The 112599-nt window shown below is 70.2% G+C and carries 112 protein-coding genes and 2 tRNA genes (1 of these 114 only partly in view); 57 read left to right on the forward strand and 57 right to left on the reverse strand.

From position 1 onward, the window contains the following. From IE317_RS45120 to IE317_RS12965, 5 genes are all read right to left on the reverse strand, one after another. Positions 1-808: the 5' portion of a hypothetical protein gene (locus tag IE317_RS45120; RefSeq protein WP_191309688.1), read on the reverse strand. It extends 743 nt beyond the left edge of the window; 808 of the gene's 1551 nt are visible here — the first part of the coding sequence; the start codon lies at positions 806-808; its stop codon lies beyond the left edge, outside the window. Next, positions 808-1122 carry a hypothetical protein gene (locus tag IE317_RS12950; protein ID WP_191309690.1) on the reverse strand — a complete coding sequence of 105 codons (315 nt, stop codon included), beginning with the start codon at positions 1120-1122 and terminating at the stop codon, positions 808-810. Before IE317_RS12950 ends, IE317_RS45120 begins: the two co-directional genes overlap by 1 nt. Further along, entirely contained in the window at positions 1119-1619 is a 501-nt protein-coding gene (locus IE317_RS12955; RefSeq protein ID WP_191309692.1) for a YbaB/EbfC family nucleoid-associated protein, read from the reverse strand. The genes IE317_RS12950 and IE317_RS12955 overlap by 4 nt, the downstream gene beginning before the upstream one ends. A gap of 145 nt (positions 1620-1764) precedes the next feature. After that, the gene (locus IE317_RS12960) at positions 1765-2334 is read right to left on the reverse strand and encodes a DinB family protein (protein ID WP_191309693.1); all 570 of its coding nucleotides are present in this window, start codon (positions 2332-2334) and stop codon (positions 1765-1767) included. Positions 2335-2347: 13 nt separating this feature from the next. Continuing rightward, positions 2348-5611 (reverse strand): glucodextranase DOMON-like domain-containing protein, encoded by a 3264-nt coding sequence (locus IE317_RS12965; protein WP_191309695.1) that lies wholly within the window; start codon positions 5609-5611, stop codon positions 2348-2350. Positions 5612-5735: 124 nt separating this feature from the next. Here IE317_RS12965 and IE317_RS12970 point away from each other — a divergent pair, with 124 nt between their 5' ends. After that, positions 5736-6146: an ATP-binding protein gene (locus IE317_RS12970; protein ID WP_191309696.1), complete on the forward strand. Its 411-nt coding sequence runs from the start codon at positions 5736-5738 to the stop codon at positions 6144-6146. Between the two features lie 30 nt (positions 6147-6176). Here the strand turns inward: IE317_RS12970 and IE317_RS12975 are convergent, their stop codons facing one another. The 6 genes from IE317_RS12975 to IE317_RS13000 form a co-directional block, all read right to left on the reverse strand. Next, positions 6177-6908 (reverse strand): GAF and ANTAR domain-containing protein, encoded by a 732-nt coding sequence (locus tag IE317_RS12975; protein WP_191309883.1) that lies wholly within the window; start codon positions 6906-6908, stop codon positions 6177-6179. Between the two features lie 253 nt (positions 6909-7161). Next, the gene (locus IE317_RS12980; RefSeq protein WP_191309698.1) at positions 7162-7464 is read right to left on the reverse strand and encodes an STAS domain-containing protein; all 303 of its coding nucleotides are present in this window, start codon (positions 7462-7464) and stop codon (positions 7162-7164) included. Continuing rightward, entirely contained in the window at positions 7461-11540 is a 4080-nt protein-coding gene (locus tag IE317_RS12985) for a SpoIIE family protein phosphatase (RefSeq protein ID WP_191309699.1), read from the reverse strand. The genes IE317_RS12980 and IE317_RS12985 overlap by 4 nt, the downstream gene beginning before the upstream one ends. An 86-nt stretch (positions 11541-11626) precedes the next feature. Continuing rightward, positions 11627-12043 (reverse strand): ATP-binding protein, encoded by a 417-nt coding sequence (locus IE317_RS12990; protein WP_191309701.1) that lies wholly within the window; start codon positions 12041-12043, stop codon positions 11627-11629. After that, the gene (locus IE317_RS12995) at positions 12040-13623 is read right to left on the reverse strand and encodes a PP2C family protein-serine/threonine phosphatase (RefSeq protein WP_191309702.1); all 1584 of its coding nucleotides are present in this window, start codon (positions 13621-13623) and stop codon (positions 12040-12042) included. Before IE317_RS12995 ends, IE317_RS12990 begins: the two co-directional genes overlap by 4 nt. Further along, positions 13620-13988, reverse strand: a complete 369-nt coding sequence (locus IE317_RS13000) for an STAS domain-containing protein (RefSeq protein ID WP_229902683.1) — start codon at positions 13986-13988, stop codon at positions 13620-13622. The genes IE317_RS12995 and IE317_RS13000 overlap by 4 nt, the downstream gene beginning before the upstream one ends. A 184-nt stretch (positions 13989-14172) precedes the next feature. Here IE317_RS13000 and IE317_RS13005 point away from each other — a divergent pair, with 184 nt between their 5' ends. Further along, a complete protein-coding gene (locus tag IE317_RS13005; RefSeq protein WP_191309705.1) occupies positions 14173-14556 on the forward strand; it encodes an STAS domain-containing protein in 384 nt (127 codons plus the stop codon). A gap of 20 nt (positions 14557-14576) precedes the next feature. On the opposite strand, the gene IE317_RS13010 is transcribed toward IE317_RS13005, so the two are convergent. Then, positions 14577-15800 (reverse strand): PP2C family protein-serine/threonine phosphatase, encoded by a 1224-nt coding sequence (locus IE317_RS13010; RefSeq protein ID WP_191309707.1) that lies wholly within the window; start codon positions 15798-15800, stop codon positions 14577-14579. 82 nt (positions 15801-15882) lie between these two features. Between IE317_RS13010 and IE317_RS13015 the strand changes: the two genes are divergently transcribed. Both IE317_RS13015 and IE317_RS13020 read left to right on the forward strand, forming a co-directional pair. Next, positions 15883-16602: a histidine phosphatase family protein gene (locus tag IE317_RS13015; protein WP_191309708.1), complete on the forward strand. Its 720-nt coding sequence runs from the start codon at positions 15883-15885 to the stop codon at positions 16600-16602. Then, entirely contained in the window at positions 16580-17449 is an 870-nt protein-coding gene (locus tag IE317_RS13020) for an NAD(P)H-hydrate dehydratase (RefSeq protein ID WP_191309710.1), read from the forward strand. The genes IE317_RS13015 and IE317_RS13020 overlap by 23 nt, the downstream gene beginning before the upstream one ends. Before the next feature lie 77 nt (positions 17450-17526). On the opposite strand, the gene IE317_RS13025 is transcribed toward IE317_RS13020, so the two are convergent. From IE317_RS13025 to IE317_RS13040, 4 genes are read right to left on the reverse strand one after another with little or no spacing between them, the layout of a single operon-like run. Further along, entirely contained in the window at positions 17527-18246 is a 720-nt protein-coding gene (locus IE317_RS13025) for an SDR family oxidoreductase (RefSeq protein ID WP_191309711.1), read from the reverse strand. Beyond that, positions 18243-19094: an oxidoreductase gene (locus IE317_RS13030; protein WP_191309713.1), complete on the reverse strand. Its 852-nt coding sequence runs from the start codon at positions 19092-19094 to the stop codon at positions 18243-18245. Before IE317_RS13030 ends, IE317_RS13025 begins: the two co-directional genes overlap by 4 nt. A 43-nt stretch (positions 19095-19137) precedes the next feature. Beyond that, positions 19138-19959 carry a helix-turn-helix transcriptional regulator gene (locus tag IE317_RS13035; protein ID WP_191309715.1) on the reverse strand — a complete coding sequence of 274 codons (822 nt, stop codon included), beginning with the start codon at positions 19957-19959 and terminating at the stop codon, positions 19138-19140. 54 nt (positions 19960-20013) lie between these two features. Then, positions 20014-21591 (reverse strand): alkaline phosphatase D family protein, encoded by a 1578-nt coding sequence (locus IE317_RS13040; RefSeq protein ID WP_191309716.1) that lies wholly within the window; start codon positions 21589-21591, stop codon positions 20014-20016. Positions 21592-21740: 149 nt separating this feature from the next. Here IE317_RS13040 and IE317_RS13045 point away from each other — a divergent pair, with 149 nt between their 5' ends. Both IE317_RS13045 and IE317_RS13050 read left to right on the forward strand, forming a co-directional pair. Then, a complete protein-coding gene (locus IE317_RS13045) occupies positions 21741-23999 on the forward strand; it encodes an extracellular catalytic domain type 1 short-chain-length polyhydroxyalkanoate depolymerase (protein WP_191309718.1) in 2259 nt (752 codons plus the stop codon). 75 nt (positions 24000-24074) lie between these two features. Further along, positions 24075-24287 carry a hypothetical protein gene (locus tag IE317_RS13050; RefSeq protein ID WP_086838852.1) on the forward strand — a complete coding sequence of 71 codons (213 nt, stop codon included), beginning with the start codon at positions 24075-24077 and terminating at the stop codon, positions 24285-24287. Between the two features lie 358 nt (positions 24288-24645). Here the strand turns inward: IE317_RS13050 and IE317_RS13055 are convergent, their stop codons facing one another. Further along, complete coding sequence (locus tag IE317_RS13055) at positions 24646-25161, reverse strand: ATP-binding protein (protein WP_229902684.1); 516 nt, start codon at positions 25159-25161, stop codon at positions 24646-24648. Between the two features lie 246 nt (positions 25162-25407). Here IE317_RS13055 and rho point away from each other — a divergent pair, with 246 nt between their 5' ends. Beyond that, positions 25408-26472 carry a transcription termination factor Rho gene (gene rho / locus IE317_RS13060; protein ID WP_191309720.1) on the forward strand — a complete coding sequence of 355 codons (1065 nt, stop codon included), beginning with the start codon at positions 25408-25410 and terminating at the stop codon, positions 26470-26472. 3 nt (positions 26473-26475) lie between these two features. Here the strand turns inward: rho and IE317_RS13065 are convergent, their stop codons facing one another. Both IE317_RS13065 and IE317_RS13070 read right to left on the reverse strand, forming a co-directional pair. Continuing rightward, positions 26476-26652, reverse strand: a complete 177-nt coding sequence (locus IE317_RS13065; RefSeq protein WP_191309721.1) for a hypothetical protein — start codon at positions 26650-26652, stop codon at positions 26476-26478. A gap of 32 nt (positions 26653-26684) precedes the next feature. Continuing rightward, the gene (locus tag IE317_RS13070) at positions 26685-26963 is read right to left on the reverse strand and encodes a hypothetical protein (RefSeq protein WP_191309723.1); all 279 of its coding nucleotides are present in this window, start codon (positions 26961-26963) and stop codon (positions 26685-26687) included. 563 nt (positions 26964-27526) lie between these two features. Between IE317_RS13070 and IE317_RS13075 the strand changes: the two genes are divergently transcribed. Next, positions 27527-28459 carry a PrsW family intramembrane metalloprotease gene (locus IE317_RS13075; protein WP_191309724.1) on the forward strand — a complete coding sequence of 311 codons (933 nt, stop codon included), beginning with the start codon at positions 27527-27529 and terminating at the stop codon, positions 28457-28459. Between the two features lie 4 nt (positions 28460-28463). Here the strand turns inward: IE317_RS13075 and IE317_RS13080 are convergent, their stop codons facing one another. The 3 genes from IE317_RS13080 to IE317_RS13090 all read right to left on the reverse strand — a co-directional run bounded on the left by IE317_RS13080 (position 28464) and on the right by IE317_RS13090 (position 30267). Next, positions 28464-28664 carry a DUF3072 domain-containing protein gene (locus tag IE317_RS13080; protein WP_013227672.1) on the reverse strand — a complete coding sequence of 67 codons (201 nt, stop codon included), beginning with the start codon at positions 28662-28664 and terminating at the stop codon, positions 28464-28466. Positions 28665-28730: 66 nt separating this feature from the next. Beyond that, positions 28731-29153: a hypothetical protein gene (locus IE317_RS13085; RefSeq protein WP_191309726.1), complete on the reverse strand. Its 423-nt coding sequence runs from the start codon at positions 29151-29153 to the stop codon at positions 28731-28733. 64 nt (positions 29154-29217) lie between these two features. Further along, positions 29218-30267 carry a C40 family peptidase gene (locus IE317_RS13090; protein ID WP_191309728.1) on the reverse strand — a complete coding sequence of 350 codons (1050 nt, stop codon included), beginning with the start codon at positions 30265-30267 and terminating at the stop codon, positions 29218-29220. A 352-nt stretch (positions 30268-30619) separates the two neighbouring features. On the opposite strand from IE317_RS13090, the gene IE317_RS13095 reads away from it, so the two are divergent. The 5 genes from IE317_RS13095 to IE317_RS13115 all read left to right on the forward strand — a co-directional run bounded on the left by IE317_RS13095 (position 30620) and on the right by IE317_RS13115 (position 35681). Next, positions 30620-30823: a heavy-metal-associated domain-containing protein gene (locus IE317_RS13095; protein WP_191309729.1), complete on the forward strand. Its 204-nt coding sequence runs from the start codon at positions 30620-30622 to the stop codon at positions 30821-30823. Beyond that, a complete protein-coding gene (locus IE317_RS13100; protein ID WP_191309731.1) occupies positions 30820-31707 on the forward strand; it encodes a hypothetical protein in 888 nt (295 codons plus the stop codon). Before IE317_RS13095 ends, IE317_RS13100 begins: the two co-directional genes overlap by 4 nt. Continuing rightward, on the forward strand, positions 31704-33872 hold the full coding sequence (locus tag IE317_RS13105) for a heavy metal translocating P-type ATPase (RefSeq protein ID WP_191309733.1): 2169 nt from the start codon (positions 31704-31706) through the stop codon (positions 33870-33872). Before IE317_RS13100 ends, IE317_RS13105 begins: the two co-directional genes overlap by 4 nt. A gap of 76 nt (positions 33873-33948) precedes the next feature. Further along, positions 33949-34779, forward strand: a complete 831-nt coding sequence (locus IE317_RS13110; RefSeq protein WP_191309734.1) for a peptidoglycan-binding domain-containing protein — start codon at positions 33949-33951, stop codon at positions 34777-34779. 83 nt (positions 34780-34862) lie between these two features. Continuing rightward, positions 34863-35681 (forward strand): LLM class flavin-dependent oxidoreductase, encoded by an 819-nt coding sequence (locus IE317_RS13115; protein ID WP_191309736.1) that lies wholly within the window; start codon positions 34863-34865, stop codon positions 35679-35681. Here IE317_RS13115 and IE317_RS13120 read toward each other — a convergent pair. After that, positions 35623-36576: a threonine/serine dehydratase gene (locus IE317_RS13120; RefSeq protein WP_191309737.1), complete on the reverse strand. Its 954-nt coding sequence runs from the start codon at positions 36574-36576 to the stop codon at positions 35623-35625. The genes IE317_RS13115 and IE317_RS13120 overlap by 59 nt on opposite strands. A gap of 84 nt (positions 36577-36660) precedes the next feature. On the opposite strand from IE317_RS13120, the gene IE317_RS13125 reads away from it, so the two are divergent. Beyond that, the gene (locus IE317_RS13125; RefSeq protein ID WP_191309739.1) at positions 36661-37536 is read left to right on the forward strand and encodes a LysR family transcriptional regulator; all 876 of its coding nucleotides are present in this window, start codon (positions 36661-36663) and stop codon (positions 37534-37536) included. A 1-nt stretch (position 37537) separates the two neighbouring features. Here the strand turns inward: IE317_RS13125 and IE317_RS13130 are convergent, their stop codons facing one another. Next, positions 37538-38461 carry a LysR family transcriptional regulator gene (locus IE317_RS13130; protein WP_191309741.1) on the reverse strand — a complete coding sequence of 308 codons (924 nt, stop codon included), beginning with the start codon at positions 38459-38461 and terminating at the stop codon, positions 37538-37540. A 73-nt stretch (positions 38462-38534) separates the two neighbouring features. On the opposite strand from IE317_RS13130, the gene IE317_RS13135 reads away from it, so the two are divergent. From IE317_RS13135 to IE317_RS13150, 4 genes are all read left to right on the forward strand, one after another. Next, the gene (locus IE317_RS13135) at positions 38535-39452 is read left to right on the forward strand and encodes a DMT family transporter (protein ID WP_191309742.1); all 918 of its coding nucleotides are present in this window, start codon (positions 38535-38537) and stop codon (positions 39450-39452) included. A gap of 10 nt (positions 39453-39462) precedes the next feature. Next, complete coding sequence (locus IE317_RS13140; RefSeq protein ID WP_191309744.1) at positions 39463-40359, forward strand: NAD(P)H-binding protein; 897 nt, start codon at positions 39463-39465, stop codon at positions 40357-40359. Beyond that, positions 40356-40970: a CPBP family intramembrane glutamic endopeptidase gene (locus IE317_RS13145; RefSeq protein ID WP_191309746.1), complete on the forward strand. Its 615-nt coding sequence runs from the start codon at positions 40356-40358 to the stop codon at positions 40968-40970. The genes IE317_RS13140 and IE317_RS13145 overlap by 4 nt, the downstream gene beginning before the upstream one ends. A gap of 181 nt (positions 40971-41151) precedes the next feature. Then, positions 41152-41415: a SecDF P1 head subdomain-containing protein gene (locus tag IE317_RS13150; RefSeq protein ID WP_191309747.1), complete on the forward strand. Its 264-nt coding sequence runs from the start codon at positions 41152-41154 to the stop codon at positions 41413-41415. 4 nt (positions 41416-41419) lie between these two features. On the opposite strand, the gene IE317_RS13155 is transcribed toward IE317_RS13150, so the two are convergent. Further along, positions 41420-41890 carry a MarR family winged helix-turn-helix transcriptional regulator gene (locus IE317_RS13155; protein ID WP_191309749.1) on the reverse strand — a complete coding sequence of 157 codons (471 nt, stop codon included), beginning with the start codon at positions 41888-41890 and terminating at the stop codon, positions 41420-41422. Positions 41891-41972: 82 nt separating this feature from the next. On the opposite strand from IE317_RS13155, the gene IE317_RS13160 reads away from it, so the two are divergent. From IE317_RS13160 to IE317_RS13170, 3 genes are all read left to right on the forward strand, one after another. Further along, positions 41973-42614, forward strand: a complete 642-nt coding sequence (locus IE317_RS13160; RefSeq protein ID WP_191309750.1) for an FMN-dependent NADH-azoreductase — start codon at positions 41973-41975, stop codon at positions 42612-42614. A 121-nt stretch (positions 42615-42735) separates the two neighbouring features. Then, positions 42736-43242 carry an ATP-binding protein gene (locus IE317_RS13165; protein ID WP_191309752.1) on the forward strand — a complete coding sequence of 169 codons (507 nt, stop codon included), beginning with the start codon at positions 42736-42738 and terminating at the stop codon, positions 43240-43242. A gap of 64 nt (positions 43243-43306) precedes the next feature. Then, positions 43307-43933 (forward strand): response regulator, encoded by a 627-nt coding sequence (locus IE317_RS13170; RefSeq protein ID WP_191309754.1) that lies wholly within the window; start codon positions 43307-43309, stop codon positions 43931-43933. Here IE317_RS13170 and IE317_RS13175 read toward each other — a convergent pair. Beyond that, entirely contained in the window at positions 43914-47276 is a 3363-nt protein-coding gene (locus IE317_RS13175) for an indolepyruvate ferredoxin oxidoreductase family protein (protein ID WP_229902685.1), read from the reverse strand. The genes IE317_RS13170 and IE317_RS13175 overlap by 20 nt on opposite strands. A 152-nt stretch (positions 47277-47428) precedes the next feature. Between IE317_RS13175 and IE317_RS13180 the strand changes: the two genes are divergently transcribed. Then, positions 47429-47869: an Lrp/AsnC family transcriptional regulator gene (locus IE317_RS13180; protein ID WP_191309757.1), complete on the forward strand. Its 441-nt coding sequence runs from the start codon at positions 47429-47431 to the stop codon at positions 47867-47869. Position 47870: 1 nt separating this feature from the next. Further along, positions 47871-48626, forward strand: a complete 756-nt coding sequence (locus tag IE317_RS13185) for a hypothetical protein (protein ID WP_191309759.1) — start codon at positions 47871-47873, stop codon at positions 48624-48626. Here the strand turns inward: IE317_RS13185 and IE317_RS13190 are convergent. From IE317_RS13190 to IE317_RS13200, 3 genes are all read right to left on the reverse strand, one after another. Then, positions 48623-49606, reverse strand: a complete 984-nt coding sequence (locus IE317_RS13190) for a hypothetical protein (RefSeq protein ID WP_191309761.1) — start codon at positions 49604-49606, stop codon at positions 48623-48625. The two genes, IE317_RS13185 and IE317_RS13190, sit on opposite strands and share 4 nt — an antisense overlap. 90 nt (positions 49607-49696) lie before the next feature. After that, the gene (locus IE317_RS13195; protein ID WP_191309762.1) at positions 49697-51316 is read right to left on the reverse strand and encodes a thiamine pyrophosphate-binding protein; all 1620 of its coding nucleotides are present in this window, start codon (positions 51314-51316) and stop codon (positions 49697-49699) included. Beyond that, complete coding sequence (locus IE317_RS13200; protein WP_191309764.1) at positions 51313-52086, reverse strand: cyclase family protein; 774 nt, start codon at positions 52084-52086, stop codon at positions 51313-51315. Before IE317_RS13200 ends, IE317_RS13195 begins: the two co-directional genes overlap by 4 nt. Before the next feature lie 108 nt (positions 52087-52194). Between IE317_RS13200 and IE317_RS13205 the strand changes: the two genes are divergently transcribed. The 9 genes from IE317_RS13205 (at position 52195) to IE317_RS13245 (ending at position 62504) form a co-directional block, all read left to right on the forward strand. Then, positions 52195-52590 (forward strand): GntR family transcriptional regulator, encoded by a 396-nt coding sequence (locus IE317_RS13205; protein WP_191309765.1) that lies wholly within the window; start codon positions 52195-52197, stop codon positions 52588-52590. 10 nt (positions 52591-52600) lie between these two features. After that, entirely contained in the window at positions 52601-53491 is an 891-nt protein-coding gene (locus IE317_RS13210; RefSeq protein WP_191309767.1) for an ABC transporter ATP-binding protein, read from the forward strand. Continuing rightward, positions 53488-54459 (forward strand): ABC transporter permease, encoded by a 972-nt coding sequence (locus IE317_RS13215; protein ID WP_191309769.1) that lies wholly within the window; start codon positions 53488-53490, stop codon positions 54457-54459. The genes IE317_RS13210 and IE317_RS13215 overlap by 4 nt, the downstream gene beginning before the upstream one ends. Positions 54460-54583: 124 nt before the next feature. After that, positions 54584-56098: a trypsin-like peptidase domain-containing protein gene (locus tag IE317_RS13220; protein WP_191309770.1), complete on the forward strand. Its 1515-nt coding sequence runs from the start codon at positions 54584-54586 to the stop codon at positions 56096-56098. Further along, entirely contained in the window at positions 56095-58314 is a 2220-nt protein-coding gene (locus IE317_RS13225; RefSeq protein ID WP_191309772.1) for a serine/threonine-protein kinase, read from the forward strand. Before IE317_RS13220 ends, IE317_RS13225 begins: the two co-directional genes overlap by 4 nt. 4 nt (positions 58315-58318) lie before the next feature. Next, entirely contained in the window at positions 58319-59731 is a 1413-nt protein-coding gene (locus tag IE317_RS13230) for a VWA domain-containing protein (RefSeq protein ID WP_191309774.1), read from the forward strand. After that, the gene (locus tag IE317_RS13235) at positions 59728-60843 is read left to right on the forward strand and encodes a hypothetical protein (protein ID WP_191309776.1); all 1116 of its coding nucleotides are present in this window, start codon (positions 59728-59730) and stop codon (positions 60841-60843) included. Before IE317_RS13230 ends, IE317_RS13235 begins: the two co-directional genes overlap by 4 nt. Beyond that, entirely contained in the window at positions 60843-62129 is a 1287-nt protein-coding gene (locus tag IE317_RS13240; protein ID WP_191309886.1) for an ABC transporter substrate-binding protein, read from the forward strand. The genes IE317_RS13235 and IE317_RS13240 overlap by 1 nt, the downstream gene beginning before the upstream one ends. A 24-nt stretch (positions 62130-62153) precedes the next feature. Beyond that, positions 62154-62504, forward strand: coding sequence for a CU044_2847 family protein (locus IE317_RS13245; RefSeq protein WP_191309777.1), 351 nt, complete (start codon positions 62154-62156; stop codon positions 62502-62504). A 4-nt stretch (positions 62505-62508) separates the two neighbouring features. Here the strand turns inward: IE317_RS13245 and IE317_RS13250 are convergent, their stop codons facing one another. Beyond that, positions 62509-63363 (reverse strand): SAM-dependent methyltransferase, encoded by an 855-nt coding sequence (locus IE317_RS13250; RefSeq protein ID WP_191309779.1) that lies wholly within the window; start codon positions 63361-63363, stop codon positions 62509-62511. A 109-nt stretch (positions 63364-63472) separates the two neighbouring features. Beyond that, on the reverse strand, positions 63473-63664 hold the full coding sequence (locus IE317_RS13255; RefSeq protein ID WP_191309781.1) for a hypothetical protein: 192 nt from the start codon (positions 63662-63664) through the stop codon (positions 63473-63475). 193 nt (positions 63665-63857) lie between these two features. On the opposite strand from IE317_RS13255, the gene IE317_RS13260 reads away from it, so the two are divergent. Beyond that, entirely contained in the window at positions 63858-64592 is a 735-nt protein-coding gene (locus tag IE317_RS13260; protein ID WP_191309782.1) for a sugar phosphate isomerase/epimerase family protein, read from the forward strand. Further along, complete coding sequence (locus IE317_RS13265; RefSeq protein WP_191309784.1) at positions 64589-65689, forward strand: Gfo/Idh/MocA family protein; 1101 nt, start codon at positions 64589-64591, stop codon at positions 65687-65689. Before IE317_RS13260 ends, IE317_RS13265 begins: the two co-directional genes overlap by 4 nt. Here IE317_RS13265 and IE317_RS13270 read toward each other — a convergent pair. Next, positions 65686-66273 (reverse strand): TetR/AcrR family transcriptional regulator, encoded by a 588-nt coding sequence (locus IE317_RS13270; protein ID WP_191309785.1) that lies wholly within the window; start codon positions 66271-66273, stop codon positions 65686-65688. The two genes, IE317_RS13265 and IE317_RS13270, sit on opposite strands and share 4 nt — an antisense overlap. Before the next feature lie 123 nt (positions 66274-66396). Between IE317_RS13270 and IE317_RS13275 the strand changes: the two genes are divergently transcribed. Both IE317_RS13275 and IE317_RS13280 read left to right on the forward strand, forming a co-directional pair. Beyond that, complete coding sequence (locus tag IE317_RS13275) at positions 66397-67173, forward strand: DeoR/GlpR family DNA-binding transcription regulator (protein ID WP_191309787.1); 777 nt, start codon at positions 66397-66399, stop codon at positions 67171-67173. After that, entirely contained in the window at positions 67170-68360 is a 1191-nt protein-coding gene (locus IE317_RS13280) for an MFS transporter (RefSeq protein ID WP_191309788.1), read from the forward strand. Before IE317_RS13275 ends, IE317_RS13280 begins: the two co-directional genes overlap by 4 nt. 6 nt (positions 68361-68366) lie before the next feature. Here IE317_RS13280 and IE317_RS13285 read toward each other — a convergent pair whose 3' ends face one another. Next, positions 68367-69347, reverse strand: coding sequence for a cation diffusion facilitator family transporter (locus IE317_RS13285; protein WP_191309790.1), 981 nt, complete (start codon positions 69345-69347; stop codon positions 68367-68369). A 54-nt stretch (positions 69348-69401) separates the two neighbouring features. Here IE317_RS13285 and IE317_RS13290 point away from each other — a divergent pair, with 54 nt between their 5' ends. Beyond that, positions 69402-69764 carry an ArsR/SmtB family transcription factor gene (locus tag IE317_RS13290; protein WP_191309792.1) on the forward strand — a complete coding sequence of 121 codons (363 nt, stop codon included), beginning with the start codon at positions 69402-69404 and terminating at the stop codon, positions 69762-69764. Here the strand turns inward: IE317_RS13290 and IE317_RS13295 are convergent. Beyond that, positions 69757-70566 carry a MerR family transcriptional regulator gene (locus tag IE317_RS13295; RefSeq protein WP_191309793.1) on the reverse strand — a complete coding sequence of 270 codons (810 nt, stop codon included), beginning with the start codon at positions 70564-70566 and terminating at the stop codon, positions 69757-69759. The two genes, IE317_RS13290 and IE317_RS13295, sit on opposite strands and share 8 nt — an antisense overlap. Then, complete coding sequence (locus tag IE317_RS13300) at positions 70550-71839, reverse strand: amidase family protein (RefSeq protein ID WP_191309795.1); 1290 nt, start codon at positions 71837-71839, stop codon at positions 70550-70552. Before IE317_RS13300 ends, IE317_RS13295 begins: the two co-directional genes overlap by 17 nt. 309 nt (positions 71840-72148) lie before the next feature. Between IE317_RS13300 and IE317_RS13305 the strand changes: the two genes are divergently transcribed. After that, positions 72149-72595, forward strand: coding sequence for a nitroreductase family deazaflavin-dependent oxidoreductase (locus tag IE317_RS13305; RefSeq protein ID WP_229902686.1), 447 nt, complete (start codon positions 72149-72151; stop codon positions 72593-72595). A gap of 439 nt (positions 72596-73034) precedes the next feature. Here the strand turns inward: IE317_RS13305 and IE317_RS44525 are convergent, their stop codons facing one another. Both IE317_RS44525 and IE317_RS13315 read right to left on the reverse strand, forming a co-directional pair. Continuing rightward, the gene (locus IE317_RS44525; protein WP_229902687.1) at positions 73035-73304 is read right to left on the reverse strand and encodes a hypothetical protein; all 270 of its coding nucleotides are present in this window, start codon (positions 73302-73304) and stop codon (positions 73035-73037) included. A gap of 60 nt (positions 73305-73364) precedes the next feature. Continuing rightward, entirely contained in the window at positions 73365-73796 is a 432-nt protein-coding gene (locus IE317_RS13315) for an Hsp20/alpha crystallin family protein (RefSeq protein ID WP_191309797.1), read from the reverse strand. 106 nt (positions 73797-73902) lie between these two features. Between IE317_RS13315 and IE317_RS13320 the strand changes: the two genes are divergently transcribed. The 3 genes from IE317_RS13320 to IE317_RS13330 all read left to right on the forward strand — a co-directional run bounded on the left by IE317_RS13320 (position 73903) and on the right by IE317_RS13330 (position 75011). Beyond that, complete coding sequence (locus tag IE317_RS13320; RefSeq protein ID WP_191309799.1) at positions 73903-74511, forward strand: HSP18 transcriptional regulator; 609 nt, start codon at positions 73903-73905, stop codon at positions 74509-74511. Positions 74512-74574: 63 nt separating this feature from the next. Beyond that, a complete protein-coding gene (locus IE317_RS13325; RefSeq protein WP_191309801.1) occupies positions 74575-74808 on the forward strand; it encodes a DUF6480 family protein in 234 nt (77 codons plus the stop codon). Between the two features lie 29 nt (positions 74809-74837). Beyond that, positions 74838-75011 (forward strand): hypothetical protein, encoded by a 174-nt coding sequence (locus IE317_RS13330; protein WP_191309802.1) that lies wholly within the window; start codon positions 74838-74840, stop codon positions 75009-75011. Here IE317_RS13330 and IE317_RS13335 read toward each other — a convergent pair. From IE317_RS13335 to mdlC, 4 genes are read right to left on the reverse strand one after another with little or no spacing between them, the layout of a single operon-like run. Then, the gene (locus IE317_RS13335; RefSeq protein WP_191309804.1) at positions 75008-75169 is read right to left on the reverse strand and encodes a hypothetical protein; all 162 of its coding nucleotides are present in this window, start codon (positions 75167-75169) and stop codon (positions 75008-75010) included. The genes IE317_RS13330 and IE317_RS13335 overlap by 4 nt on opposite strands. Before the next feature lie 31 nt (positions 75170-75200). After that, positions 75201-76415, reverse strand: coding sequence for an MFS transporter (locus tag IE317_RS13340; RefSeq protein WP_191309805.1), 1215 nt, complete (start codon positions 76413-76415; stop codon positions 75201-75203). Positions 76416-76426: 11 nt separating this feature from the next. After that, the gene (locus tag IE317_RS13345; RefSeq protein ID WP_191309807.1) at positions 76427-77854 is read right to left on the reverse strand and encodes a benzaldehyde dehydrogenase; all 1428 of its coding nucleotides are present in this window, start codon (positions 77852-77854) and stop codon (positions 76427-76429) included. Positions 77855-77856: 2 nt separating this feature from the next. Next, on the reverse strand, positions 77857-79425 hold the full coding sequence (mdlC, locus tag IE317_RS13350) for a benzoylformate decarboxylase (protein ID WP_191309808.1): 1569 nt from the start codon (positions 79423-79425) through the stop codon (positions 77857-77859). A 93-nt stretch (positions 79426-79518) separates the two neighbouring features. On the opposite strand from mdlC, the gene IE317_RS13355 reads away from it, so the two are divergent. After that, entirely contained in the window at positions 79519-80409 is an 891-nt protein-coding gene (locus IE317_RS13355; protein WP_191309810.1) for a LysR family transcriptional regulator, read from the forward strand. Here the strand turns inward: IE317_RS13355 and IE317_RS44530 are convergent. Beyond that, entirely contained in the window at positions 80406-81140 is a 735-nt protein-coding gene (locus IE317_RS44530; RefSeq protein WP_229902688.1) for a cellulose-binding domain-containing protein, read from the reverse strand. The genes IE317_RS13355 and IE317_RS44530 overlap by 4 nt on opposite strands. A gap of 308 nt (positions 81141-81448) precedes the next feature. Here IE317_RS44530 and IE317_RS13365 point away from each other — a divergent pair. Beyond that, a tRNA-Leu gene (locus tag IE317_RS13365) sits at positions 81449-81532 on the forward strand. Here the strand turns inward: IE317_RS13365 and IE317_RS13370 are convergent. Genes IE317_RS13370 through IE317_RS13395 form a run of 7 tightly spaced genes read right to left on the reverse strand, consistent with a single transcriptional unit; the run spans position 81514 to position 87065 of the window. Next, positions 81514-83265: a recombinase family protein gene (locus IE317_RS13370; RefSeq protein ID WP_191309811.1), complete on the reverse strand. Its 1752-nt coding sequence runs from the start codon at positions 83263-83265 to the stop codon at positions 81514-81516. The two genes, IE317_RS13365 and IE317_RS13370, sit on opposite strands and share 19 nt — an antisense overlap. Further along, entirely contained in the window at positions 83262-83417 is a 156-nt protein-coding gene (locus tag IE317_RS44535; protein WP_229902689.1) for a hypothetical protein, read from the reverse strand. Before IE317_RS44535 ends, IE317_RS13370 begins: the two co-directional genes overlap by 4 nt. Further along, positions 83414-85540, reverse strand: coding sequence for an FtsK/SpoIIIE domain-containing protein (locus IE317_RS13375; protein WP_191309891.1), 2127 nt, complete (start codon positions 85538-85540; stop codon positions 83414-83416). The genes IE317_RS44535 and IE317_RS13375 overlap by 4 nt, the downstream gene beginning before the upstream one ends. Then, positions 85533-86222, reverse strand: a complete 690-nt coding sequence (locus IE317_RS13380) for a hypothetical protein (protein WP_191309813.1) — start codon at positions 86220-86222, stop codon at positions 85533-85535. Before IE317_RS13380 ends, IE317_RS13375 begins: the two co-directional genes overlap by 8 nt. After that, positions 86219-86548: a hypothetical protein gene (locus tag IE317_RS13385; protein WP_191309814.1), complete on the reverse strand. Its 330-nt coding sequence runs from the start codon at positions 86546-86548 to the stop codon at positions 86219-86221. Before IE317_RS13385 ends, IE317_RS13380 begins: the two co-directional genes overlap by 4 nt. Next, entirely contained in the window at positions 86545-86880 is a 336-nt protein-coding gene (locus tag IE317_RS13390) for a WhiB family transcriptional regulator (protein WP_191309816.1), read from the reverse strand. The genes IE317_RS13385 and IE317_RS13390 overlap by 4 nt, the downstream gene beginning before the upstream one ends. Next, entirely contained in the window at positions 86877-87065 is a 189-nt protein-coding gene (locus IE317_RS13395; RefSeq protein ID WP_191309817.1) for an excisionase family DNA-binding protein, read from the reverse strand. Before IE317_RS13395 ends, IE317_RS13390 begins: the two co-directional genes overlap by 4 nt. A 156-nt stretch (positions 87066-87221) precedes the next feature. Here IE317_RS13395 and IE317_RS13400 point away from each other — a divergent pair, with 156 nt between their 5' ends. The 3 genes from IE317_RS13400 to IE317_RS13410 all read left to right on the forward strand — a co-directional run bounded on the left by IE317_RS13400 (position 87222) and on the right by IE317_RS13410 (position 89656). Then, the gene (locus tag IE317_RS13400) at positions 87222-87602 is read left to right on the forward strand and encodes a helix-turn-helix domain-containing protein (RefSeq protein ID WP_020640049.1); all 381 of its coding nucleotides are present in this window, start codon (positions 87222-87224) and stop codon (positions 87600-87602) included. A gap of 144 nt (positions 87603-87746) precedes the next feature. Then, positions 87747-89309 carry a transcriptional regulator gene (locus tag IE317_RS13405; protein ID WP_191309892.1) on the forward strand — a complete coding sequence of 521 codons (1563 nt, stop codon included), beginning with the start codon at positions 87747-87749 and terminating at the stop codon, positions 89307-89309. Continuing rightward, positions 89291-89656 (forward strand): signal peptidase I, encoded by a 366-nt coding sequence (locus IE317_RS13410; protein ID WP_373309044.1) that lies wholly within the window; start codon positions 89291-89293, stop codon positions 89654-89656. The genes IE317_RS13405 and IE317_RS13410 overlap by 19 nt, the downstream gene beginning before the upstream one ends. Here the strand turns inward: IE317_RS13410 and IE317_RS13415 are convergent. Beyond that, the gene (locus IE317_RS13415) at positions 89645-91126 is read right to left on the reverse strand and encodes a helix-turn-helix transcriptional regulator (RefSeq protein ID WP_191309821.1); all 1482 of its coding nucleotides are present in this window, start codon (positions 91124-91126) and stop codon (positions 89645-89647) included. The genes IE317_RS13410 and IE317_RS13415 overlap by 12 nt on opposite strands. Before the next feature lie 418 nt (positions 91127-91544). On the opposite strand from IE317_RS13415, the gene IE317_RS13420 reads away from it, so the two are divergent. The 8 genes from IE317_RS13420 (at position 91545) to IE317_RS13455 (ending at position 100225) form a co-directional block, all read left to right on the forward strand. Continuing rightward, complete coding sequence (locus IE317_RS13420; RefSeq protein ID WP_191309824.1) at positions 91545-91886, forward strand: transcriptional regulator; 342 nt, start codon at positions 91545-91547, stop codon at positions 91884-91886. 83 nt (positions 91887-91969) lie between these two features. Then, positions 91970-92797, forward strand: a complete 828-nt coding sequence (locus IE317_RS13425; RefSeq protein ID WP_191309826.1) for a Scr1 family TA system antitoxin-like transcriptional regulator — start codon at positions 91970-91972, stop codon at positions 92795-92797. After that, a complete protein-coding gene (locus IE317_RS13430) occupies positions 92794-93051 on the forward strand; it encodes a hypothetical protein (RefSeq protein ID WP_191309828.1) in 258 nt (85 codons plus the stop codon). Before IE317_RS13425 ends, IE317_RS13430 begins: the two co-directional genes overlap by 4 nt. A 981-nt stretch (positions 93052-94032) precedes the next feature. Beyond that, on the forward strand, positions 94033-96414 hold the full coding sequence (locus tag IE317_RS13435) for an AAA family ATPase (RefSeq protein WP_191309830.1): 2382 nt from the start codon (positions 94033-94035) through the stop codon (positions 96412-96414). Between the two features lie 56 nt (positions 96415-96470). Beyond that, entirely contained in the window at positions 96471-97010 is a 540-nt protein-coding gene (locus tag IE317_RS13440) for a hypothetical protein (RefSeq protein ID WP_191309831.1), read from the forward strand. A gap of 362 nt (positions 97011-97372) precedes the next feature. Then, positions 97373-98335 carry a hypothetical protein gene (locus IE317_RS13445; RefSeq protein WP_191309832.1) on the forward strand — a complete coding sequence of 321 codons (963 nt, stop codon included), beginning with the start codon at positions 97373-97375 and terminating at the stop codon, positions 98333-98335. Between the two features lie 370 nt (positions 98336-98705). Then, positions 98706-99170, forward strand: a complete 465-nt coding sequence (locus tag IE317_RS13450; protein WP_229902690.1) for a hypothetical protein — start codon at positions 98706-98708, stop codon at positions 99168-99170. After that, entirely contained in the window at positions 99167-100225 is a 1059-nt protein-coding gene (locus IE317_RS13455) for a tyrosine-type recombinase/integrase (RefSeq protein ID WP_191309834.1), read from the forward strand. Before IE317_RS13450 ends, IE317_RS13455 begins: the two co-directional genes overlap by 4 nt. Positions 100226-100261: 36 nt before the next feature. On the opposite strand, the gene IE317_RS13460 is transcribed toward IE317_RS13455, so the two are convergent. Further along, positions 100262-100669 carry a hypothetical protein gene (locus IE317_RS13460; protein ID WP_191309836.1) on the reverse strand — a complete coding sequence of 136 codons (408 nt, stop codon included), beginning with the start codon at positions 100667-100669 and terminating at the stop codon, positions 100262-100264. 558 nt (positions 100670-101227) lie between these two features. Between IE317_RS13460 and IE317_RS13465 the strand changes: the two genes are divergently transcribed. Both IE317_RS13465 and IE317_RS13470 read left to right on the forward strand, forming a co-directional pair. Next, on the forward strand, positions 101228-101932 hold the full coding sequence (locus tag IE317_RS13465; protein WP_415306468.1) for a toll/interleukin-1 receptor domain-containing protein: 705 nt from the start codon (positions 101228-101230) through the stop codon (positions 101930-101932). Positions 101933-102331: 399 nt separating this feature from the next. After that, positions 102332-102436 (forward strand) — tRNA-Thr (locus tag IE317_RS13470). Between the two features lie 124 nt (positions 102437-102560). Here the strand turns inward: IE317_RS13470 and IE317_RS13475 are convergent. Beyond that, the gene (locus IE317_RS13475; protein WP_191309840.1) at positions 102561-103043 is read right to left on the reverse strand and encodes a hypothetical protein; all 483 of its coding nucleotides are present in this window, start codon (positions 103041-103043) and stop codon (positions 102561-102563) included. 375 nt (positions 103044-103418) lie between these two features. Between IE317_RS13475 and IE317_RS13480 the strand changes: the two genes are divergently transcribed. After that, a complete protein-coding gene (locus IE317_RS13480; protein WP_191309841.1) occupies positions 103419-103838 on the forward strand; it encodes a histone-like nucleoid-structuring protein Lsr2 in 420 nt (139 codons plus the stop codon). A 451-nt stretch (positions 103839-104289) separates the two neighbouring features. Here the strand turns inward: IE317_RS13480 and IE317_RS13485 are convergent, their stop codons facing one another. The 5 genes from IE317_RS13485 to IE317_RS13505 all read right to left on the reverse strand — a co-directional run bounded on the left by IE317_RS13485 (position 104290) and on the right by IE317_RS13505 (position 112506). After that, positions 104290-108357, reverse strand: a complete 4068-nt coding sequence (locus IE317_RS13485) for a toll/interleukin-1 receptor domain-containing protein (RefSeq protein WP_191309843.1) — start codon at positions 108355-108357, stop codon at positions 104290-104292. Continuing rightward, on the reverse strand, positions 108354-109307 hold the full coding sequence (locus tag IE317_RS13490) for an AAA family ATPase (RefSeq protein ID WP_229902691.1): 954 nt from the start codon (positions 109305-109307) through the stop codon (positions 108354-108356). The genes IE317_RS13485 and IE317_RS13490 overlap by 4 nt, the downstream gene beginning before the upstream one ends. Positions 109308-109318: 11 nt before the next feature. Next, positions 109319-111217 carry a trypsin-like peptidase domain-containing protein gene (locus IE317_RS13495; RefSeq protein ID WP_191309847.1) on the reverse strand — a complete coding sequence of 633 codons (1899 nt, stop codon included), beginning with the start codon at positions 111215-111217 and terminating at the stop codon, positions 109319-109321. Positions 111218-111260: 43 nt separating this feature from the next. Then, entirely contained in the window at positions 111261-111665 is a 405-nt protein-coding gene (locus IE317_RS13500) for a hypothetical protein (RefSeq protein WP_191309848.1), read from the reverse strand. A 331-nt stretch (positions 111666-111996) separates the two neighbouring features. Continuing rightward, a complete protein-coding gene (locus tag IE317_RS13505; protein WP_191309850.1) occupies positions 111997-112506 on the reverse strand; it encodes a pentapeptide repeat-containing protein in 510 nt (169 codons plus the stop codon). Positions 112507-112599: the final 93 nt, after the last annotated feature.

Below are 112599 nucleotides of genomic sequence, written 5' to 3' on the forward strand. Positions count from 1 at the left end.
GGGTGGGCGTCGGCGTCAGGCTGCTCGTCGGGGGCTTGGCCGCCGCCAGGTCGTCGCCCGCCTTGCCGAGCTTCGTCAGCGCCTGCAGCAGGTCGCCCAGCTTCTTGGCCAGCTGGGCCAGCTTGGCACCGATCTTGCCCAGCGCCGTGGCCACCGTGCCGATCGTCGTGCCGATGAAGATCGCGATCGACGCGCCGAACGTCACCGGGGCCAGCGCCGCCGCGATCAGGGCGCCCTTGATGATCGTCGCCAGGAGCATGGCGATCAGGTCGCGGAGGATGCCGCGGAACGCGCCGACGATGCCGCCGGCGATCTTCATGTTCTTGCCGGCCTCGTCGAGGTAGCCGCCGAGGGCGCCCAGCTGGTCGGTGACCGCGTCCATGTCCTTCTTGAACGCGTCCGCGGCCTGCCCGCTCCACTCCTTCAGCAGCTTGTCGAGCGCCTGCTGGTGGTCGGCCGACCACTGCTCCAGCTTCTTCTTCTCCGCCGTGAGCGCTTCGCTCGCCGCCGCGATGCCGATCGGGTCGCCCATCAGGATGTCCAGCGGCCACCGCAGGATCGTGATGTGCTCGATGAGCCAGCCGATCCCGGCCGTCAGCAGGCTGCCGATCGGGTCCAGCACGAGACCGATCGTCTCCAGCGCCATGCCCGCCGAGCCGATGCCGATCGCGACCTTGTCGTGCTCCTTGACGGCCTTGTCCAGGCCGATGGCCGCCTCGAAGAAGCCCGCACCGGCCGAGGCGTTGTCGCTGTTGAACAGGTCCGAACCGTGGAGGCTGACGTCCTTGCTCTGGTAGTCGTCGCCCACTATCCGAACCTCACGATCGAGTTCACGGCGTCTTCTTCGCCCGACTGGTAGCGCTTCGCCGCCTCGGTGACCTTGTCGGCGAACTCGCCGATGGTCTTGGCGTACTCGCCGAACTGGTGGTGCGCCTTGTCGGTCCAGGTGCTCGCGCCGGCGGCCATCAGCTGGCACGCCGGGTTGATGCCGAACATGCCCGGGTCGCAGACCATGCCGCCGACGAGGTCCGCGGTGCTCTGCAGGTTCTTCTGCAGCTCGTCGAGGTGCTTGCCGAACTCCGTCAGTGGCTCCGAAGAGACGCGGAAGCCGCCGCCGGTCACCAGGGGTTCGATTCGTCGTCGGCGCGGTCCTCGGCCACCGGGCGGCGGCGCGGCGCGGACGGCGGGGCCGGGGGAACAGGGGGAGCAGGCGGCGGTGGGGCAGCCTCGGCGCTCTCCGGCGCCGCGAAGTCCGCGTCCGGCGGCGGGTCCGGCGGCAGGAAGGACCGGACCATTTCGGTCGACTCGCTGTCGCCGTTGATGGTCGCGAAGGAATCCGCGACGGCGCGGGCGGTCTGGCGCTGCGCGTCCCGCACCGCGCCCATGATCGCCGCGGTCAGCCGCGCCGGGCCCAGCTCGCACGCCCGGTGCCCGAGCTCGAGGTTCGTGAGCGCGCCGTTCGGGGCGAGGGTCACGGTGACCGAGCCGTCTCGGGTGCGGACCGTCGCCCCGGCCGAGGAAAGCGCTTCGTTCAGCGCCGCGGCCTTCGACTGCATCTCCCGGACCTGCCGCTCGAGCAGGAGCTGGAAGTCTTCGCCTGGCCCCAGGTTCGGTTGCACGAAATCGACTCCTCGACGTGCCGGCGCGCTCGGCCGGATCCCATGAGCGGCAGGTTAGCGCACACCTGACGTTCATCTGCCGTTAGCCGCAGATATGCCTGGACGTCTCCTCGATGGTGCCCCCGAACACCCGGGCGCGGCTGGTCTACTGTGGACCTGCGACGGCCCGGGCGGCCCGGTCGACCTCCGTGCGGCGAGCCGCCCAGTGCTCCGCGTCGCGGTGGCCGTCGGTGGCGAGGGCGCCGTCGAGCTGCTCGCGCAGGATGTCCGCGTGGCCGGCGTGGCGGTTCGTCTCGGTGAGCACGTGGACCAGGATGTTGAACAGCAGCACGTCCGGCCGGGGCCACCAGGGCACGTGGCCGGGTGCGTCGACGGGCAGCTCGGTGATCGTCGCGTCGGCGTGGGCCCAAGCCCGGCGGTAGCGGTCGATGATCTCCTGGCGCGTCTCGTGCTCGGTCGCCCACATGTCGGTGCCGCGCACGGTCAAGTCGTCCCAGCGGGGCAGCGGCTCGGGGAACGGCCTGCCGAAGATCTCGCCGAAGTACCGGGCCTCGGTCAGGGTCAGGTGCTTGACCAGGCCGAGCAGGTTGGTGCCGGTCGTGGTCAGGGGACGGCGGATGTCGTACTCGCCGAGCCCGTCGAGCTTTCCGACCATCTCCTCGCGGATCTCACGCAGGTCGCCGTGCAGGTACGTCTTCGCGAAGTCGTCGATCATGGCGTCCAGCTTGTCAGCCCACGGGCACCACCCCGCGCACCGAAACCGGACCGCGGGCCGGGTCCAGCTCCAGCTTCTGGTCCACGCCGGGCGGCGTCAGCACGTCGAACGCCTTCGGGGCCGTTGCCGGGTCCGCCGCGCAGATCGGTGCCGTCCCGCCGGCCGGGCACAGGCCGAACGTGTACTGGCCCGCCGTCGGCGTGAACGGCCGGGCCTGGTCCGGCGAGTTGCCGTCCTGCCCGGTCAGCACCACGGCGAACGTCCAGCCCGGCCCCGGCGTCCCGAAGGCCGCCTTCGCCACGCTGACCGTGATGTACCGCGTTGCCTGCGAAGCCTGCACCGACGGCGTGGCCAGCGAAGCACCCGAAGCGTCGACGAGCGCCGGGTCCGCGAAGCCCTGGACCTCGATGCGCCGGCTCCACGCGTCCTGCGCCGCGATCGTGTACGCCCGGCTCGGGAACGGTGCCGCGGTCGAGGTCGCCGTCGCCGCCGGGTCGTGGCCGTAGATCGTCAGCAGCTGGGCGCCCAGCGGCGAGCCGAACGTCGGCGACAGGTCGCGGACCTGCGCCCGGAACACCAGGGTGGCGCCGGAATCGATGACCTGGAACCGCTGCAGGTCGAAGGCGCCGGCGTGGAAGTCACCCGCTGTCGGGTAGGTGTACGTGCCGGGCCCGTTGTCGTCGCCGTCCGGGTCCGTGGTGTCCAGCAGCACGGTGCCGGTGACGAAGTCCGAGCTGATCGTCTTCTGCGCGTACCCGGTCCCGGCGCCCGTCGCGGTCGCCGTGACGACGGTCGCGCCCAGCGGGGTCGGCACCGAAGCGCTGAACGTGCCCGCCGCGGAAGCCCGGGTCGTCAGCACCGTCGTCGTGCCCGCGTCGGTGGCGGAAACGGCGAGGTCGACGCGGCTGCCCGCGGGCGCGGTGCCGGTGACCTGGGCGGTCGCGGTGGACACCGACGCGGGTGCGTCGAGCGTGACCGTCAGCGCGGGCGGCGCGGCGGCGTACCGCGCGCGCACCTCGGCGGGCTGCTCGGGCAGCCGCCCGTCGTCCAGGGCCCGGGCCAGCCGCACCGATTGCGACTGCGCCCAGCTCAGCGGCGCTACCGAGCCGGCCGGCTGTCCCGGGGTGAAGCCGATCGACGCCGTCTTCGGGTCCGTGCCGTACGGCGACGGCGGCAGCGGCGGGTTCTCCCAGATCTGCTCGGGGATCAGGCCGGTGCCGTTCGTCTGCGCCCGCATCGCGCGCAGCAGCGCCGCCGCGCCGGCCCGGTCGCCGGTCTGCACGGCCTGCTCGCCGCGTTCGCCGGCGAGCACCGGCCACAGGTGCCCGGACCCGGTGTTCGTCGACGGCCAGGGGGCGCCCGTCGGGCCGCAGTTCGTCGGGTCCGGCTCGTAGCAGTCGCCGTAGCCGTCCTCGCTGCCCGGCGCCGACGTCCCGTAGCGGTACCAGCCCGGCCCGGCCGGGGTGTCCCGCTTGATCACGCGGTCGACCACGCCGAGCGACGCGGTGACGTCCGGGTCGTTCGCGGGCAGCACGCCCAGGCGCGTCAGCTCGAGGAACCCGGCGTCGACGACCGCGCGCTGGTCGGCGTCGACCGAGCCGTTGCCGAGGTTGGAGAACCACTCGGAGTTCGGGTCGCCGTTCTTCGTCAGGCGCAGGAAGTACCGGCCGCCGTACGGCCCGTTCGACGTCACCGTCCAGCCCTTGATGCTGCGCTGGAAGTGGTCGGCCGTGGCCCGGTAGACGTTCGCGCGCGCACTGTCGCCGTTGCGGTCGGCGATCACGCCGGCGGCGACGAGCCCGGCGATCTCCGCGGCGATCGTCGAGGGGGAGTAGCCGCCCTGTTCTTCCCACCGTTCCGAGCCGAACGCCGGTCCGTGCGCGACGACGAAGTCCGCGGCCGCGCGGATGTGCCCGGTGTAGAGCGTGCGGTCGCGGTCGAGCCCGGCCTGCAGGGCCATCAGGATCGGGTACGCGCTCTCGTCGAGCTGGTCGCCGCCGGAGTCGGGCGCCTTCTTGCCGTTCAGCATGGAGTTGCGCGGGAACCGGCCGTCGGGTTGCTGCTGACGGGAGAACAGCCAGCGGACGCTCGCCCGCGCCGTCTCGCGATCGCCCGCGGACAGGAGGCCGGAGAAGCTTTCGTACAGGTCACGGGCGAAGATCTCGCGGTAGGACCCGAAGTAGACCGGCTTGCCGCCCGGGGCGTCGCCCGCGGACACCGCCTGACCCCACGGACTGCCGAGCGAGGCGACGACCGCGCCCGGGAACGTCTTGTCCTCACTGGCCTTGAGCACGTTGACGGACTGGTAGTAAGCGTCGGAATCCTTACCCCGCACCGGGATGAGCCCGCGGTCGTAGTCACGCCACTCGCGCGCGTACTGGCGGTAGCTCGCCTCGAACGGCGTGCGCAGGCTCGCCCCGGCCGTGGCGACGGCGGCGCGCGCGTCCGCGCCGAACCCGAGCGCCAGCACGGCCGGGCGGCGCGGCTGGAGGTCCAGCTGCGCGGTCTGGACGACGTTGCCGTTCACGGCCGTCGGTGTCGTGTCGGTGAGCCGGTGGTCGCGGTCCAGCTGGGCGAGCCCGTCGCCCGCGGTGCCGGCGAACCCGCTGCCGGTGGCCAGGAACCGGTGGTCGGCGCGCAGTGCGGCGGCCAGCGGGGTGCCGTAGTCGCGGGCCGGCGCGCTGGACACCGTGTTGCTGTCGGCGCTGACCAGCGCGGACGTCGGCGCGTCGACCGTGGCGGTGTCGCCGCCGCCGTTGGCCGGGCCGCCCCCGCCGTTGCCGTTGATGCTCGCGTCGAACCGCACGTAGACCTTGAGGTCGCGACCGGAGTCCTTCAGCGGCTCCAGCCGGGTTTTGATGAGCACTCCGGTCCGGGCCGGGTCGGCCAGGTAGTCGGTGACCAGCCGGTATCGGCCGCTGCGCGCGGTCGACGTCACTTCGCACGCCATCCCGCCCGCGCTCGTGCGGACCGTGTAGGTCATGTCCCGCGCCTGCAGATCGGTGAAGGTGCGGCCGTCGGTGACGGCGAACTGCAGGGTTTCGACGTTCGTGTTGTCGATGACCGGCGCGTAGACGTCGGAGAGCACCCCGCCCGCCACGGTGAACCACGCCTTGCTCGTGGTGTTCCGCGCGGTGCCCAGGCAGTCCTTGCGGGCCAGGCCGAAGTGGGAGACGGCGCCCGGTCCCGGCGCCGCGGCGGCCGCCTCGGACACAGCGGGCAGGAGGGTCGCGGCCAGCACCGCGCACAGCACCACGGACGACGTCGACCGAATCATCCGCCCATCCGACCACGGCGGGCCGGGGGCGCACCAGGTCCGAACGGCGCCAGGGAAGCCATTACCGGTGATTGAGAATCCGAACCCGTGGGTAGCAAACCAGTTGTCCCCCGAGGAGGTGAACGTGGAAGAGCTGGAATCGGACGGCTGGCGGTACCGCGGCACGATTTCGCCGCGGACGCTGCCGAGCCTGCGCCGGCACCTGGTGTCCTGGTTGCGGCGGCGCGCCGGTGACGAGGTCGGACGACAGGCCGACGACGTCGTGCTGGCCTGCTGGGAAGCGATGGCCAACGTGCTCGACCACGCCTACCACGGCCGGCCGGGACTGATCGACATCCGCGCCCGGATCGACCGGGACGTGCTGACCGTCACCGTCGCCGACCAGGGCCGGTGGGCGACGCTGGCCGAGCGCGCGGACGGCGGCCGCGGGCTGCGCCTGATCCAGGCCCTGGTCGACGGCCTCGACCTCCGCTCGACCGACGGCGGCACCGTCATCACGCTCACCTGGCCGTTCCCGGCCCGCCACAGCGCCTGAACTCCAGCGCCTGAAACCAGCGCCCGAACCTCAGGGCGACCCGGCCGAAGACAGGTCTTCGACGAACCGGGCCGCGATGTCCCGAAGCTTCACGTTGGTCCGCTGCGATTCGGTGACCAGGCGCTTCATGGCGTCGTCGGCGTTGATCCGGTGCACGGCCATCAGGATTCCCTTGGCCTGCTCGATGACCGCCCGCGACCGCATCGCCGCTTCGAGTTCGACGGCCCGCCGCCGGGCGTGGTGGTAGCGCCGCGTGGTGCGCAGCCCGAACGAAACGACCGTCGTGTAGAGCCGCAGCAGCCGTGAGTCGGTCTCCGCGAAGCCGTGGTCGCCGTAGCCGAAGAGGTTCAGCGCCCCGGACAGGCGGTCGTCGACGCGCAGCGGCGCGGCCAGGTAGCTGCCGACCCCGAATTCCCGGGCCCGCGCGGTGAACTCCGGCCACTCCAGCCCGGCCGTCGCGAGCGGCACCCGGACGACCTCGCCGGTTTCCGCGGCCTGCAGACAGGGACCGGCGGCCGCCGCGTACTGGGCCCGGTCGATCTCGACGGCGCGCTCGTCCGTGCAGGCCGCCGTCGTCGGCTCGCCGTCGCGGATCGCGGTGATGCTGGCCATGTCGGCGCCGGGGACGGCCCGGACGGCCTCGGCGCAGACGGCGTCGAGGATCTCCGCTTCCGCCGGTTCGGTTTCCAGGGCACCGGTGAGGTCCGCCATCGCGGCGGTCAGCTCGTCGAGGTGCTCGGGGAGGATCGGCTCACCGGTCACTGGCGTCATCTCCGTCCCGGACAGTTGCGGCAGGTGCCGAACCGCTGCTGCTTCAACGGAACGGCAAAACCTTACTCGCGTCGCCCGCGTCGGCGGCAACACCGGGACCCCGGGGGGCGGTGGCTCCGGCCCGGCGCTCACTGCTGAACGTCGTGGGTTGGGCGCCGGGGCCACCTCGCGACGGACGGCAGCACAACCCACCCGACGTACCGTCGCTGCGGCACACATACCCCGTGCACCGGCGGTCAACCGTTCAGCGGATCATGACCTTCACTACCTGGGGGAGGCCGGACACGCGCAGGACCCGGTCGAGCAGCCGCGGCGCGACGAGCCGCAGGTCGTGCGCGTCCGCCCGGTCGAAGAGCACCGCGACGCCGGCGCTGTCGAGGTAGGTCACCGCGGTGAGGTCCACGGTGACGGCGGTGCCCGCCGCCAGCTCGCGGTCCAGGGCCGCGCCGAACTCCGCGGCGTTGCTCATGTCGATCTCCCCGGTGACGGACAGGACCCGGGCGCCGTCGTCACCCGGGCCGCCGACCAGCGTGAGTGCCGTCGTCACGAACCGATCCTCCATTCCAGCGTGACGGTGGTCCCGGTTTCGTCGTGCCGGAAGGCGACCGCGTCGGCCAGCGCTTCCATCATCGGCACGCCGCGGCCGCGCAGCACGTGGTTGTCCGGCGGCGGCTGCTTCCAGTGTCCGTTGTCGGTCACCGTGATGACCAGGTGACCGCCGGTGAGCCGGGCGGCGAGGTGCGCGGTCGCGCCGCTGCCGTCGCGGTAGGCGTGTTCGACGGCGTTGGCGCACGCCTCACCCGACGCGACGAGCACGTCCTGGGCGAGGTCCGGATCGAGGCCGGCGTTCTCCAGCCAGGCGCGCAGCCAGTGGCGGGTCGACGCGAGGTGGTCCGGGTGCGCCGCGAACTCGAAGTCCAGCGCGGGGATGGGCCGGCGGTAGAGCAGCAGCGCGACGTCGTCCTCGTAGCCCTCCGCCGGGCGGAGCCGGTCCATCAGGACGGCCGCCAGGTCGCCGAGCTCCGCGTCCCGCGTGTCGTGCGCGACCGTGGTGGCCCGGTCCATGCCGTCGTCGAGCGGTTCGCTGCGGCGCTCGACCAGTCCGTCGGTGTAGAGCATCAGCAGCGAGCCGATCGGGACGACCGCCGTGGCTTCCGGCCGCGGCACCCCGGGCCGGACGGCCAGCGGCAGGCTGCCGCCCGCGTCGAGGAACTCCGCCGTGCCGTCGCGGTGCACGAGGGTGGCCGGCGGGTGCCCGGCGCTGCTGTAGGTGAGCGTGCCGGTCGCCGGGTCGAGCACCCCGCAGAACACGGTGGTGCACAACGCACCCGGCAGCCGTCCGGCGAAGCGGTCGAGCGCGCTGAGCGTGTGCGCCGGGCTGCTGGCTTCGAGCAGCAGCGCCCGGCAGGCGCTGCGGAGCTGGCCCATCACCGCGGCCGCGGCGAGCCCCCGGCCGACGCAGTCGCCGACGACGATGCCGATCCGGTCGCCGGCCAGCGCGATGACGTCGTACCAGTCGCCGCCGACCTCCAGCGGCGGGTTCGCCGGCTCGTAGCGCACCGCGAAGCCGTCGGGGAGCCGGGCCGGGCCGAGGATCGAGCGCTGCAGCGCGAGGGCGACCTCCCGCTGCCGGTCGTCGCGGTGGGCGCGGCGCAGGGCGTGCGCGAGCGTCCCGGCCAGCAGGGCCAGCAGCGTGCGGTCCTCGGTGCCGAGCGGGCGGCCCGGCGCGGGCTCGACCCACAACGTCAGCCGGCCGCCGGGGTGGTCGACGGTGGTGCCCGCGCCGGTGTCGGCCGGGGTGGCGTGCAAGGCGGGCAGCGAGCGGACGTGGTCCAGCGTCTCGCGCAGCGGGGCGGCGAGGTCGGCCCAGCGCCGGTCGGCGGGGTCGGTGGACGCCAGTTCCGGTTCGCCGTCGCGCGGCCAGGTCACCGCGACGACGCGACGGGCGTCCCACAGCTCGCGCAGCAGCTCCAGCGCGGTGCGGAGGACCTCCGGTGCCCCGCTGATCCCCGCGAGGCGCTGGTTCATCGAGGCGAGCGTGCTTTCACGCTGCACCGCGTAGCGCTCGGCGGTGACGTCGCGCATCGTGCCGACCAGCCGTCGGCGGCCCTCGTCGTCCTGCAGCTGGTTGTAGGCGAGCGCGACCCACAGCCGGTGCCCGTCCCGGTGCCGCATCGGCAGCACGAAGCTGCCGCCCGGCTCGTCCCACGCGCCGCCGAACGCCTCGGCGACCTGGCGGTGGGCGGCCGGTTCGGCGCCGGGGTCCGGCCACCACGGGAACGGCGGGTCGTAGGGCAAGCCGCCGGTGCCGTAGCCCAGCAGCTCGGTGAACGCGGTGTTGATCTCCACGACCCGGCCCTCGGCGTCGCAGACGAAGAAGCCTTCCTGCAGCGAGTCGATCATCGCCGCGCGCCACCGGGCGTGCTGCGTGCGCAGCCTCGCCAGCTGGATGGTCGTGCGGACGCGGGCGAGCAGCTCCCGCGCCGAGAACGGCTTCACGAGGTAGTCGTCGGCTCCGGCGGCCAGCCCGTCGACGGCGGCCTCCTGTCCGGCCCGCGCCGACAGCAGCAGGACCGGCACGGCGGCGGTGCGCGGGTCGGCGCGCAGCTCGGCGAGCAGGCCGAGGCCGTCCAGCCGCGGCATCATGACGTCGCTGATGATCAGCTCGGGCGGCTCGGCGCACGCGGCGGCGAACGCCTCGACGCCGTCGCGCACCGCGGTCACCGCGTAGTCGTCGCGCAGCAGCCGGACGAGGTAGTCGCGCATGTCGGCGTTGTCGTCGGCGACCAACACGCGGGCGCCCGCCGCCGGGGTGGGCGCGGGACGGGTGTCTTCGCCGGTGTCGGGCAGCCAGCGCAGCGCCTCCTGCACGTACGGTTCGGCGGCCTGGGCGGCGAGCTCGCCGGTCGTGGGCCCGTCGACGACGTGCTCGGCGGGCAGGTGCCGGGTGCCCAGCGGCACCCGCACCCGGAACGTCGTCCCGGCGCCCGGCGTGCTCTCCACGGTGACGCTGCCGCCGTGCATGCCGACGAGCTCGCGCACCAGCGCCAGGCCGATCCCGCTGCCCTCGTTCGACCGGGCCCGCGCCGACGGGATCCGGTGGAACCGCTCGAACAGCCGCGGCAGCTCGGCGGCGTCGACCCCGATCCCGGTGTCGGACACCGCGACCACGGCGTGGCCATCCTCGACGGTGCTCGTCACCCGGATCGCGCCGTCGAAGGTGAACTTGACCGCGTTGGACAGCAGGTTGAAGACGACCTTCTCCCACATCCCGCGGTCGACGTGCACCGGCTCGTCCGACGGGCGGCAGTCGACCTCGAACACGAGCCCGGCGCGCTCGACGGCGGCGCGGAAGACGCTGGCCAGCTCCGCGGTGAACGTCCCGAGGTCCACCGGCTCGAAGCGCGCCTGCATCCGGCCGGCTTCGATCCGGGAGAAGTCGAGCAGGTTGTTCACCAGCCGCCCCAGCCGCAGCGCGTTGCGCTGGATGACGTCGACCTCTTCACGCACCCGCTCGCCGGCGCCGGCCAGTGCTTCCCGCAGCTCGGCGGCCGGGCCGAGGATCAGCGTGAGCGGGGTGCGGAACTCGTGGCTGATGTTGGCGAAGAACGTCGTCTTCGCCGCGTCCAGCGCGGTCAGCTCCTCGGCGCGCTGCTGCTGGACCTGGTAGGCGATCGCGCCGTTGACCAGCGCCGTCGTCTGCTGGGCGACCAGCCCGAGGAACGTCCGGTAGGACTCGTCGAGCGCGCGCCCGGCGCTCGCCGCCAGCACGATCACGCCGGTGGCCGCGTCCTCGGCGTCGCCCGGCAGCGGCAGCACCATCGCCTCGGTGGGCGGGGTGGACCAGCCGCCCGCCGGCAGCTCGCCGACCGCTCCGCCCGACACCGTCAGCGGGACTCCGTCGGCGAGCACGTCCTTCAGCGGCCAGGCGGTCGCGTCGCCCGCGCCTTCACCGCCCGGGGTGACGGCCGCGAGCGCGAGGCCGCCGTCGCCGTCCCGGAGGTGGATCGCGGCGTAGGGGACGTCGGCGCCGGCCCGGCCGAGCACGCCGGCGACCAGCTCGCAGGCCTCGCCCACGGTCCGGGTGACCCCGGCCTGCGCGCCGAGCTCGCGCAGCGTCGCCAGCCGGCGTTCGCCGATCACGCGCTCGGTCGTGTCGGTGACCGCGGTGAACACCGCCCGCACGGCGCCTTCGTCGTCGTAGACCGGGCTGTAGGAGTACGTCCAGTAGGTCTCTTCCCAGTAGCCGTGCCGGTTCATCGGCAGCAGCATGTCCTCCGACCAGGTCGCCTCGCCGGTGGTCATCACGCTGTCCAGCATCGGGCCGATGATGTGCCAGATCTCGCCCCAGACCTCCGCGCCCGGCTTGTCCAGCGCCGGGTGCTTGGTGCCCAGCAGCGGCAGGTACGCGTCGTTGTAGAGGAAGCGCAGCTCCGGTCCCCACCAGACGATCATGGGGAAGCGGGAGGTGAGGCAGATCCGGACCGCCGTCGCCAGGCTCGCCGGCCAGTCGCGGGGTTCGCCGAGGGGGGACGTCGCCCAGTCGAAGTCCCGCATCCGGGCGGCCATCCGGCCGGTCCCGGGAAACACGGCGCGGTGGCCGGCCTCTTCCCCGACGCTCATCACACTCCAGGTTCACGCGGCCCGGGACGAGCCTACTCGACCGGCCACCACCGTGCCGGGCGCCCGGAACGGCTCTTCCGGGTGAGTCAGGCGGTCAGCCAGGTCATGGTGACCGTGGTGCCGTCGTCGCGGTGGATCTGCGCGCTGTGGTCGGCGAGGGTGTCGATGAGCAGCAGGCCGCGGCCCCGCAGCCCGTTCGAGCCCGCCGGTGGGCGCCAGGTGCCGTAGTCGGTGACGGTCACGGTCAGCCGCCCCGGCAGCGCTTCGGCCCAGACGTCGACCGGGCCCGGCTGCCCGTCGGGGTAAGCGTGCTCGGCCGAGTTGGCCATCGCCTCGTACCCGGCGAGGACGATGTCCTCCCGCCGCTCGAGGCTCAGCTGCTGCGTGGCCAGCCACCGGGCGAGCGCCTCGCGCAGGTCAGGCAGCCGTTCGGCGATCGCGGCGGTGTGCCGGTGGAACGAGGTCGGCGGAGCGGGCGCGTCCGGGTGGAGGGGGTCCGTCATGGGGTTTCCTCTCCGCGGTGGTGCACGTGGATCACGGCGATGTCGTCGTCGTGCCGTCCGCGCGTCAGTTCGTCGACGAGCTTGTCCCAAGCCGTTTCCAGGTCGGCGGCGGCCAGCAGTCCCGGGATACCCGCCAGCAGCCATTCGATGCCCAGGGTGAGGTCGCGGGTGCGGCTTTCGACGAGCCCGTCGGTGTACAGCACCAGGTCCGCGCCCACCGGGAAGCCCGCCGTGCGCTGCGGGAAGACCGAACCGACGCCCAGCGGTTGCGCCAGCGCCTCGCCGATCTGCTCGGGCGGCTCGCCCGGGCGGATCAGGATCGCGGGCAGGTGGCCGGCGTTCGCGTAGGCCAGCGTCCCGTCGGCGGGCCGGTGGACCGCGTAGAAGCAGGTCACGAAGCTTTCGCCGAACAGCCCGGCGGCCAGCTCGGAGACGTTGCGCAGGACCTCCGACGGCGGCAGCTCCAGCAGGGCGTAGCTGCGGACGGCCGTCCGGACCTGGCCCATCACCGTCGCGGCGGTGACGCCGTGGCCGACGACGTCGCCGATGACGAAGGCGGTGGCCCCGGACGGCAGCCGGAGCACGTCGAACCAGTCGCCGCCGACCTTGCTCCCGGTGGCCGCGGGCAGGTACCGGGTGAACACGTCGAGTCCGGGGGTGGGCGGGGCGACCGGCAGCATGCTGCGGGACAGCTCGGTGGCGAGGGTGCGCTCGCGTTCGTAGAGCCGGGCGTTGTCCAGCGCGATGGCCGAATAGGCGGCGATGCCCTCGGCCAGGTACTCGTGCCGTGCGGTGAACCGGTCCGGCTCGGGGTGGCCGAAGAAGAACCCGCCCAGCACCTCCCCGGAGGTCGGGCTGAGCACCGAGACGGCGAGGTAGCTGCACACCGGCAGGTGCCCCTCCGGCATCCCGTGGTGCGGCGCGTTCTTCCCGAACCGCGGGTCCTTCGTGATGTCGGGGCTGCGCACGGTACCGGCGCCGTCGAAGGTCGGACCGAACACTTCGGTGTTGCGCGGCATCGGGAACCGGGCGAACGCCTCTCGCGGTACTCCTGAGATCGTGTACAGCGTGTACGACTCGCCCAGCTCGTCGACCAGGTTGTAGAAGAACGCGCCGAACGCGGCTCCGGTCGCCTTCGTGGCGGCGTCGGTCGCGTCCTGCACGATCCGGTCGATGTCGAGCTGCGCGGTCAGTTCCCGGCCGGTGGAGTGCAGCGCGTCCAGGACCGCCGCTTCGCCACGCAGGCGCCGGACGGTGGCGGCCAGGCCGGCGGTGGCGGCTTCGATCGCGGCGGCGACGGCCGAGGGCGCTTCGCCGACGTGCTCGGTGCTGTAGACCAGTGCGCCACGCTCGCCGCCGTCGGCCGCGACGGCGACCGCCTGCGTGATCTCCTTGCCCGGCACCAGGTCCGCGAGAGCCGCGCGGTCGGTCACCGCCCGCGCGACGTGGTCGCCGAGCACCGCGCGCACCTCGGCCGGGCCTAGGGCGCGGACCGCGGTGGCCGCCGGAACGCCGTCGCCGCCGACGAAGGCTCTGCGCACCGCGTCGAGGACCGTGTCGAACTCCGGAGGGGACGTCATTCGGCAGCCAGCGCTTCCGACAGCGACGGGTAGATGGCGAACTTGTCGACCAGCCGGGTCAGTTCCAGCGGGCGCAGGGTGATCCGGCCGGTCGCCACCACCCGCAACGGCGCCGACGCGGTGGGCCCGCGGTGCGCCCGGACGAGTTCGGCCATGCCCGCCGAGGCGAGGAACGTGACGTCGGTGAGGTCGATGACGAGCAGCGAGGGCCGCAGCCGCGCCGCCCGTTCGGCCAACTGGCGTAGTTTCGTGGCGAGTGCGAGGTCGAGGGCGCCGTCGACGCGCAGCACCGCGACGCCGTCCCGGGCCTCCAGCACGACCGATCCCGCGGAACTGGCGGCGTCGTCGAGTGAGTCCCCGGTCACGTTCCCTTCTCCCATGGCGCCCATCCTGCCTGCTCGTGGCCGTGGCGGAAAGCGGAGGGGGTGCTGACACGGCGGCGTGTGGCACGGACAGGCATGATTGACAGCGGGGTTGAGCAAACAGCCTTCGTGATCAAGCGCGCCCACCACAGCCCGGTGGTGCCTGCCGAAGGCGAGGAGAATTCACATGACCGAGCACACCCACCTCGAAAGCTCGGCCACCGCTGTGCCGTTCGGGGAGTTCCGGATCGCCCGGACGGAGGAAGACGAGGCGGTGGTCGTCGAGGTCGCCGGAGACGTGGACACGACCACCGCGCCGGCGCTCGTGCAGGCCGCGGACGAGGCGCTGGCGGAGCAGCCGCCGGTGCTGGTGGTCGACCTGACGCGCGTCGAGTTCCTCGCCTCGCCCGGACTGACCGCGTTGCTGACCATCCACCGCAACGCCGGCACCGCCACCGCGGTGCGGATCGTCGCGTCCGGCCGGGCCACCCTGCGCCCGATCCAGCTGACCGGCCTGGAGGAGAGCCTTTCGCTCTTCCCGACCCGGGAAGCGGCGCTCGCCGGGTCCTGACCCGGATCGTCCCGGCCGCGTCAGCTGCCGGCCGGGACGGCACGGTGCTGGATGGCCAGCACGGCGACGTCGTCCTGGGCCGCCCGGTTGCCGATCATCGCGGCCATGGCCTGCGCGCAGACCCGCTCGGGGTCTCCGGCGCGCACGGCGGCCGCCAGCTGCGTCATCCCGACGTCCACGGGCCGGTCCCGGCGCTCCACCAGGCCGTCGGTGTAGAGGACCAGCACGGCGTCTTCCGGCAGGCTGACCACGGTCGTCCGGCGCTCCGGCACGCCGATGGTCAGCCCGATCGGGGGATCCGGGGGCACGTCCACCAGCCGGCCCGCTTCGCCGGGCACGGCGAGCACCGGGGGCAGGTGCCCGGCGAGCGACAGCGTCAGCGTCTCCCGGTCCGGGCCGATGACCCCGTAGGCCACCGTGGCCATCGCCCCGTGTTCGAAGTGGTTGGCCTTGCGGTCGAGCTTGGCGAGCACCTCGGCGGGGCTTTCGGAGTCGAGGGCGTAGGCGCGCAGGGCGCTGCGCAGCCGTCCCATGATCACGGCCGCGTCGAGGCCGTGGCCGGAGACGTCGCCCATCACGACGCCGAGCCGGTCACCCGGCAGGGAGAACAGGTCGTACCAGTCGCCGCCGAGCCCGGTCTCGGCACCGGGCACGTACCGGGCGCCGAAGGCCAGGCCCGACACGTCCGGCAGGCTGCTGGGCAGCAGGCTGCGCTGCAGCGCCATGGTGGCGGTGCGGTTCTCCTCCTGCGCCTCGAGCTGGATCGCCGCCGCGAGCCGGTCGGCCACCAGCTGCATGAGCGCCACTTCGGGCTCACCGAACCGCCGGAGCGCCTCGGAGCCGATGTGCAGCACGCCGACGAGTTCACTGCCGGCGAGCATCGGGACGCCGAGCATCGAGTGCAGCCCGCGTTCCCACAGCAGGGAGTTCACGACAGTGGAGTCGTCGACGTGGTCGAGGATGACGGGGGCCCGCTCGAGCGCGACCCGGCCGGCGAACCCGCTGCCCACCGGCACCCGGACGCCCTGGTGGACCTCTTCCTCGATGCCCGCCGCCGCGAAGGCCACCAGCTGGCGGCCGCTGTGCTGGTACCGCAGCACGGTCGCGGTGTCGACCTCCATGACCTCGCGCAGGCGGTGGAGGGTTTCGGCGAGCAGCTCGGCCAGCCCGAGGTGCGCGGCCGGGGCACCGAGGATCGCCTCCAGCTGCTGCAGCCGGTTCTGGGCGTCGAGACTTCGCGACATGGGAGAACCCTAACCGCAACTGGTTTGCGGGCCTAACCATCCCGGGTTTCGACGGCGGGTCTCCCGGGGTATCCAGGCCGTCGTGAACGTCGACTTGGACTGGGTGGGTGTGCTGCGGCACGGCCAGAGCACCGGGAACGTGGCCAGGGAAGAGGCGGAGTCGGCCGGCGCGGACGTGATCGACATCGCCGAACGCGACGCCGACGTGCCGCTGACGGATCTGGGGCGGGAACAAGCTTCGGCGGCCGGGAAGTTCCTCGCGGAACGCCCGCCGGACATCGTGATCACCTCCACCTACCGCCGTGCCTGGGACACCGCGCGGCTGGCCACACCCGACGGCGTGCCGATCGTCCCCGACGAACGGCTGCGCGACCGGGAGCTCGGCGTGCTGGACCTGCTGACCACCCACGGCGTGGGTGAGCGGTGGCCCGACGAGCTGCGGCGCAAGCGGCGGCTCGGCAAGTTCTACTACCGGCCGCCGGGCGGGGAGTCCTGGGCGGACGTCGTGCTGCGCCTGCGATCCCTGCTGACCGAGCTGAGCGTGGAGCACGCCGGAAAGCGTGTTCTGCTGGCGGCCCACGAGATGACCGTCTTCGCCCTGCGCTACCTGCTCGAAGGCCTGCCCGAACCCGACCTGCTGCGCGCCGCGAACGCCACCGAAGTCCCGAACGGGTCGGTGACGGCCTGGGAGCGCGACTCCGACGGCGGGTTCACCATGGTGCTGGCCCAGGAGGTCGGCCACCTGCACGCCACCGACACCCCGCCGACGGCGGACGACGATGCCGCGCAGCAGCTCTCCTGACCCGGCGCCGATCAGCCCGGCCCTGCTGCGGGACTGGCGGATCGGCGCGGACGACCGCGGCACCGTGCTCGTCGTCGGGGGTGCCCGGACGGTTCCGGGGGCGCCGGCGCTGTCCGGAACCGCCGCCCTGCGCGCCGGTGCGGGCACGCTGCAGCTGGCGGTCGCCGAACGGCACGCGACCGCGATCGGCGTCTCGGTGCCGGAGTCTTCGGTGTTCGGGCTGCCGGAAACCGGGACCGGGGCGATCGCCGACGGCGCCGTCGACCGGCTGGCCGAGGTGCTGCCGGGCGCCGGCACCGTCGTGGTCGGCCCCGGCCTGACCGGCGCCCCGGAGACCGAAGACCTGCTGCGGCGCCTGGTTCCCGCCATCGCTCCGGACGCTCGGGTGGTGCTCGACGCGTTCGCACTCGGAGCGCTGAGCCGGGACCCCGCGCTCGCGGAACCCCTGGCGGGCCGGCTCCTCCTCACGCCGAACCGGGTCGAAGCCGCTTTCCTCGACGGCTGCGAGGAAAAGGACGTCGACGACCTGGACACGGCGGTCCGGATCGCCGGGCGCTACGGCGGCGTGGTGCTGCTGATGGGCGTGGTCGCCGCACCGGACGGCCGGGCCTGGCGCGACGGCAGCGGCCACGTCGGCCTGGCGACGTCAGGCAGCGGCGACGTCCTGGCCGGCCTGACCGGCGGCTTCCTCGCCCGCGGCGGCGCGGTCGAGCAGGCGGCCTGCTGGGCCACGCACGTCCACGCCGTGGCCGGCCAGCGCCTGATCCCGGACACCGGCAGCACCGGCCTGCTGGCCCGCGAACTGGTGGCCGAGATCCCGCGGGTCATCGCCGAGCTGGAGCGCTGAGCACCCTGCCGCACGGTCGTGGGTGGTAAGGCGGGTTAGAACCCGCCTTACCACTCACGACGGGCCGCGGCAGACTGCTAGCGCTGGGCGGTGGGCCGGACGATGATCTCGTTGACGTCGACGCCGTCCGGCTGCCCGATCGCGTAGGCGACCGCTCCGGCGATGGCGTCCGCCGGGAGGGTGACCGCGCGGTAGGTGCGCATCGCCTCCTGCGCGCCCGGTTCGGTGATGCTGTCGGCCAGCTCGGACTCGGTGACGCCGGGGGAGATCGTCGTCACGCGGATGCCGGGGTCGGCTTCGAGGCGCAGGCCTTCGGTGATCGCCCGGGCCGCGTACTTGGTGCCGCAGTAGACCGCGGCCGTCGGCACCACCTCGTGCGCGCCGGTGGAGGCGATCGTCACGAAGTGGCCGCCGCGGGCACGGCGGAAGTGCGGCAGGACCGCCGCGATCCCGTGCAGCAGCCCGCGGACGTTCACGTCGATCATCCGGTCCCACTCGTCGACGTGCAGCGAGTCCAGCCGCGACAACGGCATCACGCCCGCGTTGGCGACGAAGGCGTCGATCCGCCCGTGCGCTTCGACGGCGGCGTCGGCGAAGGCGGCGACGTCCGCGCGGTCGGTGACGTCGAGGCGGTGCACGTCCGCGGTGCCGCCCGTGTCGTGGATTTCCTTGGCCAGCTCGGCCAGCCGGTCTTCGCGCCGGGCGCCGAGCACGACGTGGCAGCCTTCGCGGGCCAGGCGCAACGCGGTGGCGCGGCCGATGCCGCTGCTGGCTCCGGTGATGAGGACGGTCTTCACAGGTTTCCTTCCGGGAAATCGGCGGCGAGGGTGGTCTCTCGCCAGGTGTCGAACGTGGTGCGGAGGGTGTCGAGCCGGGCGGTGGCGATGTCGTAGGCGGCCCGGCCGAGGAGCAGGCGCAACGGCGGTTCGTCGCTGCCGACGGCGGTGATGATCGCTTCGGCCGCGCGGGCCGGGTCGCCCGGCTGCCGCCCGTACGTCGCGAGCGTCGCCTCGCGGCGGGCGCCCGCGGTCTCGGCGTAGTCGTCGATGCGGATCGCCGACTGCCGCATCGAAGGACCGGACCAGTGGGTGCGGAACGCGGCGGGCTCGACGATCGTCACCTTGATGCCCAGCGGCGCCACTTCCGCGGCCAGGGACTCCGACAGGCCTTCCACGGCGAACTTCGTCGCGTGGTAGTAGCCGGTGGCGCCGAACGCCGCCAGCCCGCCGAGGGACGACACGGTGACGACGTGGCCGCTGCGCCGCGCCCGCATGCCCGGCAGGACCGCGCGGGTGACGTCGGCGAGGCCGAAGACGTTGGTGTCGAACAGCTTCCGGATCTCGGCGTCCTCGCCTTCCTCGACCGCGGCGAGGTAGCCGTAGCCGGCGTTGCCGACCAGGACGTCGATCCGGCCGAACGTCTCTTCGGCCCGCTTCACGGCGTCGACGACCTGGGCGTGGTCGGTAACGTCGAGCGGCAGCGCCAGTGCGCGGTCGCCGTGTGCTTCGGCGAGGTCGGCGACCCGCGCCGGATCGCGGGCGGTGACGACCGCGCGCATCGACGGGTTCTCGAGCACGGCTTCGGCCAGTGCGCGGCCGAGGCCGGTGGAGCAGCCGGTGATGAACCAGACAGCGTTTTCGGGCACGACGAAGTACTCCGTCCATTGTGGAACGATGAAAAGGGGTTGCTCAGGAGGCGGCGAGACTGCCCAGCAGGGCCAGCGCCGCCTCCGACGGGCTGCCCGGCTCGGCTTGGTAGACGATCAGCTGCTGGCCGGGGGCGCTGTTGACGGTCAGCGCCTCGTAGCTCAGTTCCAGCTCGCCGACCAGCCGGTGCCGGAACCGCTTGGTCTCGTGGGTCTTCTGCCGGATGTCGTGGCGCGCCCACAGCCGGCGGAAGTCCGCGCTCTTGACCGACAGCTCGCCGACGGTGTCGATGAGCTGCGGGTCGTCGGGGTCGATCCCGGCGGCCGCCCGCAGGCCGCCGACCGTGTTCACGGCCACGCGCTCCCACTCCGGGTAGAACTCGCGGGCGTCCGGGTCGAGGAACACCAGCCGGACGAGGTCCCCGCTGTGGGTGTGCCCGGCGAACAACGCCTGGCCCAGCGCGTTGTGCGCGAGCACGTCGAGACAGCGGCCGAGCACGAGCGCCGGCGTGTCCGGCCAGCCGTCCATCAGGCGCAGCAGGTTGGGGCTGACCTTCTCCGGCCGCCGGGCGCGCCGTCGCCGGACCGGCTCCGGCCGGGCGAGCCGGTGCAGGTGGGCGGCGGCGTCCTCGTCCAGCGCCAGCCCGCGGGCGAGCGCGTCGACGACCTGGGCCGACGGGTTGCGCTCCCGGCCCTGCTCGAGCCGGACGTAGTAGTCGGTGCTGACCCCGGCCAGCAGCGCGACCTCCTCGCGGCGCAGGCCCGCGACCCGGCGCGACCCGCCCGCGGGCAGGCCGAGTTCCTCGGGGCCCACCTGTGCGCGGCGGGCCCGGAGGAACTCACCCAGGGAGTTTTCCGCGGCCATGATCCGAGGCTAACCCGGATCCGGCGCGCGAGGGTGGCCGCGGCGCACCCACCCTCAGACCAGCCGGATCGGCTCCTCGTCGTCGCCCGGGTCGGCCCGCAGCAGCGTCGCCGTGGCGGTGCGCCCGTCGACGTCCAGTTCCATCACCGCGTTGCCGAAGTGCGGCCCGGACACGCAGTGCCACGACAGTGGCGCGGGCGGGACGCCGGTGCGGCGCGCCAGCCACTCGCTCACCCCGGTCAGCGACCGCGCCCAGCCGGCCCGGAAGAGCCGGTTCATGTACCACGGCACGGTGTTGTGCACCGGCGAGCAGGTCAGCTGGTGGACCGGTGCCGCGGTGCCGCCGGGGATCTCGGCCTGGGCCACGTAGGCGTGGTGCACGTCCCCCGAGAGCACGCTGACCGACGCCGGGCCGTCGTCCGCCACCCGGGCGACGAGCTCCGCCAGCCGCTCGAACGACGCGCGGAACGCCGGCCAGTGCTCCAGGTCCACCAGCTGCCGGAACCACTCGCTCGCCCGCCCCACGAGCCCGGGCCGCGCGCAGAGCCGCTCGTTGACCGACTGCGCGGCCGACAGCGCGGTGGGCAGCAGCCACGGCAGCGACGTGCCGATCAGCAGGTGGTCGAACTCGCCGGACGCCTGCTGTTCGATCCAGCGGAACTCCTCGTCGCCGATCATCGAGCGCTGCCCGCCTTCGAGGATCCGCCCGGCCCGCGAGTCGATCACCAGCAGCCGGACCGGGCCGAAGTCGCGCCGGTAGGACCACCGGGTGCCCTTGGCGCCGTCGGCCTCCTGGTCGGCCCGGTCGGCGAACTCGCGCAGCAGCTCCGCGTTGTCCTCGCCCGACGTGCTGACCCGCTGGTAGAGGTCGTCTCCGGCCAGCTCCCGGGTCCCGAGGTTGCCCAGGTGCTGGTAGACCCAGTAGGAGACCAGCGCGCCGCGGATGCGCTCGCGCCACCAGGACGTCCGGGCCATCTGCTCGCGCCAGGCCTGTGAGGTGTTCCAGTCGTCGCGGACGTCGTGGTCGTCGAAGATCATCGACGTCGGCACGGTGGAGAGCAGCCAGCGGACCGCGGGGTCGCACCAGGCCTCGGAGTACAGGTGGCAGTACTCCTCGAAGTCGGCGACCTCGTTGCCGGGCGGCTGCGTCGTGTCACGCCGGGTGGCAAGCCACTCCTGCGTCGCGTCGGTGGTCTCGTCGGCGTAGACCTGATCGCCGAGCAGCAGCAGCGATTCCGGCCACTCGGCTTCGTCGAGGGCGGCCATCCGGTGGGCGTAGGCGGCGAGCGCGTCCGGGCCCAGGGCGTCCTGCTCCCGCGGCTTGCGGCAGGACCCGAACACGAGCCGGAACCGCGGATCGCCGGGCTGCAGCGTCCGGATCCGGCTCGGCGGGAAGTCACCGTCCGGTTCGGGCCAGACGACTTCGCCGTCCAGCCGCACCTCGTACGGCGTGCTCCGCCCGGGTTCCAGCCCGGTGAGCACGACCAGCGCGTAGTGGTGGCCGGCGACCTCGAACGTCCGGGCGTGCGCCTCGCTGATGCGCGCTTCGCACGGGCCGTCCGTCTCGACCCAGATCGTCGCCGAGGTGGCGTCGACGTGCCGCAGCAGCGGGCCCAGCAGCAGCTCGGTCATCCCGGAATCCTGTCAGACCTCCGGCGGTGCGGCCGATCGGTGAGTTCCTCGAAAGTTCCCGAAACGTTTCGATAATCGTTGACCGGCCGGGCGTGCGGGACGAACGATCGTCGCAGCTGCGCTCCCGCCCCCGGAAAGGATTCCCTCGAGTGCGAAGACTCCTCACCGCCCTTTCCGCCGCCGTGCTGGCGATCGCCGCGGCGATCGTGCTGGTCGTGGCGGCGCAGCCGGCGTCCGCGGCCACGTTGACCCGGGTGACCGACTTCGGCAGCAATCCCAGCAACCTCAACATGTACACCTACGTCCCGGACCACGTCGCCGCCCGCCCGGCGCTGCTGGTCGCGATCCACTACTGCACCGGTTCGGCGTCGGCGGTCTTCAGCGGCCCGGCCCGCGACTACGTCACCGCGGCCGACCAGTACGGGTACGTCATCGTGTTCCCGGAAGCCACCCGCAGCGGGCAGTGCTTCGACGTTTCCTCGCCGCAGGCCCTCACCCGCGGCGGCGGCAGCGACCCCGTCGGCATCCTCTCGATGGTCAACTGGGCCAAGCAGCGCTACAACGTCGACTCCTCCCGCGTGTACGTCACCGGGTTCTCCTCGGGCGCGATGATGACGAACGTGCTCGCCGCGGAGTACCCGGACGTGTTCGCGGCCGGCTCGGCGTTCATGGGCGTGCCCGCCGGCTGCTTCGCGACCACCGACGGGTCCAGCTGGAACAGCCAGTGCTCGGGTGGCCAGCTCATCAAGACCGCGCAGCAGTGGGGCGACCAGGCCCGCCAGATGAGCGGCGGCCGCACCGGCCCGTTCCCGCGGATGCAGCTGTGGCACGGCACGGCCGACGACACCCTGCGCTACCCCAACTTCGGGGAGGAGATCAAGCAGTGGACCAATCTGCAGGGGCTCTCGCAGACGCCGTCGTCGAGTGATTCCCCGCAGTCCGGCTGGACGCGCACCCGCTACGGCGGCACCGGCACGCAGGCACCGGTCGAGGGGATCAGCGTGCAGGGCGCCGGGCATTCGCTGCCGCAGAACGGGATGATCCCGTACGCGATCGCGTTCCTGGGCTTGAACAGCGGCGGTACGACCACCACCACACCGACCACCACGACGCCGACCACCACGACGCCGACCACCACGACGTCCTCGGCGCCGCCCGCCGGGACCACGCTGGGCAGTGCGGCGGCGCGGACCGGGCGCTACTTCGGCACGGCGGTCTCGGCGAGCAAGCTGTCGGACAGCGTGTACACCGGCATCCTCAGCCGCGAGTTCTCCATGATCACCCCGGAGAACGAGATGAAGATCGACGCGACCGAGCCGTCGCAGAACCAGTTCTCCTACGCCAACGCGGACCGGATCGTGAACCAGGCGGCGAGCCAGGGCGCCCGGATGCGCGGGCACACGCTGGCCTGGCACCAGCAGCAGCCGGGCTGGATGCAGAGCATGGAGGGTTCGGCGCTGCGGCAGGCGATGCTGAACCACATCACCCAGGTCGTGACCCACTACCGCGGCAAGATCTACGCCTGGGACGTGGTGAACGAGGCGTACGAGGACGGCGGATCCGGCGCCCGGCGCAATTCCAACCTGCAGCGCACGGGCGACGACTGGATCGAGGCGGCGTTCCGCGCGGCCCGGGCGGCCGACCCGGACGCGAAGCTCTGCTACAACGACTACAACACCGACGACTGGAACCAGGCGAAGACCCAGGCCGTGTACCGCATGGTCCAAGACTTCAAGTCGCGAGGCGTGCCGATCGACTGCGTCGGCTTCCAGTCGCACTTCAACCCCAACAGCCCGGTGCCGTCGAGCTACCGGACGACGCTGCAGAACTTCGCGGACCTCGGCGTGGACGTCCAGATCACCGAACTGGACATCGAAGGCTCGGGGACGGCGCAGGCGGACAACTACCGCACGGTGGTTTCGGCGTGCGTGGCGGTGGCGCGGTGCACCGGGATCACGGTGTGGGGCATCCGCGACACGGACTCGTGGCGGGCGTCGGCGACACCGTTGCTGTTCGACGGCAACGGCCAGAAGAAGGCGGCCTACACCGCGGCGCTCGACGCGCTCAACGCCGGAGCCCCGCCGGACGGCGGAACACCCACCACCACGCCCACCACCACGACGACCACTCCCGCGCCCGGTGGCTGTTCGGCGGCCTACGTCAAGACAGCGGAGTGGAACGTGGGCTTCAACGGCCAGGTGACCGTGTCCGGAACGAACAACTGGACGCTGACGATCACCTTCCACGCGCCGCAGAAGGTGATCGGCAGCTGGAACTACACCGGAACGTGGGACAGCACCGGGTACGTGCTGACCGCGCGGCCCAACGGAAGCGGCAACGTCATCGGCTTCACGGTCCAGCACGGCGGCAACCTGACGGCGCCGACGGTCACCTGCACGAGTCCATAGTGGTCATGATCACAGGTTTCCGGGGCCGTTCGAGGCCTTGCGAAAACTGTCGGTGGTGACGGATAGCCTCAGCACATGAAAACGGACGACGCGACAGTCCCGGCGCACCAACTCACCAAGGGCCAGTGGTTCTGGCACGAGCCCGCGCCGGGGCTGCCCGCGTGGCAGCTGCAGGTGAACTCGGCGGAGTTGCTGGAGGATTCCGTCGAGATCTTCACGACGGATGGGGAGCGGGAGCTGGTTTCGTACCCGAGGAATCGGCTGGTCCGGCTGGCCGAGGTGGCTTGAGGGGTTGCTGGGGGAGGGGTTGGGACTGCGGGGGAGCTGGGGCAGGGCAGGCGGCGCCGGTGTTGTTGCCGGTGAGGCGGCTCGAGGCGGGGTGAATGTGCTCGGCCGGAAGGCGCTTTGCCTGCGTGGGCGGACTTCCTGTGTTCTTCGTGCGGTCCTACCGCGCAGAAACCCGCCGGCGCGCTGGTGGGCGAGCCGGCGGGCTTCGGGTGAGTGGGCGCTTCCCAGATCTATCGGCGGTTGCCGAACGTGTCGGCGGGTGCCGGGCGGGCTGGCAGTGCCGAGCGGGTCAGCGGTGCCGAGCCGGTTCGACCCGACCGTCGTCGTGATCGAGGCGAGCCAAGTCGCGGCAGGCCGTTTAGCCTGCGTCGCGGAGGGCCGGCGGGCGCCATGTCATGCGGACCGTCGTGCCCGATTCGCCCGTGTCGATGTCGGTCTTGTCCGCCACCTGGTCGATCAGCAGCAGGCCGCGGCCGCCTGAGGTGCGCAGGCCTGCCACGCGCGGGCGCGTTGCCGGGATGCCGCAGCCGGTGTCCGTGACGGTGACCGTCACCGCGTCGCCCTCCCGGCGGGCCTGCAAGCGGGCCCAGCCGTGGCCGTCCGGGTAGGCGTGGGCCGCCACGTTGGCCAGGGCTTCGTAGGTCGCCAGCGTGATGTCGTGCTTGCTGTCCGGATCGAGCTCGAGCTCGCCCAGCCACTCGATCAGCTTGCGGCGCAGGCCGGCCATCTCGTTGGGCAGGGCCGGCGCCAGTTCTTCGAAGGTCGAGGCGACCACGGTTCCGACGCCGAAGCGCTCCGGGGCCGTGGTCCCGGCTTGGTCGGTGTCGGTGCTCTCGCCCGTATCGACGCCAGTTTCCGGGGTATGTCGATACACGATCCGCTCCCATCGTTCAGCCGCGGTTCCCCCGTTTCAGCGGGCTTCTCCGATGGACTACCCACCGCCACGGAGTCTTACCCGTTGTGCTTCGTGAGATGTGTCGCTACAGTGGAGACGCTCCTCGCGGATGCCGGCCCCTAGGCCGCCCGGAGGCAGCTCCCCGGATCCAGGCCACTCGGCCTCTTTCCTTTTTCCCGGCCTCGCCGTCCGTGCGCAGGCCCATCACCACCTCAGGAGACACCCATGTCTTTTCACGGGATTCTCGACCTGTCCGGCAAGACCCCGTTCGTCCGGCCCGGCTACCGGCCCGCGCCCGGCGACGTCGCCATCCCGCTTTCCCTGGTACGCAAGCACAACTTGCGGCCCGGTGACGAAATCGCCGGCACCGCCGAGGAAATCGTCAGCGTCAACGGCCACGATCCCCACGAGCCGCGTCCACGGTTCGCCGACCTCGTGCCCGTTCACCCGGACCGGCGGCTGCTGCTCGAAACCACCCCGGCGCGGCTGCTGCCCCGCGTCATCGACCTCGTCACCCCGCTCGGCCGGGGGCAGCGCGCCCTGGTCGTTTCGCCGCCGAAAGCCGGGAAAACCACGGTGCTGCAAGAGATCGGGCACGGGCTGTCGGTCAACCACCCCGACTGCCGGCTGCTGGTGCTGCTCGCCGACGAGCGTCCCGAAGAGGTCACGGAGCTGAGCCGGACCGTGCGCGGCGAAGTGATCGCCTCCCCATTCGACCGTCCGCCGGCCGAACACGTGGCGGTGGCGGAACTCGCCGTCGAGCGGGCGAAACGCTTGGTGGAACACGGCGAAGACGTCGTCCTGCTGCTCGACTCGCTCACCCGGCTCGGCCGCGCGTACAACCTTTCGGCCCGCCCGTCCGGCCGCACGCTGTCGGGCGGCGTCGACGCGGCCGCGTTGCAGCCGATGAAGCGGATCCTCGGCGCGGCAAGGAACATCGAGGGCGGCGGTTCGCTCACGATCATCGCCTCGGCGCTGGTCGAAACCGGTTCGCTGGCCGACACGGTGTTCTTCGAGGAGCTCAAGAGCACCGGCAACGCCGAACTCAAGCTCGACCGCAAGACGGCCGAGCGTCGCGTCTTCCCGGCGGTCGACGTGGCGGCCTCCGGCACCCGGCGCGAAGAACTGCTGGTCACGCCCGGCGAACTCGCGGCCATGCGCGAAGTCCGGCGGGCGATGCCGGGTCCGCACGCGATCGAGCAGCTGCTGGAGCAGCTCCGCAAGACCGGCTCCAACGCCGAGTTCCTGCTCCGCGTGACGGGCGCGGCGGCGCTGCCGGAAGCAGCCTGACACTCAGCTGCCGCGACGCTCCCGCAGCTCGCCGATCACTTTCGCCCCGGTGCCGTCGGCTTCTTCGGGGTGGTCCGGCGGTTCGCCCTCGCCGGGACGGTAGAGCCGGTCTTCGGCACGGCCGGGATCGGCGGTCTCGGGCCGCGCGATCTCGGGTTGCTGTTCGTTCGGGTGGGACATGCCCGGGAGGTACCCAGCAGCCCACGGTTCATTCATCGCGGCGGCTGGTAGGGGGTCGGCTGCGGATAGGAGGGCCGTTCGGGCCCCCGGTTCAGTGCGGCGACGAGAAAACCGAACCCGACGACGACGAGAACGAGCGGCGCGGCCCCCGGAGCGACGGCCCACCAACCGACCCCGGCGGCGGCCACCACCCAGGCGGCCACAAGGGTGCGCTTGGCGGTGAGGGGATACGGCTTCGGCAGTTCCCGCACGGCAACCCCGCCGAGCACGAGCAGCCCGGCAAGGGCGACGAGCAGCACGGTCAGGTACATGGGATGTCCTCCTTCGGGGAGTAGGGCATCTTCCGGTGGACTACCCGCGCGGGTGGACGGCAAGCCGTGGCGTCGCGCACACCGCGGGCGCGGCCTGGCGCGGATCGACGGCGGGCGAATGCCCTCCCGCGGCTTACCCGCCCTGGTGAGGCGCCAGCGGATGCGGGTGGGTGCGCGCGCGGATTGAACGGCCGCTCGGCTGCCCGCCCACGGCTCAAAAGGCAGCGGGCGGAAGCCGGTATGCGCGCAGCTCAGCGGTCTCCATGGCTCCCAGGCCGGGCCTGGCCTGGCCTGGCGGCAGGTGGGGTGCGGGCTGGCGTGCGCGCGATCGACTGCTGCTCGGCTGCCCGCCCCACGGCCCACCGGCCCAGATCAAGGCGCCAGCGGGGGTAGGCCGGTGTGCGCGCGGGGATCTACTGCGGCCCGCGGCCCTCAGGCCGGGCCCAGGCCAAGCGACCTGCGCGTGCGCGGATGACCAACCGCGAGGGCAGCAGCTCACCGCCCAGGCCCAGCCCAGGCGGCCAGCGGGTGCGGGGTTCCGGAAACCGGGGCACAGTACCCCCATGGCCCTTCCGTCCGCACGTCCCGCGGCCGGGGCCCGGTCACGCCGGGTCTGGCTGCGCATGTTCCTGACCGGTGCCCTCCTCTGGGGGCTCGCCGTGGTCGTCACCTTCGTCACCGGCAACCCGAACCTCGTGCCCACCGTTGTCCTGCTCGGCAGCTTTCTCGTGCCCGTCACCTTCGTCGCCTGGGCGTTCGGGCGGCGGCGGAGCGGGGAAGTGACCTCCGAACTGCTCTTCAGCACCTTCGTCGCCGGTGGGGTGCTCGGGGTGTTGGCCGCGTCGCTGCTCGAGTCCTACCTGCTCCACCCCTCCGCCTGGCTGTTCGCCGGGGTCGGGCTGATCGAAGAAGCCGTCAAGCTGGCCGTGCTGGCCGTGCTCACGCGGCACCTGCGGGTCAAGTTCGCCACCGACGGGCTCGTGCTGGGCGCCGCCGTCGGGTTCGGGTTCGCCGCCTTCGAATCCGCCGGCTACGCCTTCACCGCGCTGTTCACCGAACGCGGGCTCTCGCTCATGGACCTCGTGCAGACCGAGCTGCTCCGCGGCGTGCTCGCGCCCGTCGGCCACGGCCTGTGGACCGCGATCCTCGGCGGCGTGCTCTTCTCCGCCAGCGACCACCGCCACTTCGCCCTGACGCTCCGGTTGCTGCTCAGCTACCTCGGTGTCGCCCTGCTCCACGCCCTGTGGGACGCCATGCACGGCATCGCCCTGGTGCTCACCCTGCTGCTCACCGGCACGCCGTGGCAGTACGTCCAGCTGGAACAGGGTTACCAGCCGCAGCCGACCGCGCTGCAGGCCGACGTCTTCACCCTGCTCTCCTGGGGAGGCCTCGCCCTGGTGTCCGTGATCGGCGTCGGATGGCTGCTCGCGGTCCGGGCCCGGGCCCGGCGCGGCGAGCGGCCACCCACCGTGCTGTGGCGGATCCCCGCGAGGTGACCCCTCACGTGCCGCGGCCGGTCGTCTTCTGCAGGGCGTCGATCCGCTCGGACGCCTCCGCCTTCGTCAGGTTGTCCGGCACCTCTTCGCCGGCTTCCTGCGCCAGGGTCTGGAGGTACGACTTCTGCGGCCCGGTCATCGGCTCGTCGCCGGTGGTCCAGTCGCTCGGGTCCTTCTCGGGGTTCGGCTCGACCTGGTCGGTCATGTCAGCTCCAATCGAACGTTTGTTCGTCTGCGGTCGACTCTAGCGCAGGGGTCCGACAATCGCCGGTCACGTGCCGGCCGGGGGCTTGCTCGGGACGCCGGCCTCGTGACCCGGGCGCCCGTGCGTCCGGCGGTCGTCCTTCATCTGCTGTTCGTGCAGGTGGCGGCGGCCGCCGGTGAGCGAAGTGAGCAGCTCACGCTCAAGGTCGCGGTGGGCCTTGTAGTAACCGTCGTCGTATTCCTCGACGACCTGGAAAGTCCACCGATCGGGTAACACGTTGCGCCCGATGAGCTCTTCGGAGATCCGCCGCGCCCAGTCGCCGTGCCCGGCCTTCTCGAGCTGCTCCACGGCCTCGCCGAGGGCCAGGTCGGCGCTCCCGGTCAGCTGGTGGAAGGAGTAGAGGTGCCCGCGGGCGCGCTCGATCGTCTCGAGCGCCTCGGTCACCTTGCCGACCGCTTCGACGGTGGCGGCGTCAGGGTTCTCGTCCATGCGCGAAAAGTGCCCCGTTCCGCGATTTCTACACGTCGCGGAACGGGGCACCGGCCCGGAAAGGTCACGCCGTGGGGCGCGTGGCTCCCGCGTACTGGCTCATCAGCGGCGAGATCTTGACGACGTCGCCGCTCGTCGGCGCGTGCACCATCTTGCCGTCGCCGATGTACATCCCGATGTGGGACACGGGGGAGTAGTAGGCGACCAGGTCGCCGGGCTGCAGCTGGCTGCGCGACACCGGCGTGCCGAAGCCGGCCTGGGCCGCGGAGTTGCGCGGCAGGGTGATGCCGGCCTGCTTGTACGCCCACTGCATCAGGCCGGAGCAGTCGAACGTGCTCGGCCCGGTGGCGCCCCAGACGTAGGCGCTGCCGAGCTTGCTCAGCGCCGCGTTGACCGCGGCCTGCGCGGCCGCGGTGGGCGCCTTGACGTTCGGCGCCGCGCCACCGGTGTCCTTCTGGGCGGCCTTGTCGGCGTTGCTGAGGGTCCGGCTCTGCGCCTCGATCTGGTCGATCTGGCCCTGCAGGTCCTTCTTCTTGGCCTCGATGTCCGAAGCCAGCTTCGCCGCCGCGTCCCGGGCGTCCTGCGCCCGCTTCGCCGCGTCGGCGGCCGACTTCTCGGCGGCCGTCGCCTTGGCCGCCGCGCCGCTGAGGTTGTCCATCGCGGAGTTCTTGTCGGTCGCGATGACCTCGAGCGCCGCCGAGCGGTCCAGGAAGTCCTGAGTGGACGTTCCGGCCAGCAGGGCCGACAGCTTGTTCATCTGCACGCCGCTGGTGAACGACGCACCGGCGAACTTGTCCACTTCGGACTGGTACTGCTGCTTGGCCGCGATGGCCTGGGCGCCGGCGTTCTTCGCGGCCTCGACGTCGGCGTTGGCCTTGTCGAGCTGGCCTTGCTTCGCGGTCAGGTCGTCCTGGGCCCGGAGCAGGTCTTCGTTGAGCTTTTCCGCCTGGGCCGCGAGTTCGCGGTACTTGGCGAGGGCGTCCGACCCGGCGGGCGGCGCCTGGAGGACGGGGACGGGGGCGGCGGTGGCCGGCTGGGCCATGGTGACGACGGTGATCACCGAGGCCGCGGCGAGGGCACCTGACACCACGCGCTTGACGGGATGCGAACGCATTCTCGCGCGGGTCTCCTTTGCTGATCGGCCGCCGTCGGGTACCGGCACGGCGAGCGGGGGTCTCGCCCGTGCCCGGGCGCGCTCGACCGCAACAGGAAGAGCCCGCGGTGGGGTCCGGTACCCGGCAGGGGGTATCGGCGGCGATCTCGCGTCGCCGTCTGGGGACGACCGGGGGCCGCGAGATCTCGAACAGGTTACGAAACGAGCACGGGCACGTCCAGGGCGGAGCCCCGGAAACTCTCCGTGACGCCGATCAACACGCCTGGACCAGTGTGAACGTCACCGAATGTGGCTGAGATTACAGGCCGTCACGGCCTTGTTTACCCTACCCCCCTAGGGTATGTATGAAGGCATGACGAACTCGACCTACACCGTCACCGGCATGACCTGCGGCCACTGCGCCCGGTCGGTGGAAGAGCAGATCCGCGAACTCGACGGCGTCACCGGGGTTGCCGTGGACCTCGGTACCGGCGCGGTCACCGTCCGCAGCACCGCGGCCCTGTCCGTCGACGACGTGCGCGGTGCCGTCGAAGAGGCGGGATACCGGCTGACATGAACACCGCAGCGAAGCTCTCCGCCTACGGTGCGGCGCTCGTCCTGGTCGCCGGCGGCGCCTGGGCGGCCGGCACGGCCGCCGGTCCCTTCTCCGACGCCGCCGAGGCGCCCGCCGGGCACGGGGACACCCACGGCGGCGGCGCCACCGAGGTGGCGGACCACCAGCCCGGCGGGCTGGCGTCGGCCGCGGGCGGCTACACCCTCACGCCCGCGACCACCACGCTCACCCCGGACACCACCACCAGGTTCGCGTTCAAGATCACCGGCCCGGACGGCGCCGCCGTGACCGCCTACGACGTCGAGCACGAGAAGCGGCTGCACTTCATCGTCGTCCGCCGCGACACGACCGGCTACCGGCACCTGCACCCCGACCTGGCCGCCGACGGCACCTGGACCGTGGCGATCCCGGTCGCCGGAGCGGGCAGCTACCGGGCCTTCGCGGACTTCACGCCGTCCGGCGGGAAGGCGCAGACGCTCGGGGTCGACCTCGTCGCGCCCGGGCCGTTCCAGCCGGTCGAACACCGCGAGTCGCGCACCGCCGACGTCGGCGGCTACCAGGTCCGGCTCGACGGCGACCTGGTTCCCGGCCGCGCCTCCCGGATGACGGCGACGGTGACCCGGGACGGCCGCCCGGTCACCGACCTGCAGCCCTACCTCGGCGCGTACGGCCACCTCGTCGCCCTCCGCGGCGGCGACCTGGGGTACCTGCACGTCCACCCGGACGGCGAACCGGGCGACGGCAAGACCTCGGCGGGCCCGGCCGTGACGTTCTTCGCCGAGGTGCCCTCCGCCGGGACGTACCGGCTGTTCCTCGACTTCCGCCACGGCGGCGTCGTCCGCACCGCCGAATTCACCGTCACCACCGTGGCAGGAGGCCGGGCATGACCGCGCAACTGGACAAAGCCGAGGTCGAGCTGGCCATCACCGGCATGACCTGCGCGTCGTGCGCCATGCGCATCGAGCGCAAGCTCAACAAGCTGGACGGCGTAACCGCGACCGTCAACTACGCCACGGAGAAGGCGAAGGTCGTCTACGCCGGTGACGTCGCTCCGCAGGACCTCGTCGCCCAGGTCGAAGCGGCGGGCTACGGCGCCACGCTGCCCGCCGCCGAACCTGAAGCGGGCGAACCGGCCGAAGAGGACCCCACTCGCTCCCTCCGCCAGCGCCTGCTCGGCTCGGCCGTGCTCAGCGTCCCGGTGATCGCCCTGGCGATGGTGCCCGCCTGGCAGTTCACCTACTGGCAGTGGATCTCCCTCGTCCTCGCCGCGCCGGTCGTCACCTGGGGCGCGTGGCCGTTCCACCGCGCCGCGTCCGCCAACCTCCGCCACGGCGCGGCCACCATGGACACGCTCATCTCGATCGGCACGCTGGCCGCGTTCGGCTGGTCGCTGTACGCGCTGCTGTTCGGCAGCGCGGGCACGCCCGGCATGACGCACCCGTTCGAGCTGACCATCGAGCGGCTGGCCGGCGACGGCGCGATCTACCTCGAGGTCGCCGCCGGCGTGACCACGTTCATCCTGGCCGGCCGCTACTTCGAGGCCCGCTCGAAGCGCCGCGCCGGCGCCGCCCTGCGTGCGCTGCTGGACCTCGGCGCCAAGGACGTCGCCGTTCTGCGCGACGGCCGGGAACAGCGCGTCCCGATCGGCGAGCTCGCCGTCGGCGACCGGTTCGTGGTGCGGCCGGGAGAGAAGGTCGCGACCGACGGCGTCGTCGAGGACGGCGGGTCCGCGGTCGACGCTAGCCTGCTCACCGGCGAGAGCGTGCCGGTGGAGGTCGGGCCGGGTGACGCCGTGGCCGGCGCGACGGTCAACGCCGGCGGCCGGCTCGTCGTCCGCGCCACCCGCGTCGGTGCCGACACGCAGCTGGCGCAGACCGCGCGGCTGGTCGAGGAGGCGCAGACGGGCAAGGCGCAGGTCCAGCGGCTCGCGGACCGCGTCTCGGCGGTCTTCGTCCCGATCGTCATCGCGCTCGCCGTGGCGACGCTCGCCTTCTGGCTCGGCGCCGGCGAGACGCCGTCGGCCGCGTTCACCGCCGCGGTCGCCGTGCTGATCATCGCCTGCCCGTGCGCGCTGGGCCTCGCGACGCCGACGGCGCTGCTCGTCGGCACCGGCCGCGGCGCCCAGCTGGGGATCCTCATCAAGGGCCCCGAGGTGCTCGAATCGACCCGGCGCGCCGACACCGTCGTGCTCGACAAGACCGGCACCGTGACGACCGGGAAGATGGCGCTGGTGCAGGGCGACGGCGAAGTGCTGCGCCTCGCGGGCGCGGTCGAGGCCGCGTCCGAACACCCGGTGGCGCAGGCGATCGCGGCCGCCGCTCGCGAGCGGTTCGGCGACCTGCCGTCCGTTGTGGACTTCCGCAGCACGCCGGGTCTGGGCGTCGAAGGCGTCGTCGAAGGACGCAAGGTCGTCGCCGGGCGGGCGGAGTTCGCCGGCGACGAACCCGCGGAAAACCCGGGCACCACCGTCTCCGTGGCCTGGGACGGCCAAGTCCGTGGCCGGCTGGTCGTCGCCGACACCGTGAAACCGACGTCGGCCGCGGCGATCCGGCGGCTGCGCGGACTCGGCCTGACCCCGGTGCTGCTGACCGGGGACAACGAAGCCGTGGCGCGGGCGGTCGCCGCCGAGGTCGGCATCGAGCGCGTGATCGCCGAGGTGCTGCCCGCGGACAAGGCCGAGGTCGTGCGGCAGCTGCAGGCGGACGGCAAGGTCGTGGCCATGATCGGCGACGGCGTCAACGACGCCGCCGCGCTCGCGCAGGCCGACCTGGGCCTGGCCATGGGTACCGGCACCGACGCCGCGATCGAGGCGGCCGACCTGACGCTCGTGCGCGGTGACCTGCTCACCGCGGCCGACGCGATCCGGCTGTCCCGCCGGACGCTGCGGACGATCAAGGGCAACCTGTTCTGGGCGTTCGCCTACAACGTCGCCGCGCTGCCGCTGGCCGCCGCGGGCCTGCTGAACCCCATGCTCGCCGGCGCGGCGATGGCGGTCAGTTCGGTCTTCGTCGTCACGAACAGCCTGCGTCTGCGAGGGTTCCGGGCTGGGTGAAACCGGTTTGTACGTCCCTTGTATCCGGTTGCGTGATTCTCCTCCCCGTAGCGATTCCGACCCATGGAGGACAAGGATGTTCACGAAGGCCGCCGTGCTCACGGCGCTCACCGCCGCTGCGTTCGCCGTGGCCGCACCGGCTCAGGCCGAGACTGCGGCCACGACGGTGCTGCCCGGTGCGAACATGGAGGCCGTGCTGAAGGCGGCCCAGATCGACCCGCGCCGCGCCGACGACACCCTGACCCCGGGCGCGCACGACAGCGTCCTGCTCGTCGAGCAGGCGCTGCAGGCGAAGGGGCTGCTGGCGAGCCAGTACGTCGACGGTTACTTCGGCACCAGCACGATCGAGGCGTACTCGAAGTACCAGAAGTCGCTGGGCTACACCGGTCTCGACGCGTCCGGCCTGCCGGGCAAGACCTCGCTGGAGAAGCTGGGCGAAGGCCGCTACACGGTCACGAACCCGGTCTCCGCCGGCAGCCAGGTGACCTACCACGGCAAGACGCTCAACACCCGCACCAAGGCGATGCTCGTTGCGGCGGAAGGGAAGGCGGGCTTCCAGGTCACGCTGACCCAGGGCTCGTACAACCCGGGTGGCGTCGACGCCTCGGCCGGGACGCACGACGGCGGCGGCGCGATGGACATCTCGGTGTCCGGCATGTCGTCGACCAACCGCAACAACCTGCTGAAGGCGCTGCGCAACGTCGGGTTCGCGGCCTGGTACCGCACGCCGGCGCAGGGCTTCGACTACCACATCCACGCGATGGCCGTCTCCGACCCGGACCTGTCCTCGGGGGCGCAGCACCAGACCGGCGACTACTACCTGGGCATGAACGGCCTGGCCGGCCGCGGCGCCGACGACGGCCCGCAGGTCGCGAAGGTCACCTGGGAGGAGTACCAGCGCGGCTGACCCCGCGGGTGCGCCCGGCCGTGGTGGCACGGCCGGGCGCACCGGTGGTTTGATCGAAGGACCAACGACGTGGGGGTGTTCCGATGCCGCAGAAGGCGTTCCGGTTCGGCGTGGTCGCGGGAGCGACCGAGGGTGGCGCGAAGTGGCTCTCCACCGCTCGCCGCGCCGAAGAGCTCGGCTATTCGACGCTGTTGTGCCCGGACAACCTGAACATGCCGACGCCGACCGCCGCGCTCGCCGCGGCCGCGGCGGCGACGACCGAGCTGCGCGTCGGCTCGTTCGTGCTGGCCAGTCCGCTGCGCACCGCGCGGGCGGCGGCCTGGGAAGCGCACAGCCTGACCGTCGTCACGAGCGGCCGGTTCGAGCTCGGCCTCGGCACCGGGCGGCCGGAGATGCGGCAGCAGGCCGGGGAACTCGGCCTGCCGTACGGGTCGGGGCAGGAGCGGCTCGACGCGATTTCCGAGACGGTGGACCACGTCCGCCGGCTCGACGGCGACGGGCACACGCCGGTGATGATCGCCGCGGGCGGACCCAAGGCGCGCCGCCTCGCCGGGCTGAAGGCCGACATCGTCACGATGGCCGGCGGCGTCCTGACCACCCGGGAGGAAATGACCGGGCACGTCGAGGAAGTCCGGTCGGCGGCCGGGGACCGCGAGATCGAGTTCGCGATGAACATCTGGGTCGTCGGCACCGAGGTACCGCCGTGGATTCGCGGCTTCATCGGCGTCGACGCCGAAACGCTCATCGAGCACGACTCCCTCGGCCTGCTCCGCGGCGACGTCGATGAAATGGCGGCGGAGCTCGAACGCCGTCGTGACGAGCAGGGCGTGTCCTACTTCAGCGTCAACGGCGCGTTCCTCGAGGAGTTCGCGCCGGTGGTGGCGCGGCTGTCGGGGAAGTGAGCGTCGCCGGATCGGTGTTGGCGCCGCAGAGCAGGACGGCGACCCGCTCGCCCGGCGCGGGCCGGTAGGCGCCGGAGAGCAGGGCGGCGAACGCGGTCGCCCCGCCGGGTTCGACGGCGAGGCGGTAGCGGTCCCACAGCGTCGCCCGCGCGTCGACGATCGCGGCGTCGTCCACCAGCACCGAGCCCGCGTTCGTGCGGGTGGCGACGGCGAAGGCGATGTCGCCGAGCCGGGTCGCGCCGAGTGAGTCGGCGGCGACACCGGAGACGTCGACCGCGACCGGCTCGCCGGCGGCCAGCGCCGAGTGCAGCGTGGGGATGGTGCGCGGCTCGACGCCGACCACGCGCGCCCGGCCCTCGACCGCGGCGGCGACGCCGGCCAGCAGCCCGCCACCGCCGACCGCGACGAGGACCGTGTCCAGGCCGCCGGTCTGCTCCAGCAGTTCGCGGCCGAGGGTGCCCTGGCCGGCGCAGATGTCCGGCTGGTCGTAGGCGTGGCAGAAGAGCTCGCCGGTGTCCGCGGCGTGTTTCACCGCCGCGTCGTAGGCGTCGGCGTACTTCTCGCCGGTCAGTTCGATCGCCGCGCCGAGCCGGCGCAGCTTCGCGACCTTCACCGCGGGCGCGGTCGCGGGGACGTACACCCGCGCCGGGAGACCGAACTCCCGGGCGGCGTAAGCGACGGCCAGCCCGGCGTTGCCGCCCGAAGCGGCCACGACCCCGGTCTGCTCGCCCGCGGCGAGGATCCGGTTGAAGGCGCCCCGGGCCTTGAAGGATCCGGTGTGCTGCAGCTGCTCCAGCTTGAACCACACGCCTTCGTCCGCGGCGAGCACCGGTGTCCGGCGGACCCGGCCCTCGATGCGCGCGGCCGCCCGTTCCACATCCGCAGTGCTGATCATGGCTCCAGCATGCGCGCGGGCCGCCGTAAGCACCAGCGGCGTCTCCTATGCTGGATTAAGCAGAACTTAAGGCTGGAGGCTTCCGTGCTCGACGCCCACCGCCTGGCCGTGCTGGCCGAGGTCGCGCACGCCGGCTCGATCGCCGCGGCCGCCGAGCGGCTTTCCTTCACGCCGTCCGCCGTCTCGCAGCAGGTGGCCAAGCTGGAGCGGGACGTCGGTGCCCGCCTGCTCGACCGCCACGCCCGCGGCGTCACGCTCACGCCGGTCGGGGAGGCGCTGCTCGTGCACGCCGAGGCGATCGTCGGGGAGCTGCGCACGGCCGAGCGGACGGTCCGCGCGCTGCTCGAAGAGGAGCTGACCGTCGGCACGTTCGCGAGCGCGGGCATGACCCTGGTGCCCGCCGCGCTCGCGAAGTTCCGTCGCGACCACCCCGGCGTGGCGCTGCGGCTGCTGGACCTCGAGCCGCCGGACGGGTACGGCCTGCTCAGTTCCCGCGAGCTGGACCTGCTGATCACCCACCGCTATCCCGGCGCACCACTGCCCGATCCGCGCGGTCTGCAGCGGTCGCTGCTGCGCTCGGAGCGGTTCCGGCTGATCCTGCCGAAGGGTCACGAGAAGGCGCGCACCCGCCGCCTCACCCTGCGGGCGCTGGCCGCGGAGGACTGGATCTCCGGCGGTCCGGGCGTGCCCAACCGGGCGTGCCTGGAGCAGCTCGCCGACGCCGCCGGCGTCCGGTTGCGGGTGGCCTACGAAACGCGGGACTACCAGGTGATCGTGGCGCTGGTCGAGGCCGGGCTGGGCATCGCGTTCGTTCCCGAGAGCGTGCTGGAGCGGGTGGGCGCGGCCCGCGTCGAGGTCCGCGACGCGGCGGACGCCCGGCCGGCGCGGGAGATCTTCCTGGTGCACCACCGGCGGCCCGGCCGGCTGGTGACCGAGATGGTGGCGCTGCTGAGCCGGTGACTCAGCCCACCGGACGTCCCGCGCTCTCGAACCGCGCCGACGCCGCCCGCAACGCGTCCAGGCACGCCCGCACCGCGCCGCGGTCTTCTTCACCCGCCCGGCAGATCGCCTGGATCGTCCGGCTCAAGGCCGGCCGCGTGGTCAGGATCCGCACCCCCTCGGGCAGCCGGTCGCGAGCCAGCCGGGGCACCAGCGCCGCGCCGACGTTGCCCGCCACCAGGGCCAGCTGGGTGGGGTAGCCGCCGACCGTGCAGCTGATCCGCGGCTCCAGCCGCTGCTTGCGCAGCACCTGCACCAGCCACTCGTGACACCCGGACCCGGCGGTCCAGCCGATCCACGGCAGATCGTCCACTTCGGACAGATCGACCGCCTTGCGGTGCGCCAGCCGGTGGCCGGCCGGGAGGGCGAGGTCCGCGACGTCGGAGAACAGCGCGATCCGCGTCGTCGACGGCGGGATCACCGTCGGACGGTCGGTCCAGCTCTCCAGCACCGCGACGTCGAGGTCGCCGGCCAGCACGCGGGGCATCGTCTGCTCGGCCTCGCCCTCGTGCAGGGTCACCTCGAGGCGCGGGTGCTGCGCGGCGAGGGTGGCCAGCGCCGGCGGCAGCAGCGCGTGGACCGTCGTCGGGATCGCGCCGATGCGCAGCGGGCCGATGACGTCCTCGCGCAGGAGTTCCAGATCCGCCTTCGCCGCGGCGACCTGGGCGAGGATCCGCTCCGCGTGCCCGGCCAGCACCTGGCCCGCCTTCGTCAGCCGGACCCCGCGCCCGCGCGGCTCCAGCAGGGGCTGGCCGGCCTCGCGTTCCAGCTTCGCCAGCTGCTGCGACACCCCGGACGGCGTGACGTGCAGGGACTCGGCCGCCGCGGCGACCGAGCCGTGGGCCGCGACCGCGTGCAGCGCCCGCATCCGCTCGAGTCCGAACACGGTAGGAACGCTACCGAATTCCGCGCAGAAACATTCGCTTGTTCTTGACAGTCGGCGCCCGCAGGCTGGACGCGTGCTCACGACCGCCCCCGCTCCGCCGTTCACCCGCCGCCTGGACCCGCGGCTGCTCGCCGCGCTCGGCAGCTTCTGCATCTCGCTGTCGTCGGTCTTCATCAAGGTCTCGCACGCCAGCGGCAGCACGAGCGCGTTCTGGCGGTGCCTGCTCGCCCTGCCGGTGCTGCTCCTGCTGGCCGGGCGCGAACGGCGGAAGGACGGCCCGGCGCCGCGCCGTCGCGTCCTCTTCCCGTTGCTGGCCGGCACCGGGCTCGGCCTGGACTTCGTGCTCTGGGGCGAAGCGATCCCGCGGGTCGGCGCCGGCATCGCGACCGTGCTCCTCGCCGTCCAGGTGGTCATCGTGCCGCTGCTGGCGTTCGCGTTCCTGGCCGAGCGGCCGTCCAAACGGTTCTTCGCCGCGGTGCCGGTGCTGCTCGGCGGGATCGTGCTGGCCGGCGGGTTCGCCGGCACCGGTTCGTTCGGGCCGGACCCGGTCACCGGCGCCGTCGCGGCGCTGCTGGCCGGCGCCGGGTACGCCGGTTACCTCTTCCTGATCCGGCTCAGCGGCGGCACCGGCACGCAGGCGCACTCGCTGGTGCTGGCCACGGTGTCCGCCGGTGCGGTCGCGGTCGTGCTCGGCGTCCCGACCGGCACGCTCGACCTCACGCCGGGCTGGCCCGCGTTCGGCTGGCTGATCGCCCTCGCCGCCGTCGGCCAGCTGACGGGGTGGCTGCTCATCTCCGCCGCGCTGCCCCGGATGTCCGCCACCACCGGGGCGACGCTGATGCTGCTGCAGCCGGTCGGCGCGGTGCTGCTGGGAATCGGCCTGCTCGGCGAGACGCCCGGGTGGGCCCAGCTGATCGGGTGCGCGGGCGTCGTCGCCGCGGTGTGCTTCGCCGGAGGCGGACGCGCTGCGCGCGAAGGCCGTCCCGGCTAACGTCGCGGGCATGCGGGTGCTGGTGGCCGGGGCGTCGGGGTTCGTCGGCAGCCGGTTGTGCCCGGCTCTCGAGGCGGCCGGGCACGAGGTGCTCGCGATGACCCGCCACCCCGCGAAGTACCGCGGCGCCGGGAAAGCCGTCGGCGGTGACGTCGCCGACGTCGGTTCCCTGCGCGACGCGCTCAAGGGCGCCGAAGCCGCGTACTACCTCGTGCATTCACTCGACAGTGCGGACTTCAAGCGCCGCGACGCCGACGCCGCGCGCGCGTTCGCCCGGGCCGCGGCCGACGCGGGCCTGCGCCGGATCGTCTACCTCGGCGGGCTCGGGGACGACGACGACACGCTGTCCGAGCACCTGGCCAGCCGGCGCGAGGTCGAGCGGCTGCTGGGGGAGACCGGCGTGCCGGTGACGGTGCTGCGCGCCGGGATCGTGATCGGGCACGGCGGTACGTCGTGGGAGCTGACGCGGCAGCTGGTCGAGCACCTGCCGGCGATGGTGACGCCGCGCTGGGTGCGCACCCGCACGCAGCCGATCGCCGTCGCCGACGTCGTCCGGTACCTGGTCGGCGTCCTCGACCACCCGGAAGCGGCGGGCCGGACGTTCGACATCGGCGGCCCCGAAGTGCTGGCCTACCGCGACATGCTGCAGCGGGTCGCGGCGATCGAGGGACGGCCGCTGCTGCTCCTGCCGATACCGCTGCTTTCGCCGCGGCTGTCGTCGTACTGGCTGTCGCTCGTCACGAATATCGACGTCACCACCGGGCGGGCCCTGATCGACTCGATGACCAACGAGGTCGTCGTCCGCGACGACGCGATCCGCCGGATCGTCGAGTTCGAGCCGATGGGCTACGACGAAGCGGTCCTCCAGGCACTGGGCGAGCGCGCGAAGAGCAGGCGGACGCCGTGAAGCCGGTCCTCGCCGCGGTGACCGCCGCCGGATCCGCCCTGCTCGGCGCGTCACTGGCCAGCCGCCCCGGATCCCGCCGCTTCCACGTGCTCACGGCCTCGGTCGCGGCAACGTGGCTCGCCGGGGCCCGGACGGCCGGACCGGTACCCCGGGGCCGCCCGGACGTCGTGCAGCCGGTGATCGTGGGCGCGGGCGCGTTCGGCGTGTTCTACGGGTGCGCGCTGGTGGCCCGCCGCGTCCCGCCGCTGCGCCGCGCGATCACCGGAGTGCTGGACCACGCCCACCGCGGCCCGACGGCCTCGGTGGCGGCGACGGCGTTGGTCACGGGAGTCGCGGAGGAGGCGTTCTTCCGCGGCGCGCTCTACGACGCGGCGGGAGCGCGGGCTTCCACCGCGGTGTACGTGCTGTCCACGGTGGCGACGCGGAATCCCGCGCTGGTGCTGGCCTCGGCGGCGATGGGGACGGTGTTCGCGCGGCAGCGGGGCCGGTCGGGCGGGGTGCAGGCGCCGGCGCTGACGCACGTCGTGTGGTCGGCGCTGATGCTGGCCTTCATGCCGCGCCTCTTTCCGCCGAAACCGCTCGATACCCCGGGTGCGCCCACGCCAGGATGACCGCTTGTGCGGATCTTTCCGGCGGCGGTCGCCGTTCTCACCGCGGTCGCCGGGTGCTAGGCCGGAGCCTCCGGCAAGGACGGGACGCAGCTGCGGTTCCGGCCGGTCCGGCGGCAGAGCATGAACCCGGGCACTGAGGAGGCCGCCGCGCGAGCGCTCTCCTGCGCGCCGGAACAGCCTGATGACCTGGACGGCCGTGACGACCCGGCGCACCCGGTACGTCCTCGGCCCGGGGTTCCTCAGCGGTGCGGAGGTGGGCTCGGGGGAGGCCGGCCTCGACCCCGCGACGGGCGGAACCGTCCTGGTGCTTTCCTCCACCGATGCCGGAGCGGACTCCTGGGCGGAGGGGACCCGGCACAACGTCGGCCAGGAGTTCGAGGTCGTCCTGAAGAGCCGGGTGCTCGCCGCCCAGCGGAGCAATGCCGTGGTCACCGACGGCGCCTGACCGTTCAGCAGGGCGGCGTCTCCCGGCAGGCTTCCACGCCCGTCTTGCTCGTCGCCTGCTGCAAGAGCGTGTAGAGCGTCTCGCGCTGCTCGTCGCTCAGCCCGCTGAACACCTCGTCCTCGACCGCCGTCAGGGCGAACTCCGCGCGCGCCAGCAGCTTCGCGCCGACGTCGGTCAGGTCGACCAGGTGACGGCGGCGGTCCTCGGGCGACCGGCGCCGCTCGATCAGGTTCTCGGTCTCCAGCTCGTTGAGCAGGGTGACGACGTTCGTGCTGTCCATTTCCAGGATCTTCGCCAGGTCCTGCTGCGAGCTGCCGCCCGCGTCGCGCAGCACCGTGAGGGCGATCAGGTGGCGGGGCCGCAGCCCGAGCGGGGCCAGCACCGACTCGCTGCGCAGCCGCAGCCGGCGCGCGAGGTGGTCGATCAGCGCGCCGCAGCGGTGCGGGGGCTGGTTGACGACCGGAAGCGAGGTCATGCGCCCAGTATATGGGCAGTCCAATGGTCGATGTGCTATCAATAGTTTGTCTCACACCAACGATCTATGGACGGCTAACGACATGGCTCATCTCCTGCACATCGACTCGAGCATCCAGGGCGACGCCTCGGTGAGCCGGCGGCTCAGCGCGCGGGCCGCCGCGGCGTGGCGCGAAGCGCACCCGGACGGCACCGTCACCTACCGCGACCTGGGCGCGAACCCGATCCCGCACATCGACGCGGCCGGCGGGCTGGCCGGCCGGGTGCCACCCGCGGAGCACACGCCGGAGCAGGCGGCGGCCTGGGCGCGGACGGTCGAACTCGTCGAGGAGGTCAAGGCGGCCGACACCGTGCTGCTGGGCCTGCCGCTGTACAACTTCGGGCCGCCGAGCAGCGTCAAGGCCTGGGTCGACCACCTGATCGCCCCGGGCCTGTCGATCGACCCCGAAACCAACGCGGGCCTGCTCGGCGGCCGTGAGTTCGTCGTGCTGGCCAGCCGGGGCGGCGGCTACGGCGAAGGCACGCCCCGCGAAGGCTGGGACCACGCCGAGCAGTGGCTGCCCCACGGCGTCTCCCTGACCGGCCTGGAGCCGCGCTTCATCACCGCCGAGCTGACGCTGGCGCCGGTCCGCCCGGCCCTGGCGGAACTCATCCCGCTCGCCGAAGAGAGCCTGGCCGCGGCGGAACGCGCCATCGACGAGCTGTGGGTCCCGGCCCGGGTCTGATCGACGAGGGTGCCTCGCACCACCCGACGGCGGTACCGCCCGGCCCGGGCGGTACCGTGCCGCGGCGGGCGGACTGACGTGGTGCGGGCACAAGCCGCACCCGGGGCGAGGAAGGTCGGGTTTGAGCGCGCACACCTCCCAGATGGACGACATCCGGCTCGTCGCGCAGCCCAGCGCGCTGCCGGTCACCGAGCTGTTCGTCCGCCTGATTCTCACCGACTGGTCCCTGCTGCCGATGCTGGAGCAGGTGACCGCCACCGCGAAACGCCTGGTCGAGGCCGTGGTCGACGCCAGCGACCCGAAAGCGCCCGCGTTCGTCACGCTGCGGCTGCGGCTGCGCGCCGAGGTGCTCTCGATCGAGGTCGACGACGACGTCCCCGGGCGGCCCGACCCGCAGGCCCGGCCCGGCGAGCGGCTGGGCGTCGAACCCGCCGAGGGCGGCGGCCGCACCACCTGGTGCGAGCTGCCGCTGCCGGGCGGGATGACCGCGCGGCAGGTGCGCCTGCCCCGGCGCCAGGAGCGCCGGACGCTCGTCGACGAGCCCGTCTCCGGTGACCCGGTGGCCGCGGACCCGGAAGTCCTGGAGCGCCTGCTGACCCGGCTGAGCGGCTGGTCCGGCCAGAGCTGAACGCTTTCCCCCGCGCATCCGTGCATCCAGACAGGAGCGACGGGGACGCGAGGAGGCAGCCGCCGTGCGGATCGTGATCGCGGAGGACGACGCCCTGCTGCGGGAAGGGCTGGTGCTGCTCCTGCGCAGTGAGGGGTTCGAGGTCGCCGCCGCCGTGGACCACCCCGGCGACCTGCTGACGTCGGTCGAGACGATGGCACCGGACCTGGCCGTCGTCGACGTCCGGATGCCGCCGACGTACACCGACGAAGGGCTCCGTGCCGCCCTCGAAGCCCGGCGCCGGGCGCCCGGCCTGGCGATCCTCGCGCTTTCGGCGTTCGTCGAAGACGGCTACGCGGGCGACCTCCTGGCCGCCGGTGGCGGCGGAGCCGGGTACCTGCTCAAGGAGCGCGTCGGCAAGCCCGAGGAGTTCCTCGACGCCCTGCGGCAGGTCGCCGCGGGCGGCACGGTACTGGACCGGGACGTGGTGGCCGTCCAGCTGGCCCGGCCACGGCCCGGTGACCCGGTGGCGACGCTCACCGAGCGCGAACGCGAGGTCGTGGCCTTGCTGGCCGAGGGCCATTCGGTACCGACGATCGGACGGCTGCTCGGCATCGGCACCGCCGCGGCCCGGCGGCACGCCGGGGACGTCAGCACGAAGCTGCGCGTCCCCGACGGTGCCCAGGCGATGCTCAGCTACCTGCGGGCGTGAGGACTTCGGCCTGCTTTTCGCGGTACCGGGCCACGTTCGCCAGCTTGACGTCTTCGTAGCCGCGGACCAGGTCGGGCAGCTCGGCCAAGATCCGCGCCCGGCCGGCGTCCCCGGCGTGCAACGCCTGCAGGACCACGCTGCGGTAGTCCTCGATCAGCTCGCGCTCGACCTTGCGCACCTCGGCGCGGCCGAACGGGTCGAAGCGGGTCCCGCGCAGCCGCCGCAGCGCGTGCAGCAGGCGGAACGCCGGCCGGAACCACGGACCGAGGGTGATCTTGCGCTGCATCCCGAGCGCCCGCAGCACCGGCGGGTGCAGCCGGTAGGCGTACTTCGTGCCCGCGCCGAACTGCTCCGCGAGCCCGTCGGTGAACGCCGGGTCCAGCGACAGCCGCGCCACCTCGTACTCGTCCTTGTAGGCCATCAGCTTGTACAGGTGCTTCGCGACCGCCTCGGTGATCTCCGTCGGCCCGCCTTCCAGCACCCGCACCCGCTCGACGAACTCCGCGTACGCGCGGGCGTAGGCCTTGTCCTGGTAGGCGATCAGGTCGGGGATGCGGACGTCGAGCAGCCGCGCCAGTTCGGAGCCGGGCTCGGCGTGCACCAGGGCGCGCATCGCGTGCGGCTTCTTCGGCGCGGGCTCCGGGGCGTCCGCCGGGGGCTCGGCCACGAGCAGGCGGCCCCGGCGGAACGCCTGCAGGTTCGCGGCGACCTGCGTGCCGTTCAGCTCGATGGCGCGCTCGATCACCGACGCGGGCAGCGGGATCGCGCCGGTCTGGAACGCCGCGCCGAGCTGCAGCACGTTGGCGAACTGGTCGTCGTCGAAGAACTCCTCGGCCAGGCCGCGCGCATCCAGCGACACCGTGCGCTCCGCCGCGGCTTCCAGGGGCGCGAGCACGCGGCCGGGGTCCGGGAAGGACACCGTCGTGTCGACGACCATCCGGCCGGTCGGGACCTCGGTCGTGGAGACGACGGCGATCGTGCGGGCCGGGTCGGCGACCACCAGGTTCGCCGCGTCCGCGCCGACCAGCGCGTCGCAGGCCAGGTAGAGGTCGCACTCGCCGGCGGCGAGCTTCGGGGCCTGCTCGACCGGTACCGCCGTCACCTTGAGGTCGGAGACGACCGCGCCGCCCTTCTGCGCGAGCCCGGTCTGGTCGAGCGTGCGGACGTGCCGCCCGTCGAGCACCGCGGCGGTGGCGAGGATCTGGGTCACGGTGACCACGCCGGTGCCGCCGATCCCGGTGATCCGCACGGTGAAGTCGGTCTTCGGCGTTTCCGGCGCCGGGACGGCGTCGGCGGCCAGCTCGGCGGTCTTCCGGCGTCGCTTCTTCCCGGACGGCACCACGGTGACGAACGACGGGCAGTCCCCGGCCAGGCAGGAGTAGTCGACGTTGCACGACGACTGGTGGATCGCGGTCTTGCGGCCGAACTCGGTGTCCACCGGCTGTACGGACAGGCAGTTCGATTTGGTGCCGCAGTCGCCGCAGCCCTCGCAGACGCGTTCGTTGATCACCACGCGCGTCGCGGGCGCGGTTTGCTTGCCGCGGCGGCGTTTCCGGCGCTTTTCGGCCGCGCACTCCTGCTCGTGGATCAGCACGGTGACGCCCTTGATCGCGGCCAGTTCCTCCTGCGTGCGCAGGAGTTCGCTGCGGTCGCGGACCTCGACACCGGCGGGCAGCTTCCGGTGCTTCGCCGGGGCGTCGCTGGTGATCACGACCCGCTTCGCGCCTTCGACGAGCAGCAACTGAGCGAGCTTCTCGACGGGCAGCCCGCCGACCGCGTCCTGGCCGCCGGTCATCGCCACGGCCGAGTTGTAGAGGAGCTTGTAGGTGATGTTGACGCCGGCGGCGACGGCCGCGCGCACGGCGAGGCTGCCGGAGTGGGTGAACGTGCCGTCACCGATGTTCTGGACGAAGTGCTCGGCGTCGACGAAGGGGGCCATGCCGATCCACTGGGTGCCTTCGCCACCCATCTGCGTCACGCCGAGGACGGTGCCGACCTGGTCGGGTTCCATGAACAGGGCCATGGTGTGGCAGCCGATCCCGCCGCCGACGAGCGTGCCTTCCGGCACCTTCGTCGACGAGTTGTGCGGGCAGCCCGAGCAGAAGTACGGCGTGCGGGCGAGCAGCGGGACGGCGATGCGCTCGCGGCGGCGGCGTCCCCGGTAGGCCTCGACCGAGGGAAGGCCTTCCGGCAGGATCCTCGCCAGTCCACCGGCGATGCCGTCCGGGTTCAGCTCGCCGAGTTCGGTGAACAGCGTGCGGCCGTCGCGGTCCTTCTTGCCGATGATCCTGGGCGCGTTCGCCACGCCGTACAGGACCTCTTTGAGGGCGGTTTCGACGAACGCGCGCTTCTCCTCGATGACGACGATCTCGTCGAGGCCCTCGGCGAACTCGCGGACGATCGCCGGTTCGAGGGGGTGGATCGCACCGAGCTTGAGGATGCGGATGCCGTGGTCTCCGTCGTGCAGGCCGAGGGTGCGCAGCGCCTGCTGGAGGTCCAGGTAGGACTTGCCGGCGGTGACGATGCCGATCCGGTCGGCCGGTCCGCGCCGGGTGATCCGGTTGACGGTGCTCGCGCGCAGGTAGTCGAGGGCCAGCGGGAGGCGGACGGTGAAGAGGCTGCGTTCCAGCTCGGCGAGGCTCGTGCCGAGCAGCCGTGACGTGGGCGTGTGGCGGTAGGCGTTCCGGATTTCCGGTGCGGTCCACCGGGGACTCACGGTGGCGGTCCCGGACGCGTCCGCGACGTTGGCGACGATCTTCAGCGACGTCCACAGCCCGCTGGCCCGCGACAGCTCGACGGCGTGCATGCCGAGGTCGAGGACGTCCTGGGCGTCGGCGGGGAAGAGCACCGGGACGGCCAGGTCGGCGAGGGCGAGCTCGGAGGCGCACGGCACGGTGGAGGACTTCGCGTTCGGGTCGTCGCCGACGAGCGCGACGGCGCCGCCCCGCGGGTCGGTGCCGGCCAGGTTGGCGTGGCGCAGGGCGTCGGTGGCGCGGTCGAGACCGGGTGCCTTGCCGTACCAGAAGCCGGTGACACCCCTCCGCCCGCCGGCGCCCGCCACGAGCTGGCTGCCCATGACCGACGTCGCGGCCAGTTCTTCGTTGAGGCCGGGCCGGTGCACGACGTCGTGCTTCTCCAGCAGCGTCGCGCGGCGGCCGAGTTCGAGGTCGTAGCCGGCCAGCGGCGAGCCTTCGTAGCCGGAGACGAAGACGGCGGGGTCGCCGCCGCGGGCGCGGTCGTGGCGCACGCGGTCGAACAGCAGCCGGACCAGGGCCTGCACCCCGGTCAGGTGCACGGTCCCGGCCTCCCGCAGATAGCGGTCCTCCAGCGTGAACGTCTCCACGGCGGGGCTCCCTTCGCCTTCGTTTCGGGGCACGATGCGACGTGCGCCACAGTGACGCAACAGGAGGTGTCGCTATGGGATCCAGGACGCAAAAATCAGCGGGTCGCGGAAAGATTTTGCGCGAATTTTTGCGCCGAGTTACGCTCCCGCGCATGCCCGAAGAGCTGCTCGACGCCACCGATCGCGAGATCCTGGGCCTGCTTCGCGAGGACGCCCGCCGCACGCTGTCCGACATCGCCGGCCGGGTCACGCTGTCCACGGCGGCGGTCAAGCGCCGCATCGACCGGCTGCGGGACAGCGGGGTGATCACGGGGTTCACCGTCCAGGTCGATCACGCCAAACTGGGCTGGGGGATCGAGGCGTTCACCGAGCTGCGGTTCGTGGGCAACACGAAGGTCGACGAGATCCTCCACACGACCACGCGGATGCCGGAGGCCCAGGCGGTGTTCACCATCGCGGGCGACCCGGACGCGCTGGTGTGGCTGCGCGTCCGGGACATGGCCCACCTGCAGAAGACGATCGACGAGATCCGGCGGCACCACCAGGTGACGGGGACCAAGACGTTGATCGCGCTGGAATCCTGGTCGCGTTGACATGGAGATCGTGACGCTGGCGCAGCGGCCGGACCTCGTCGAGGCGGTGTATGCGATCCCTTATCCTCCGGGATCGCCGCGGTTCATGCAGGGCAGCCTGACGAGCCTGCTGGTACGGAGGCGGCGGTTGGCCCGGCGGTGGCCCCATCTGGTGGTGGCGCTGCTGGAGGGTGGTTCGCCGGTGGCGCGGGGCGTCATGGTGCCGTTCCGGGAGCGTTCGCCCTTTCCGGCTCGGGGGTGGGACGAGGTGGCCGTGTGGGCTGCCGAGGATGCCCTCGACGGGGTTGCGCCTGATACCGCTGGTGCTCTGGAAATCGCTGTGCATCCTTCGTGCCAGGCGCGTGGGCTCTCTTCGGCCGTGCTCGCCGGTATGCGGGATGCTGTTGCCGCGGCGGGGCTTTCGTCGCTTGTCATTCCTGTCCGGCCGCCCGACAAGGCTTCGGTTCCGTTGGTTTCCATGGGGGACTACGCCTCTGCTGTCCGGCCGGATGGGCTGCCCGTCGATCGGTGGCTGCGTACTCATGTTCGGGCCGGGGGCGTGATCGAGGGGGTCGCTTCTTGCTCGGCTACCGTGCAGGCCCCGTTGGCCGACTGGCGGGAGTGGACCGGGTTGCCGTTCGATCGGGATGGTCCGGCGGTCGTCCCCGGGGCCCTTGCTCCGGTTTTGGTGTCCACTGTGGATGATTATGCCGTCTATGTCGAAGCCAACGTCTGGGTTTCCCATCGGGTGCCGGAACACCCTGCGCGGCTGGGCTAGCCACGCAGGAGGACGCCCGAGGTCCGCTCCCGCTCGAAGAACGTCTCCGGCCACTCGATCGAATCCGGCGGCGCATCGATCGCCGTGGCGCGGCGGCGGAGCTCCGCCAGGTACCCCGTGTCCAGGACGGCCCGGGCCGAAAGCGGCTCGCGCAGCAACAGATCCGCCGGCCCTTCGTACAGGTACGCGTCCACGCCCGGATAGCCACGCGTTCCCGGCGGGTAGTCCCGGTTGACCGGGAAGAACGTCGTCTCCAGCGATCCCAGCCACGAACCCTGCAGGGGCACCAGCTGCGGCCACGAACCCAGCCGCTGCTCGAGGCGCGCGTTGTCGGCGGTGAACCCGCGGTGGTCCGCCACCACATACGCCGCGCCCGGGTACTCGCGTTCCAGGCGCGCCACCGCTGCGCTGCCTCCGTCGTGCGTCAAGTGGCCCAACCCGAACAGCAGCAACGCCTTCCGGTTCTTCTGCAGCACCTGCGTCTTCACCACCGAGGCGATCGAGGCGTCCCGATCCAGGAACGGCTCCAGGTCCGCCGGCGACTGAACCCGGCTCCAGTCGACCGGCGGGTCGGTGGCCAGCACCCGAATCTTTCGCGACGCCGGCAGGGCGGTGTTGACCTGCCGGACCAGGGCGAACAGCTGCTCGTAGAACGTCGAGAACCCACAGCTCGGCTGCGTGGTGTCCCGCCACACGCTGCTGATCTCCGGGACCGGGACGCCCGCGGTGTACGCGTCCAGCAACGGCTGGAGGCGCGCGTTGCCGCACTCCACCGCTATGTCGTTCACCCGGCCCGGAAACCTCGGGTCGCGGATCAGGTCGAACACGAACGTTCCGACGTCCGGGCTGGACTTCGCCACGATCGCGTGGCTGTCGAAGGCCGCCAGCAGCGCCGTCGCCGGGTCCGGGCGCCGCTGGCCCGCGTCCGCCGGTGAAACGAGCAAGACCGCGGCCGCGAGTACGGCCAAGAAGAGTCGCACCTGAGCTCCTCGGATGGTTCCCCCACTGTCTTACGACTGTAAGACAACTCGGTCAGCATCCAGGGCTGCCGGGACCGTGTCAAGGGTGGGTCAGTGGCGGAAGGCCTCCGCCAGCCACCACGATCCGCCGTCGTCGGCGATCTTGGCGTCGATCACCAGCGGGCTCGTGCGCGGCCCGGCGAGCCAGTCGCGCACCGGGGACAGGTCCGCGGCCGAGCGCACCGTGACGCCCGTGCAGCCGAAGCCGCGGGCGATGGCCGCCAGGTCCGAATCGGGGAAGCGGACCGTGGTCATGTCCGCGTCGCCGAAGTGGTGGATCTCCGCGCCGTACGCCGCGTCGTTGTACACGATCACCACCAGGGGCAGGCCCAGGCGGACCGCCGTGTCCAGTTCGGACAGTGCCATGTGGAACCCGCCGTCGCCCGTGCCCAGCACCGGCAGGCGGTCCGGGCGGGCCAAGGCCGCTCCGATCGCCGTGCCCAGGCCCAGGCCGATGCTCTGGAACGCCTGCGTGAAGCAGAACCCCTGCTCGTCGGGCACCGACAGGTACGCGCTCGGGTAGCCCATGAAGTTGCCCGAATCGATCGAGACGATCCGCTCGGCCGGGAGCAGCTCGTCCAGCAGCCTGCTCAGCGTGCGCGGGTCGATCCGGCCGTCGCACGACAGGTCCTCGTGCTCGACGTCGTTCCACCGGCCCGCCGCGATCCGGGCCGCCACCTCGTCCGTGCGGTAGCCCTGGTGCGACGGCGTCAGCGCGAGCACGTCCGCGGCGGTGCACGCGACGTCGCCGACGACGCCCAGGTCGATCGGGCGGTGGGCGCCGAGCGCCGCCTGCTCGACGTCCACCTGGACCAGCTTCGCGTGCGGGCTGAGCAGCTTGCCGTGGCGGGTCGTCCACATGTTCAGCGCGCAGCCCCAGCCGACGACCAGGTCGGCGCCCACGATCAGCTCGGCCGCCGCCGGGGAGGCGAAGCCGCCCGAGATGCCCAGTGCGAACGGGTCGTCGTGGAACAGCCCGTGCGCCACCGCGGACGTCGCGAGCAGCGCGCCACACCGGGCGGCCAGCTCCCGCAACGGTTCCCGGCTCGAGCGGGCGCCGCGGCCGGCGACGAACACCGGCCGCTCGGCGGCCGCCAGGAGGTCCGCGAGAGCGGCCACCGACGCGGTGTCCGGCCGCACCGGGGCGGGGCCGGCGAGCACCGGCAGCGAAGGCTCGGCGGGTGCCGGTTCGGCCTGCACGTCGAGCGGCAGGTTCAGCACCACCGTCCGGCGCTGCTGGAGTGCCGTCCGGAACGCTCGCACCGTGTCGGCCACCGCGCTCGCGGCCGAGTGCACGCGCTCGGGCACCGCGCCGACCGCCGTGGCGAGGCCGTCCTGGTCGATGCGGAAGTTCGACAGCACCGACGCGGCCGCGGAGTCGGCGGTGAGCACCAGCATCGGCGTCCGGCTCTTGGCCGCCTCGGTGATCCCGGTGACCGCGTTGGTCAGCCCGCACCCCTGGTGCAGCGACAGCACCGACACCTTCCCGCTCATCCGCGCGTACGCGTCGGCCATGCTCGCCGCGCCGCCCTCGTGGCGGGCCGCGACGAACCGGACACCGCCCGCCCGCAGCGCGTTGGTCACCTCGAAGTTGCCGCTGCCGACCACGCCGAACGCCGTGCCGGCGCCGAGGCCCGCCAGGGTCCGGCCGACGAGCTCGGCGACGTTCACCGTTCCACCAGGGCCAGCACGCGCGCGGGGCTGCCCGAGCCGCCGACGATCGGCAGCGGCGAGACCAGCAGCAGCACGCCCGTCGGCGGCAGCGACGCGAGGTTCTGCAGCTGCGTCAGGCCGTGCTTCCCGGCGCCCAGCAGCAGCTCGTGGCAGGGGAACATCGGCTCGAGGCCCGGCGCCTGCCCCGCGTCGGTGCCGACCGTCTCGACGCCGAGCCCGGTGATCGGCGCTTCCTCGGCGAGCCACCGCGCGCACTCGGGCGAGACGCCCGGGGTGTGCGAGCCGGCTTCGTCGGCGTTGAGGAACTCCTCCTGGTCACCGCTGCGCGCGTCCCAGCCGGTGCGGTACAGCAGCCAGCCGCCGTCGGGCAGCGGGCCGTGCTCGGCCGTCCAGGCGCGGACGTCGTCGATGGAGAGCAGGAAGTCCGGGTCCTCGGCCGCCCGGGCGGAGAAGTCGAGCACGACCGCGGGCGCCACCAGCGTCTTCAACGGCACCTGCGAGACGTCGTGACCGTCCTTTCCGGACACCCAGTGCACCGGGACGTCGAGGTGGGTGCCGGTGTGCTCGCCGGTGTGGATGTCGTTCCAGTACCACCGCGGGCCGCGCTCGTCGTAGCGGCTGATCTCCTCCAGCCGGAACGGGATCGTGTTGGCGAACGGCTCCGGCAACCGCAGGATCGGCGTGCTCGGGCTCAGGGGAGCGGTGAGATCCACGATCTCGATCGCCCCGCCCGCGATCGCCTTGCCGAGCTCGTCCAACAACGCCATGCCTGCCTCCCGGTGCCGGTGTGCCTCTCGGCTCCCGACCCTATGCCTTGACAGGCGCGCACCGGGAGGTGTTGTCTTAATGTCGTAAGACATTAGGAGGGTGGCAGGGTGATCGAGTTCGTGCTCGACGGCCGTTCCCGGGTGGCCACGTACATGCAGCTCGTGGTCCAGGTGAAGCAGGCGCTGCGCGTCGGGCTGCTGCGGCCCGGCGACCAGCTGCCGAAGGTGCGGGACGTGGCCGAGGCGCTGGCGATCAACCCGAACACCGTGCTCAAGGCCTACCGCGAACTGGTGCTGGAGGGGCTGGCCGAAGGCCGCCCGGGGGTGGGCACGTTCGTCACCGGCAGCCTGGCCGGGCCCTCGCTGGGCCACCAGGCGCAGCTGCGCGACGAGCTGGTGGCCTGGCTGGAACGCGCCGAAGCCGCGGGGATGTCGCCCGACGACGTCGCCGCCCTCATCGAAACCACGATCCGCGGCACCCGGGTGCCGCACGACCTGTCGTAGGGAGTCCGGAATGGAACTGGCGGTGGAAGCCGAGGCGCTGGGCAAGCGCTACGGCCGCACCTGGGCGCTGCGCGACTGCGCGCTGGCGGTGCCTGCCGGGCGGATCGCCGCGCTGGTCGGCCCGAACGGCGCGGGCAAGACGACGCTGCTGCACCTGGCCGTCGGCCTGCTGAAACCCGACGCGGGCGAGGTGCGCGTCTTCGGGCGGACGCCGCGGGAGGCGCTCCCGGACATCGGGTTCGTCGCGCAGGACACCCCGCTCTACCGCGACTTCACCGCGGCGGAGCTGGTCACCATGGGCGGTAAGCTCAACCGCCGCCGCTGGGACGCCGCGCTGGCCCGCGACCGGCTGGGCCTGCTCGGCATCCCGCCGGACAAGCCGGTGGGCAAGCTGTCCGGTGGCCAGCGCGCCCAGGTCGCCCTCGCACTGGCGCTGGCCAAACGACCCCGGCTGCTGCTGCTCGACGAACCCATCGCCAGTCTCGACCCACTGGCCCGCCGCGAGTTCATGCAGACGCTGATGGGCGCCGTCGCCGAGAGCGAGACGACCGTGCTGCTGTCCTCGCACCTCCTCGCCGACCTCGAACGCAGCTGCGACCACCTGATCGTCCTCCAGCGGTCGCGCGTCCGGCTGGCGGGCCCGGTCGACGAACTGCTCGCCGGCCACTGCACGCTCACCGGGCCGCAGGCCGGCAGCGAATCCATCGCCGGGGTGGCGGAAGTGATCCGCGTGAGTCACACCGAACGCCAGTCGACGCTGCTGGTCCGCCGCGGTGACGGCCCGATTGATCCACTGTGGACGGAGCATGACGTGACTCTGGAAGACGTGGTGCTGGCCCACCTCGCCGAAGTCGACGCCGAAACCCGCGTCCCGGCGTCCGCGTGGGGGGTGCCGGCGTGATCTGGCTGATCTGGCGGCAGCACCGCAAGCAGGCGCTGTTCACCCTCGCCGCCCTGGCTGCGCTCGCCGCGGTCATGGTGCCCACGGGCTTGGCGATGCACACGAAGTACGACAACCTCGGCCTGGGCGCTTGCCGGGCAGCGCTCGGCAGCGCGTCGCTGATCACGCAGACCGACGCGGTGTCGCGCTGCGAAAGCCTCGGCCACCAGTTCCAGCAGGAGTTCGGCGGCATGGTGTTCATCGCCGTCCTGTTCGTGGTGCTGCCGGTGCTGGTCGGGGTGTTCTTCGGCGCGCCACTGGTCGCCCGCGAGGTCGAGCAGGGCACCCACCGTCTGGTGTGGACGCAGGGGGTCAGCCGCCTGCACTGGGCGCTGGCCAAGTTCGGGCTGGTCGGGGCGATGACCACGGTGCTGGCGATCGGGTATGCGCTGGGCGTGTCGTGGTGGTTCCGGCCGCTGGTCAGCGCGGGTAACGGCCGGCTGGGCTACTTGTCGTTCGACGTGCAGGGGATCGTCCCGGTCGCGTACACGCTGTTCGCGCTGGCGCTGGGCGTCTTCGCCGGGACGTACTGGCGGAAAGTCCTGCCCGCCATGGGGATCTCCCTGGTCGGGTTCGCGGTCGTCCGCATCGCGGTCGAGGTGCTCGCCCGGCCGCGGTTCCTGCCCGCGCAGAGCCTCACGTTCGCGCCGACCGGCGGGCAGACGCCGAATCCGGCGTCGGGCAACTGGGTGATGGACGTCGGCGTCCGCAACGCGGCCGGGGACCTCGTCCTGCCGAACGCCCAGCTCGGCCCCTGCCCGCCCGGTGGTTGCCCGGACGCCGTCGCCGGTCCCGGCGCGACCAACTGGGTGCAGTACCAGCCGGGGGACCGGTTCTGGCTCTTCCAGGGCATCGAGGCCGGGATCTTCGTGCTCCTGGCGGCGGCGCTCGTGCTCTTCGCCCTCCGCCGGGTGCGCACGATCGCCTGACCGGGCCGCGGGTTCGTGAGTTTTCCACGGTCGCCGGCCGTTCTGCGGCCGATCGGGTGATCTGCGGGGGTAAGCGGGGGAACCGGCTCCGGAGTGCCGGTGCCGGGTCGTAAGGTCGCACCCGGTGAGGGAGCACAACGGTTCTGCCGAGGGGCGCGCGGGGGATCCGGAACCGTGGCGGGTCTGCCTGGTGAACTCGTCCGGCCGGGCACTGGGCGCCGGGATGCTGCTGGGCGAATCCACGGTGCTCACCTGCGCGCACGTCGTGCAGGCCGCGGGGGAGGAAGCGCTTTCGGGGGCGCACGTGCTCGTGCGGTTCGTCGGGCTGGCCGGCCTGCCGGAGACGCTCGCCACCGTGCGGCCGGGCTGCTGGGTGCCGCCGTCGGACGACGGCCGGGGCGACATCGCGCTGCTGGACCTCGCCGAGCCCTTCCCCCACGTGCCCGGCGCTCCGCTGGTGCGCCTCGGCGCCGTCCGCGACCGGGTGGTCCACACCTACGGCTTCCCGGCCCCGCACCGCTACGGCGTCTGGGTGAACAACGCCGAACTGGCCGGCCCGGCCGGCGCCGCCGGGGAGTGGATCCAGCTCAACTCGCCGCTGCCCGGCGAACGCGTGCGGCGCGGGTTCAGCGGCGCGGGCGTGATCGACAAGGCCACCGGTGCGGTGCTCGGCATGGTGGTCACCGAGTACACCGACGAACGCGCCGGGCTCGCCTACCTCATCCCGGTCGAGGTGATCGTCCGGCACGTGCCGGACGTCGCCCGGTGGGTGGGCGAGCCGCCGCGGCCCTCGGCGGGCCCGCTGATCGTCGTCATCGGGGACCGGGATTCCGCCGTCCGGGACGGCTTCCTGGCGCAGGTGCGGCGCGAGCGGGTCCCCGGCGAGCGGCTCGCCGCGATCGTGGACGCGACCGGCAAGACCACCGGCGAGGTGGCCGAGCACGTCAGCGCCGGGATCAGCACCGGCGAGGTGCTCACCGTGCTGGAGACCAACCCGGCGGACGTCGCGGTGGCGGTGACCGGCGTCGAGGACGCGCGGGCGCCGGAGGAAGTGCTCACCGACGTCGTGCGGCCGCTGGTGGACAAGGGCGCCACCGTGCTGGTCCAGTTCAGCAAGCCGGACTCGCCCGGCGTGCGCCTGGCCCGGCGCTGGGAGAACGAGCGGAACGCGCGGCGCCTGGACCGCTTGGCGCTGCTGGTCGAGATGGTGGAGCACGAGGAGGACCGCACGCGGGACCGGGCCGCCCGGCTCGGTTCGCGCGCGGCGGTGCCCGGCAGCTCCGCGGATCTGCGCCTGCGGCTGGCCGCGCTGCGCTCGGCGGGCGAGCGGATCGAACCGGGCCGCGTGCGGCGGGCCCTCGCGGCGACCGAACGCGACGCGGAAGCGGCCCGGTGGGCGCTGGTCCGGCGGTACGCGGAGCTCGACGCGCTGGCCGCCCGGCACGACGAACTGCACGGACGGCTGCGCGGCTACAACGCCAAGGCGACCGACGCGGGCCTGATGGAGGACGAGGAACTGGCCGAGCTGTACCGCCCGGCCATGGCGGCGCTGACCCGGCGGCCGGACGAGCCGGAAGCCGCCGCCGGGCTGGTCGAGCGGTACGTGCAGGCGGTCCGCCGCCGGCTGGAGGGCGCGTGACGACGGGAACGGCGTGGTGCCACGGCCGTCCGGTCGGGCCGATCGGGTTCTGCGAGGTGTGCGGCCGCCGCCGGGTGCCCGCCGAACCGCCGTCCGCGGCCGCGCCGGCCCCGGAGAGCACCCGCCGCAGTGTGGAACTGTGGAGCGGCGAGGCGGATTTCCAGTCGCTGCCCGCCATCGAGGTGCCGGACCCGGAGAAGCTCGTCCTCACCGACCCGGACTACCCCGAGCAGCACCGCTTCTGCGGCCACTGCGGGGAGCCCGTCGGCCGCGCCTACGCCGGCGAACCCGCGTTCGCCGAGGGGTTCTGCGAAAACTGCGGCGAACGCTTTTCCTTCCTGCCCAAGCTGAACCGCGGCGAGCGGGTCGGCGACCGCTACGAGGTCCTCGGCTGCTTCGCGCGGGGCGGGCTCGGCTGGGTGTACCTGGCCACCGACACCGCGCTGGCCGGCCAGCACGTCGCCCTCAAGGGCGTGATCAACAGCGGCAACGCCGTGCTGCGCGCGATGGCCCGGGTCGAACGCGACGTGCTGGTCCGGCTCGACCACCCGAACATCGTGCGGATCAACGACTTCGTCGAGCACGTGCCGCCGGGCGGCGGCGCACCGGACACCTATCTGGTGATGGAGTACGTCGGCGGGCGGTCGCTGCGGGACCTGCTGAAGCAGGGGCCGCCGCCGCGGGTGGAGCACGTGATCGTCTACGGCCGGGCGATCCTCGGCGCGCTGGACTACCTGCACGGTGAAGGCCTGCTCTACTGCGACATGAAGCCGGAGAACGTGATCCACGGCGACAAGCGCGTCAAGGTGATCGACCTCGGTGCCGCCCGCTCGCTCGAGGACCCGGCCGGGCCGAGTGTCGGCACCGAAGGGTTCCAGGCGCCGGCGCACGAGCTCGCCCGGCACGGCCTGACCGTGCGCTCGGACCTGCACACCGTGGGCCGGACGCTGCAGGTGCTGCTCGAGGCGGCGAGCGAAGACGCCGACGCGGACCGCATCGCCGGCGGGCTCGACGCGCTGAAGCGGGTGCTCGAACGCGCCGTCGCGCCGTTCGAACGGCGGTTCGCCACGGCGTCGGAAATGGCCGAGCAGCTCGACGGGGTGCGCCGGGAAATCCTTTCGCTGCGCGACGAACGGCCGCGGCCGGTGCCGTCGGCACTGTTCGAGGACACCGCGGAGCTGCTCGACGACGGTCTCGGTGCGGTGCCCGGACTCGGCCACTGGCTCACCCTCCCCGCCCAAGGGGCACTTTCACGTGAAAGTGCCCCGGAGGGAGGAGCTCCGGATCGCTGGTTGGACCTCGGCCTGCCGGGTGCCGCCGACGGGGCCGGACGGCTGCCGATCCCGCGGGTCGCCCCGGAAGACGCCGCGGCCGCGTTCATCGCCACCGCGGGCGCGCCCGGGCCGCACCGCTGGCTGGACAAGCTCGCGATGTTCGGCGAGCGCTCGGTCGAGATCGCGTTCGCCCGCACGCGGGCCCTGGTCGCGCTCGGGGACGCGCACGCCGCGGCCACGGCACTGGCCGACGCCGAAGAACAGCTCGGAACCGAGGCCGCACGCGACTGGCGGGCGGCCTGGCACCACGGGCTGCTCGCGCTGGCCCGCGACGACGCCGAGCAGGCGTCGGCCGCGTTCGACCGGGTGCACCGCAGCTGGCCCGGCGAGCTCGCGCCGAAGCTCGCGCTCGGGTTCTGCGCCGAACTGCGCGGGCGGACCGCCGCGGCCGAACGCTGGTACCGCTCGGTGTGGCACCGCGACCACGGCCAGGTCAGCGCGGCCTTCGGGCTGGCCCGGTGCTCCCTGCGCACGCACGGCCGGGACACCGCGGTCGCGCTGCTCGACGCCGTGCCGCCGATCTCGCGCCACTACGACGCCGCCCGGATCGCCGCCGTGCGGATCCGGGCCGGGCGCCTGCCGTCCGGGCCACCGGGCCGGGACGACTTCGCCGACGCGGCGCGGCGGCTGCCCGAGCTCTACCTCGACCGGGAAGCCCAGGACCGGCTGGAGGCGCTCGTCCGCGAGGCCGCGCTGGCCGGGCTCGGCGGGGACGAAGGCTGGGACGGCGGCGAGCTGCTCGGCGAGCGCGTCACCGAACGCGGCCTGCGGTCGCTGCTGGAGCAGTCCCTGCGCCGGCTCGCCGAGCGGGCACGCGACCGCGACGAACACGGCGTGCTGGTCGATCTCGCGAACTCCGTCCGGCCGAAGACGAGAAGGTGATCGGATGCCCGACCCGTCGTTCGCCCTGCAGCTGAGCCAGAACAAGTACCTAGCGCCGAGCGACGACCGGATGGACGTCGTGCTCACCGTGCGGGTGGGGGACGCCGGCGTCCCCGCGGCCGGGCCGCCGCCGACCGCCGAGCTGCTGCTGGTGGACTGCTCCAGCTCGATGGACTGGCCGCCGACGAAGATCGAGGCCGCGCGGCACGCCTGCCGGGCGGCCATCGGCTCACTGCGGGACGGCGTGCTGTTCGGGGTGGTCGAGTGCACCGGCCGCGCCCGGCTCGTCTACCCCGCCGAGCCGCCTCTGGCGGTGGCGAGTGAACGGACCCGGCACGAAGCGAAGGCCGCGGCGTCCGAGCTGATCGCCGGGGGTGGCACGGCGATGAGCACGTGGCTGGACCTGGCCCGGAACCTGTTCGAGAAGACGACGGCCGACATCCGCCACGCGGTGCTGCTCACCGACGGCAAGAACGAGTCCGACCGCACCGGCGCGCTGGAAGCGGCGCTCGACCGCTGCCGGGGCCGGTTCGCTTGTGACGCGCGGGGCATCGGCGACGACTGGGAGCCGCGGGACCTGCAGCGCATCGCGTCCGTCCTGCGCGGCAGCGCGGACGCCGTCCTGGAGGACGCCGAACTCGCCGGGGACTTCCGGCGCCTGGTCGAGCGGGCGATGGGCCGGACCGTGCCGGACGTGCGCCTGCGGATGACCACCCTGCCCTACACCCGGCTGAGGTTCGTCAAGCAGGTCTTCCCGACCGAGGTCGACCTCACCGCGCAGTGTCACGCCGCGGGGAGCGGGCTCGAGCTGCCCACCGGGGCGTGGGGTGACGAATTGCGCGAGTACCACCTCTGCCTCGACGTCGAGACGGAACAGCTGACGCGGTACGAGGATCGGTTGCTGGGCACCGTCACCCTCTTCGCCGGCGCGGACGTGGCGGCCGGCGAACCGCAGGCCGTCGTCGGGTACCTGACCGACGACCTGGCGCTTTCCAGCGTGCCGGACGACAACGTCGCCCGCGTCACCGGACAGGCCGAGCTGGGCCGCGCGGTCCGGGCGGGCTGGGACGCCTTCGAACGCGACGACCGGGTGGCGGCGGCGCGCGAATGGGGCACCGCGGTGCGGCTGGCGACCGAGCTGGGGAACGCGGAGATCCTCAAGCGCCTGGGCCGGTTGATCGACGTCCGCGAGGACGGCACCGTCGCGATCAAGGACGGCGTCCGCCCGCGCGACGGCTTCTCCCTGGTGCTCGGGTCGACCATCTCCGCCTACACCGGTTCGGCGGAACCGGCCACCGCTCCGGCCGAAGCGGCGGGCGCGCCTCGCGAGTGCGTCCATTGTGGACACAAAGCGCGGCCCACGGCGAAGCGGTGTGGCCATTGCGGCAAGCCGTTCGAAGCGGGAGCGCCGTCGTGACGGCGATCAGCACCACCCGCAAGACCCTGTGGTGGCTGCGGTTCGGGCTCGTCGCCGCCAGCGTGCTGGTGCTGGGGACGGCGCTGGGGACCTTCCTCGGCGTGCGGGCCGGCATCGCCGAGGTCCGGGAGCGAACCGCGCCCGCGGTGCTCGAAGTGTCACTGGCCAAGGAGGCGATCGTGGCCGCGCACCGGGCGGCGGTGACCGCGTTCGAGGCCCGGCAAGCGCGCCTGACCGGCCCCAGCGAGCAGTACGAGGACGAAATCGCCCGGACGAGCCAGCAACTCGCCCAGGTCGCCGAGCACAACGCGGCGGGCGAGGCGGGCAGCCAGACGCTGCTGCTGATCGAGGGGCTGCTGCCGTCGTACAACGGCTTCATCGGGCAGGCCGACGCGCACTTCCGGCAGGACGCGGGCGGCCCGCTCGCCGCGAGCAACCTGCAATCCGCGTCGGACCTGCTGACCGCGCCGGAGAACGGGATCCTCGCCCGGCTCGACGCGCTCGAGGCCGCCCAGCGCGCCGCCCTCGACCGGCAGCTCGCGACCGGCTGGCTGGCACCCGCGATCACCGCGCTGTGGGCGGTGCCGCTGGTCCTGCTGCTCGCCACGCTCGTCTGGACCCAGCGGTTCCTCGCCCGGCGGTTCCGGCGCACGGTGAACCCCGCGCTGCTGGCCGCCACGGTGGCCTGCGTGCTGCTGGGCGCGGCAACGGCCCTGCTGCTGGGCATCCGGTCCGACGCCCGGGACGGCGGCGCCGCGCTGGAGCACACCGTCGACGCGCGGTCCGCGGTCACTTCGGCCGCCGCCGGCCAGGCCCGGTGGACCCTCGCCCACGTGCTGACCGCCCAGTGCGGGATCGAGGGAGCGGCCGCGTGCGGCGACACGGTGATCGCCTTCGCCGCCGGGACACCCGTCCCGGCGGACGTCCCGGACGCGCCGCCGGGCGCCGTCGACGAATCGGCGCTGCTGGGCCCGGGACTCGCCGAACCGGGCTGGACGGAAGTGCTCGGCTACGGGATCCCGCTGCTGGCCGCCGGGATCGGCGTCCTGGCGGTGGCCGGCCTGCAACCGCGTCTCGACGAATACCGGTTCCGCGCGAGGAGAGAGCCGTGATGAAGCGCTGCGCCGGGGTGGCGCTGGTCCTCGTGCTCCTGATCTCCGGGTGTTCCGCCGGGACCGGCGCGGAGCCGGTGACCGTGCTGGGGTCGTGGACCGGCGACGAGCAGACGGCGTTCCTGCGGGTCCTCGACGGGTTCACCCGCGAAACCGGGATTCCCACGCGCTACCAGGGCACCCGCGCGCAGAACCAGGTGCTGCGGGGGGACCTGCAGCAGGGCACCCCGCCCGACGTGGCGGTGCTGTCCAACCCGGCCGAGCTGGCCGGCTACGCGCGTTCCGGGCAGCTGAAACCCCTCGACGACGTCCTGGGCGCGGACGCGACCGCCGCGTACAGCCCGCAGTGGCGGAAACTGCAGCAGCTCGGCGGGAAGACGACGTACGCGGTCGTGGTTAAGGCGGACCTGAAGAGCATCGTCTGGTACGACCCGAACCGGTTCCGGGAAGACCCGCCGGCCACCCTGGACGCGCTCGTGGCGGCCACCGGGCGGCTTTCCGCCGCCGGGCAGCAGCCGTGGTGCCTCGGCATGGGCGCGCCGCCGAACTCCGGGTTCCCGGGCACCGACTGGCTCGAGGACATCCTGCTGCACCTGGCTCCGGACCAGTACGGCAAGTGGGCGGCCGGGGAGCTGGCCTGGACCGACGAGGTCGTGCGCGAGGCCTGGCAGCGCTGGGGCACGCTGGTCCTGGCGCCGGGCGCGGTCCGCGGTGGCAGCACGGCGGCCCTGCTCACCTCGTTCGCCGACGCCGGCCGGGGCCTGTTCGCCGATCCGCCCCGCTGCCTGCTGGAGCACCTCGGCTCGTTCGCGATCGGCGGCTACCTCGCGGTCCCGCGGCCGTCCGGGCCGCCCGTTCCCGACCGGGACTTCCGGTTCTTCCCGTTCCCGGGCACCGGGAAGACCGCGCGGTCGGAGGTGTCGGCCGATCTCGCCGGGATGTTCCACGACACCCCGGACGCGCGCCGGCTCATGGTGTACCTGGCGGGGGAGCAGGGGCAGCGGATCTGGCCCTCCGGCGGGACGACGTTCTCGGTGCACCAGCGTCTGGTCGGCCAGGACGTCTACCGCAACGACGTGACCCGGCGGATCGCGACCACCCTGGCCAAGGGCACGGACCTCTGCTTCGACGCCTCGGACCTGATGCCCTCGGCGATGACCAGCGCGTTCTACCAGGCGGTGCTGGAGTACCTGGCCCACCCCGACCGGCTCGACACCCTGCTCGGCGAGCTGGAGCAGGTGCGCCGGGGCATCGGCCCGGAACAGTGGCTCAAGCTGCCCTGCTGAACCCGTGCGAAAGAAGGAGATCCGGTGCAGGAGTTCGTGCGTTTCCCGCTGGCCGACGGCGGTTCGGTGGTCGTCGAGGTCGAGGGGGAACCGGGCCTGGAGCAGGCGTCGGCGCCTTCGGGGGTGCTCCGCAAGGCGACCACGACCTTCGAGCACGCCCTGAACGAGGTGCGCGCCGCCGCCTCGGCCGCGCTGGCGCAGTTCCGCGACCTCGGCCCGGACGAGGTCGAGCTCAAGTTCGGCGTCAAGCTCGACGCCCAGGCGGGGGCGGTGATCGCGCGCACCGGGCTGCAGGGCCAGTTCGAGGTCAAGCTGAAGTGGCTGCGCGACGGGGCCGCCCCGGCCGAAGAGGCGGCGGAGGAACCGGAAGGGTGAGGCGTTACGGCTTGTAGCCGACGATCCCGGCGACGCACTTGGCCGAGTCGCTGAGCGGCGTGAGCCGGGGGCCGTCCGGCCACCACTCGTCGCAGACCGCCATGCCCGGTTGCGAAGTCGCGTTCGGCTGGACGAGTTCGAGGCCGTCCATCATGGCTTCGATCTCCGCGCGGGTGCGGAAGCGCCCGGCGCCGAGCGGGCCGGACACCAGGATCTGCTCGATGCGCTTGGCGATCGCGGTCAGCTCCGGCACCTCGGGGTCGAAGAAGTGCGACAGCACCACGTACGAGCCCGACGGCAGCGCGTCGATGTAGGTGCGCATGATGTCGAAGACGCCGTCGCCCTCGAAGTGGTGCATCGTGCCCACCTGCAGCAGCGCGACCGGCTCGGAGAAGTCGATGTGCGCGAGGACTTCCTTGTGGCCCAGCACTTCCTGCGGCTGGAAGATGTCCGCCTCGACCATGTGCGTGAAGTCGTTCTCGACCAGCAGCGCCCGGCCGTGGGCGAGGACCACCGGGTCGTTGTCGACGTAGACGACCGTGTTGTCCTTGTCGATGCGCTGCACGATCTGGTGGGTGTTCTCGGCCGTCGGCAGCCCGGACCCGCAGTCCAGGTACTGGTGGATGGCGGTCTGGTTGGCCAGCATCCGCAGCGCGCGGTTGTGGAAGCCGCGGTTGCCGCGGGCGATGTCCACCGCTTCCGGCACCGCCGTGCGGATCTTGTCCATCACCGCCCGGTCGACTTCGTAGAAGTTGTTCCCGCCGAGGAACCCGTCGTAGATCCGCGCGATGCTCGGCCGGGCGGGGTCGACCCCCACCGGCGTCTGGCTCGGGGACAGCGCGGACGGCGTGTCGGACATGGCGACCTCGCAGGACTGTGGAGTGCGGCGTGGTGTGCGGCGCGGTGGGCGGCGTTGGGCCACCCAGAGTAGTAGGTCGCGTTCCCGCGGTGAACTCGAGGTGGCCCGGTCAGCCGCTCGGGCGAAGCCGCTGGCCGGGGATATCGGCGGCGCGCTGGGCGCGTTCGCGGCGCAGCCGCTCGAGGTGCTGGTCGATCCGCCGGTCGAGGTCGCGCGCGGCCTCGGACAGGTCCGTCAGGTCGCGGCGGGACGCCGGGCGCCCGACGGCGGCGGTGTCCCTTTCGTCCCGTGCCCTGTCCACTTGCCGCACCTCCCGCGTCGGCCCTGGGTTGCTCTCTTCGCCTTACTGCCCCATCGGCCGGTTGCCAAAACGCGGGCTCCCGTGAGCCGTCGCACGGCCGTCCGGTGGAAACACCTGGTCACAATTTTGACCAGGTGGTAGAAATTGAGCAGCCGTGGCGGACGGCCGCCAGGGGGAACTGGAGGAGCCGGTGATGAGCGTGCCTTCCGTGCAGCTGTATTCGGTCCGCGACGCCTTCGCGGCCGATCCCGCCGACACCCTGCGGCGGCTCGCCGCGATCGGCTTCACGCAGGTCGAGCCGTACGGCGTCCTGGAAAACGCCGAAGCGCTGCGTGCCGGGCTGCCCGCCAACGGCCTGACCGCCCCGACCGCGCACGCCCAGCTGCTCGGCGCCGACCAGCCCGCCGTCTTCGCCGCCGCGGCCGAGCTGGGCATCGGCCTGGTGATCGACCCGTTCGTCCCGGCCGAGCGGTGGCAGGACCCGGCCGACATCGCGGCCACGGCGGACGGGCTCAACGCCGCCGCGAAGACCGCGGCCGAGCACGGCGTCGCCGTCGGCTCCCACAACCACTGGTGGGAACTGGAATCCCGGATCGACGACCGCAGTGCCTTCGAGGTCTTCGCCGAGCAGCTCGACCCGGCGGTCGTGCTCGAGGTCGACACGTACTGGGCCACCGCGGGCGGCGAGGACGCGCCCGCCCTGCTGCGGCGTTTGGGCGACCGGGTGCGGGCCATCCACGTCAAGGACGGCGGCCTCGCCACCGACGCCACCGGCCAGGTCCCGGCCGGCCAGGGCCGGGTGCCGGTCGCCGAAGTGCTCGCCGCCGCGCCGGACGCGCTGCGCGTGGTCGAGTTCGACGCGTTCGACGGCGACTTGTTCGAAGCGCTCGCCGCCAGCCACGCCTTCCTGACCGGCGCGGGCCGGTGACCGGCGGGCCGGTCGGCGTCGGGGTCATCGGCACCGGCGTCATCAGCGGCACCTACCTGGAAAACCTCACCGCCTTCCCGGACGTCCGCGTGGTGCGGGTGGCCGACCTCGACACCGCGCGCGCGGCGGCGCGGGCGGCCGAACACGGCGTGCCGCGCGCGGGCACGGTGGCGGAACTGCTGGCCGACCCGGACGTCGAGCTGGTCGTCAACCTGACCGTCCCGGCCGCGCACGTCGAGGTCGGGCTCGCCGCGCTCGAAGCGGGCAAGCACGTGTGGACGGAGAAGCCCCTCGCCCTGGACCGCCAGACCGGCCGCAAGCTACTCGATCGCGCGCGGGAGAAGAACCTGCGCGTGGCGAGTGCTCCCGACACGGTTCTCGGCGCCGCGCTGCAGACCGCGCGCCAGGTCGTCGACGCGGGCCGGATCGGGCGCCCCCTCACTGCGCTGGCGCTGTTCCAGGTGCCGGGGCCGGAACTGTGGCACCCGGCGCCGGAGTTCTACTTCCAGCCCGGCGGCGGCCCGCTGCTCGACATGGGCCCGTACTACCTGACGATGCTGGTCCACCTGCTCGGGCCGATCCGGCGCGTCACCGGGGCCGGCGGGCGAGCCCGCGACACCCGGGTCGTCGGGTCCGGGCCGCGGGCGGGCACGGAGTTCCCGGTGTCGGTGGCGACCACGGTCACCGCGCTCGTCGAGTTCGAAAGCGCTTCCGCGCAGCTGGTCCTGAGCTTCGACTCGGCGCTCAGGCGGCCGGCGCTGGCCGAGCTGACCGGCACGCTCGGCACGGCCGTGCTGCCGGACCCCAACCGGTTCGACGAGCCCACCCGGCTGCACCTGCTCGACCGGGAGGAGCCGGAAGAGCTGGCGCCGCAAGGACATTCGGCTTCGCGCGGCACCGGCGCGCTGGAACTGGCGCGGGCGATCCGGGCCGGGGTGCCGGAACGCGCGTCCGGCGAGCTGGCCTACCACGTGCTCGACGCGATGCTGGCCATCGACGAATCCATGACGCGCGGGCAGAGCGTGGAGGTGGCGAGCACCATCGACGTCCCGCCGCTGCTGCCGGCGGGCTGGGACCCGTACGCGAAGACCCTCTAGATCGGGACGGTGAGCAGGTTCTGCAGGTAGAAACGCAGCGAGCCGACCAGGTCGACGTCGCCCGGCACGGTCAGCCACTGCACCTGCAGGCCGTCCATCAGCGCGATGAACGTCAGCGCTGCCATCGCGGGCTCGACGCCGCCACGCAGTTCGCCGCGCGCGGCGAGGGCTTGGAACGACTCGTGCACGCCGTCGCGCGCGGCCCGGTAGTGGCGCAGGAAGTACTCGTGCGCGGGGTGGTCCGGGGCGACCGCTTCGGCGGCGAGCCGCGAGTAGAGGTCGACGATCCCGGGGTGGCGGACGTTGTGCTCGGCGAGCGCGACGAAGTGCCGGAGGACCTCGAGCCCGGGTGGCACGGTCAGCTGCTCGCGCTCGGAGTCCTCGGCGTCCCGGCGTTCGAGCACGGCGGCGAGCAGGGCTTCCTTGGTGGGGAAGTAGTAGAGGAGGCCGGCGTGGGAAATCCCGACGCGCTTGGCGATCTCCCGCAGCGACGAGCCGTGGTAGCCGAGTTCGCCGTACGCCGCGGCCGCCGCCGTGATGATGTCTTCGCGGCGGATCCGGCCCTTCAGGTAGCCCCCGGTCACGGGGTCGCGGTGGTCTCGGCGGCGTGCACGCGACCATCATGCCTCAGCGGTAGTTCGCACATGCGACGTGAGCGAACGAACAAATCGATTGTGCGAGCGCGCCGGGATTGCGAACATCGCGGGGTGAAGAGCGCGGAACGGCAACGGGTGATCGTGGAGCGGCTGCGCGACGCCGACCAGGTGGGCGTCGCCGAGCTGGCCGAAGCGACCGGCGCGTCGGAGATGACCGTCCGCCGCGACCTCGACCACCTGGCGTCCCGGGGCGTGCTGCGCCGGGTGCACGGCGGCGCGGTCCCGGCGTCGCCCTCGGGGGTGGAACCGCCGTTCGCGGCCCGCGCGACGGCCGGGATCGCGGCGAAGCGCGCCATCGCCGCCGCGGCGGCCGAGCTGATCCGCGACGGCGAGACCGTCGTCCTCGACAGCGGCACGACGGCCCTCGAACTCGCGCGGCTGCTGCGCGGGCGTCCGATCACCGTGATGCCGCTGTCGCTGCACGCCGCCCGCGAGCTGGCCGAGGAACCCGGCGTCCGGCTGCTGCTGCCCGGCGGCGAAGCACGGCCGGGGGAGCAGGCGCTGGTCGGCCCGCTGACGCTGGCGTCGCTGCGGGCCCTGCGGTTCGACGTCGCCGTGCTGAGCCCCTGCGCGCTCGGCGTCGAGTCCGGGCTCACCGCTTTCGACCTGGGCGACGCCGAGGTCAAGCGGACCGCCCTCGACGTCGCGGCCCGGACGATCGTGCTCGCCGACGGCGCCAAGTGGGGCCGCTGCGCGCTCGCCTGCATCTGTCCCGCCGACCGCGCCGACGTGGTGATCACCGACCCCGGCGCACCCGAAGACCAGCGCGCCGCGCTGACCGAGCGTGGCGTGCTCGTGCACGTCGCCGTCCCCTTGGAGAACCGATGACCGCCCCGCCCCACCCGCGCGCCGCCCGGTTCGCGACCTTCATGTTCTTCGGCCTCAACGGGTTCGCGATGGGCATGTGGGTGGTGCACATCCCGAGCATCGAGCGCGCCACGGGCATCTCGCACAGCACATTGGGCGCGCTGCTGCTGGTGCTCGGCGGCGCCGCGTTCACCGGCATGCAGGTGGCCGGCCCGCTCGTCGACCGGCTCGGGCACCGCCGGCTGGTGCCGGCCGCCGGGATCCTGCTCGGCCTGGCCGTGTGCGGGCCCGGGTTCGCGGACTCGTGGTGGACGCTGGGCCTGTCGCTGATCTTCTTCGGCTTCGGCAACGGCGCGATCGACGTCGGGATGAACTCCCACGCGGTCGTCGTCGAACGGGCCTACCCGCGCCCGATCATGGCGGCCTTCCACGCGATGTGGTCGATCGGCGGCGCGATCGCCGCGGTCATCGGCGCGGCGACGCTCGGTGCGGGCGTGGCCACCGGCGTCACGCTCACCGGCACCGGCTTGCTGTGCGTGCTGCTTTCCGTGCTGTCGGCGCGGTTCCTGATGGAGCCGTCCGACGCCCCGGCCGCCGACGCTTCCGGCGCCGCCGAGCCGGTCGTCACGCGCCGGCCCCCGCGCCGCACGGTCTGGTTGCTGGGCCTGCTGGCGCTGGCGCTGATGCTGTCGGAGGGCGTCGCGAACGACTGGGCGGCCCTGCACATGGAGAAGGTGCTCGGCACCTCGGCCTCGACGGCGGCGCTGGCCTACGGCGCGTTCGCGGTGGCGATGACGACCGGCCGGTTCCTGACCGACCGCGTCGCGGCCTGGGCGGGCCCGACGGCGATCGTCCGCTACGGCGCGACCCTGGCGGCGGTGGGCCTGACGACGGCCGCGGCGGCGCCCTGGGTGCCGCTGTCCTTGGTGGGCTGGGCGCTGTTCGGCCTGGGCCTGTCCGGCGGCGTCCCCCAGCTGTTCACCGCGGCGGGCAACCTGGACACCCGGGCCTCGGGCGCGCTGATGGCCCGCGTGGTCGGCCTCGGGTACGTCGGCCTGCTGGCCGGCCCGGCCCTGATCGGCGGGCTGACGCGGTGGATGCCGCTCAACGTGACCTTCGCGGTCCCGGTGGTGCTGTGCGTGCTGGCGGCCGTGTTCGCCGGCGTGCTGAACCCGAAGCCGGAGCCGGCGGAGCAGCCCGTCGGCTGACCTCCGTCAGCGGTGGTGGGCGACGGTTTCGTGCGCGCGCTCCGCGCCGGTGGCCGGCTCGGTGTGGATCACCACCGCCGTCAGGCGCGGGATCGTGTGCAGCAGCCGGTGTTCCACCTCGTGGGCCAGCGCGTGGGCGGCCTCGACGGTCAGATCCGCCGCCACCGTCACCGCCAGCTCGGCCCGCAGGTGGTGCCCGATCCAGCGCATCCGCAGGTCGCGCGCGCCCAGCACGCCGTCGACGGCACGGGCCGTCCGCTCGGCCAGCTCGACCGATGCCGGGTCGACGGCGTCCAGGAGACGCCGGAACACCTCCTTCGCCGCGTCGCGCAGGACGAACAGGATCGCGACGGTGATCAGGAGCCCGACGATCGGGTCTGCCGCGGGGAAGCCGAAGAAGACACCCGCCGCGCCGGCGACGACGGCCAGTGACGTGAAGCCGTCGGTGCGGGCGTGCAGCCCGTCGGCGACCAGGGCGGCCGAGCCGATCTCCCGGCCGATCTTGATCCGGTACCGCGCCACGAGTTCGTTGCCGGCGAACCCGATCACCCCGGCCACCGCCACCACCCACGGGTGCGCGACCGGCCGGGGATCGAGCAGCCGCACCACCGATTCGTACCCGGCGAAGGCCGCCGAAGCCGCGACGACGAGCACGACCACGACGCCGGCCAGGTCCTCGGCGCGGCCGAGACCGTAGGTGTAGCGGCGGGTCGCGGCGCGGCGGCCGAGCAGGAACGCGACACCGAGCGGTACGGCGGTCAGCGCGTCGGCGAAGTTGTGGATGGTGTCGCCCAGCAACGCCACCGAGCCGGTGACCAGCACGAGCACCAGCTGCGCGACGGCGGTCAGGGACAGCGCGGCGAACGACCACACGAGCGCCCGCACACCCCGCCGGCTGGTTTCGAGGGCGTGGTCGACGCGGTCGGCGCTGTCGTGGCTGTGGGGCCGCCATTTCGCATGGCCGTGACCGTGGCCGTGTCCCGTCATGCCCCCAGTCTATCTGCGCAGGCACGCAGATACGCAAGTAGTAAGGTTGTGGCCATGCACGCGTCGCTGCCGGAGTTCGACATGCCCACCGAAGAGCAGGTCCACCTGGCCGCGGAGTCCTTCCGGCTGCTGGCCGACCCGACCCGCATCAAGGTGCTGTGGGCACTGCTGCAGGGCGAGTCCTCGGTGGCCTGCCTGGCCGAACTGGCCGGCGCCGCCCCGACGGCGGTCAGCCAGCACCTGGCGAAGCTGCGCCTGGCGGGCTTGGTGAAGGGCCGCCGGGAAGGCACGTTCGTCTATTACTCGGCGGCGGACAGCCACGTGCGCGGCCTCCTGGCTCAGGCCCTGCACCACGCGGAGCACGTGGACCGCGACCTGCCTTCGGGCGAGCACGCCCACCACCCGCGGCCTAGCTGATCGGCTCCTGCAGTTCCGTCACCCAGCCCGCCGGATCCTCCGGGCAGTCGAGGTACACCTCCCGCTGCGGCCCGGCCGACCGGCCGCCGTGATCGGCGATCCAGCGCACCACCGCCTGCCAGGCGGGCAGGACGCCGTCGATCGCGCCGCGGTGGACCAGCGTCGCCGCCCGGGTGGGCGGGAGGTCCGCCACCGTCAGGCCGTTGAGATCGCCGCTGCCGACCGACGCCGGAAGCGCGGCGTGCACGACGACCTCGTCCTCCGCGCGCTGCTCGTAGTAACAGGTCAGCCGTCCGGCCGGGGTGACGTCCGCCTGCGGGAGGCGGCGGCCGAGCTCCGCGCAGAGCGGGTGCACGACCGGCCCGATCGCCTCCGGCGCGAACCCGGCCGCGACGCCGGTCAGCTCCACCACCCGCATTCCGGGCAGCTCCTTGACCACGACGTCGTGGGCGGGTGGCCGGCCGTCCGCCTCGATCGTCCGCAGCCGTGCCTCGATCTGCATCAGCCGGGCCGCGCCTTCGGCGAGCGCGGCTTCCAGCTCCGCGCGCCGCAGGGCGAGCATGCCGCGCACCTGCTCGACCGTGACCTCGTCCGCCAGCAGCGTGGCCACCTGGTCGAGGGTGAACCCGAGGTCCTTCAGCGCGACGATCCGGTTGAGCCGCGCCAGCTGGCCCGCGGTGTAGCTGCGGTAGCCGGTCGCCGGGTCGACGCGCGCCGGGCGCAGCAGCCCGAGCGCGTCGTAGTGGCGCAGCATCCGGACCGAAACCCGGCCGTGGCGCGCGAAGTCACCGATCGAGAACACGGCTCGATCCTTCCCGAGGCGGGACGAATCCGCCGACGACGTCCGCGGCGAGTTCCGCGAACGTGATCGCCGTGTCGTCTTCGTGCGCGGGCCCGACGATCTGCAGCCCGGCCTGCCGCGCGGGGGCGCTGACCGCCGGCAGCCCGGGCAGCGACGCCTGCGCGATCCAGAACACCTGGTCGTCGTAGCGCTTCCGGTCGTCGTGGGCCGGCGCCGTGGTGAACACCGTCGGGCAGAGGAAGACGTCGACGTCGGCGAAGTAGCGGGCCCAGGCGGCGGTGAAGACGGCCCGCCGCCGCTCCTGCTTGGCGGCACCGGCGAGGTCTCGTCCTTCCTGGCTCGCGAAGAACAGCTCCACCTGGAAGCCGAACGCCTCGGCCTGGGCGGCCAGGTCGACGTCCGCCGGACGGCCCTCGTGGATCCGCACCCCGGCGCGGGCCAGTGCGTCGACGGCGTCCGACAGCACCGCGCCGACCTCGCCGGTCACCGGGCAGGCCGGATCGTCGAGCACGACGCCGACGCTGAAGTCCTCCAGCCGGGACCGCCGTGACGGCCGCACCGGCCCGCCGGTGACGCGTAGGGCGAGCCGCAGGTCCGCGGCCGACCGGGCCAGGGGACCGACGGTCAAGGGGAACTCCCGGGCGAGCGAGGCGGGCGGCCCCGGCGGCTGGAACCCGCGCAGCGGCACGGTGCCCGGCGTCGGCTTGAGGCCGTGGACACCGCAGTACGCCGCCGGGATCCGGATCGACCCGGCCAGGTCGGAGCCGTATTCGAGGTACGTCAGGCCGTCGGCGAGCGCGGCCGCGGCGCCGCCGCTCGAGCCGCCCGGCGTCCGGGCGTGGTCCCTCGGGTTCAGCGTCCGCCCGTGGAGCGGGTTTTCGGTCCGGCCGAAGTCCGCGAGCAGGTGGTGCACGTTCGTCTTGCCCACGACGATCGCCCCGGCGGCCCGCAGCCGACGCACGACCGCCGCGTCCTCGTCCGCGACGCAGGCGGCGAACGCAGGCTCACCCCACGTCGTCGGCAGGCCCTGCACGGCGAAGGCGTCCTTGACCGTCATCGGGACGCCGTGCAGCGGCCCGGCGTCGTCGCCGCGGGCCACCGCACGATCGGCCTCCGAAGCCGCCTCCAGCGCGGACTCGCGGCAGGTCGCGATGACGGCGTTGACGGTCGAGGCGTCGATGCGGGCGAAGAGCTGTTCGGTCAGGTCACGCGCCGAAAGCTCGCCGCGGCGGATGCCGTCGGCCACCTCGGTCGCGGTGCGGAAAGGCGTCATGGGTCCGGGATAGGGCCTGACACGGTGTCAGGGTCAACCGCAGCGGGTAGCCCTCCACGGTGATCGCCGCCCGAACCGCGGGTGGCGCAGCCCGGCGGAGGGAAGCCTCGATGACCGCACCCCCGGTACCGCCCGAACCGGTCCAGCCCGCCCCCGTCGGCCCGGCCCCCGCGCCGGACCGGCCACTTCAGGAACCCGGGGTGCCCGTCCCGGACCCGGTGCCGCCGGAACCGAAGCCGGGACCCGAGCGAGACTGAATACGAAAGCCAGATCATATGAATTTCGTATGACTTCGTGTACCGTCGGAGTATGACAACAGCGCAGAGCTACCGCCGGATGGTCAACGCCGGCAACAAGATCGTCGTGGGGCTGCAGCGGCTCGGCGTCGCCTTCGGCCCGATGCAGCTGCTCACCGTCCCGGGACGGCGCACCGGGGTGCCGCGGACGTTCCCGATCGCGGTGATGCCCATCGACGGGGCGAGCTACATCGTCCAGGCCTATCCGAAGGCGGCCTGGGTGGCGAACGTGCGGGCCGCGGGCGAGGTGACCCTCACCCGCGGTCGCCGCTCGTCGGCCGCGCGGCTGGCCGAGCTGCCGGTGGAGGCGCGGCGGCCGGTCCTGCGCCGGCTCGTCGAAACGAGCCCGCCGAGCGTGGGGAAGCGGTTCGTGACGACCGGACTGGCGGACGCGCCGACGCCGGACGCCGTCGCGGCGGCCGCGGATCGCATCGCGGTCTTCCGCGTCGAACGGTCCTGAGTCGGCGGCGCGGTTTCTCCAAGGCCCGCAACACCTGCCGGGCCGCGCGGCGGGCGGCCGGGCCCGGGAGGATGGTGCGTTCGCCGTCGGGCTGGGGTGCCGGGGCGCCTGGCTCGTCCGCCGCAGCGTGTTCCACGCTTCGCCGGGGTCGCAGCGGCGGAGGGCGATGACGATGCCCTTGGCCTCTTCCGGTGCGGCCGCGACTGCAGGAGGTCCAGCATCTGATCGGTCCGGTCCGGCCGGGCCGCTTCGGCGACGACCAATGCCATCGCGGTGAGCCGCTCGTGGCGCCGCAGCACGGTCACCGTCTCTTCGGTGGCCGGGCGGTCGAGGGTCACCGACAGGACCAGGGTTCCCTCGGCGGCCCACGCCGAGGGAGCGCCGCGACCCCGCGCACCCGCGGCGAGGCCAGGGTGGCGCTCCAGCAGACCGCTCAGCGTCAGGGACGCCGGCGGTGGTCGGCGTAGACGTCCGCGGTCACCACCGGCTCACCGGTGTGGCCGGCGGTCGGGACCGGGCCGCCCAGCCCGTTCAGCTGGGCCGGGACGAAGGCCCCGGAGATCCCGTTGGCGGCGGCCACGTGCAGGGGGCCGCCGCGGTGGTGCACGGACACCGCCGCGCCGAGGGCGCCCGGCGCGTCGGCCGCGATCCGGGCGAGCAGCTCTTCGAGCAAGGGGGTCACGCCGGGCGTCGCGGGAAGGACAGTCACCGCACCCCTCCTCGGCGGGGTGGGAGCGGGGCCCGGGTCCGGGCCCCGCTTCGCTCGGGATCAGGCCTTGATCTCCCGGCGGTCGCCGGCGCCGTCGATCTCGATGCGGCGCGGCTTCGCCTTCTCGACGATCGGGATGCGGACGGTCAGCACCCCGGCGTCGTAGTTCGCGGTGATGTGCTCGGTGTCGAGCGTGTCGCCCAGGAACAGCTGGCGGGAGAACACGCCGAGCCGCCGTTCGGAGACGTGCATCCGGACGTCGTCACCGGTCGGCAGGGGCCGTCGTTCGGCCTTGACCGTGAGGACGTTGCGCTCGACGTCCAGCTCGACGGCGCCGGGATCGACGCCGGGGAGGTCGAAGCAGACCACGAACTCGTCGCCGGCGCGGTAGGCGTCCATCGGCATCGCGGCCGGCTTCGACCAGGTGCCGGCGCCGAAGACCTGCTGGGCGAACCGGTCGAGGTCGCGGAACGGGTCGGTGCGCATCAACATCGGGATCCACCTCCTGGAACTCGTCGACTCTGGTGTCAACACGCAGGTCTGTTCTAGCATGTCATCAAAACGATGACAAGAGACGGGTCGTCGAAAGGATGACGTGATGGACGCAACCGATCCGACCGGCGCGCTGCGCCGGATCCAGGAGGTGGTCGCGGCCGCCCGCGGCGGCACGGGAGACCAGGGACAGGTGCTGGACGCGCTGTCCGGCCTCCGGTTGCTGCGCGAGGAGCTCGCGAGCTGGGAACCGGAACTGATCGCGGCGGCCAGGGCGGCCGGCGCCAGCTGGGTGGCGCTCGCCCCCGCGCTGGGTGTCGCGAGCCGCCAGGCCGCGGAACGGCGTTACCTGCGGCTGCAGCCCTCGCGCACCGGGGAGAAGACCGGCGAAGCACGGGTCGACGCGGAACGCGACCGGCGCGCGGGCGACCGGGCCGTCGCCGACTGGGCCCGTCGCAACTCCGCGATCCTGCGCCAGCTCGCCGGCCGGGTCAGCGCGCTCGACGGGCTCGGCCCGGCCGCGCAGGAGAGCGCCGACCGCCTCGGTGCGGCCCTCGGCGACGACGACCCGGCGACGCTGCTCCCGCCGCTGGCCGCCGCGCAGCCGCACCTGACCGGCGCGCACGCCGGGCTCGCCGAGCAGCTCGGCGAGATCTCCGCCCACACCGACCAGCTCCGCCGCGACGCCGCCGGCAACCGCCGCTCCCGGGAGTGAAGCGGGTTTGCCCGGCCGCCCACCGGGCACCCGCTGCGCGAGCGACGGAAGGACGGTGCCGCCATGACCGCCGAACCCCCGGATCCGGATCCCCGCCGGACCCCGGACCTGGAACCCGGAGGCGGCGTGCCCCCGGGCAGCACGCCGCCCGACTCCGGCCAGACGTCGGGGCTGTCGCACCCGCAGCCCATGCCGTCCAAGGCGATGCCGGTGCTGTGGCTGGTCCTCACCGGCGTGCTCGTGCTGATGGTGGCCGGGCTGGTGGTCTCGCTCGCCTTCGGCTGGCTGAGTGTCTGAGACCGGTCCGGACCGGGTACTCGCGACGCATGGACGACACTCCTGACCGGACCGAAACCCGGGCCGAACTGCTGCCCGAAGAACAGGCCGTGGAGAGCGCGGACCCCGAGGCCCAGGCCCGCGAGGTCCTGCGCGACTCCGACCGCCGCACCGAGCACCCGGAGGCGACGCTGGGGCGCCGCAAGCCCGAGGACACGGTCTAGTCGCCGCCGCGGAAGTTCTCCTGCGTGGCCGGGTGACCCGGCCGCGCCTTCGCGTCTTCGTCTTCCAGCGGCCCGTCGGGCTCTTCGCGGCGAGGTGGCTCACCGACCGGGTTTCCGCTCGAGTCCACTTCGCCGGCTTCGTCGTGGGGCTGCGACATCGTTCCTCCTCCGGTTGCCGATCTTTCGCGGCTACCCGGCGGACACCGGTGTCAACCGCTCCTCGGCCGGCGTCTCGCGGCGCAGCAGCAGCACCGCGCCCAGCCCGAGCGCGGCCACGACGGCGAAGAACCAGAACCCCCACGGGTAGGCGACTCCGGCGGTGACCAGCGCCCCGGTGACGAACGGGCCGAGGATGGAGCCCAGCCGCCCGACCGCCGACGTCAGCCCGAGCGCGGTGCCCCGGGCCTGCGCCGGGAACGCGTGCGCGACGTAGCCGTAGATCAGCACCTGCGCGGAGAACACGAAGACGCCGGTGAGCAGCACGACCGCGTTGAGCACGACCGCGTTCCCGATCTTCAGGCTCAGCGCCGCCAGCAGGACCGCCCCGGCCCCGAACCAGATCCGGGCGATCCGGCGGATGCCGAACCGGTCGGCGATCGTGCCGGCCAGCACCAGCCCGAGCACCGCGCCGATGTTGAGCACCAGCAGCAGGGTGATCGACGTCGAAATCGGGTAGCCCGCCGTGCGCATCAGCTGCGGCAGCCAGGTGTTGAGCCCGTAGACCAGCAGCAGTCCCATGAACGAGCCGGTCCACACCGCGATGCTGATCCGCCGGAACCGGCCGCCGAGCAGGTCTTTGAGACCCACGCGCTCCTGCTGTTCCCTGGCCGCGAGGTAGGCCGCGGACTCCGGCAGCTTCCACCACATCAGCGGCACCGCCAGCAGCCCGACGATCCCGCCGCCGTAGAACAGCAGGTGCCAGTCCTCCTTGGCGTACAGCGCGAGGACCGAGGTCAGCACCGCGCCGACGTGGTAGCCGGTCATGGTGAACGTGCTCGCGCTGGCGCGCCGCCGCGCGGGGAGGTTCTCCGACATCACGGTCAGCGCCACCGGCATGCACGCGCCGAGGCCGAGCCCGGCGAGGAACCGGAAGACGCCGAAGGTCGCGACGTTCGGCGCGAGCGGCGTCAGCAGGGTGAACAGCGAGAACAGCAGGACCGAGCCGATGAGCAGCACGCGGCGGCCGAACCGGTCGGTGAGCGGGCCGAGGCCGGCGGCGCCGACGGCCACGCCGATCAGCGACACCGTGGCCACCGCGGTCGCGCCGGCCGCGGTGAAGCCGAGGTAGCCGCTCTTGAGCAGGGTCGGGATGGTGGCGCCGAGCGCGACCAGGTCGTAGCCCTCGAGCAGGACGGTCAGCCAGCAGAGAACCGCCGTCCACGCGCCACGAGACGTCGTTGTCATCGTCTTTCTCCTCAGAACGGGTAGTGCGCGATGTCCGCGCGGACGGTCAGCCACTGCGTCTCGGTGAAGGCCTCGATGTTGGCCTTCGCCCCGCCGAAGCGGGAGCCGTTGCCGGAGTCGCCGACGCCGCCGAAGGGCGCGGTCGGCTCGTCGCCGACGGTCTGCTCGTTGATGTGCACCTTGCCCGAGCGGACCTCCTCGGCCAGCTGCATCGCGGTGCCGACGTCACCGAGGATGCCCACCGACAGGCCGTACTCGGAGTCGTTGACCAGGCGCGCGGCCTCGTCGAGGTCGCGGTAGGCGCGCACCGGCGCCACCGGGCCGAAGATCTCCTCGCGCCAGGCCGGGCTGGTGTCGTCGAGTCCGAAGAGGACGGTCGGCGGGTAGAACGGCGCGTCGGGCTTGCCGCCCGCCAGGACCTGGGCGCCCGCGGCGACGCTGCGGTCGACGACGTCGGTGACGTGTGCGAGCTGACGGTCGTCGATGATCGGGCCGAGTGCGACGTCGCCCTCGGCCGGGTTGCCGACGGGAAGCCGCCGCGCCTTCCCGGCGAGGGCTTCGACGTATTCGTCCACTTGGGATTCGTGGACCAGGTGCCGTCCGGTGGTCATGCAGATCTGGCCCTGGTGCAGGAACGAGCCGAACGCGCCGGCGGAGGCCGCCTTGGCGACGTCGGCCCCGGGCAGCACGACGAGCGCGTTGTTGCCGCCGAGCTCCAGGTGGACGCGCTTGAGCGAGCGTGCGGCGGCTTCGCCGACCTTGCGCCCGGCCGCGGTCGAGCCGGTGAACGACACGACCGACACCTCCGGCGCGTCGACCACCGCGGCGCCGACGGCCGCGTCCCCGGGCAGCAGGTGCAGCAGGCCGTCGGGCAGCCCGGCCTCCTCGAAGACGCGCAGGATGCTGACGCCGCCGCAGACCGCGGTCCGCAGGTCCGGCTTGAGCAGCACGGCGTTGCCGAGTGCGAGCGCCGGGGCGACCGAACGGATGGCCAGGATGAGCGGGAAGTTGAACGGCGAAATCACCGAGACCACGCCGGCCGGCACCCGGCGGGCCAGCGACCAGCGGGGTTCGCCGGTGCTCAGCACCTCGCCGAGCGGGTGCGTCGGCAGGGCGGCGGCCTCGAAGCAGATCCCGGCCGCCATGTCGGTCTCGATCCCGGCCTTGGGCCGCGTCGAGCCGGCTTCGCGGACGATCCAGTCCTGCACCTCGGCGGCGTGCGCCTCCCACAGCTCGCCCGCGCTGCGCAGCACGGCGGCGCGTTCGGCGGGCTTGCGGCGGGCCCAGTCGCGCTGGGCCTTCGCGGCGGTGGCGGCGGCGGCCGCGACGTCGTCCGGCGTCGCGATGCCCACGCTTCCCAGCACGTTCCCGGTGGCCGGTTCGACGACCTCGTGGGTCCCGCCGGTGCCGCCTCGGAATTCGTTCTCCAGCAAGGTCATGATCACTCCGGTGTGGTCGGTTCGGTGTCGACCTGGATCAGCCGGGGGCCGTCCGGGGTCGCCTTGAGCTGGGTGCGCAAGTCTTCTTCGTCGCGGGCGGTGGTGGCTTCGACGCCGTAGCCGGCCGCGATGGCCGTGAAATCGAGCCCGGGAATCTCCGTGCCGGGCACGTCCGGGGTCCCGAGCAGCTCGCCGAACCACCGCAGGGCGCCGTAGACGCCGTTGCGGAGGATCACGAAGGTGACCGGGACGCGGTAGTGCGCGGCGGTCCACAACGCCGTGATGCCGTAGTTGGCCGAGCCGTCGCCGATGACGCCGACGACCGGGCGCTCCGGGCTGCCCATCGCGACGCCGACCGCGGCGGGCAGGCCGAAGCCGAGCCCGCCGGCGGCCGGGAAGAAGTAGGACCCTTCGCGGCGCAGGTCCATCTGCCGCCACCACGCCGAGTTCGTCGACGTCGACTCGACGACGTAGCGGGTGTCGCTCTCCTGGGTGCCGCGGAGGGCGGCGAACACCTGCTCCGGGTGCAGCGCCTTTTCGCCGGTCCTGGGCTCGGGGCATTCGAGGTGGTTCTTCTCGGTGGTCCGGGCGGGGACCTTCGCCAGCAGCACCTCGATCACCGGCCCGGGGTCGGCGACCAGCGCCTCGCCCATCGGCGCGCGGGCGGCGGCGCCGAAGTCGTCGGTGACCTGGATCAGCCGGGTGCCTTCGGGCAGGTAGGCGCCGGGCACGTGCTGGTGGTAGCGGAAGACCGGCGCGCCGAGCACCAGCACGAGGTCGTGCCCGGTCAGCGCGGCCGACACCGGCGCGATGCCGGCGGGCAGCACGCCGCGGAAGAGCCGGTGCCGGTTGGGGAAGGGCAGGCGGTGCGGCGACGGTGCCACCCAGGTCGGCAGGCCGAGGTGTTCGGCCAGGGCGACGGCCCGGTCGAAGAGCCCGGTGGCGTCGATGTCCCCGCCGAGGACCAGCGCCGGGTTCTTCGCCGCGGCGACGCGCTTGGCGAGGTCGTCGAGCTGGGCTTCGCTCGGTGTCAGACCTCGCTGGACCTGCCGGTCGAGCGTCGCCGTCTCGGCCAGCTCGACGGCCCAGTCGTCGTAAGGCACCGAGAGGTAGGTCGGACGCCGGTGCAGCTCGGCCTCGAACACCGCCTGCGCGAGCGACCGCGGGACGTCTTCGGCGCAGCTCGGCTCGCCGGACCAGGCGACCAGCGGGCGCATCAGCTGTGTCGCGTCGACGTTGGCGAGCATCGCCTCCAGCCCGATCGCCGTCCGGACCTGCTGGCCGGCGGTGAGCACCAGGGGCGAGCGCGAGTAGACGGCGTTGGTGAGCGCGCCCATCGCGTTGCCGGAACCGGCGGCGGCGTGCAGGTTGACCAGCACCGGGCGGCCGGTCGCCTGGGCGTAGCCGTCGGCCATCCCGACGACGGCGCCTTCGTGCAGGCCGAGGACGTAGCGGAAGTGGTCGGGCAGCTCGGCGAGGAACGGCAGCTCGTTGGAACCGGGGTTGCCGAAGACGGTCGTCAGGCCACGGCGGTCCAGGAACTCGTGGGCGAGCCGGCGGGCGGTGGGCATCGGTGGGGCCTCCTCGAAGTCCGCCCGACCCTATGGAGCTGCGCGGCTGTGTTCCAATAAATGTTGCCTCGTTGCTTCATCGATGGGATCGATATGGCGGATTTCGACCTGAACCTCGTGCGCACGTTCGTGCTGCTGTACGAGACCCGCAGCGTGACCGCCACGGCCGAGTCCCTGCACGTCACGCAGCCGACGATCAGCTACAGCCTGCAGAAGCTGCGGCGCCGGTTCTCCGACGAGCTGTTCCGCCGCACGGGTGGCGGCCTGGTGCCGACGACGACCGCCCGCGCCCTCTACGAGCCGCTGCACAGCGCGCTGTCGGAGATCGAAACGGCCGTCAGCGGCGCGAAGTCGTTCTCACCGTCGACGGCCCGGACGGCGTTCACGCTGGCCTTGTCGGACCTGGGGGAGATCTCGCTGCTGCCGCGCCTGATGGCGGCGCTGCCTTCGCGCGCGCCCGGGGTGACGCTGACCGTCCGGCCGCTGGACGTCGACCGGGCGGCCGACCAGCTCGGCCGCGGCGAGATCGACGCGTTCATCGCGTCCTCGCTGATCAGCTCCCAGCGCGTCGCCCGGATCCCGCTGTTTTCCGAGGGCTACCTGGGCATGGTGGCTGCGGACCACCCGCGGCTTCCGGCGGCGGTCTCGTTCGAGCGGCTGGCGGCGGAACGCCATGTGACGGTGTTCGGCCCGACGGGCCACGACGGCCCGCGTCGCGCGCTGGAGGCGTGCGACCTGCTGGATCGCGTGGTGCTCGAGGTGACCCGGTTCGCGGCGCTGCCGTACCTGGTCCAGGACGGCGAGCTGGTGGCGATGGTCCCGCGGCTGGTGGCGCAGATGTTCGCGGCCGAGCACCGGGTCCGGCTGTTCGACCTGCCGCTCGAGGTCGAGCCGGCCCAGGTGTCGGTGTACGCGCGGCACACGCACGCCCGCAGCGCGGCTCAGCACTGGCTGGTGGGCTTCATGCGCGAGGTGCTGGGTTAGGTCGTCTGGCAGCGGGCGCCGTTGAGCGTGAAGCCGACGGCGGCCGGGTTGCTGCGGCTGAAGGAGCCGTTGAAGCCGATGTCGATCGTCGTGCCCGGGGCCATGCTCAGGTTGTAGGAAACCGCTTTCATGGTGACTCGTGAGCCGCTCTGGGAGAAGTCGCCGTTCCAGCTGTGCGTGACCTGCTGCCCGGCGGTGAAGTTCCAGGTGGCGGTCCAGGGGTTGAGCGTCTGGTTGCCGGTGTTGGTGACGTAGACGTTGGCGGTGAACCCGTTGGGCCACGAATCGGTGATGTCGTAGCGGACGGAGCACGACGCCACGGGAGCCGGCGGCGGGGGAGCGGCCTGCGTCGAGCTGGTGGCGGTGGTCTTGGGCGCCGTCGTCGTCGGAGACGCGGAGGTCGAGATCTGCCGCAGCACGGTGGGCACCGGCGTCGGGCTCGGCGCGGTGGTGACAACGGTCCGCGGAGTGGTGGCGGGAGCCAGCGGATCAGGAGCCACGGCGGCTTGCCGCCCGGGCGAGCTCTCGGAGGTGACGGCAATGATCACCAGACTCCCGGCGACGACCAGCGCCCCGCAGAGGGCGGAGACCCACCGAATCCGCCGCCCGGCCCGCTGCTGAGCGGCGGCGGCCTCCCGCGCCCGCTGCTCGAGGCGTTCCCGGTACCCCTCATCGATGTCTTCCTCGCGGGGCCGCGTGAGGGGAACGTAGGCCCCGAGCGAACGAGGCATGGCCCCGGTCTCCCGAAGAAGCTCATCAACGGAAAACTCATCATCCGACCGGCCGGCGCGCGCCATACCGCAACCTCCACTCCGCGAGGGCGCTCGAACGCGCTGGCTTGCCCGGCGAATCCTAGGAAGCAGGGACGGTCTTGTAAACCATGCGAGCAACGGAGTTTCGCCGGCTCCCGCACTGGCCGGAGCCGCCTGGATCGATGCAGAGAGCCGAAACCGGTCGATCATGCCAGACGGTCCCGGGGGCGGGATCCACACCCCCCTGAACGAGGGCCCGGGGTGGCCGTATACTCTTTCTTCAGCAGGTCCGAGTGGCGGAATGGCAGACGCGCTAGCTTGAGGTGCTAGTGCCCTTAACGGGCGTGGGGGTTCAAGTCCCCCCTCGGACACACACGTTACCCACACGGGGAGAGGCAGTCACAGTGACTGCCTCTTTTTTGTTGTCGTAGACCACCTGCAGGCCCAGGTCCCGGTAGACCTGCGTGATCCGCTCCGGGGCCCGCGAGTTGAGGTGCCTCTCGACGTCGCCGAGCTGGTCGAGCATGGCGTAGACCTCTGCCACGTCGACTGCCTGTGCGTCCGGCAGGTGCTTCAGCTCCTCCATGGCGGCTTGCCGCTCGGCCTGTGCGCGCTTCATCGGCTCGACGAAGTTGACGGGGTCTACGCCCGCTTCGATGGCTGCCAGGTGCCGCAGTAGCTTCGCCTCGGCGTCCTTCATCCGCTTCTCGGCTGAGGCTCGACGGCCGTCCACCCGGCCGTCCTGCGATCCGGTCAGCAGCCGTACAGTCTCGTCGCGGTTCTCCGGGGCGAAGACCTGGCACAACCACTCGTTGATCGGCGGGACCACGACGTCCTCGCGTAGGTTCACCGTCTTCGGGTGATCGGCCAGCGTCGTCGAACCCGGCGCCATCGTTCGAGCAATGCACCGGTAGTAGACGCCCTTCCGGATCGCCGCACCCTGCATCTTCCGGGTGCAGATCTCGCACCGCACCATCCCCTTCAACAGGTACGTGTGCTTGGTGGCTGCGCGGTTCCGTTCGAGCTTCGCAATCCCAGGCAGTCCGCCGGCCGCGCGCGACCGGCGCATCAGCTGCGCCTGCGTGAACGTCTCAACAGAAACAATCTCCGGGTGCGCAGGCCGCCGTGACCGAACAACGCGATCCGGCGCTGCTCGCTTGAACCGCACGACGTGCCCCGCGCCGACGTCATCCGGATTCAGCAGCGTCTCGTGCTTGGTCCAGCGTCCGAAGATCGCGTACCCGGTGTATCGCGGATTCTCCAGAATGGATCGGACGGTGCTGCCTTGCCAGCCGTCGGCGAGCCGGTGGCGGTTCTGGTCGGGTCGGCGTTCGGAAGGGCAGGGCACTCCGTCCTCATTGAGTCCCTTGGCGATCGCTCGATCGCCGACCCCTTCCATGTACTCGGCGAATATCCGTTGGACCACCTCGGCTGCGTCGGGATCGATGGCCAGCACACGCAGCCGGAACCCCTCGGCGGCCTTTCGGGGGTTCGGGTGTGGACCACCGTCAACGACGACGTACCCGTACGGCGCCCGGCCACCCTGGTGCCGCCCTTCGTTGACGACCTGCGCATCCATCGCGGCACGGACGCGAGCCTGGACGTGCTGACGCTCCGATTCGCTCATCCCGCCGAGCACGCTCATGAGCATCTTGTGCGACGGGTTCCGCGCGTCGTACTTTCCGCCAAGCTCTGGCACCCACAGGTCGACGCCGTACGCGGCGAAGCGGGGCGCGATGAGCGAGAACTGATTTCCGAACCAACAGCGCGTGCCCTCGCCGACCACGACGGCGTTCCAAGTCCGCCGCGGGTTCTTCAGCTCGGCGAGTAGCCGTGCGGCCTCGGTCCGGCGCTCCCAAGGGACTGACCGCGACTGCCCAACGTCGAAGTACTCGGCAACCAGCCGGCCGCCCAGCGGCTCAACGAACTTCCGAGCGTTCCCGAACTGCCACCCGCGGGAGGTCTCCGGGTCCTGGTTGTCCTCCGTTGAGCACCGGCCGTAGACCGCCAGCTCACCGATACCGTCGTCGACCGGCTCGGCCACCTCAAGGCCCAAGATCTCGTCCAGTGTCGACCACGGGTCGTTGCTGATTTCAGCCGTCACGGTTCCTCCTCTGCCGGTCCGTTCAGCACCGACACCTCGGTAAGCTCGGTCAGGATGGCCAGCAGTCCGCGTGCCACGGCTGGCGTCAGCTCCGGCAATCTCGCAGGTAGAATAACCCGGATCGGACGATCCTCGGAGTGAGTGGCGCTCATGACCGACCTTCCTGCCCGGTCGACTCGCCGCCTTCCCTCGCGCGGTCAATTGCACTCCTGATTTCAGCCGTCCGGTATCCGCGAACCTGCCGCGTCTCGCCGTCTTCGCCGGTTACGCGGTCTCGCGTCGGCCGGCATCCCACTTCGGCCATCTGCTGCGCGAACGTCCGCGAGTCGATCTCCAGGACGTCCAGCAACTCGGCTGTCGGCACGAAGTCTCGGCCCTCCGGCCCGAGATCGTCCCCCAGGTACTCGACGAGCGATGTGAGCACCCCGGGTAGTTCGCGAGGCGACTCAACTGCGTGACCTGCACCGATCGCCCTGACCGCGGCCGCGTGGTCGAGCACGGGCATGGTGTCCTGTCCGGCCGCGTGCCCGGTGAGCGTCCCGGCCGCCTCGCGGAGCGTCCGGCCCTGCTCGCAGATGGTCCGCCAGTCCTCGTTCGGCATGTAGTAGGTCCGAACCGTCATGGCCAGCACATCGGCGCCGGCTGACGTGTCGCCGTCCGGTCGCAGGATGCCCACTCCTTTGTGGGATGGCAGGAGCCGGCTGGAGTCGAACCCGCGCGTGTTCATCTGCTCGCCGAGCACGATGTTCGAGTCGCGCCAGTCCATCACCCGCAGCGCGAACCGCGACCCGAGTACCGCCCGCAGCCCGGACGGGATCGTCTTCGAGTCCGGCCGCTGAGTGGCGAGCACGAGCACGATCCCAGCGGCCGGTCCCTTCTTCGCCAGCCACGTCAGCAGCTCGCCGACGTACTCGCCCGCGGTGAGCTTCTTGCCTTGCACGTCGACGGGTGTGCGGTCTTCCAGAGGAACCTGGACCTCATCGATGAAGATTGCGGTGATGGGCATGTTCAGCGCCTTGTCGCGGGACATCTCCGGCGTGACCTTCGATTCCGGACACGTGAGGTCGTCGAGGTCGCGCATCCGCCGAAACCGCGTCTGAACTTCGCCGACCAGTTCAATCAGCCAGTCCACGAGCGCCAGAACGTGTTCGGGTTCGTCGCCGGACATGAACCGGTGCGCCACCAGGCCGGCCGCATCCCAGTCCTTCCCGGCCTTGAAGTCCGCGACGTACAGCCGTACCCAAGCGTCCAGAATGAGCCCGGCCGCCGCGAGTCGGGCGGCGAAGGTCTTGCCCTGCCGGGGGATGGCACCGACCAGCAGGGACGTCCACACCAACGGCAGGTCGATCCGCCGGTCCCGCGCGTCCCGTCCGAACGGGATCGGCCGCCACGCATCCCACTGCGCCACGCCCAGCAGCGGCGTCCGCAACGGCGGCGACGCGTATGGGTCCTCATCCGCCACCCACATCGACACCCGTCCGGCGTGTCCACCGTTGCCGCGGACTCGTTCGACGATCAGTTGAACCTCATCGACGGCGAGCGCCGACGCGAGGGCATCCCGGTTCTTCACCACGTCGGCTGCCTTGCGGGTGGCGGGAAGGTCGACGGTGACCGCCCAGCCGTCGCCGACACGCGTCGCACGCTCGACGAGCCGCAGCGCCTCGTCCTTGCCGATCAGCTTCGCGTCCCGGAACGCGTCCACCAGGACCTGGGGATCCATTGTCCAGGTCAGCGTCCGCGGCCCCGCGAGCGCCGGCTTCCGGCCGGGACTGCCGTCCTTCTTGCGCCCGAGGATCGCGAGTGCCAAGGAAGCGACGGCCCCGCCGATCCACAGAGGATCGGTGCCGTACACCAGGTCAACGACAGCCACCGCGACGATCGCGACGACCAGGACGGCGCCAGTCACCTTCCAGCGGAACAGGGTGAGCGCCCGAATCTCAGTGAACTTGTCGGCCAACTTCTCCGACTCCTCGGCCGCTGTCCGGTAGTCCCGGACGGTGACCCACGCACGCCACCACCGCACCCCGACGACCAGCCCGCGAACAACCGCGCCGACGTACCGCCACGGCGACTTCACCAGCCCAACGACGGCGTCCTTGCCCGCTTGGACGGCCTGAGGCTTGCTCTTCATCCACAACGGCACCCGCGGCGAGTGCCGCCACCACCGGACGAAGCGGTTCGTCTTCGGCTCCCGCCGACGCGGTTGAGGCAACGTGTCGTCGACCAGCTCACCGTCGAACACGGGATCAGCCTTGACCGGCAATGAGTCAGCCATTGCCCACCGCCGACCGCAGCGCCCGCGCCAGCCGGGGCGACAGGCCCCGCGAGCAGCCGGTAGCCCGCCGCACCCACGCCGGCGTGATCTCGACGTCCGGCGTCCAGCTCTCCCGAGCAATGGCGAGGTAGTCGGCGAACAGCACCCGTCGCCCGCCGGTCTCCTGAACGGGACGCCGTTCGGCCGCCACCAGCACGGCATCGGTGAGCTTGTCCCGCAGGTCGGTGATCGCCTCGACGGCGACGAACACGACAAGCGGCGGCACCGAGTGCAGCACGATCGCCGCAGCTTCCCCGGCGGCGAACGACGTCCAGGTGTTCATGACGTAGGTGGCGGCAAGCGTGAACCACTTCGCCCGCCGCACCCAGACACCGGTCCGGACCTGGTACCGCGCAGTGACCTGCTCGGCTCGCAGAATCGCGAGGAGAACGAGGGAGACGGTCGGGTCCAGCACCCACGCGGCCAGCCACGGCAGCGACCCCGGCCGTGTGCCAGCCGATGCGAAGCCCTGGACGTTGGTCATCGTGAACGCGAGCCCGAGCACGATCCCGGACCAGCACATCCAGTCGACCTGCCGCCGCACCCGCTCGATCCGCAGCGCGACGACGTCCGGATCGGTCTGGTAAGCGCGCACCTCTGCCGCTTCGGCCGCGTCCTGCGCAAGCCGTTGCGCCCGGTTCATCGCCGACCACCCCGCTTCGACGTGTCGACGGTGGTCACCGTCATGGCGCGAGTCAGCGCGTAGGACGCGAACAGCGCAGGTAACCCGAGCACGGCGAACAGCAGCCACGGGTTCCCCGGATGGGCGATCACGACCCACTGAACAGCGACGATCAGCCCGGCGTTGAATAACACCCGCCCGACCAGCGACACGAGCCGCGCCCCGCTCCGAGCAGCTTCGGCGGCGGCCTTTGCCCGGCGGGAACCGGCCCGCCAGACCCAGAGCAGCACCAGCAGCACGCCGACACCGGCGAGAATCTGCGTCGGCGTCACGGTGAGTCCGTTCATCGCGCACCCCGATCGGTTCGTTCGCCGCGTCGCAGCCAGACGGGGTGCAGGGCGCGCCGATCGTCGTCGGTCATCCCGCCCCAGACGCCGACCGTGTCGAGGCCGGCCGTCCGCAACTCCAGCTCCAGGCACTCGTCCCGGACAGGGCACCCGCCGCACAGCCGCTCAGCCAGCTCGTCGTCGCTGTCAGCGTCGGGTGGCCCGTCGTCCGGCGGGCGCCACATGCAGACTCCTTCGCTGGTCACGACGTCGGTCAGGACCTCGGTCGGCACCCAACGCAGCCGGTCCAGCCGCCACGCGATCCCGATCAACTGCAGGTCGTCGGCGCTCATGCGACACCTCCGGCCTGACGCGACCCCAGCAGGCGGGCCAGCTCGGTCGACGACACGCGGAGACCCGAACGGCACCGGGTGGCGCGCACCTCGCGGGTCCGGATCGCCCGGCTCACCGCAGCGCGGGACACGCCGAGCAGCCAGGCCGCTTCTCGAATGGTGTGAAAGGTGATGTGCGAGTTCATGAGAAAGACCAATCTGATGATTTCAAGGCTATGTTGTTGATTTCAGCTCTTCAGAGGGCGCGTTTGTCCGACGCGCCGCCGACGAAGTGCTAGGCGACGTGGTGAAGGCTTGAATAACCGCTAATCTCGGCGCTGAGGCGGAGCGCGGAGGAATACGTGACGGAGGACTGGGCGGCAGTCGCCAAGGCCATCAACATGCGCGTGAACGAACTCGGCTGGCGACAACGCGAGCTGGCCGAGCGATCGCACGTGTCGCAGGCGATCGTGCGCGAGCTCCAGCACCACACGGTGGAGCGCCGCCGGAGCGCGCGCACGCTCGAAGCGCTGTCGACGACCCTGGGCTGGCACCCGCAGCACCTGTTGGCCGTGCTGCAAAATCGCACGCCGCCGCACCCGGACGAGCCGGCCGACGACGGCCACGAGCTGTGGTCCCGACTGGACGCGCTCGAACAGCGCCTGGCCGAGATCACCGATCGGCTGGAGGACGTCCAAACGAGCCTCGCGACCGTGGTCGAGCACGTGAAGCCGAAGCGTTAGCGGCGGGCGATTCGGGCTGGTGAACCAGGTGATTTCCATACCTAGAATTCAAGGCCGAAACGAACTCCGATCCCATGCACAACCAGCGCAGAAGCAGTGCGCAACCACTGCATATCCGCTGCACAAGAGCGCTTCGGGGCGGCAATGAGCGCAGTAGGCGGATGGACCGGACGGTCAGCGTCGGCGCTGCAATCCGCGTTGCGGCTGAGCAATGAGAAATTCGCCGAGAAGCTCGGTATCGGCGCACGTACGGTGGCGTCCTGGCACCAGAAGCCGGACCTCCGCCCGCAGTCAGAGATGCAACAGGTCCTCGACACCGCGTATGAGCGAGCGTCGGACGCCGAGCGAGCTCGCTTCGCCGAGCTGACCGGCGACGGGCCGGCCGCCCTCACCAGGCCGGACACGAAGGAAGCCGATCGACGGCTGGCTGCTGACCCCCACATCGGCGCGGCCCTCGACTGGCTCGACCAGCACGCCTACCGGAGCCCTGGCGCCGCACGTCGCGCCGTAGCCGAGCAGGCTGCGCGCGTCGACGCGCAGGAGGCGTACGCCCGGGCCACGCGCCGCGCATGGGTCGACCAGCGCGCCGTGACCGACGCACTCGCCGAGTACTACGGCCGGCACCACGGTGACCACGGCTTGTACGCTGGAAGCTGCGGTGACCAGGCGGTGAACACCAGCATCCTGACCTGCGCTGATTGGCTCGACCTGGCGTGCGAACTACGCCCGCCGCACGACGGGCTCACGATCGCCAGCGCCCGACCAGACCCGCGGGAAGTCCTGGACGAGCACGCGACGAAGGCAGCGGTCAACCGGCTCGCCGAGACGGTAGCCATGAACACCAGGCTCATGAACGCGCCGCTCTACCGACTGCTGAGCACGGACATCCGTGAACGCCACCTCGGCGGCACGTTCGGAGTGGACCACTTCGTCCACTACGCCCTGACGATGGACCTGCTCGAAGGCGAGCTGCTCGACGCGCTCGCGGCCGGCGACACGACGTCGCTGCCCCTGCGTGATCGCTACCTGCCAGACGTCGGCGCCGTCCTGGACGTCGGCGGCCGACTCTGCGCAGGCGGAGCCCTCGCCTTGACGGCCATCGCTCGGCCGGCCGACCCGTACCGCGGCGAAGCGGACTACGTGCTCTTGGTCCAGGAACGCTCCGGCCACGTACTCAACGCCACGCGACGGCTCGCCGTCATCCCGAAGGGCTTCCACCAGCCGCTCACCGACGTACGGCGAGAAACCCAGATCGGCGCCACCTTGCGCCGAGAGATGGAAGAGGAGCTGTTCGGCCGGCCGGACGCTGACAACACCGTCGCCGACACGCTGACCGCGGACCCGATGCACCCAACCAGGCTCACGGAGCCGATGCGCTGGCTCCTCGCCGAGCCCGGCCGCCTACGGATGGAGTGCACAGGGTTCGGGCTCAACCTGGTGAGCGGGAACTACGAGTTCGCCAGCCTCATCGTCATCGACGATGAAGAATTCTGGACACGCTACGGCGGAGTGGTCGAAGCAAACTGGGAATCCGCGACTCTTCGTCAATATTCGACTACCGACGCGGAACTCGTCACCGAGTTGTTGGGTGATGTAGCGTGGAGCAACGAAGGACTGTTCGCCATGACGCAAGGACTTCGACGCCTTGCGGAAATCGGCGGAGAGCGCGTGAAACTGCCTGCGATAGAATGGGAGATAGGCCAGTGAGCGACGGTTGGACCGCCGGCAACGCCAACGAAGACGCGGCCGACACACGCGGCTGGTTGGTCGGTCACTTCATCGACCCGTCGCAGGGCGTTCGTGCCTCTAAGGACGTTGAAGTCAAGTGGGCCAAACATCCTGCGGGGGACAAGCGTCCCGAGTGGACGTCTGACGACCAGCGGACCACGCTGGTGATGCTGATCTCCGGCGAGTTCCGAGTAGAGGTCACCGGCGGCGGCAAGATTATGACGCGTCAGGGCGACTACGTGATGTGGGGTCCAGGGATCGACCATTCTTGGGAAGCTTTGGCGGATTCGGTCGTGTTGACAGTCCGCTGGCCCTCAGTAACCTAATTCAACGGCGGGAATCCTCACTCGATCACCGCCGATCTCGGCGAGTCGGCGTACTCCCTGGAGAAACGCGAACAGTCCTTCATTGCTCCAGTTTTCGTCACCGATCAGTTCGGTGACCAAGTCGCCGTCGAGCGTCGAATACTGTTGAAGACCGGCAGCCTCCCAGTTCGCCTCAACGTCGCCACCGAACCGCGGCCAGAACTCCTCATCCTCGATCGCGACCAGGCTGGCGAACTCGTAGTTGCCGCTGACCAGGTTCAAGCCGAACCCAGTGCACTCCATCCGTAGGCGGCCGGGCTGCTCGGTCAGCCACCGCATCGGAGCGGACAGCCTGGTCGGGTGCATGGGATCGGCGACCCTGAGATCCCCGGCGGACCGGTCGACGTCCGTCCTGCCGAATAGTTCTTCCTCAAGCTCACGGCGCAGGGTGACGCCGATCCGGGCATCTGCTCTTCGGTCCGCAAGCGGCCCATGGAAGCTCTTCGGGATCACCGACAACCGGTCGGCTGTGTTCACGACCTGCGCGGACCTCTTCTGAACCAACAGTACGAAGTCGGCATCACCGCGGAACGGGTCCGCCGGCCGCGCGATCGCTGTCAACGCCAGCACGCCACCGGCGCAGAGACGTCCGGGTAGATCAAGCACCGCGGACACGTCGGGCAGTTGGCGATCGCGGAGCGGCATGTGTCCCGGACGCGCGGTGCGGCCGCTCGCCAAGTACTCGATCAACTCATGTTCCAGCAGGTCGACGCCCAGTGCGTACTCGACGAACGACGCGATCCCGACCTTCGCCCGCAGCCCTCCAGGCTGCGGGTCGACCTCGAGCAGCCGGTACAGGGGAACGTCAGTGATCCGGATGCCGGACGCTGCTGCGTCCGCGAGACGCCGCACCGCAGCTCGCTCATCGACCACCGCCGATGGCCTCGCTCTGCCACCCTCGAAGGCGGTGTGCTCACCCGCGGGCGTCAGCGAGCATGCGAGATCCAGCCAAGCCGGCCGCGTAAGGACGGTGGTGGTCACCTCCACCTGACCGCAGCGCGCGACGTAGGGCCGGTGGTCGCTGGTCGGCGGCGCATAGTAGTCAGCCAGGGCATGCGCGATGACGCTTCGCGGCGGATTCGGCTGGTTCCGAGATGAGGCGGCTGCGCTCGCGTACACCTGCTCACGGGCTCTCCCCAACGGCCACCCGGCGTGCCGATCGAGCCACGTGAACACCGGCTCGAACGAGTCGTCGGGGCTGAACTCCCGGGTGACAGCGCTCGGGCCGATCAGGGCTTGCAACTCGTCTCGTGAACGACCGAGCACGCTTGCGAGCTTCGGCCAGAGGTAGGGGAGTGGCACGTAGTCGCCCGCCTCCCAGCGAGCGACGGTCGACCGGTCGACGTGCAGCACGTCCGCCAGGCCCTCTTGCGTGAAGCCGGCGACCTTACGAGCTGAGATTAGCTCATCGCGGCGTCGACCTATGGGCATGACCGACCTCCAACCCTGCGTGACTAGATCAATGTAGCAGCAGTAACCGCAGCTCAGACCAGCTAGTGCGACGTATACGCCACACAACTGCCGCACTGCTGCTCTGGTCGTCGAATCTGACTCTCGGTTGACTGATTTCATCAGTCGTGAGGTCGAAAGGGGAGGACGTGACAGGCACTAGCTGCAGGTCGCTGCACTCAGCGCTCTACATCAGCTGGTACCGGTGCGTGCTCGACGGACTGACGCACGCGGTCACGGACGACGAGTTCCTGCGCGGCATCCGCCTCCAGGAGGGCCGATACCACTCACTCTGCGGCCACGAAGTACTGATTCACTCCTGCCTGGCCCCGGCCGACCGTTCATGTCCGACGTGTCGTGAACTCGTGTACGCCTCCGCTCGCGTCGCGGTGAGGCGGCGATGACGCCGATCTCACCCACATCGCGTACGGACCTCGATGCGCTGTTGCTCCAGCCAGCCCGCCTATTCATCGCCTGCCTGCTGGCCGACACCAGCTGGCGTTCGCAACTGGCCGTCCAGCAGGCTCTGGGGCTCTCCACGCCCGACCTGGACCTGCACATCGAGTTCCTTCGCGCGGCTGGCTACGTCCAGTGCCGTGCCGAACCGCGTGAACTCCGCCTGACTCCGCTGGGTCTGAACCGGCTGATGGAGCACATCGGCGCGCTGAAGACGGTCGCAGCAACAGCCGGCGCTCTGGTCGCAGAGGTGCGAGCTGCGCTTCCCGCCAAGAACCCGCCCTGACAGCAGGCCACCCAACCGCCGTCCTCAATCCGCAGCTCACGCGCGCATTCCTGCCACTCACAGCCCTCAGCAAGGACTCGAAGATGCCCAAGCCGACCATCCGCCCGCCCGCGACTGTTGCCGTCAGCAGCAGCCTGCGCGACGCCCGCAAGCGCCGCGGAATCGGCCTGCGGAGGCTGGCCGAGAAGATCGGTGTTCATCCCGCAACGCTCTCGGCCTGGGAACTGGGCATCAAAGTCGCGCCGGCGACGGCCGTGGCCTGGATCCTCGGATACCTCCGGGTCGAGTCGGCAGAGTACGACCGGGTGATGGCACTCGCCCCGCACGCTGGCGATGCGAACCTGGTCGATCAGTCTGACCCACAGCTAGGGCACCTGCTGTGGACATACGAACAGCTCTCTAGCGACGTCCTGGAGTGGGCACCGTTGTGCGTTCCCGACCTACTTCAGACGCGGACGTATGCCGAGCGAGTCCTCGCCGAGACAGTGATGCAGGAGGATCGCAGGGACATGAAACTGCTGAGCCGCCAGGTTCGCCAGCAGGCGTTCGACGACGGGGACCGTCGCTACGTCTTCCTGATCGGTGACAAGGCACTTCACGGCATAGCCAGCTTGCACAACGAGCAGATCACACACCTTCGCGCGACGGCGCAGCTCAAGCACGTGACTGTCCGGATTGTGCCGTCAACGGAGACCGCGCTGAACTCGATCGGCGCCTTTACGCTCTTCGAGGATCGATCCGATCCGATCGCCGTGGTGCTCACGCACCACCACTGCAACAGTTATCTGACGGACCGGACGATGCTAAGCCGTTACCACGACACAGCAAGGGCACTGCTGCGGCGCGCGTTCGGTGAGCCGGCGAGCAACTCCGCCTTGAGCGCACCTACGCTGATTGAGACGACGCAGTGACCGCGGCGATCTATATCGATCCGCTCGTGATTCAGCCTGTAATCGACGGCGAGTGGCATCGGGTGCGCCTGACCGAGATTCCGACACCGGGGCAGGTCATCACGATGCTCTGCGGAGCATTTGGCGCCGCGGAGTTCCACCTGTCCGACGAACGCCGACGACACCAGATCCCCCGGCAGTGCGAAAGCTGCGACGTCATCGATCGACGTCAACGCGGCATCCCCCTTCGAGGGGATCGGACTGGTCGTCGTTGATGCGTTCGACCACACTCTGTAGCGAGACGCTGGGTTCGGCGAACTTGACCGCCGATGTGACTCGGCAGACCCTGTTGCGATCGTGAATTCGGCACTTGCGGAGTCCATGGGTGACGGCTGTGACGAGCCGAATTGCACCCCGTCACAGCCGTCACTGGCGACATATGCGCAGGTCAGCCTGCTTCGCAGGCGTCACAGCAGGTGAGACGGATCGCGCTAAGTCGTGACAACGAATACGTGACGTGTCTCTAGGCAGTGACTTGGGCTGCGTTGACTTACCGTCGCAGGTTGGTCGCGAACAGTCACAAGAATCGGCGTGGCGTTAGCGGCATAACGCAGACAACGGCAGAGGCCGCGCTATCCATTGAACAGGGCGACTGGCGACGTCGGTCGTCCCTGCATGCAGCCAGTTCCCGGCGAGGGCTGACTCGCGAGAGATCTCTGATTCACTCCGCCAGGTTCGCTTCCAACCAGGCCACTCGGCATAGCCGACGCGTGCCCCGCTGCAACACGTCCGGCGACCGCCCGCAGGCTCAATGGACCCCCTACCGCCCTGGTTAGCTGCTGCCAAGCGGCTGGTCGCAACGACCCCTTGGTGACGTCGAGTCCCGCCCTTGACTGCTGAAGCGCTGAGCGCGAACAGCTCCTCGCCGTGCATCAGAGACTTCGAGCATCCCAACGCAGTGGGATTGCTCCTCGTCGATGCATGCAAACGACGCGGATCGTCAGCGGGGGTTGTGTGTGGGTATCGCCAGCACCTAGCACCTTCGAGGACCGACAGGCCGAGCGATTGACAACGGTCGGACACCGACAACTCGACGACTCTGTGGGCCATCATCTGACTACAGGCTGTTGACGTCGTGTGCTTCTGCCGGATCTTTCCCTCGTTGGGGCGAGTCGAGGGGCCAATCGACGCAGTTCGCAGTAAAGTGGCTCCGTAAGGCGTCTGGGCCGCCTACGGCTCGATGAAAGGGAGGTCCTGTGCGACTTGCTCGGGTGTACGTTCGATTTTTCAAGTCGTTTAACTTCGACTATGAGCGACGCGCCAAAGAAAACGCTCAACGTCATGACTGGGAGCAGTTGGAGGAGGGCTGGTATCCGCATGTTCGCTTGAATGTGGATCCAGAGGTTACAGCAGTAGTTGGTGCAAACGAGTCTGGAAAGAGTCATCTGCTTGATGCAATCGAATGCATTGTCGGAGTAAAGAGTGTTCGGCGCAGCGATTTCTGTCGCCACTCCCAGCTCTACTCGATAGAGACCCATGAGATCAGGCTTCCTGATGTGGGCGCAGAATTCATCATCTCATCGCAGTCGGAAGCTAGCACGCTTGCTGAAATTGGAGTAAGCGCTAGTCCTGGGCAAAAATTTCTCTTCATGCGCCCAGGTGCCGGCAGGCCTTTCGTTAGCCTGGGTAACGAAAGGGTCGAACTTGACGGCGATGAACTGAAGATCGTTGAGGATATTTTTCCTCGCGTAATTCGATTATCGACGAAAGTCGCGATACCTGACAGTGTGCCGATCTCGACGCTTTGGGGTGGCAGCAGTGGCGCTCTGGGTGACCGGCGAACACGAAGTCGATTCATTGACATGGCTGAAACCGTTCGGGCGTCGGATGTCAACGAGTTCGGCCCGTTCGTTCCAAAGTTTCTTGAGTTCTTCTTGCCGCGTGAAACCGCTGTTGATTCTGCAAAGAAGCAGAAAGAACGAGATGAACCTGAGTTGGCAAGAAAACTGCTAGTAGACGTTGCTCGTGTCGACCCGGAGATCTTCAAAGATCTCCAGGAAGCCATCTCTGCTGGAAACGAAGGCGATGTGAGTGGCCTGGTCGGGAAGATAAATCAGTCTTTGAGTCGTCATCTGAACCTATCCCGTTGGTGGACTCAAGATAATGATTTCGCACTGCGGGTTTCGCCTCGTGAGCGCGAATTGGTTTTCACCATTCAGGACAGAACTGAAAGTGAGTACTCATTCGCTGAGCGCAGTCGAGGGCTGACGCACTTCTTGGCGTATTTTGTACAGTTGCGCGCGCATCGCCGAGACCCCGCTCGATCTGAAATTCTCTTGATGGATGAGCCGGACGCGTATCTATCTAACGCCGGGCAGCAAGATTTGTTGCGCGTTCTGGAAAATTTCGCTGTTTCTGACAACGGCGTACGGCGAGATCAAGTAGTGTATGTCACACATTCGCCTTTTCTGATAAACAAGAATGCAGCTCACCGTCTTCGTGTTCTCGATAAGGGGTCTCAGGAAGAGGGGACCAGGGTCGTAAAAGACGTCGCGCGTACGCACTATGAACCACTGCGCTCCTCTCTCGGGGCCTACGTTGCTGAGACTACTTTCATAAGTGGAAAGAACCTAATTGTCGAGGGTGTTGCGGATCAGGTGCTGCTGGCTGGAATGTCAAACGCGCTTCGCGCTGGGGGGTATCCCTCGACTAGTCTCCTCGATCTGAACGAAGTTACAATTGTTCCAGCGGGGAGTGCGGATAGTGTGCCTTACATAGCTTACCTTGCGCGAGGGCGCGATCCAATGAAGCCGCCTTGTGTTGCATTGCTTGACGGGGACAAGGATGGTGAGCGAGCTGCTGAAAAGTTGCGAAGAAGCGACGTTAACAGAAGGCCGGTGCTCGATCAAAAATACATTGTGCGATTGGGCTTATGGGCCACTTCCCAGAGTCCGAAAATTATCGGCGCTTCGAACTCTGGAAAGATCGTCGAAATTGAAGACTTGATTCCGCCTCGCATCGCTATTTTCGCCGCCCGTCGCTATGCGGTCCAAGTGATTGGCTGTGACGTGGAAGCGTCTGAGGCGCTTAAGGAAGTTGATTTGAAGGCAAGGGTCGAGTCATCCAGCCGGCCACTCTGGGATGAACTACGCGAGCTATTTTCGGTCAAGATGAACGGCGAAACTATAGATAAAGTGGGTTTCGCGAGGGAAGTAGTCGCATATGTTGAAGGACTAGATCGCGACGAGCCGCGCCCGGTTGGAGTCCCTGCCCTGGAGGAGAACTTCGCTACGTTGCTCGGGGAGCTAACTTCTCTTCTCGATTCGGCTGCTATTGAGGAAGCAGAGCGTCGTCGCTCCAAGCGAATGGGTCGTGTAATTCGAAGCTTCATTGAAGACTATCAAGAGGGCGCGACACGATCTCTGGCCGATGCGCGCCTGCGAGAAATAGAAGCAGCCCTTGCTGATATTGCATCTCACGACGTTGTTCGGCAAAAGATCGCAAGTATCCGGCGTGACTTTTATCTTCGACAAGAGCCGAATAAACCTATTGAGGACTATGTGAACTTCACGGATAGGTTGCGAGGATTGCTCCTTCAGGAGCGATTGGCAAGTCAAAGTTCAGATGATGGTGAATGACAGTCAAGTATTGACGCAGTGACCATTGGTTCGCTAAGTCATGATAAGATGAGTTCATGTGGGATTGGTTGCAACCGACATTGTCTGCACTTAGCCCGGTGGCCACGGGCACGGTGGTCTGGATTGCTGGGCGAGAAGGCCGAAAGAGTGCTTCACGCGAAGCTGATTTGGATCGGACCGCGGCTCGTAGTCTGCATATCCTTGAAAGAAGGACCGAAGCTTACCAGCGGGTGCTGCAGATTGGATTTGACTTACAGGATGATCTTAGGGCTGCTGGCAACGAGTTAATTTTTGGTGATGCTGCAAATATTTCGATGAAGCATCAAGAGAAGTGGCCTGAAGCTCGTGCGATATGCAGAACGGTCGGGAGTTTATCTATCGTTTCGGCATTCAAAGAGTGGCACAGCAACTACACTCGTGCGGCTGAGGAGTTGAGCCGCGCCATCACTACGGGAATTCGTACTGCTCGTGGTCTTCCTGTTAACTCCGGTCAGGAGGATCATTGGGACAAATTCAAGAAGCATATGGAGGCTGCCAACCAGTGCTTCGAGCGCTTGCAGGATCGCATGAATGCTGAACTTGGGATCGACGAATAGGCAACGACTCGCCTCGGTCGCGGTCAGGGCCAACTGGCGATGCGGGTATGGCTTGCACGGTACGTTACAGAAAGTACGCCAGTGTGACATGGGTTCACGCTCGGCTCTGCTTTGATGGTGTCGATCGTTTCGATGGGCTGCTACGGGAGCGGCTGTGTACCTCCTAGTGTGTGACGATAAAGTCCAACGATGAAGGTCACTATAGCAACTATTGCTACCGTTCCCGGCGATCGTGGCGACACCCATCGCGTGCGCAGGCCAAATACCCGCCGATGTCAGAACAATGCAAGTCAGGCGCGAACCGGCGGTTTGTTTGTTCTATTTGTATCCGAACGAGCTCTTTCTTTGATTAGCGAGGCGATATGAGCGAAGATTCAGGTTACAACCTAAGCGAAGAGCAGATTCTTGAAGCGCTGAACTCATCTGGTTTTATTTTCGAGCAACGTGTATCAAAAAGGCTGGAAGAGTGTGGAATATCAAATCGCACTGGCGTTTCCTATTTAGATCCGGATGAGGGAAAATCTAGAGAGATCGATATTGTCGGTAGTTTTGGTATTGCGCTTGACTCTGCAGAAGGTCTTACTCATATTGATTTGGATCTAATAATCGAATGCAAAAGCACAATGCAGCCGCACGTAGTCTTTGTTCGGCCCTGGGGTCCGGGCGATATGGCTCCTCCATTTGAGGTAAACTTTGAGAAGATTGACGAAGCGACCTCGAAATCCGCGAAGAAGAAAAAGTATAGTGATTCTTCGGTCAGGCCGTTCCATGGATCCTGGATGTCTTTCGGATTATTGTCAGCATGGCTTCCGTGTAGACTAGATCAAATTCAAAGAGGCGTTCAGTTGGTGCGAGTCGAACGTGCGGCCAAGAAATTTGTGGCAAGAAATGCACTTTTTGAGATGTGTATGCCGCCAGTGAAAGCTATGTTGGATCGGCGATCGCGAGCTAGCGGGGATGCGATCTATTTCCCAGCGTGTGTAGTTGCGGGGCCGATATATACTACTAGTATTAAGGGTCCCGATGAGCCTATTTTGAATAAAACTAAGTTTTGCTGCGTGCAATTCGAAAATAGCTCAAGCTGGGCAGCTGATAGCAACGGTATCCACACTGTTGATCTGGTCTCGTATGATCATATCGCTGAGTGGGTAGACCATGTGAAGAATGTATCTATCTCGATTGCCAAGAAGACTTTGCAAGGATTGGAAGAATACTCATCGGCAGTAAGTCGGTGGCGCTCTCCGGAAGACGCTGCAAAGGCCAAGCGGATGCGAGACCAGACTGTAGAATCCGACCACGAACTCACGGAAAAAGATGGGGACTAAGATTCGGGCGATGTCAAGGTCGCAGATTCCGAAAGTGGAAGGAGCAGTAGATCCTCTGAGGTTCGCAGCCTCACCTTCCGCGTCAGTGGGCGACTGTGGCTACCGCACAACGTCGTCATAACCTTGAGTCTGAACCTGTGGTAGTTGCTTGCTCAAACGCGTACTCGCTTAGGTATCTAGTCTCTTAGAGGCTAAGGGTTGTTTCTATCGAGCAAGATCGTCCTCGGACACAAATACGTGGGAGATCTCCCAAAGCACAGAGTAACTGGCCCGCCACGGCGGGTCTTTCTCGCGTTCAGCTCCCGTCGATCTCGGCTACGCTGATCTTGACCGCGCCCTCCCCTCGCGCAGTACGTCGGGGAGGTGTCGCATGACCCGCATCCCTTCCTTGGCCGTGCCTGGCCGGATCACGGCACCTGACCCGGAACGCGTGGCTTCATTGCCTGTGCCGATGGGCTTGCCGCCGTTGCGGGATCTCCATGCGGCGGATGGTCCGCGGCTGTCGATCGCGCTGATGGACGGGGGAGGGCGGCTGCAGGATCGCGGCGCCGTCGCCGTCCTCGGCTGGAGCCCGGGGGACCGCCTGCTGATCACCCTTGTCCGAACCTCGGTGGTGATCCGCCGGCGCCCGGACGGGGTGTTCGTCATGCCCCATAAGCCCTACGTGGCGCTCCCGGCTCCGGTGCGCCGCGGCTGCGGAGCCCTGGCGGGCAGCCGCCTGTTGCTGGTCGCCGACCCCGTCCACGACGTGCTCATCGTGCATCCGGAAGCCGCCGTGCAGGCGATGCTGCGCACCTTTCACACGTCGCTGGCCGCTTCCGAGGAGACCGCATGACCGCCACCACCGAAGACCTTGAAGCCGCGAGGCTGCTGCTGTCACGCCTCGGCGTGGATCCCGCCGACCTCATCGGGGACACAACTGCCGACAATTCCGACGACGAGCGCCCGCCGATGCCGACGCTGGGCGAATGGATCCACGTCGTCGCGGGCCTCGTGTCGCCGAGCACGGCCAGTTCCTACGGGTCGTACTGGAAGAAGGCCGACGCAGCGTGGGGCGAACGGCCGATGGACACGATCACGGCCAGCGAGATCAAAGCGATGGCCGAGCACGTCCGCAGCACCGCTCGCGTCCGCCGCAACTCCCGCGGCGGCCGCAACGCGGCCGAGAACTTCGTCGCCGCCATGCGCTGCCTCTACAAGCACCTGGTCAACGACGGACGCCTCGACGAGCGCGCCAACCCGGCCATGCGGGTCACCAAACCCAGGCGCAACGCCTCGACCCGGCGAGCCCTTGGGTCCGAGCGGGTCGGCGAGCTCAACGACATCGTTTCCAGCACCGGCGACGACCCGGAGCTGGACGCGCTGATCTGTCGGCTGCACGAGGAGAGCGCCTGCCGACGTGGCGGTGCACTCGCCTTGCGCCGCCGCGATCTGGACCAGACGCAGTGCACGATCCTGCTGCGGGAGAAGGGCGAGACCGAACGCTGGCAACCGGTCTCGCCGACCCTGATGCGGCACCTCGTCGCCCACTTCGACGAACGCGGCGACGGCGACGCGGAGAGTCAGCTGCTGCGCTACGCCAACGGCAATCCGATCACCAAGCGTCGCTACGACTACATCTTCGGCCGTGTCCAGAAGGAATTGGACTGGGCCAGAGCGTTGCAGGTCAGTGCCCACTGGCTGCGCCACACCACGCTGACCTGGGTCGAACGTAACTTCGGCATCGGCGTCGCTCGCGCCTACGCCGGACACGCCGAGTCCGGTAGCGACCTGACAACCACCACCTACGTCAAGGCCGACATCACTGAAGTCGCCGAAGCCCTGGCCGCACTCACCGGGGAACCACACCCCCTGGCGCCGGTCCGCGCGCTGAGGGCCACTACGGCGTGATTCATGGCGGGCGCGGTCGCGCAGGCCGCGCCCGCCTCAGTTCTCGTGTGCGGTCCTATCCGGGATGTCGACGAGGTTGTCGTGGAATGTGGTGACCATTGTGTACAACACGTGCTGCGGATAGACGACCAGCAAGTCATGCTCCAGCAGGGCAGCGAGAAGCACCTGATCCTCAGCCCGGATGCGGCACCGCGCCCGCATCCGAGCCGGCAAGGTCAAACTCATCCTCGGCGGAATCGACGTACCCGACGGCTTCTCGCTCGGCGCTACGACGAGCAGACCCGAGGACACCGAGAGCCGCAGCGGCAGGCCCGGGGCCCAGCGCAGCCGCTCCAGGGGGACTCGTGCGGCGACCACTCCGTTCATGCCGACCCGGACCAGGCTGAACGCGACCGACCCACGCTCCACTGCGGGGCCGAGATCGGCAACCGGCAGGGGAATCACGGGTTCGGTAGCATGCCTCCGCTCCGGTAGGAGCAGTGAAGCGACAATCCTGTTGCCCGCTCCCTCCGATTTCAAGCACGGAACCGCTTTGGCCGCGTGGGCGGCGACAGCCATTGGGTCTTCGCCGGCTCGACGTTCCCGATCGTGTGACATGAACTGTCCCCAGAACTCTCGCGCGGGGAGGGCGAGGCGGAGCAGCGTCCGACGGCGTCATAGCGCGGAGCTGACCAATTTCGAGTCTAGTCGTGATTGCCCCAACCGTGAATCTGAGCGTCGGAGCGACGTGAGTGGGCGTCAGCGCGACCCGCCGACCAGGGTGTCTGCACCCGGTGGGATTCGAAACTGCGGCTCCCGCTTTTGTGATCATGTCTCTCGTCGATCATCGAGGCTGATCGACATGCGCCTCGACCAGCTAATTCAGTAGCAACGGCGAAGGCTGGTGCGGGTTATCGGCGGCCGTCTCGCGATCATCCGGCGTCGATTCCATCACGGAAAACATCAGGCGGCAAAGCTGCGAAGTGACGTAGGTATGTCGGATGGCGCCTCTACTATGGACGTATGGCGCAATGCACAGCACCGTCCCGAGGCCATCGCACCGCGAGCGGGGCCGCGAACTGCCCAGCGTGTAGCAGCCGGGGAAGGTCGTCCTACCGCTCGTCCTACTCCTACTCGTCGCCCCGTCCGTCTTACGGCGCTGGCGGCGGGTCGAGCTACGGCAGCTCGTCGGGCGGTAGCGGAGGCTCCCGTCGGACCAGGACCGGCAGGTCGGTGTCCTACACGCCGACGGAGTGGCGCACCGTCGAGCCTTTCACCCAGAAGGCCAGCGAGCAGGCTCAAGCACATCCGGAACGCCGCGACCTCTTCTTGTGCCATGCTTGGCCAGACCGAGAAGGTAGCGCGAAGGAGCTGCACGCCCACTTGAAGTCGAACGGTGCGTCGGTGTGGTTTAGCGAGGAGGACCTGCCTCTCGGCTCGCTCATGATCCGCGAGATCGACAAGGGACTACGGAACTCCCGCGTTGGCATCGTGCTGGTCACGCCCGCGCTGCTCAAGAGCATTAACGACGAGGGCGTAGCGGAGAAGGAACTCGCCGTGTTGCTCTCCACTCGGCGCGTCATTCCCGTCTTACATGGGGTGGGCTTCAACGACCTCAACGACGTCAGCCCGATGTTGGCCTCGCACGCTGGGCTGAGCACCTCGGAGTCGTCGCTCGACGTTGTTGCAGCCAAGGTCGCTGCCGCTGCTGCCGCGCTCGCGGACTGAGGTCAGCCGAGCCTGCATGAGCAGGCGAGCCCCGTTTGCCGCGAGAAGTGCTGATCCTCGCCGACCGGCAGACCGGGGATAGGGCCGTGCTGCGGTTGCAGAATGAGATACGGGCCCGAAAGGATTCCAGCCTGCGACACCCGCTTTAGGAGAGTGGGTGACGGCGCCGCCCAAGGCCTCTACCAGTCACTATAGCCTCACAGTTGCCCTTCGTGACCCCATCAGTCACACGGTTGAGCACGAGTTCGGGTCATGGAATGGGTCATGGATCCAACCTGGTCCTGTGATGCGCATCACTGATAGGCCCGGGCGTGTCTACGATGGGCTACTCCGTATAGTTACCCTCTTCGTGGCAAGTCAGCCTCCCGGCTGACGCTCCCGTGATCTAGGTTCAACTTGGGAGATGTCTGGCTCGTGGGGAGGCTGAAGCCCCTCAAATTTCGTATTCAAGAGCATCTGTCTTGTAAACAGAAGGTCAGGGGTTCGAGCCCCTTGCCGGCTCCGGAAAGTGCTTCTGACCTGCGGATTTAAGGCTATCCTCATTAACTTGCAGATTGCAGATGTGCCCGGATGTGCCCGAGACTTCACCTCGTGATCGGCCGGAGAGCGGCTGAGACGGCCGAGGGCCTTACTGATGCCAGTGCGTCGCTTGCGAGACGGCGTTGAACATGCGGGTCTCCGTGGCTGCGACAGACGCATCAGCGAAGGCCGCGGCCTGGTGCTGCACGTGAAGGACGTCAGCGAACTCGGTCCAGGTGATCCACGCTGCGGAACGCTCGAGGCGTCGTGGAGGTGGGTAAGGGCCCACGGGGGCGCGCGAGCCGGGCGTAGACGGCGTCGAGTGCTGGTCGATCGCGTCGGTCATGGTGATGCGACCGTGACTGGCTACGCGCGCCGGTGGCGGGGCGCCGAGAATGAGCAGCAGAAGCGGTATGCGGGCGCCGGCCAGGGGAGTGACCGTGGGATATTCGCGAGTGAGCTGCTCGACCTGGAAGGAACTGGCGCGTAGCCGCTTTGCCTCGAGTGAGACCCGTCTGGACTGCCCGTGCAGCAGCGCGTCGGGCTGCACCAGGACCGGGGCGGCTTTGCCGACGCCCTGGGCGTTGAGCACGACTTCGGGCAGGACTCGATCGTGGTCGTTTCCGCATCGTGGGCGGCGCGGGCCGTCGTGGTCCTGGCGTCGTGGGCGGCGGCCAGGACGGCGCCGAGGAGTCGATTGTGCGGCGGGTGGTCAAATGCGGTTAGCACTTCGGCGGTGAGGACTTTCTCCTGGCCGCGGCCGCCGTGCCGGTAGTTGCGGGTGGCTGAGTCTTCCCACGAGGTCTCGGTCAGCAGGCGACCGAGGATGGTGTCTGCAGGTCCGGCGACGGTTGAGTCGTGTCGCACCGACTGGTCGGTCGGTGACGCTTAAGGTTTGCGCGGACTTCAGGGCCTGCGCCGCACCACGGCATGGGTCTGCTGTGGACACGAGCGAAAGGGCGTTGTGATGGCACAGAAGGTGCGCGTGGAGGTTCTCGATGACATCGATGGCAGCGAGGCCTCCGAAACGGTGGTGTTCGCCTTGGACGGTGTCTCCTATGAGATCGACCTTTCGGAGGAGAATGCCGAGGCGTTGCGCGGAGAGTTCGCGCGCTATGTGCAGGCGGGGCGTCGAGTCGGTGGCCGGCGCGTCCGGACCGCGCTTGGTCAGGCAGCCGGCGCTGGTAGCCGGTCCCCAGGGGCGGAGGGGGGCAACTCACGCGAGTACAACCAGGCGGTCCGCGAGTGGGCTGCGGCCAACGGCCACAACGTAGCGGAACGGGGCCGCTTGTCCAGTGACCTGATCGCCGCGTACGAGGCCGCCCAGTCCACGCCAGTGGAGGTTGCCGCGGCGAAGCCGGCGCGGGAGCGCGCGTCGCGGAAATAGGGCCCTGGGTTCGCGTGATCGAGGGGGTGGACGGGACTGGAGGACGTCGATGGTCGTTGACGCTGACACTGCCCGGCTGGTCGAGCCTGCCGGCGGGCTGGTGATCAGGCCACGGGGCCGCCGTTGAGTGCATCTGCCGATCCCACCAGCTGACGCATCAGCTCCGGACCGCGGAACTCCTGACCCACCCCATGGACCACCACATGTGCAGACACAGGTCCGCCCCTAGTTCCAGCACACCCGACGGTGACCCATTCCCGTCGTCACACCCAGCGACCGCGTTACGCCAAGGCACTCTTGCCGCTGACCGCGCGCGACTCAACGCGCGCTCATGCCGACGAGCGAACTTCCGTTGTGGGGTGTGGATTCGCAGGCCGCCGTCAGCGCAGGTGACGGCTGCCTGAGCGGGGCGACCGTCGGCCAAGTGCGCAACGACCGCACCGTAAAAGCTTCATGTCGATCGCGCATCATCGAGGTTAGACCGGATGGCCCTGGTTGTGGGGTGGTCGAATCCCAACAGTCGCTCGCTGTCGGCGAGTACGGCTTCGTACAGGGGGATGGCTCGCGTCAGGTCGCCTGCCGTCTGGTAGGCGTAGGCCAGGTTGTTTCGTGAGGTCAGTGTGCTGGGGTGGTCGGGGCCGAGTATCCGCTCCCGGTCGGCGAGTACGGCTTCGTACAGGGGGATGGCTCGCGTCAGGTCGCCTGCCGTCTGGTAGGCGTAGGCCAGGTTGTTCCGCTCGGTTAGCGTGTCGGGGTGGTCCGTTCCCAGCACCCGCTCCCGGTCGGCGAGGGTGGCCTCGTACAGCGGAATGGCTCGCGCCAGATCACCCGCAGCCTCGTGGGCGGCCACCAGGCTACTCCGCGAAACCAGCGTGTCCGGGTGATCAGGCCCGCCCGTTTCCAGGGTGCTCTCGTAATGCATGCGTGCGGCGGCAGTGTCGCCAGCTGTCGCCGCAAGATTCCCCAGTTCATCGTGGATACCGCTGCTGCCGCGCTGAAACTCGGCGTCACCGTAGTCGGGCGCGGCCAACCGTTCGGCGACACCTTCAGCCGACTGGTTCGGCCGATGCGTGGTTTGCTGATCGACGACATCAGGCCGGCTCGTGATGATGCGAAGTAAAGGCTCGATACTTTCCCGGGAAAAGTCCATGATTACGTAATGGGTCACCGCGTGAGAGTTTATAAAACTCGGAAAGCCGCTGGGGGATCCGCTAGGCAGGACAACAGGCAGAATCTTACTCGACCAATGTTGCGGATCGCGGATTAAAAGGTCGCGAATCTGCGCCACGCCGGCTTGAGTGTCTCGAGTTTGCCCTGTAGGCGCAGTTTGGTTCTGGGAAAATTTCGCCGCGGGGGAAGACACAACGATGATAAAATCTGAGTCCACGACTTCGCGGCTCATCCACTCATACCAGTCCCGCCGCGTGTTTCCGGCCCATTGGTCGAACTGTGCGTCCACGCCAGATGACCGCAAAAGGTCAGCGAGTCTGTGTACCTCGTCCGCGTGGACCGGCGAGACGTGGTCATAGGCGATAAAGACTTTGGGATGATGTTCATCATCGACCATTTGCTCAGTAGTGTTAGTTGTGGCGGCTTGCTGTCGAGAGAAAAAGGCGAAGACGTAGTCCAAAATGCTCCCGTTGTCAATGAGCGTCGCCGGCCGAGTTGAGTATCCGGATAGATATCGATTGATGCGGCGCACGATCCCGCTTAAGGAGGCCGCTTCCGCTTCGTCGGACCCTCCTTGAATAGCACGAATAATGGCGCGAGTAAATCCCGGTTCGCTTGATTTCTCCATCGGCGTCGAAGAGGCGATCATGGCTATGTTTGACGTTTGGTGAAATTTTGCCGCCGTCTTGTTCATTTGGCGTATCGCATCTGCTGACGAGCCGGTGTTGATCACGATAAGCTGCATAAACCTCGATGAGCTGGCGAACAGTGCATTGCTGAGGTCATCGGCCGTTATTCCAGTGATGTCGACTTGGCCGGGTGTCGCGTCCGCAGGAAAGAATATGTACTTTCCGCGGGAAACCGAGGCATGACCTGACAGATAAAAAACCACCGCATCTTCGGGTTGGCGGCCTGGGTCCCGGATGAAGCGATGTAGATCGCCCAGGATTCGGCTCCTTGTCTGGTCGGCGGGAGCAAGTGACACATGCTCGTAGTCCAGCGACCGGAAAAATGCAACCAGCTCCGCTGACTCATCGGCCGCGTGTGGAAGAGCGGGAAAGGACGAAGTTGTGTAGTCGACGACGCAGGTAATAAGATAGCGGCGGCTGTTGGACCTTCTGGCTGGCGCTGAGGCAGCCAGTGTCTGACTACTCCGTAAAGCCTCGGAGATCACCGAAGCTACCCGTGGTGACTGAAGGTGCCAGGTCGCATCGGGCTGCACGTCGTTGAGCAATATCGTCCGAATTTCGCCACCGAACAGCTCTCGGAGATCGTAGCCAGCGGCCGCGACGTCGCCGCGAATCATGATGTTGGTCCACGACGTTATGCTCTCCGGCCACCGGTCGTGCAAGTTGCGGGATCGCCGAGGTGATGGATCGAGCCGGTCGAAGACCGGCGGGCTGCCGAGTGGTGCATTAAAAGTAACGAGTGTCCGCAACGGCCATTCTGGATGAGCGCACAACAACTCGTAGGCGACCACCGCTCCGAACGAGTTCGTCACAATCACCCGGGTGTCATCGGTGATAACGGCTTCAAGCCGTTCCCGTGCCGCCCGTCGGACGTCAGCGTTGTTGAAGTATGTGTACATTTGATCGACGTCGTTAGGCGAGAAGAGGTCGACAAACAAGGCGACGCTAATGCCCTTGTCCTCAATCGTTCTCGCAGCATCGGTGTCCCGAACATCGAGCAGACCCGAAATCAAGTCGCGAACGATACCGTCGGCGATCTGTTTAGCCGACAACGAAGAAGTGGCGTCGGGGACGCACACGATACCGGACGTGCCTCGGACCACCGGGGCCGCTGCGGACTTGGCATCGGTGGGCTTTACCGGGACCGCGGTTGCCTTGCGAAGGGTTGGAACCTCGTCCGGCGGCGTTGCGATTCCCAGCCTAATGGCCATGCCCCGACCCATTGCGGCGAACGGCACCAGGTCCCCATCTATAAATCTGGTTCCATGCGGATCGGCCAGTACCGCGCGGATGACGTTTCCCGTCCTCGCATTGCGTTCGAGGTGCTGAGTGAGCATCTCGTATATGTCCCATTCCTGGCTTGCAGTCGTGCCTTTGTAGAGTAGGTCTGCCACACCTGGCCTGAACCGCAGTAGCGGGGTCGTCGAGTCTGGGTCTTCGGGAAGTCGCTCCAGCAGTCCGCTGACGAGTATCTCCGCCAGCTGCCCGACTTCGGGCGCTGGGACCAGTTGATCGTGCAACGCTCGAATGAGTTGCAGTGACAGTAACGGTGCACCGGCCAGAATTCGAGCCAGGTGCTGAGCACCGACGCTCGCTCGAGACTGGAACGTGCTTACTTGATCGGCGGCGCTCAGCTTTGTACCCGGCGCGGCAATGGGCTCCGGTGGGCGAACCCAGACCGCGTCTACCCAATCGCTGCCGGAAACCACAGCGTCGACCCATCGCGCGATGTCGTCCTGGGATAGGGTAATGATCGGAACAGCCACATCGGCGGTGCCCGGATCGTCGCTCCACCAGTACGTCATAACTTTTGCGCTGGAGTTCGGGCTGGCCGGATGGTGGGAGCGGACTGTCGCGGACGGCTGCCCCGTCGCGGTGTAGCCCCAGTAGCTCCGAGGCAAGAGGTGCACCAGGGTCGTCGGCATCGCCTTCGCCCACCGGCTTAGCACATGCCAGGGCTGGTCTTCGTACCACCAGGTTGAGGTGGCGTCGGTCAGCAACAGCACCAGACGTCGCCCAGCCGGGTCGATAATGAAGTCCGAGCTGTGTGCCGTACCTGCGCTGTCGCGGAGCGTGAGCCCATCCAGCGACCAGCAGGCAACCGACCGGAACGCGCCAGTTCGACGAAGTGTCGCGGCGAACTCATCAATGGTGTCCGTCCAAACCATCGCCACTGGGGTCCGGTCGACGACGATCACGACATCCAGACCGCGCTCCTGGCTGGCCCCGGTGACGATCACGAGTCGTCCGGCGTCTGCGGTCGCCTCTATGGTGGCATCGACATCAACGACCTGCGGGCCGGGTCTGCGCACACGCCGGAACTGGGATAACGCGGTGACTGTGGTTTGCAACGGTCCGTTTGCCGGCAGCAACCGCAGCCCCACCTCGGTGACGGACACCGCCTCCGATTCTTGCGGCGATCGTTCTTCGTCGGTCAGTGCCAGATTGATGTTAAGTGACGTCTCGGCCGGGGTGTCGGCAGGTGCCTCGAGAGCTTCTGTGCTCGTCTGCGACGTCCTCTCGCCGATCACGTCGGCGGGCGATGTGGACGGACCAAAGGCGGCGGGATACTTTGCGGCCAACCATAGGGCTTCCGCGAGTTGTTCGCCTTGCAGTCCCGGCAGTGCGGCGGCGAGGGACCGAGCCAGTCGGTCGATCACTTACCGCTCAGCTCCTCCAGCAGGGTACTCTCCAGTCGCGTCCGGACCGTCTCGTCAAGCCTTGCGTCCATGTCGGACTCGCCGGTGACGAGATACAGATAGTTCAACAGCTGGTCAATGGCGAGTCGTTCGCCCCCGACCAGTCGCTGCGCAAAAGCGGTGATCATGGCGCGGTCCTGTTCGGTGACGTTGCCGAGATATCCCTCGACAACCTGCAGGAGGAACAGCTCTGTTGGCGTGCTCATCTCGAACCTGACGCACCGGCGCAAGAATGGCGCAGGGAAAGCGCGTTCGCCGTTGCTTGTCATGACGATGACCGGCCAGTGGGTTCGGCGCACAACGCCGGTCGGCACAGTATACGTCGCCCGGTCGTTGCCGCGGACCTTGAACGTGACGTCGTCTGATTCTTGGCTTGCTCTGGCGTCCCGGACCAGCGGCGGAATGTCGAACTCGCCTTCCTCCAAGATATTCAGCAGATCGCCAGGCAGGTCGAAGTCACTCTTATCGATCTCGTCGATGAGTACGGCACGCGGCTTCTCTTTGCAGGCGAGAGCGGTACCGAGGGGGCCGAGGGTGACGAAGTCTTCTACGTGCGTGCTGATGCCTACTGTTCCGGCCTGGGTGGCGTGTAGTCGACCCAACGCATCGTACTGGTAAAGGCCGTCCTGCAAGGTGCTGCGGGAGGTGATGTGCCAATTGAGCGGATCATCGAGGCCGAGCTCTGCTGCGATGAGGCTGACAAGAGTGGACTTGCCCGAACCGGGTGCGCCAGTTAGCAGTAGCGGCCGTCGCAGGTGCAGCGCGGTGTTTACCGCGTCGACCAGGTCGTCCGTGAGGACGAAACTGGTGATCGCAGTGGCACGCTGACGCCAAGGTGGTGGGTCGGGAAGGTTGCGCCAGGGCTCGGTTCCATCAGTCGGGCCATCGCCGGTGAAGATTCGCCACGGCACGTCGGTCTCCCTCATAACTGTGTCTGGATGTGTTCGGCTGGAACTGGGTAGGGAAGCCTGAAAACATCGCGGCCGCGAGGATCGTCCCAGATGATCACGGGATGGTCTTCGAACGAGGGTATCTCGTTTGGAATCTCAGTCCGGCGTGACTCGACGGGAATGCCTGCTGCTGCCTCGGCTACCCGCCGCCTGTGGTCGTGGTCTGAGTCGGCCGGGAACCAGATCAGGAACCCGCAGCCCTCTCGGAGGAATACGCGAAGTGGATCGTTGCTAGCGTTCTTTGGGTCGCCACCTACGAGCCAGGTCTGCTTGGCGTCGTTCTTGATCCACCGTTTCAGCTTGGCGCTGTCGGATAGAAGATTGTCTGGGATTGCCTCAGGCAAGGCCATCCAATTTGTCCGCGTTGTCCACGTGACGCAACGGCCATACAGCCGTCGATCGCGGAGGCGCGGCGACCATCGCAACCGTGGGCGACAGCTCTCGCTCAACGACTCCCAGTCGTCGTCTATTCCGAGGACCGGCCAGTGCTCGATGCGTTTGTCCAGCAGTGCGTAGGGCATGGCGATGTCGACCAGCACGGGCCAGGTTTGCGGTACATCGCGAAGCACACGGCGTAGCGCTGTGAGCAGACCCGTTTCCGTCGGCTCCACCGCGACTTCACCGGCGAGCTGCCCTGTGCGATCGAAGTGTGTCCACGCGATCCTCGCCGGCCAAGGCGGGCTGCTCGGCATCGGCTCGTCGCCAAGGTCGATCACCAGCCAGGCGGGTCCAGCATGTCGCTCCTCGTAATACGCCTGCGCGTCGCCGACCTGGTGACCGATTGCGGTGAGCCAGTTTGCCAGTATCGATGTGTCTCGCGGCGACGCGGAAAGCGCGGCAGCAGTTCCCACGACAAACTTGGCAAGAGCGCTCAGCTTACTCGGTGCGTGGCCAGGCTCACGAACGTCAGCGGCCTCGACCAGCAGAGCGTCGAGAGCAGTTCCCTTGGGCCAACAACCGACCTCGCGTCGATAAATTACCTGCAGTCGGCCGATCTCCAGCTGCGTCGCGCCGATTTCCATGAGGACTGGTTTGGCAGCAAGGGCGGATCGCAGTGCATGAAGCCGGTCGGCGAGCCGGGACCTTGGTTCGGGCGGAACAATCTGAAGTATCTCCGTCAGGGTAAACCGCTCCGGTAGGGGGACATTGGCTGCCTCAAAGTCCGGTCGACTGGCTGTCATCACGTCGGGAGATAACTCTACCTCTACCGCCGGGCGTGGCGGTGGAGTGCTACGCCGCACAGCATTTTTTACGACAGGAAACACGTCCTGGAGGTCGCTCATGCGGCGGACGACAAGACGGCCGCCAAGCGCGGCCCGACCGGACGGGCCAGCTTTCGGGAACTTCGAGACGATTCCTACGACTCGTTCCCGGCCGTCGACGTCGCGACGGGCTACTGGGCCCCCCGACATGCCCTTTGGGTTTTCCGGGTATGCGGCGCCCAGACCATGTACCTGCAGGGTAATTGCCAACCTTTGCCCATGTCTGAACGTGGTTGTCTGCACGGTCCCGTTGAGTGCGGTGGCGAACTCGGCTGTGTTCAATTCTGGAAACCCGAACACGCGGATATCGTCGTGTTCCAGCACGTCGATGCCTAGCGCCAGCGCTGCAGAGTCGAGGCGTCCGCGCTGTTCGAAGGCTTTCTTGCCCCCTCGCTGTTCGTCGACAACGAGCAAGGCGGCGTCGAGGCTTTCACAATGCGCCACATGTTTGAGGGGGATGATTGCTGGCACATCGGCGTCGGGCCACGGTTGTAGTCTTATCCACCACGGCGCATTAGTGCACTCGCTGACGCAGTGCCAGGCTGTCAGCACATAGCCATCGCCGATGGCGAAAGCGCTACGCACCTGAGCATTCCGCCAGTCGTGCATTTCATCGGAGGTAAGCAGCCTCCCGACACCGTGCTCCACTGCGTCACTGCTTGCGCAGGGTCAGGCTGACCTCGACGGTGGCCTCTCCGGTCGAAGTGAAGAGGGCCTCGACCGCCTTGCCGGCGCCGATTGTCGCCTTGATGCCGAATTTCAAAACGACGTCGTTAATTCCGAAAGAGCCGGCCTCGATCGCCTTCTCGCCGTGCTGCTCGATCCCGGCGACGACGCCGCGGACAACAAGACCGATCTCCTGCCCGACGGCCGCCGCAGCTGCATGTAGTACCTTGTGCCCCATCTCGGCCACGCGCTTGCCCGCGTCGCGAGCTCCCATGGCTGGGGCGTAGCCGTCATCATCGACCTGCTCGCTGTCGCTAAGCAACGTCGATGGAGCCAGTAATACACCAACAGATAGGTTGTCTGGCCCTGTCACCACGACGTCGCTGTCCATCCCGACTCCCATCCTCATGTCGGTAGATATTCGCGACGAACAGGCCACTTGTTACAACGCCTGGCGAGATCGACTCCGCTTCACCGCATGTGCCCAACCTAGCCAGGTAGATGCGGCGGTCGGCCTGAGCGGCAGGTATGGCATCGACGGCCATGAGCGAGAACATCGTCTGGAATAGCGATGTCGCCGGTGCGATCAAACTTGCAGACGACTCCGAACCGGGCCGCTAGGGCGCACTTGCTCGGCCACCCACACCGTGAACCTCGCTGCCCGCCAGATCCGGCTCAGTGGTGGTTGCCCCTGGACTGCTGGTGGCGCACCAACAGCCGAACTAGCGCGAGATTGGCTCTGGAGTTCGGGTGGGGCAGAAGCCGTCGGCGACAGCCGTGTGCGTGGTGCAGTCCATGATCCGCGCTCGCACCCAGGGGTGTTCGTGCAGGCTGGGCGGGAGCATCGTGGTGTTGTCGATCAAGGCACTCGCGAGCTGGCCGGCGTCGAGGCCATGCGTGTCACCGAGGTGAGCGCCGGTGAGGTCTGCGCCGGTCAGGTCTACGCCGGCCAGTTCTACGTAGCGCAGATCGGCACGGTGGAGGTGGGCTCTGTGCAGGCATGCGTCACCGAGCATGGCGCCGCGCAGGTCGGCGTAGTTCATGACCGCCCGGGTGAGGTCGGCTCCCCGTAGGTCGGCGCGGCGCATGTCGGCTCCGGTGAAGTAGATCGACGCGAGCCGGGGTGGGTGGTCGAATTCGTGCGTTCGGATCGAGACGCGTGGCAGCGCGGTGTCGATCAGGATGGGCAGGTGAGCTTCCGTGCGTGGGGGACGGCGCGCGATCACGGTCATCACGGCTTACCGGTTGGGCGGGGTCGAGCCACGGTGGTTTCAGCGCCTCGGCTTCGTCGGGACGTGGCGGGAGGTTCGATCGGGCGCGTACGT

Origin of the sequence: Amycolatopsis bullii (genome assembly GCF_014654205.1) — a bacterium.
Taxonomy (GTDB): domain Bacteria; phylum Actinomycetota; class Actinomycetes; order Mycobacteriales; family Pseudonocardiaceae; genus Amycolatopsis; species Amycolatopsis plumensis.

Bases quoted from the DNA above. Each gene is read 5' to 3' on its own strand.
- IE317_RS12960 (WP_191309693.1), bottom strand. From the start codon at position 2,334: ATGATCGACGACTTCGCGAAGACGTACCTGCACGGCGACCTGCGTGAG.
- IE317_RS12965 (WP_191309695.1), bottom strand. From the start codon at position 5,611: ATGATTCGGTCGACGTCGTCCGTGGTGCTGTGCGCGGTGCTGGCCGCG.
- IE317_RS12985 (WP_191309699.1), bottom strand. From the start codon at position 11,540: ATGAGCGTCGGGGAAGAGGCCGGCCACCGCGCCGTGTTTCCCGGGACC.
- IE317_RS12990 (WP_191309701.1), bottom strand. From the start codon at position 12,043: ATGACGGACCCCCTCCACCCGGACGCGCCCGCTCCGCCGACCTCGTTC.
- IE317_RS12995 (WP_191309702.1), bottom strand. From the start codon at position 13,623: ATGACGTCCCCTCCGGAGTTCGACACGGTCCTCGACGCGGTGCGCAGA.
- IE317_RS13005 (WP_191309705.1), top strand. From the start codon at position 14,173: ATGACCGAGCACACCCACCTCGAAAGCTCGGCCACCGCTGTGCCGTTC.
- IE317_RS13010 (WP_191309707.1), bottom strand. From the start codon at position 15,800: ATGTCGCGAAGTCTCGACGCCCAGAACCGGCTGCAGCAGCTGGAGGCG.
- IE317_RS13020 (WP_191309710.1), top strand. From the start codon at position 16,580: ATGCCGCGCAGCAGCTCTCCTGACCCGGCGCCGATCAGCCCGGCCCTG.
- IE317_RS13035 (WP_191309715.1), bottom strand. From the start codon at position 19,959: ATGGCCGCGGAAAACTCCCTGGGTGAGTTCCTCCGGGCCCGCCGCGCA.
- IE317_RS13040 (WP_191309716.1), bottom strand. From the start codon at position 21,591: ATGACCGAGCTGCTGCTGGGCCCGCTGCTGCGGCACGTCGACGCCACC.
- IE317_RS13050 (WP_086838852.1), top strand. From the start codon at position 24,075: ATGAAAACGGACGACGCGACAGTCCCGGCGCACCAACTCACCAAGGGC.
- rho (WP_191309720.1), top strand. From the start codon at position 25,408: ATGTCTTTTCACGGGATTCTCGACCTGTCCGGCAAGACCCCGTTCGTC.
- IE317_RS13065 (WP_191309721.1), bottom strand. From the start codon at position 26,652: ATGTCCCACCCGAACGAACAGCAACCCGAGATCGCGCGGCCCGAGACC.
- IE317_RS13070 (WP_191309723.1), bottom strand. From the start codon at position 26,963: ATGTACCTGACCGTGCTGCTCGTCGCCCTTGCCGGGCTGCTCGTGCTC.
- IE317_RS13075 (WP_191309724.1), top strand. From the start codon at position 27,527: ATGGCCCTTCCGTCCGCACGTCCCGCGGCCGGGGCCCGGTCACGCCGG.
- IE317_RS13080 (WP_013227672.1), bottom strand. From the start codon at position 28,664: ATGACCGACCAGGTCGAGCCGAACCCCGAGAAGGACCCGAGCGACTGG.
- IE317_RS13085 (WP_191309726.1), bottom strand. From the start codon at position 29,153: ATGGACGAGAACCCTGACGCCGCCACCGTCGAAGCGGTCGGCAAGGTG.
- IE317_RS13090 (WP_191309728.1), bottom strand. From the start codon at position 30,267: ATGCGTTCGCATCCCGTCAAGCGCGTGGTGTCAGGTGCCCTCGCCGCG.
- IE317_RS13095 (WP_191309729.1), top strand. From the start codon at position 30,620: ATGACGAACTCGACCTACACCGTCACCGGCATGACCTGCGGCCACTGC.
- IE317_RS13100 (WP_191309731.1), top strand. From the start codon at position 30,820: ATGAACACCGCAGCGAAGCTCTCCGCCTACGGTGCGGCGCTCGTCCTG.
- IE317_RS13105 (WP_191309733.1), top strand. From the start codon at position 31,704: ATGACCGCGCAACTGGACAAAGCCGAGGTCGAGCTGGCCATCACCGGC.
- IE317_RS13110 (WP_191309734.1), top strand. From the start codon at position 33,949: ATGTTCACGAAGGCCGCCGTGCTCACGGCGCTCACCGCCGCTGCGTTC.
- IE317_RS13115 (WP_191309736.1), top strand. From the start codon at position 34,863: ATGCCGCAGAAGGCGTTCCGGTTCGGCGTGGTCGCGGGAGCGACCGAG.
- IE317_RS13120 (WP_191309737.1), bottom strand. From the start codon at position 36,576: ATGATCAGCACTGCGGATGTGGAACGGGCGGCCGCGCGCATCGAGGGC.
- IE317_RS13140 (WP_191309744.1), top strand. From the start codon at position 39,463: ATGCGGGTGCTGGTGGCCGGGGCGTCGGGGTTCGTCGGCAGCCGGTTG.
- IE317_RS13150 (WP_191309747.1), top strand. From the start codon at position 41,152: ATGACCTGGACGGCCGTGACGACCCGGCGCACCCGGTACGTCCTCGGC.
- IE317_RS13155 (WP_191309749.1), bottom strand. From the start codon at position 41,890: ATGACCTCGCTTCCGGTCGTCAACCAGCCCCCGCACCGCTGCGGCGCG.
- IE317_RS13160 (WP_191309750.1), top strand. From the start codon at position 41,973: ATGGCTCATCTCCTGCACATCGACTCGAGCATCCAGGGCGACGCCTCG.
- IE317_RS13180 (WP_191309757.1), top strand. From the start codon at position 47,429: ATGCCCGAAGAGCTGCTCGACGCCACCGATCGCGAGATCCTGGGCCTG.
- IE317_RS13185 (WP_191309759.1), top strand. From the start codon at position 47,871: ATGGAGATCGTGACGCTGGCGCAGCGGCCGGACCTCGTCGAGGCGGTG.
- IE317_RS13200 (WP_191309764.1), bottom strand. From the start codon at position 52,086: ATGGCGTTGTTGGACGAGCTCGGCAAGGCGATCGCGGGCGGGGCGATC.
- IE317_RS13210 (WP_191309767.1), top strand. From the start codon at position 52,601: ATGGAACTGGCGGTGGAAGCCGAGGCGCTGGGCAAGCGCTACGGCCGC.
- IE317_RS13230 (WP_191309774.1), top strand. From the start codon at position 58,319: ATGCCCGACCCGTCGTTCGCCCTGCAGCTGAGCCAGAACAAGTACCTA.
- IE317_RS13240 (WP_191309886.1), top strand. From the start codon at position 60,843: ATGAAGCGCTGCGCCGGGGTGGCGCTGGTCCTCGTGCTCCTGATCTCC.
- IE317_RS13250 (WP_191309779.1), bottom strand. From the start codon at position 63,363: ATGTCCGACACGCCGTCCGCGCTGTCCCCGAGCCAGACGCCGGTGGGG.
- IE317_RS13260 (WP_191309782.1), top strand. From the start codon at position 63,858: ATGAGCGTGCCTTCCGTGCAGCTGTATTCGGTCCGCGACGCCTTCGCG.
- IE317_RS13280 (WP_191309788.1), top strand. From the start codon at position 67,170: ATGACCGCCCCGCCCCACCCGCGCGCCGCCCGGTTCGCGACCTTCATG.
- IE317_RS13285 (WP_191309790.1), bottom strand. From the start codon at position 69,347: ATGACGGGACACGGCCACGGTCACGGCCATGCGAAATGGCGGCCCCAC.
- IE317_RS13290 (WP_191309792.1), top strand. From the start codon at position 69,402: ATGCACGCGTCGCTGCCGGAGTTCGACATGCCCACCGAAGAGCAGGTC.
- IE317_RS13300 (WP_191309795.1), bottom strand. From the start codon at position 71,839: ATGACGCCTTTCCGCACCGCGACCGAGGTGGCCGACGGCATCCGCCGC.
- IE317_RS13305 (WP_229902686.1), top strand. From the start codon at position 72,149: ATGACAACAGCGCAGAGCTACCGCCGGATGGTCAACGCCGGCAACAAG.
- IE317_RS13315 (WP_191309797.1), bottom strand. From the start codon at position 73,796: ATGTTGATGCGCACCGACCCGTTCCGCGACCTCGACCGGTTCGCCCAG.
- IE317_RS13320 (WP_191309799.1), top strand. From the start codon at position 73,903: ATGGACGCAACCGATCCGACCGGCGCGCTGCGCCGGATCCAGGAGGTG.
- IE317_RS13325 (WP_191309801.1), top strand. From the start codon at position 74,575: ATGACCGCCGAACCCCCGGATCCGGATCCCCGCCGGACCCCGGACCTG.
- IE317_RS13330 (WP_191309802.1), top strand. From the start codon at position 74,838: ATGGACGACACTCCTGACCGGACCGAAACCCGGGCCGAACTGCTGCCC.
- IE317_RS13335 (WP_191309804.1), bottom strand. From the start codon at position 75,169: ATGTCGCAGCCCCACGACGAAGCCGGCGAAGTGGACTCGAGCGGAAAC.
- IE317_RS13340 (WP_191309805.1), bottom strand. From the start codon at position 76,415: ATGACAACGACGTCTCGTGGCGCGTGGACGGCGGTTCTCTGCTGGCTG.
- IE317_RS13345 (WP_191309807.1), bottom strand. From the start codon at position 77,854: ATGACCTTGCTGGAGAACGAATTCCGAGGCGGCACCGGCGGGACCCAC.
- mdlC (WP_191309808.1), bottom strand. From the start codon at position 79,425: ATGCCCACCGCCCGCCGGCTCGCCCACGAGTTCCTGGACCGCCGTGGC.
- IE317_RS13355 (WP_191309810.1), top strand. From the start codon at position 79,519: ATGGCGGATTTCGACCTGAACCTCGTGCGCACGTTCGTGCTGCTGTAC.
- IE317_RS44530 (WP_229902688.1), bottom strand. From the start codon at position 81,140: ATGCCTCGTTCGCTCGGGGCCTACGTTCCCCTCACGCGGCCCCGCGAG.
- IE317_RS44535 (WP_229902689.1), bottom strand. From the start codon at position 83,417: ATGAGCGCCACTCACTCCGAGGATCGTCCGATCCGGGTTATTCTACCT.
- IE317_RS13375 (WP_191309891.1), bottom strand. From the start codon at position 85,540: ATGGCTGACTCATTGCCGGTCAAGGCTGATCCCGTGTTCGACGGTGAG.
- IE317_RS13380 (WP_191309813.1), bottom strand. From the start codon at position 86,222: ATGAACCGGGCGCAACGGCTTGCGCAGGACGCGGCCGAAGCGGCAGAG.
- IE317_RS13385 (WP_191309814.1), bottom strand. From the start codon at position 86,548: ATGAACGGACTCACCGTGACGCCGACGCAGATTCTCGCCGGTGTCGGC.
- IE317_RS13390 (WP_191309816.1), bottom strand. From the start codon at position 86,880: ATGAGCGCCGACGACCTGCAGTTGATCGGGATCGCGTGGCGGCTGGAC.
- IE317_RS13395 (WP_191309817.1), bottom strand. From the start codon at position 87,065: ATGAACTCGCACATCACCTTTCACACCATTCGAGAAGCGGCCTGGCTG.
- IE317_RS13405 (WP_191309892.1), top strand. From the start codon at position 87,747: ATGAGCGCAGTAGGCGGATGGACCGGACGGTCAGCGTCGGCGCTGCAA.
- IE317_RS13410 (WP_373309044.1), top strand. From the start codon at position 89,291: ATGGGAGATAGGCCAGTGAGCGACGGTTGGACCGCCGGCAACGCCAAC.
- IE317_RS13415 (WP_191309821.1), bottom strand. From the start codon at position 91,126: ATGCCCATAGGTCGACGCCGCGATGAGCTAATCTCAGCTCGTAAGGTC.
- IE317_RS13420 (WP_191309824.1), top strand. From the start codon at position 91,545: ATGACGCCGATCTCACCCACATCGCGTACGGACCTCGATGCGCTGTTG.
- IE317_RS13425 (WP_191309826.1), top strand. From the start codon at position 91,970: ATGCCCAAGCCGACCATCCGCCCGCCCGCGACTGTTGCCGTCAGCAGC.
- IE317_RS13440 (WP_191309831.1), top strand. From the start codon at position 96,471: ATGTGGGATTGGTTGCAACCGACATTGTCTGCACTTAGCCCGGTGGCC.
- IE317_RS13445 (WP_191309832.1), top strand. From the start codon at position 97,373: ATGAGCGAAGATTCAGGTTACAACCTAAGCGAAGAGCAGATTCTTGAA.
- IE317_RS13450 (WP_229902690.1), top strand. From the start codon at position 98,706: ATGACCCGCATCCCTTCCTTGGCCGTGCCTGGCCGGATCACGGCACCT.
- IE317_RS13455 (WP_191309834.1), top strand. From the start codon at position 99,167: ATGACCGCCACCACCGAAGACCTTGAAGCCGCGAGGCTGCTGCTGTCA.
- IE317_RS13465 (WP_415306468.1), top strand. From the start codon at position 101,228: ATGGCGCAATGCACAGCACCGTCCCGAGGCCATCGCACCGCGAGCGGG.
- IE317_RS13480 (WP_191309841.1), top strand. From the start codon at position 103,419: ATGGCACAGAAGGTGCGCGTGGAGGTTCTCGATGACATCGATGGCAGC.
- IE317_RS13495 (WP_191309847.1), bottom strand. From the start codon at position 111,217: ATGCACGACTGGCGGAATGCTCAGGTGCGTAGCGCTTTCGCCATCGGC.
- IE317_RS13500 (WP_191309848.1), bottom strand. From the start codon at position 111,665: ATGGACAGCGACGTCGTGGTGACAGGGCCAGACAACCTATCTGTTGGT.
- IE317_RS13505 (WP_191309850.1), bottom strand. From the start codon at position 112,506: ATGACCGTGATCGCGCGCCGTCCCCCACGCACGGAAGCTCACCTGCCC.